Genomic DNA, 115,343 nt, shown 5'->3' on the forward strand with positions numbered 1-115,343 from the left:
AGCCTGACAGATGGAGCTTTAACGGTTTGGAAAGCCTACTGTGATCAGAAATCACCTGTGATCCGTAAAGCAGCGTCATTTGCTGCGGGAATCGAATACTATATTCATTCACTTGCAAGCGATGCTCCGCTTTCTCAAGCACAAGTAGCGAAGAAGTATGGCATTAGTGCGTCGACTGTATCGAGCCGTTTTAAAGATATCGAAAAAGCGGTGAAAGAAGAGCAAGAGGCGACAGTATAATCTAAAAAAGACGCGGCACCTTCAGAGGCCAGCGTCTTTTTTTAAAATTATCTTGTTTTAATAAAACCACTCATGTACTGCTCTGTATTATAATCGTTTAGGTCGATTTTCCATTGACCATCCCCATTACGTTTCATTTTCACTTCATATTCAGCTGGGCTGGAGACGGGAGGAAGCTTTTCGAATTCAGATGCGTACATGTTTAAGCTTTTTTTATACAATTCTTCTTTAGAACGGATCTTTCCGTTGTAAAACTCGTCTCTTTTCTTGTCTAGCTTGTCTTTTAAGTTAGAAGCATCAATGCCTGTTACTTGAGCGACAACCTTTGCTTCGTCATCAGAGATGGTTTTCACACTTGTTTCTACTTTTGCTTTATCCTTCATGGTGTTTTGAATGCGTTTGTACATCGACAGAATATCACGGTCACTCACTTCATTACCGTATATTCCTGCACTTCTTTTGAAGTCTTTAACAAACATTTCATGGTATTTATTGACGACATCCGATTGGTTGTCACCCGTTAAATCTGCGAATTGATCGTTCTTTTTGTCAAAAACAATAATATCGGTATATGCTGATAACGCTTTTGCTGGGTTATCCAGCTTTTTTGCTGAATCGAGTATTTTGTTTCCATCTAGATCGATTTGGATGGAATCACTGTTTTTCTTGATGCTGTCCTGATACACGAACTGATATTTTTTCCCTTTGTCTACTAGGAAATAAAGAGCTCCTGAAAGTGACTTGCCTTTGTTCAATGAACCAAGGTCAAGACGGTCTTTACTACCGTAGAATTTTAAATCAGATACTTTGGCATCGTCCTGATAAAGGGAGAAGTCAGAGTTATATAATGAAAGGGCTTTGTCACCTTTGTTTGTGATCGTTAGGTTGACTTTTAGTACCAATTCATTGTCTCTCAGGGTAGTTGTTGAGTCTTCTGGTAACGTATATTCGTAGCTATTGACTTTTACCTCTGCTGTTTTCGTTGACTTTTGGTCAGTGTCTGTTGATTTGGCTGAGCTCTGGCAGGCTGCAGAGATGATCATCACGAATGAAATCATGAGGAGGGCACTTATTTTTTTAAAATTCACAGTTGATGCTCCTTTGCTTTTCTTTCGTCATTTCATTCCCGCTATCTGACTATGAAAAAAGAAACAGATAGAATGGTATATTCGGGTGTTAAAGGGGAAAATATCCTAATGACGATTTGCACTATTCATTCTATCGAAATTCATTCATGATGAGGAATAGGTTTTAGTCCCTATTTTTAATAGCTTTTAACACAATTACCTATAAAATACGGAATTAAATAAGCATAATATACTGGTTAATAAGTATTGATTTATAGATTTATTTTGGGTTTTAAATGTTTTTTGTATAAAAATCTTGAAATAAAGGTAGTTTTTATTTGACGAGGCGGTGCCGGATGGCGAAGACGACAGCCTGTGTGCGGTCTTGTGCATTGAGCTTTTGTAATATACGATGCACATGCGTTTTTACTGTACTTTTGCTGATAAATAATTGATCAGCGATGTCTTCATTCTTTAAGCCATAGGCCATTTGCTGTAAAACATCGCGTTCACGTTCAGTAAATGATTCGTGAAGCAGATGAGTGTGATATGTATCATTTGCTTGCTGAAGAGCTCGGGCCATCATGTGCTCAGAGGCTGCCGTTCGAAAGACAGATTCACCAGCAAAGGCGGTGCGGATGGCCTCAATTAATTCCTCAGGCATTGTATCCTTCAGCAAATAACCTACTGCCCCTGCACGAATCCCGTCAAAGACGTATTCTTCCGTATCAAAGGTCGTGAGAATCACAACTTTTACATCTGGGTGCTTTTTTAAAATGTGCTCTGTTGCTGTGATGCCATCCATTCCAGGCATTTGTACATCCATGAGCAGTACGTCGGGTTTGTTGGTCAAGCAAAGCTCAACCGCCTCCTGACCGTCTGACGCCTCCCAAATGACGTCAATATCCTCTTGAGCGCTTGCAATATAACGAAATCCTTGGCGGATCAGCGGCTGATCATCAATAATGCCAATCTTAATAGGGGTTGTCATGTCTCAGAGTCCTCCTTGATAGGAATTTGAACATGGATACAAAAGCCGTGCGGCTCGCGTATGGACGTCTTGAGGGAACCGCCTGCTGCGTCACACCGTGCCTTCATGCCTGACAGCCCAAATCCAAATGAAATATCTTTTTCGCTGGTCAAATTTCCATCATCTTCAATGTTCATCATCAGCTCATGCTGGTGGTTATAGAGTGTAATGGTCATTGCGGTCGCCTTGGCATGGCGAATTGTATTGGTGATGGCTTCTTGTAAAATGCGGTAAAGCAGTTCAGAAACGGAGAGCGGCCATTTTTTATACGTAAGCTGCTCTGTATGAAATTGAATATCTAGCTCTCCTGATATCTCTCCTTGCTTGATGAGACTGCGAAGTCCGGCAAGTCCGAGACCTGCATCATCTGACGCCATATGATGAACCACAGAACGAACTTCGGTGAGACAATTTTTAGAAATATTGATCAGCTCCTGAAACGTCTGCGCCATCTGCTCTGGTTCTTCCTGTTTTAAACGGTAGGGCAAAGACTGCAGCTGGACAATCATTGAGGTTAATTGGTGACCGATGCTGTCATGCAGGTCACGTGCAATTCTGCTTCGCTCCTCCAGCACAGCAAATTGGAGTGACTGAACGGTCGCTTCTTCAAGCTCTATATGCGCCTTTTTTAATTGTTCATGGGCATCTGATAATTCCTTGTGAACCAATTGCAGTTCTCCGAAGTGTTCTTCCTTTAATTCCTGTTCACGCCGCCGCATTCTAGAGATCAAGACAAGTGTATACACAAGCAGCTGGAATAGCGGGAGAGTGATCACCATGTTCCAAGAAAAATCATTTACATAATAACTGACTCCACTAGTGAAAAAGATGATAGCAAATAGATAGGGATGATGCGCCTCTGAAAAACGAAAAGCGATAAAGCCAATCATAAAAAAGGTCAGCCCAATACTGTCTTGAATCTGACCTGTCACCATCCACAAGAGATGTGTCAGAATCCACATCAAAAGGAGCATAGAAAATTGCTTTTTAGGTGACAGCTTGCTTTTTGGAAAAAGACAAAGGAGAAACGCCAAATAGACGAAGGTGCGAAACACCAATTCGCCTATTGAAAGGGGCTCATACATTTGAATATACATATAGGTCAATACAAGGCCTAATACGAATTTTCGCCTTATTTGAACTAAAAGCTTGAGTGGCTGCTGAAGGTTCATATCAAAAACTCCTGTCTATCAGTTAAATAGCAGCAGATGCCTTGATGTTCATATATCTTTTGAAAAGAATAAAACGTAATCCGATCATACTGCCAATTGGAAGAAATGTCAGGCCATTTGCGAAAATGATCAGGGAATGACCGCCATCCTGTACAACTGAACCTACTGTCATCCGGATAAGGATGATTCCGATGAAAAAAAGTGTTCCATAGAGTGAGCTGGCGGCGGTGATACGTCCCGACTGTTGATCATATGTTACTTTGTATAGTTTACCTCTCCAAAGCCCGATTGCAAAACCTGCGAATGCAAAGCCAGTCATCACAAGCAAGCTCATCGCCGTGATTTCAATATGCTGGGTAAAGGAATAAGAGAGAGTGCCTAATAAAATGAGCGGCCCTATGAGAAGCCTGAAGGGGCGGATTTCTTTTTCCTTGCCTGTTCTTAAAAGCAGAATAATGATAATGATGACAATTTGAATGGTCATAACAAGATCTCCTTTTCGCTTTAGTCTATCTTCATCATACGCATCTACTATTTTCTCGGCGTCCACCTGCAGGTTGATTTTCAGAGAGCGGGATACTTGAATGTTGGAATTGATTCATGGGAAAATAAGGATGATTACGTAGATAAGGGAGATGAGCTTTTGAAAAAGGTAACGCTTGGACGAACTGAATTACAGGTGAATCCGATAGGGCTTGGTACGAATGCAGTAGGTGGACATAATTTATTCCCGAATCTTAGTGAGGATGCTGGACGGGAGCTTGTGGAGACGGCTCTTGATCAAGGTGTCAATTTCTTAGATTCTGCTTTTATTTATGGGCTGGGCCGTTCAGAGGAATTAATCGGTGAGATCATTGCCAAAAGAGGCGGCAGAGAAAAGCTTGTCCTTGCGACAAAAGGAGCTCATAAGGAAGTAAACGGGCAAATTGAACTTGATAACAGTCGTGATTTCTTAAGAGAGCAGGTCGAAAATAGCCTGAAACGACTGCAAACAGATTATATTGACTTGTACTATATGCATTTCCCGGATGGGCGAACGCCGCTCGAGGAAGTAGCAGGCACATTAAAGGAATTGAAGGATGAAGGGAAAATCAAGGCGATCGGTGCATCCAACCTTGATTTTGAACAGCTTCAAGCCTTTAACCGAGATGGCTACTTAGACGTGCTTCAGTCGGAGTATTCTCTGCTGAAACGTCAGGCGGAGCAGGATCTTCTTCCATACTGCGTCGAGCATGGTATTTCCTTTATTCCTTATTTCCCATTGGCATCAGGCTTGTTGACTGGCAAATTTACAAAGGATGCCACATTTGATGATATTCGAGCAAAAGACCCACTTTTCCAAGGTGATGCATTCCTTTCAAATCTCGAAAAAGTAGACAAGCTGCAGGCGATTGCCCAATCAAAGAATGCAGAAACGGCACACGTCGCACTCGCTTGGCTCTTAGCTCAGGATGGTATTGATGCTATTATTCCAGGGGCAAAACGAGCAGACCAAGTGCTGCAAAATTTAAAAACAAACGATGTTCAACTAACTGAAGAGGAAATTAATCAAATCGACAAGATTTTTTCTTAACACGAAAAAAAGGTGCAGCTATGCACCTTTTTTTTATGACATTGTAAGAGGGATTTTGATGACGAGCCGTAAATCTGGAGAACGGTAAGTGAAATCCAGTGTACCGTCTGCCTTTTCAACAAGCTGATGAATGATATACGTCCCCATGCCTTGATGATTGCCGCCTTTTGTCGAGCGGCCAAAAGTTTTGAATAAATGATCTAACACATGTTTTTCCATACCTTTTGTGCTGTTTTCACAATGGATTAAAAATAGCCCGCTCCGAATAGAGGTTGTGACCGAAATGCTGCCCTCTTTTCCAGCTTTCTTTGCTTCAATCGCTGCATCTAGGGCATTATCAAGCAGGTTGCCAGTAAAACTAACCTGATCCGCCTTTGAAAAGGGAAGCGATGAAAAGGGAGCTTGAAGGTCTAGTGAAAGTGCAATGTTCTCTTTCTCAGCCCGCTCCAAAAAGATGTGAAGGGTAGAGGCTAAATATGCATTTTCTCCTTTCATCCATGGGAAATGTTTGACGTATTGCTGAATCAAATCTTTAATCTCATACTCGTCGTTCGACGCCGAAAAGGCATTTAAATGTCTGGCTGTTTCATGATGTTTACTCCGCAGCTCAAGAAGTAATTCGTTGGTTCTAGCTTCTGCGTTTATAAGCTCTTGAAGCCGTCCATTTAACTGTTTCTCTGTCTGCATCACCTTCAATGAGAGGATATCGACTGTCACCATCATGATGATTGCTAAAAGACAGCTCAGCCCATTCTCTTGCGTTAGAAACAGCAAAAAGCCTGCACAGGTGATGAGTATAAAAGCACCTAATATCACATAACCACTCGTATGAGGTAAAAATCTTTTGTACATGAAGAATGTATAAACACATATTACGCAAAAGGTAAGAATCCACAACACAATTGATGATAGCGGTAGAAAGGCTTCAGCAGCTGCATGAAACGCAAGACCTAGCCATATGAGGGCATAAATGCGAAATCCAAGATAGAAAGCGTTCACGTTCGTTCTCCTTAAAAATAGTATTTCTTAAAGAATTCTAATTGCTGCTTGGTCATCATGGCTTTTTTATCTGTCCCTTCAAAAGACACGATAAACGAATTTTTAGCATACGCCGAGAAATTCTTAATGTAATGAATATTGATGATAAACGATCGATGGGAGCGGATAAAATCCTTTTCAGCCAAATCACCCTTTAACTCGTTTAAAGTTTGATATGTCTGGATTTCTCCTGTCGTTGTCACGATAGTTGTTGACCGGCCCGTTCGCTCAACAAAAATGACATCCTTTTTCTGCAGCACATGAATATCTGACTGCTGCTTAATGAGAAGCCGTCCATGAATGCTTTTCTCCTGCTTGGTGGACATATAGCGCTCTAAGCATTTGGCAATTCGATCAGCTTGGTAGGGCTTCATAATATAATCATGTACATTCAAATCAAACGCATGGACTGCATAACCACTGTTTCCTGTCACAAAGACTACATCGACATTCAGTGCGTGAGAGTGAATGAGGTCCGCTAATTCATAGCCGGACATTCCAGGCATTTCAATGTCAGCGAACAACAGATCAATGTCTCCTTGTTTGACCTTCTCATATGCATCCTCTGCTGACTGCGTGACAAAGACAATGTCCACAGCCTCCATTCTGCCCACAATGGCGTGCAGCTTTTCTAAATCTACTCGGTAATCATCGACGAGACCTACTTTTATCATAAAAATCACCTATGACTCTTCTTATTATTTGTCTATTTTACCATTTGTTTTTTTGAAATAGATCATTTCAAGACAGAAAAAGGACGTTTCGCGACATTTTTATATCAGGCAGGCATTATTTTTTCTATCATAGACGTAGAAAGTAAAGTTGAAAGGGGCGAACCAAATGATTACTCTCAGCGATTGCAGCTGCTGGTTTAAAGATAAGAAAAAAGTCGTGAAAGCGATGAAACACATGACGTTCTCCGTGAAGGAAGGGGAAGTCGTTGGCATCCTAGGAGAAAATGGTGCAGGAAAAACGACATTATTGCGCGCCGTAGCCACATTATTAGAGCCTACGCACGGGTCAGTCACTGTCGCAGGCTTTGATACGGTGAAAGAATCAACGGAAGTGAAAAAGCGAATTGGTGTCTTGTTTGGCGGTGAGACGGGGCTTTACGATCGTTTGACGGCACGAGAAAACCTTGAATACTTTGGCAAATTGTATGGCTTAGATCAGCATGAAATCAAAGCAAGAATAGAGGATTTGGCAAAGCGTTTTGGAATGAGACAATATATGGATCGCAAGGTGAAAGGATTCTCAAGAGGGATGAAACAAAAGGTGGCGATTGCCAGAACGTTAATTCATGATCCTGACATTATCTTATTTGATGAGCCGACAACAGGCTTAGATATCACGTCGAGTAATATTTTCAGAGATTTTATCCATCAGCTCAAGCAGCAAAATAAAACGATCCTCTTTTCAAGCCACATCATGGAAGAAGTCAGCCAGCTTTGTGACAGTGTCATGATGATTCATCAAGGAGAGCTTGTGTACAAAGGGACACTTTCAGAATTATATACTCAGGAACAAAGTGATGACTTGAACTATATCTTTATGTCGAAGCTCGCTAGGGGGATTTCATAATGTGGAAAACCGTCTTTTTGAAAGAAATGACAGATGCGCTGAGAGATCGAAAAACGTTGCTCTTAACCGTGCTGATTCCTCTTTTGACCATGCTTGGACTGGTGTTCTTTTATGAAAGCATGATTGCAGATCCAGGGGATGAAGCCTATACAGTCGCCATCAATGAACAGCTTCCAGCCGAAATGAACCAAATGATCAAAGAGGTCAAAAACCTAAACCTTGAAACATTTGATGATCCGCAGCAAGCGGTCAAAGATGGAGAGGCAAATGCTTACCTTGAAATGCCGAAAGAGGCAGGCGATATGCTCAAACAACAAAAGCCATTCGCTATTAAAATCCATGGATATACGACAGATGATGATTCGGTCATCACTGTTCAAATGCTGCAATCATTGCTGGAGCAATATCAAAACCAAGTGGTCGAAAAGCGATTAGCAGCCGATCAAATCGATACGTCCGTTATTCATCCTTTTGAGGTGCAGTCCGTTGATGTAGAAGAAGGGGATGAAGGGGAAAACGGAGTGACCGCTATGCTGTTGTCGATTCTCCTTCCGATGATTTTGGTGACCTCCGTCATCTCAGGAGCTTTGCCGGCTGCGCTTGATATTGTAGCAGGTGAAAAAGACCGGAAATCCATTGAAGCGTTGTTCCTGACACCTGCCAGCAGACTCCAGATTCTCATCGGGAAATGGCTCGCTGTCTCTATGTTTGGTATTTTAAGTGGGATTGTGGCGATCGGTATGCTGCTTCTATCTACTTTGCTCTTTACAGAAAAGCTGAAGCAGGCTCTGAACTTTGGTGATCAAATGTGGAGCATTATCGGCGTCATGTTTGCGGCGTTAATCATCTTCTCCTTCATGGTATCCATGATTGAATTGCTGCTCAGCGTCATTTCGGGCTCAGTCAAAGAAGCACAGTCGTACATGTCCATGATCATTACACTAGGTGTGATCCCAATGTTCTTTACCATGAGAGCAGGTGCTACGCAGCTAGATACGTATTACTTTGCGGTCCCATTCCTTAATATTCATGCGCTGTGTAAGCAACTGATGTTTGGTATCATCGATCCGGTGGCTGTCACTCTGACACTCGGCTCCTCAGCCTTGGCTGTCGTTATTCTGTTTGTCATCGTGAGAAGCTTGTTTATGAAAGAAAAATGGATGCTTGCGAAATAAAGAAAGGAAAACTTGTAGATTTTTTCTACAAGTTTTTTTATATTCGGAGATTCATATAAAAAGGCTCGGGAAAGAATTGTTATGGCATAATGGAAGAGGAAATGACATAATCATCCTATTTTTACTAAAGAGGGGAGGTGGAGATATGTCTTATCAAACAGATGACGATGATGTGTTAGGACTATGTAATATATATGCTCAGCAAACACACCATTTTGAAGCCTTTATTTTGGGAAATAGGAAAGGCTTATTAGAACTAAGAAATGCAATAGACAAGGCTTTAGAAACCGGTTGTTCTACTGCAGCGTTATTCCCTTCTGATTATGAAGGATATGATGTCTATGTTGCTTTAGTAGACGAGGAGCAAAGGTTTAAAAAATTAACGACTCCTTATGTAGAGGAATACGCACAAGAGGAAGATGCGGTTGATCCAATTGAGATCATTAAAGAATATGAAGCTGAAAAGGGGAATTCCTTATAAAGAGATTCCCCTGCTTGTGAACTCGTTTGCTAGTGAATCAAATGTCTATGGATTTGGCTTGTCATTGGGTTTTGTCCAGTACTTGATGTCTTCCAATGCTCTTTCAATGTCATCCATATCGTCAATTCCTAAAGTACTATCAAATTTCGAAGATAGTATCTTTCGTACTTTAGCGAGTCTTTGAGTGACCTCCCACTCATCTATAAATCGTGTGGTTTCTGTTTCATATTCTCCTCTATATGCTTCCTCACCACACTGATGAAATTTTTCACCATAATAAGAACCCATGTTATGCAAAGACAAAAGAATCAAATTCATTTCTTTTAATACCTCTAACATTTCATCACCCGTGTAGGTGATGTTTTGATTAGACTTTAGCATTGACTCCCACCCTTAAAATAAGAAATGTTGATATACGCCGCAACCAATACGCTTGTGTTCATCATATTAAAAAAACCCCCGGGATCGGGGGTTTCAGCGTGTAGACAAACCCTCGCATTCTTTGTCAGTTCTGCGCTCCGGTGCTCACGAATGTCAAATTCGCTCCGCTCCGGTGCTCGCCCTTCCTAGACTGCAAAGGTTTTCTATCACGCTGAAAAGAAGACAAAGGGCTAAAATAAAGATCATTTTAGCCCTTTGTCAACAATCTGAAACCCCCGGAATCGGGGGTTTTTCTTTAGTTCTTGATGAATTTCTCAACTAATGAGCTTGTTTTGTAGTCGTTCAAATCAAGTTTCCATTGGTCGATATCATTTTTCTTCATGTTCACTTCTACTGTTTCTTCAGAAGATGATGGTCCTAATTTTTTAAATTCATCTGGATAGATAGAAAGTAGATATTTCTGTGCATCATCATAAGATGCTGAACGGTTTTTGCTGTAGAACTCAGTCGCTTTCTCTTTCAAACGATCGACAAGCGGACTTGCATCAATCGGTGTAAGAGTCACAGTCACGACAGCTTTATCACCACTGATCGCTTTTGTTTTTGTTGATACTTTTGATTTTTCAGCTAATGTTTCTTTTACTGCTTTTAAAAGCTTATCAAGGTTTTCGTCCTTCGCTGAGCTAGAAGAAATACCTGATGAAGTGATATAACCTTGTTTGAATGATTTATCGAATTCATTCACAACAGTTGATTTGTTATCACCTGTTAGTTTTTCGAAATCGTCGTTTTTCTTACCAAAAATCATCACATCAATATAAGAAGAAAGAGCTTTTGCAGATGCTTGTAGTGTATCTGCTTTTTTCATTAAGTCTTTTCCTTTAATATCGAATTCTAGTGTTTTGTCATCTTTTTTCGATCCACTGCCTGGCTCTGTGTAAACAAGCTGATAGTCCTTGTCTTTGTCAACAACAAAGAATAGACCGCCTTTTGTTACTTTGTCTGCATTTAAAGAGCTTGAAGATAATACTTCGTTGTAGTCATCTGGAGAGATCGTAGATACCTGTGCGTCATCTTGGTAAAGTGTGAAGTTGCTTTTATCAACATTGAGAGGCTCTTTGCTGATATTTTTTACAGATACATTCACTTTTAGTACATACTGATCATCCTGTACAGATGTATCGTATTGAGGTGGTAATGTGTACTCAGCACTTTCTACCTTTACTTCTGCTGCATCAAGAGATTTTTTGGTATCGTTTTCTTTCGCAGCTGTTTTGTCTTTACCACCACTACAAGCGGCAGCGACAACAGTTACACACAAGATCAGAAGAAACAGGGATAATTTCTTTTTAAACATGTCGTGTTTTCCTCCTCGGGTTTATGGTGAATTTCATTGAAAAGCTGTAGTTCATATCGTTCTTTTTGCACAAAAAGAAAAATACTGTATGTTTTTTACTGTAGAATGAAGCGAAAGTACTGTCAATACCTCAGTGCGTTTCCGAGGTTGATTGGCTTCAAGTAGTAAAAATGACACTAAGTTGAGAGGAGAAACTTGTAATTTATTATTTGATATCTCCTGTAGAAACTCAACATTTTATATTTTAAGGTTTTGAGTCGGATTATTGAATAGGTTCAAATGACTGTTTTTGAAGATGATGTCGCAATTAGAAGGATTTTTATGACTTGTAAATGAGTATATAGTAATGAATATTTTTTCCTGCTATGTGGATGATCACTTGGTTTGTGTGTTGTTGACAGCAAGACACATGTCCAGCAAATTTAGACAGGCTGCCGACACTGAACGTGCTTTTTCATGTCAAAATGGCAGTCATCTACACAGAAACGCTACATAAAATAAAAGAGAAACGAACTGGAGGTGGAAGTATGGCAGTGGTAAGAGCGACAAGCTCTGATATTGATTTAATGGCCAGACTGCTGAGAGCGGAGGCAGAAGGTGAAGGGAAGCAAGGGATGCTGCTCGTAGGAAATGTGGGCATCAATCGGCTGCGTGCCAACTGCTCTGACTTTAAAGGGCTGCGTACGATTCCACAAATGATTTATCAGGAGCATGCATTCGAAGCGGTCACGCATGGGTACTTTTATCAACGAGCACGAGAAACTGAAAAAACACTTGCGCGGAGAAATATTAACGGAGAACGTTTTTGGCCGGCAAAATTCAGCCTTTGGTATTTTAAACCCCCTGGCAATTGTCCAGCGACATGGTATAATCAGCCGTTTGTGGCAAGGTATAAGTCGCATTGCTTTTATCAGCCAACCGCCGAAACGTGTGAAAATGTCTATAACACCTTTTAGCTTGATGAAACGCACAACCCTCTTAGAGTACGAATGCAGAGGGTTGTGTTTTTGTTTTTTCCAAAATGGGTAACCATTGTGTATCAACAAGATGAAGCACGTGAATGGAGGAAATGAAGATGTATCAAGATTTAAAAGGGAAAACAGCCATTGTCACAGGTTCTTCAAAAGGAATTGGACAAGCGATCGCATTGCGGTTTGGACAAGAGGAAATGAATGTGGTTGTGAACTATAAAGGAGATGAAGATGGTGCTGAAGAGACGGTACAAGCCATTCAGAAGCACGGAGGCAAAGCGGTGAAAGTACACGCAGATGTCTCCAAAGAGGAAGGCATCCAAGCCATCATGGATACAGCATTGGAACATTTCGGTACAGTAGATGTATTCGTCAATAATTCAGGCTTCAACGGCGAAGAAGCGCTGCCGCATGAGATGACGCTGGAGCAATGGCAAAACGTCATCGATGTGAACATAACAGGTGCATTTTTAGGCGCAAAGGCTGCGCTTGCCTATATGATGGAGCATGACATCAAAGGATCTATTTTAAATATTTCCAGTGTCCATCAGGAGATTCCGCGCCCATTCAACGTTCATTATTCCACTTCAAAGGGCGGAATGAATATGATGACAAAGACGCTGGCTCTTGATTATGCAGAATCAGGTATTCGAATCAATGCGATTGCGCCAGGTACCATGGCAACCGAATCAAATGATGATTTGCAGGATGAACAGAAAAAACAAAAGCAGCTTGAGAAAATTCCGATGAGGACCTTTGGTGAACCGAAGGAGATTGGGTCCGCTGCGGCATTCCTCGTTTCTAAGGAAGCGGCATATATCACAGGCACCACCTTATTTGTGGATGGTGGAATGACACTTTATCCTTCTCAAATCAATGATTAATCCGAAAAACATCCGCCTGTTCAGCCGGCGGATGTTTTTTGTTCGTAGCGTTGTGTAGCTTTGGCTCGTTTGCCGAGCAGCATCGGGTACTTGCTCAGGAAGGAGATACATGGCACCATGAGCAGCAATGTGCCGATCGTATAAAAAAGTGTCCAAGAGAGCTGCGCTGTATCAGCAATATTGATACCAAATCCATAAAAAACAAATGCTTTCATGATATCAATACCGGCAAACTGCAAAACAAGAATGACAATAGAATTTCGTCCTAGATACGTCAAAATAGGGGATGTTTTCAATTTAAAGCTTAAATAAATCACGGCAGCTGAACCGAGCAGAGCACATGCATAAAAAATAAAGAGATCACCGTAGTCGTTGACGCGCATATCGATCCGTGAATTAAAGCTCTGCATGTAAGCCGTCAGCACAAGCAGACCTGTACATAAAAGCAGGGTTGGATCTGTTTTTAATTCCACAAACCACTGCTTTGCTAAAAATCCAATCGAATAAAACACAACAGCCGTCAAGGCGACATTGGCATTCCAAGGAAGACTTTGATCTAAAAGCAAGGTAGAAGCATATCCAGCACCTCCGCAAAGAATAGTCAGCAAGATTAAGGCAGCAGGTCTCCCTTTTGAAAGACGATGCATAAAGAAAAATAAAATTTCCACTAAAAAGAGTGTCGTTAAAAACCAAATCGCTGGGTTATGTGTAAGTCTTGCTTCATCTGCATTGGATATGAAAATACCTGTAAACGGAACGAAAGGGTCGATATCCATTTGTCCCTTGAATGCGAAAAAACGAGTAACGGAGAACCAAAATACATACGTAATGATGGAGAAATAGAGATAGGGCAGGAGTAAGCTTTTGGCTTTTTTCTGAATAAATGACAAAGCAGGGGATGAGGATGACCGAAACATCATGCCTGATAGTAAAAAGAAAAGCGGCATATGAAAAGAGTAAATGAATTGCTTGAGCGAATCTGGAATGGGCACATGCGCCATAACCACGAGCAGAATGCCGATTCCTTTAGCTGCATCTACCCAATCGAGTCTCTTTTTCATGTCTGTCATCTCCTTTTTCTCAGCGTCGTAAACCGTTCATTGAATATGTACCTCTACTATATAAAAGGTACACCTCTTATGCGTTTACAGTTCGCTAACGATTAGAAGACACATTTGCGATCAGATGACAGACGGAAGGATTTTGACATCTTGATGTTACATTTCCCATTTTTTATGACAATGTAAAAAAAGAAGCCTGAAAAGCTGGCTTCAAAATAATTCTGCTATTCGCTTGTAGGAGCGTTGTTTTTCAATCGGATCAAAGGAATTGTTCAGAATCATGATGTCATCCGTTTGATAGCGGTCCATCAAGGTCTGTAATTGCTCTTTCACCGTTTTCTTCGAGCCGACAATCATCCGCTGGCGGTTTTGCAGCACTTTTTTCTTTTCCTGCGTGGTGTAGTGATAGGCACTTGCTTCTTTTATAGAAGGAACGCGGCTGTCCAGTCCTTTTTCAACACGCAGCAGCCATAAATCTGTACTGCTGGCGATCCGGTCTGCTTCTTCATCTGTTTCACCGCAGATGACAAAGACGGCAAACATAGATTGTGGCTGCCTAGAAAAGACAGATGGAGAAAAGTGTGATCGATACGTCTCAAATGCTTGTTTGCCGCGTGCAGGATGAATAAAGTGGCCAAAAATATAGTTGATTCCAAGCTCCGCCGCCTGCATGGCACTATTTTCTCCTAGTCCAAGCAGCCAAACCGGCGGATGAGCATCAACAAGCGGAGCAGCTTTCACACCTGCATGCGGATGACCAGAAGGCAGGCTGTCTGATAAGTAAAAAAGAAGATCCTTCAGCTGGCGGTCAAACTGAGACAAATCTTTATGCACGCCGTCCGTCAAAGCGAGTCTCGTCCTTTCGATCCCGCCCGGGGATTTGCCGACTCCGATCTCAATCCGTCCAGGATAAAGGGCCTCAAGCTGCCGCGTGACCTCTGCTACTTTAAAAGGACTGTACTGAGGAAGTAAAATGCCGCCAGATCCGGTACGCAAGGTCGATGTATGAGCCGCAATATGAGCCATTAATATTTCAGGCGCCGTACTAGCGAGCCCCCTTGTGCTGTGGTGTTCAGCGAACCAATAGCGCTCATACCCAAGCGTTTCAGCCAGTTGAGCCAGCTGCGTTGTATGAATCAATGTTTCCTGCGCAGACTGACCTTTAGGAATGGCGACTTGATCTAATATATGAAGTGATGGCATCATCAACATCCTTTCAACAACATGCTGAATATAAGTATAAAGAAATCAATGGGTGGAAGGAAACGAAAGGGTTTATCCTTTGAACACATGCTTTTATCTTTTCTATATCAACATATGAAACAACATCTTACGCTCCTTATCAGCAAGAGCTGCTCACCGGGAACTTTCGACAATGTTTCACATGAAACACTTCATTTACGACATGAACTATTTTCAATATGCATCTTTCTTTAAAAAAATATAAAGTGTTTGAAACCTATCTTGAACATAGATCGTATATACTAGTAAATAGAAAAAAGAGTAAGAGGCTCCAATGTCATTTCATGAATTTTGTCGAATTTTCATGTATGATGATTTTAATAGGGTCCATCGCTTAATAAATAGATTTTTATTATGCTGGAGGAGTGATTGATTTGGCGATTACATTAGAAAAAGGTCAACGTATTGATTTAACAAAAGGGAAAGCAGGGCTAACGAATATTCTTGTTGGACTTGGCTGGGACCCTGTATCACAAGGCGGCGGGTTTTTAGGAAAGCTGTTTGGCGGCGGAGGCGGCGCTGATGTTGATTGTGATGCTTCAGTGCTCATGCTGAAAAATGATAAGTTTACGGAAAATAAAGATTTGATTTATTTTGGCAACCTAAAAAGCAAATGCGGCAGTGTTGAGCATACAGGTGACAACCTGACTGGTGAAGGAGACGGAGATGATGAACAAGTCCTCGTCAACTTGAGCAAGGTGCCGGGTAATGTGAATAAATTGGTGTTTGTCGTGAACATTTATGATGCCCTTAGAAGAAACCAACACTTTGGTATGATTCAAAATGCTTACATTCGCATCGTTGATCGTTCAAACAATCAAGAATTAGTGAAATATAATTTAAAAGATGACTATGCAGGAAAAACATCGTTAATCGTCGGAGAACTTTACCGTCAAGAGAATGAGTGGAAGTTTGCGGCTCTTGGAAATGGTACAAATGATGCGAAGCTTGCCGATATTACGAGAAACTACATTTAAACAGAAGGGAGAGGTTCCTAGTGGGAATTTCTTTAGCGAAAGGTCAAAAAATTGATTTAACAAAAACGAATCCGGGTTTAACAAAAGTAGTCGTTGGTCTTGGCTGGGACGTCAATAAGTATGACGGCGGACATGACTTTGATCTAGACGCAAGTGTATTCCTTTTAGATGCAGCAGGTAAAGCAAGCTCTCCATCTGACTTTGTCTTTTACAACCAAACAACTGGCGGAGGCGGCAGTGTCGTACATACAGGCGATAACCGCACTGGTGAAGGGGACGGAGATGACGAGCAGGTCAATGTTGACCTTGCAGCTGTACCAGCAAGTATTGAGAAGATTTCATTTGTCATTACCATTCATGATGCAGAAGCGCGCAGTCAAAACTTCGGACAAGTGTCTAACGCATATGTACGTATTTTAAATGCGGCTTCGAATGAAGAACTTATTCGCTACGATTTGGCAGAGGATTTCTCAATTGAGACAGCCATTATTGTAGGTGAATTATACCGTCATGGCGGGGAATGGAAATTCTCAGCTGTCGGATCAGGCTATCAAGGCGGTCTTGCACGCATTGCAACGGACTTCGGCTTAGATATCGGATAACGATAGTTTCCTATTTTCAAAGACAGGAGAGATACGAATATGGCGATTCAGCTTTCAAAAGGACAACGTGTCGATTTAACTAAAACCAACCCAGGGCTGACGAAAGTGATGATCGGTCTGGGCTGGGATACGAATAAATATTCTGGCGGAGCCGAATTTGATTTGGACGCATCGGCTTTCTTGGTAGATGCAAACAATCGTTGTCAGCAAGATACAGATTTTGTGTTCTATAATAACCTTCAGCATCCGAGCGGCAGTGTCACTCATACAGGTGATAACCGGACGGGTGAAGGAGATGGAGATGACGAGCAAATTCTCGTTGATTTCTCGAAAATTCCTGCTAACATTGATCGTATCGGAATTACAGTTACGATCCATGATGCAGAGACGCGCAGCCAAAATTTTGGACAAGTCTCTAATGCATTTGTTCGTGTTGTAAATGAAGAGGGCGGGGAAGAATTGATTCGCTTCGATTTAGGCGAAGACTTCTCAATTGAAACAGCTGTTGTGGTATGTGAATTGTACCGACACGGAAGTGATTGGAAGTTTAACGCGATCGGAAGCGGATTCTCTGGCGGACTTGCAGCTCTTTGTCAAAATTATGGGTTAGAAGTGTAAATAAGAGAAACAAATCAATTCAAGAGGTGCTGTCAAAAACTCATATGAGGGCCTTTTCCAAAGTGAGAAAGAAACAGCGATCAAGAATAGCAGCAGGCGAAAGCCTGCTGATGCTTCTACACTTATAGGAGGAAAACCAGTTGGACATTTTGAAACATATGTTGGATACATATGCCTCGTTTTTTGATTGGCATATGTGGGCAGAGGTGTTAACAGACCCTGTCTCTTGGGGGCTTATTGGGACGCTTGTCGTGCTTGAAGGATTGTTATCAGCAGATAACGCACTTGTATTAGCTGTGATGGTGAAACATTTACCGGAAAAGCAGCGTAAAAAGGCATTAACCTACGGATTAATTGGCGCTTATTTCTTCCGTTTTCTATTCATTGGCGTAGGGATGCTGCTTATTAAATTCTGGTGGATTAAGGTTCTTGGAGCTGCTTACCTAGCATGGCTTGTCATTAAGCACTTCTGGTTAGGTGATGGCGATGATGAAGCGAAGGAATTGAAAAAAGAAGGCTGGTTGATTCGGGTATTTGGTATATTCTGGGCAACCGTTATCTCTGTAGAAATTATGGACCTTGCCTTCTCGGTTGATAGTATTCTTGCAGCATTCGCTGTATCTGAGGAAGTATGGATTCTTCTATTAGGCGGAATGCTTGGAATTCTCATGATGCGTACAGTGGCACAGTTGTTCCTTGTTCTTATTGACCGTATCCCAGAGCTCGAGAATACAGCGTTTATTCTTATCGGGATCATTGCGATCAAAATGGGCTTGAGTGCTGCTCACATTGAAATCCCGCATCTTGTATTCTTTGCGATTATTATCCTAGCATTTATCGGAACGTTTATTGTTCATAAAATCAATAAGAAGAAACATCAAGGTGTAACAAACGAAGCTGCGGCTTCAAAAGAAGAATAGGAAGATCAAAAAGGAATGGAGTTGATTAGCGGCTCCATCCTTTTTTGAATCATCAAGTCATTTGTTCGATTTTCTCTCAACAACAGGAGGTGGCACAGCATGCGGTATTTTCAGTTTTTATCAGAGGCGAGGCAGCACGATATTTTTTTCAAACGGCCGGGGACGATGCATTTGATGACGCCAAGGCACGTACTTGCGCATGCATTAGGTGCTACTTTGTATATGCCTGCAACAAGACAGGATATAGCAGACATGCTGCTGTCGCAGAAATATGAAGCACTTTGCTCTGTTGTATTTTGTTTAGAGGATGCCATCGGTGATCAAGAAGTGGAAATGGCTGAGCAGAATCTAGTGGTACAACTCGCCAAACTGTCGGACAAATTGACGCATACGCCTGAAACGGCTGAACAATTGCCGTTTTTATTTATTCGGGTTCGTTCGCCGAAGCAGCTGCTTGAAATTGCAGATTTGCTAGGTTCATCTCTTCATTTATTGACGGGTTTTGTATTTCCAAAGTGTTCTATTCATAATGCAAAGGATTATTTGGACAGCTTGAAACAGGTTTCAGCACAAACAAAGACAACGCTGTACGGTATGCCCATTTTGGAAACACCCGATTTATTAGAAAAAGAAACAAGATATACGGTGCTGTCTGAGTTAAAGCAGATCATGCTGAATGATGAAGAATATATTTTGAATATTCGTATTGGGGCAACGGATCTTTGCGGCTTGTATGGCATTCGCCGTGATCGTGACACCACCATCTATGAAATCAGATTGATTGCTGATTTGATCACAGATATGATCAATTATTTTGGCCGTTCCTTTGTTGTATCAGGTGCAGTATGGGAGCATTTTGGCCCTGCACGAAAGGAACAAAAACCATTCATCCGTGCGCTTTCTAAGGGCGGTGAGCTGTCCTTATCTGAATTCGATGACGTACAAGGCTTACTCAAGGAGACAAGACTCGATGTAGCCAACGGCATACATGGGAAGACAGTGATCCATCCAACACATCTCAAGCCAGTTCAAAGCATGTACGTTGTGACAAAGGAAGAATACTTGGATGCATTAAGTATTTTAGAACATGCTGACGGCACAGTTGGCGTAATGAAGAGTGCCTATTCTAATAAGATGAATGAAACGAAGCCGCATTACAGGTGGGCAGAGCACATTTTAATTAAGTCAGACATTTACGGGGTGTTTCATGAAAATAGAAGCTATATCGACATACTCACAGAATCAGAAGCGGCATACGCTGAACATCTTGGAACATATGGAGGTTGAGCTTGACCTCAAAGAAGGGGCGCTCCAGCTGGAGAAAGAGCACCTTTTTGAGATGGCAGCAAGGGTGAACAAAAAAAGAGCCTTTTTATTCGTTAGTAAGGTGCTTGGAAAGCATATTCCTGTTCATCCAGTGAAACCGCTCCTTGTCTCGGGTCTTTTAGCGATGGCATATGCCAAAGAGCAAACGGGACAGACGCCTCCGTACCAAGATTTTCTTGTAGAGGCACTCAAGACGGATGATCACGGGGTGTTAACGGCAGCCTATGAAACACTCAAAAAAGAAAAGCTAGCAGCTGGCAATGAGCCTGTCGTCATTGGCTTTGCGGAAACGGCAACAGCCCTTGGACATGGTGTGTATGATGTGCTAGAAGGCGCATCTTACATTCATACGACACGTGAACAGCTGCTGGGTCTTGACCCGTCATTGGTATTTGAAGAAGAACATTCGCATGCAACAGACCAGCTTTGTTATGCAGATGAAGCATTACTTCGCACAGACCGCCCCATCGTGTTAGTAGATGATGAAGTCACGACAGGCCGTACAAATATCAATATCATTCGTGACCTTCATGCAAAGTACCCGCGGCATTCTTATACCATTCTTTCCATCTTGGACTGGCGGACGGAGGAGCATGAGAAAGCCATGTGCCAGCTTGAAGAGGAGCTCGGAATTCACATCACATCATTGTCTTTATTAAAAGGGCAGATGGTCTTTAGAGGCAAAACGCTCGATGAGCCAGCTTATTCGTATGAGATTGCGGAGCAAGAGAAGCGGCCAAGTCTCTCTTTTCATTCTCTTCAATCTTTCTTTAAGCAAGTGCCGTATTCACTTTCTCATGCAGCAAATTCGGCTGGTCATTCGCCATATATACATGAAACGGGCCGTTTTGGTTTAAACGCAGCAGATACGGAAGCACTCGACCAAGCAGCTGCTGAAGCGGGATTGAAGCTGTGGCAGGAACGCAAAGGAAAGCAAACACTCTGCTTAGGGACAGGTGAGCTGATGTATGTACCGATGAGACTGTCTACACATATGGGTGAAGGCGTTCGCTTTCATTCAACAACGAGAAGTCCTATTCACCCAGTCGAAAAGGATGGATACGCTGTTCAAAATGGGTTTACCTTTATGAATCCAGAAGATGCCCGAATTCAGCACTACGTGTACAACATTCCAAAAGGTGAATATGATGATGTATTTCTCTTTTTTGAGAAAAAAGTCTCTCAGGAGGCATTGCTTCCGCTTATTCATTTATTTGCCGAGCGGCATGTGAAGCATGTGCATATTGTGACTTTATCAGACGAGGTGAAGGTGAATGGCTAACGTGTATACAAAGATGGGAAGCTATCCAGAGCAGGATGTAACCTTCTTACTCAAAGATTTATCCTCTATTGAGATGGAGAAAAGTACAGAAGAGCGGGAGCGTTCCATTCAGAGTGGTGCGCATTATTCAGAAATGCTGCCAATTGAATATAAACCAACTGAATCTTATATGACTTTATTCTATCAATCTCTTGAAGAAAGTAAGGAAAAGGTAGCCGAAGCAGTAGCTGTTGTAGCAGAACAGATTGTGAAAAAGCGAGGCTTCAAAACCGTGCTTTGCAGCTTGGCGCGTGCAGGAACACCGATCGGGGTGCTAATCAAACGATATATTCGAAAGACATATGGTATCGATCTGCCTCATTACAGCATCTCTATTATTCGCGACCGCGGAATAGACGAGAATGCACTGCATTATATGCTGAAAGAACATCCAGGCTTTGAAATTGCTTTTATCGATGGATGGACTGGAAAAGGTGCGATTTCGAAAGAGCTCGAAAAAACTGTGATTGATTTTGGAAAAAAATATGGCGTGCGTCTTTCGAGTGAGCTGGCTGTTCTGGCTGACCCTGGCTATTGTACACATGTATATGGAACGAGAGAGGACTTTCTCATTCCAAGTGCCTGCCTGAATTCGACGGTATCAGGGCTTGTCAGTCGTACGGTACTAAACAACCGCTGGATCAATGCCGATGATTTCCATGGGGCAAAGTATTATAAAGAGCTGCTTGATGAGGATGTGTCCAATCTGTATGTGGATACGATTGAAGAAGCATTTTCCAGCCTCGGCCCAAATGTACAAGAGAAAGCAGAAACCATACTTACGCAAGGGACGCCGGCAGATTGGCGCGGAATGGCATCCATTGAAGCAATCGGTCAGGAGTTTCAAATTAAAAATACACATTTGATTAAGCCGGGTGTTGGTGAGACGACCCGCGTGCTGCTTAGAAGAATCCCGTGGAAAATCTTGATTCAGCCTGGATCTCAGGAAAAGCTGAAGCATATTTTGCTTTTGGCTGAGGACAGAGGCGTTCCTGTCATTGAATATGCCAATATGTCCTACACGTGCTGCGGGTTAATTCGCCCGCTGGAGCAAACGTCATGAAGACATATGCATTTGCCAGTGATTTAGACCGAACGCTGATTTACTCACATCGAGTGCTTGACCAGTATGCGTATGAAGGAGAGTATGATTTAGTTGAGGTGCTGGACGAACGGCCGCTTTCCTATATGTCTGTTGAAACGAAAAGATCCTTGCAGACGATTCATCAATCAGGCTGGTTCATTCCAGTGACGACAAGAACGACTGCACAGTATGAACGGATCACCTTCTTTCAACAAGAGCTTCAACCGGAGTATGCTGTCACAACAAACGGGGGCTGTATTCTTCACCATGGCAAGCCGCTTGAGGATTGGCAGGCCATTGTTGATGAGAGACTTAGGGAGTGTATGCCAGTCAGAGAGATGCTGAGGGCGATCTCCGAACTTCCGGTTGCGGCTTGGGTGAAGCGTACCCGTACAGCAGAGGGAAGATTTCTTTATTTGATTATGAAAGATGAGTATCTATCTCACATACCGCTTGCTGAATTGAAGCTGTGGGGTGAGGAGAGAGGCTGGCAGGTTTCTCTTCAGGGACGGAAGCTTTATTTTATTCCACAGCCGCTTAATAAGTGGGATGCTGTTGCTTTTATAAAGGATAGGCTGCAGCTTGAATACGTCTATGGTGCGGGTGATTCCCTGTTAGATGTGGGGCTCATTCGTCAATCAGATAAGGGCTTTGCCCCAAAGCATGGAGAAGTTCTCGACTTTGACCCAGAACTTGAGCCGACAGCAGCATCTGGCATGGCCGCAGCGGATGAAATCACCGCTTCTGTCATCGAGCAGATGGCGAAGGCAAAAAAGCCTTCGATTCGATAGCAGAAGTAGAAGGCTGAATGATATGATAGTAGTAGCTTTCTAGAAAATATAGGAGAAAGGAAGGAGCGGCGTGAGTTATAAAGAAATCAATGTCACCCAAACACGGGCGGAGCAGGAAGCCTGGAAAAACGTGCTGAAAAAGCCGCTCCCTGAAAGAGACGGTTATGTAAAGGACGAGCATACGTTGTCCTTGCCGCGTCTCGCCGCCCGGGTCCTTGGAACTCCGCATGATGCAACCGATTATTTTATTTATTTACATGAATTATACGAAACAGAAGGCATGCATATTTTAAGTGAAACGCTCAATCGTCATATTGAGCCAGAGCATTTTCAAGCGTTGCAGCGTATTCATTTGATTAACCAAGAAGAAAAGGGATTGTCCGTGAATCGCTTTGTGGCTTTTTTAGATGGTGAACAGCTGATTGTACGCCATCCAAACCCTGTGATGAACCGGCATATCCGTCTTTCATTGATCAAGGTGTTTGAGCATTTCAAGCAGCTGCATGAGGGTGGATTTCAGCATCCTGATTTCCGCCGGGTCTTGCTGGATGTCGTGAAGTTTTCAAATAACCATCTAGGTCCATGGCTGAAGGAAGTCAATATAGAAGAAAAAATGCCGGCTGTCATTTGGTATGGAGAGGCGAATAAAAGTCAGCTTTATTTTCTTTACTATGTCATGCTGATTGGCTGTGATGTTGTGCTATTTCATCCAGAAGGCGTGGATTCGTTTCGCGAATTAGATCCAGAAGAAAAGCTGACTTTTATTGATCAGTACCCGGGGACTTCAAAGCTTGAGCCGTTCCCTACTGAAAAGCCTGAGAGGAAATCAACGGTGGCGTACCGCTCGACAAGAGAGCTTGAAGAGGTGCTTCACACGGAAGATTCAATGCTGTATAAGCCGTGGCAATTCAGAGATCATACTCCTCATTCTATTACGCTGAAGACAACGTATGATGAGCTGTTTTTAATTGCAAAGGAACGATCCTTTATCCGCCCGAATTTCAAAGCAGACCGGGACACGATACAGATTCCGAATCTTTTTGCGAAAATGATGGGTGTCACACGAGACAAGCGTGAATACTGGGATCGCATTCACACGTTAATGGAGGGGAAAGAGACGAAGACCATTCGCCATTTTCCTTTTACAAAAGAAGTGACTTCGAATTATCAATTTCATTATCAGCATGCACTTTCTGCTACTGGAGAGATTGATCCTGAATTATTAATGAAAAGCAATGTGTGGCAGTTTTCTCATCTATATGAGGGCGCGCAGCGTGCGATAGCAGAGGCGATATCTCGAATCTGTCAGCATCCGAAGCTATTAAAAGAAGGCAATGAAACCGAATTAGATGTCCGCATTTATTTATTCAAGCAGGTTCTGCATTTGAGCCAGGATCTCATTGAACTGATTCAAACCTTTGATTATGCACAAACCGTACCGAAAGTGATTTTATACCATACGGAATATAATGGTGAGCTGACTCGTTCTGATGCGGCCGCCCTGATTTTCCTAAATGAAATGGGTGTGGATCTCTTCGTATATCATCCGGCGGGATATCAGTGTATCGAACGGTATATCGATGACCAATTATTTGATACCCATTGGCTTGATGAGATGGTCATGAACCAGGAGTTTAAAGAGCCGTCCATCGTTAGAAAGTTATTTCAATCCATTAAAAACCGATAAGGAGATCAAAGCTTATGACAAATACAAACGGAAATGACATCATTTCAATTGATAAAGAGGAAATCACGATTGAGAAGGCTGACGATATTCGCGTTCAGCTTCGAAACGAACCAGAAGTGCAAAATATTGCGAGACAGATCGATGCAAAAAATCAGCTTGAGCTTCTTGAATACGGAAAACAGCCAGCCGTTGAAATCTCTAAGTTCTCTGATCGTATCCTTTCAATGATGCGTTCAACAAGCGTCACTGACTCAGGAACAATGCTGACGCAGCTTGGTAAGATTATGGATCGCTTTGATAAAAATGATTTTGACGAGCCGAAGGGTGGTTTGTTGTCAAAAATCTTTAAACGCGGCGGCAGCATGATTGAAAAGATTTTTAGTAAATATCAAACGCTCGGTGCTGAGATTGAAAAAATTAATGTAGAAATCAGTAAATATAAAGATGAAATGACCAAATCGACTGTGACGCTTGAAGAAATGTATGAGCATAACATTCAATACTACATGGAGCTTGAAAAGTATGTCGTAGCCGGTCAAATGAAAATTGAAGAATTAAAGCAATTGGTTCCTTCATATGAAGAAAAAGCAGCTAGTGGAAACCAGCTGGCACAAATGGAACTTGATACGCTTCGTAATGGGATTCAAGCGCTTGAAGAGCGTGTATATGACCTTGATATGGCAAGAATGGTCGCGCTTCAAACGGCACCGCAAATCCGTTTGCTTCAGCGTGGGAATACAAAATTAATCGGTAAAATCAACTCTGCCTTCATTATCACCATTCCAATCTTCAAAAATGGGATCATTCAAGCTGTGACAGCGAAGAGACAAAAGCTTGTCGCTGATTCCATGAGTGAGCTGGATAGAAGAACAAATGAAATGCTGAAACGAAATGCTGAAAACATTTCAAGTCAAAGTGTGGAGATTGCCAAATTATCCGGCCGTCCAAGCATCGACATTGAAACGATCGAATCTTCCTTTAATACAATTGTACAAGGGATGAAAGAGACGAAACAGATCGAAGAAGAGAACAAGCGATTACGTGAAGATGGAACAAAACGTATGCTTGAGCTTCAAGATAATATTAAGCGGGCTGCCCTAGAGTCCTAAAAAAACGAGCTGTCTGTAACTAAAGTTGCAGGCAGTTTTTTTGTGAATTTAAATAAAATTTGAGAAAAAAGGTTTTTATGTGACCATTTTCGGGTAAATCATGTTCAGGGGAATGGTTCGCCCATGATTCAAAAAAACTGCTATGACGAGGATTCGACTTGTTTTTTAGCACAATTAGGAATTTCCAGTAAAATATTGTCTGGTGAGAGGAAATACCCCGTAAAATATGTAGTTTATGAAGCATTCTATAGGATTTACGAGTAATACGGCGTATAAACTCTAATGACCAGACCTCTATATGGAATTCATACATATTGTGGGGAAATAAGCGAATTCTAAAGATTGTTCGCATCATAACGCTTATGTTACGGTTATAAAGATGCTAATTTGGAGGGAAAATATGAATTCTGAAGAGAGAAATATCAAAATCAAGATAAATAATGTATCTAAAATTTTCGGTAAAAATGCTAAAAAAGCATCTCAAATGCTTGAAAACGGGAAAACAAAAAGAGAGATCCTAAAAGAGACCGGCGCAACAGTTGGTGTCAATCGAGCAAATTTTGATGTTTATGACGGCGAGATATTTGTCATCATGGGGCTATCAGGGAGCGGAAAGTCCACACTTGTGCGGATGCTAAACAGGTTAATCGAACCAACCTCCGGTGAAATTTATATTGATGGGGATATGATAACAAATATGTCAAAGGATCAATTGCGTGAAGTCAGACGGAAAAAGATCAGCATGGTTTTCCAAAACTTCGCATTGTTCCCGCACCGTACAATTCTTGAGAACACAGAGTATGGTCTTGAATTGCAAGGTGTAGATAAAGAAGAGCGCAGACCAAAAGCGCTTGAATCTTTAAAGCTTGTTGGACTTGAAGGCTTTGAAGAGCAATACCCAAATCAATTAAGTGGTGGGATGCAGCAGCGTGTTGGATTGGCACGTGCGTTAGCAAATGACCCTGACATTTTATTAATGGATGAAGCATTCAGCGCACTAGACCCATTAATTCGTAAAGATATGCAGGATGAATTGCTTGAGCTTCATACATCTGTAGGAAAAACGATCATTTTCATTACCCATGATTTAGATGAGGCGCTTCGTATTGGCGACCGCATTGTGCTCATGAAGGACGGAAATATCGTTCAAATCGGAACACCAGAAGAAATTCTAATGAACCCATCGAATGAATATGTTGAACGTTTCGTTGAAGATGTTGACCTTTCTAAAGTATTAACCGCTGGTCATATTATGAAACGTGCAGAAACAGTTCAGATTGACAAAGGGGCACGTGTTGCGCTTACGCTCATGAAAAACCTAGGGATTTCGTCTATCTATGCGGTAGATAAGAAAAAGCATTTATTAGGTGTCATTTCTGCCCAAGCAGCGAAGAAAGCAGCAGAAACGGGAGCGTCGCTTGAAACGGTTCTCGATAAAGAATTTACGACAGTGTTGGAATCTACGTATTTGACAGAGATCTTTGATGCGGTGTCTGATGCGAACATTCCGATTGCCGTTGTCGATGAGAAAAACAGAATGAAGGGCATTGTGGTCCGAGGTGCATTGATTGGTGCATTATCAGGAAATGATGAGTATATCAACATGTCTTCTAACAAGCTAGAGGAAATTAAAGCACAAGAGCCTTCTGCACAGGAGGTAGAATAAGATGTTTAGTATGAGTGATTTACCTAGAATTCCGTTTGCGGAATATATCGATCAATTTGTTGACTGGTTAACATTAACGTTTGGTGGTTTCTTTGATGGCATCACAAATGGATTAGCAGGAACAGTAAATGGGATTGTGGCTGCACTTGGCGTCATTCCATCCATTATTTTAACCCTTATTTTTGCCGGCATTGCTTGGTGGATCAGTACAAGAGGAGTTGCTCTTTTCACACTTATTGGATTTTTACTGATCGACTATTTAGGCTACTGGCATCCAATGCTTCAAACACTTGCGCTCGTTTTGACCGCTGTGGTCATTTCTATTGTGATCGGGGTTCCGATCGGTATTTGGGCATCACAGAAGGAAACTGTGCGTAAAATTGTGACACCTATTTTAGATTTAATGCAGACAATGCCTGCATTCGTTTATCTATTACCAGCGATCTTCTTCTTTAATATTGGGGTTGTTCCTGGGGTTGTGGCATCGGTTATCTTCTCCATGCCGCCAACCATCCGTATGACCATTCTCGGTATTAAACAAGTACCAGCTGATTTAATTGAAGCAACAGAAGCATTTGGTTCAACGACATTCCAGCGTTTATTCAAAGTTCAGCTTCCACTTGCAACAAAAACCATCTTAGCTGGTATTAACCAAAGTATCATGCTGGCTCTATCAATGGTCGTTATTGCAGCAATGGTGGGTGCACCAGGACTTGGTTCAGAAGTATATAGTGCGGTAACCCAGCTGAAAACAGGTATTGGTTTTGAAGCAGGTATTGCCATTGTTATTGTGGCGATTACACTTGACCGTATTACACAAAACATTAAAACGAAAAAAACCAGGGGGAATGCTTAATGTGGAAAAAGTCTCTCTACATTGGGATGACCGCCCTGCTTGTCTTTTTACTAGCCGCTTGCGGTGCGCAGACAGATTCAAATGCGAGTGCAGCACAGCAGGTGAATAAGACCATTATCGGAATCGATCCAGGTTCAGGGATTATGGCACTGACAGATCAAGCGAAAAAGGATTACGGCTTAGAGGATTGGACGGTTGTGTCTGCATCAAGTGCAGCTATGACGGCAACACTCAAAAAATCTTACGACCGTAAAAAGCCAATCATCATCACTGGCTGGAATCCACACTGGATGTTTTCCCGCTATGATTTAAAATATCTAGATGATCCAAAAAAATCTTACGGTGAAGCGGAAGAAATTCATACGATTTCACGTAAAGGCTTTGCAAAGGATGAGCCGGAAGCAGCCAAAATGCTTAGTCAGTTTAAATGGTCTCAAGATGACATGGGCGAAGTCATGATTGATATTCAAGATGGTGTGAAACCAAAGGATGCTGCCATAAAATATGTGAAAAAACATAAAGACCAAGTAGCGAAATGGACAAAAGGCGTGAAAAAGTCGAATGGTGGAAAAATCAATCTTGCCTACGTTGCCTGGGATAGTGAGATTGCAAGTACCAATGTTGCGGCAGAAGTATTGCGTGAACTCGGGTTTAATGTGACTTTGACTCAGGTTGAAGCAGGTCCAATGTGGACAGCAATTGCAACCGGAAGTGCGGATGCATCATTATCCGCTTGGCTGCCAAATACGCATAAAACGTATGCAGCGAAGTTTAAAGGAAAATATGACGACCTTGGTACAAGTATGAAAGGCCTTCGAATGGGGCTAGTTGTTCCGAAATATATGAAGAACGTAAACTCCATTGAAGATTTGAAAAAATAGTCAATGATGTAATGGTTCCCTTATAATAGAAGGGAGCATGTGGAAAAAGCAGTCTGCTCAAAAAGCGGCTGCTTTTTTCTTATATAGAAGGATGGAGTTGTCGTCGATGATGGATAGGTCAATCATGATTTTTCTGCATGGTGGAGGAGTAAGCAGCTGGATGTGGCAGGAGCAGGTTGAAATATTTAAGGACACGTATGAATGCTTTGCCCCTGATCTCATTGGACATGGGACAAGAGCAAAAGAACAGATATTTTCAATGAATGAAAGCGCCCAAGAAGTCATCTCATGGATCAAGGAAAACGCGAATGGCCGTCAAGTGATTCTGATTGGATTTTCTTTAGGTGCACAGATTGCCGTTGATGTGTTATCAAGAGAGCCAGATATCGTAGACATCGCTGTCATCAATAGCGCCCTCGTGATGCCTCTGCCATGGCTCCATTTCATGGTGAGACCGCTCTTGCCACTGACGTATCCATTATTAAAGAAAGATTGGTTTATCCAGCTCCAAGCCGAAAAGATGGGGCTCCCGCAACATGTACTGCCTCATTATGCGGCGGAATCGAAACATCTGCAGAAGAAAACCCTTCTTACGATGTTTCAAGAAAACCTCCATTACAGGCTCCCAGACACGTTTCAGCAAGCAAAGGCACGCATTCTTGTCACAGTGGGAGAAAAAGAAAAAGGCATTATGACACGGTCAGCAAAAAAAATAACAAATTCACATCCAAAGGCAGCAGGCGTCATCGTTCCCGGTATTGGACATACATTTACTTTTGAGAAAAAAGAACTTTTCACAGAAATGATCAAAAGCTTTATAGAGGCACGTGCATTACCAGTGGAATTAAAGGAAATCCAGTAGCCGTGCCCATCAATAAGTGAAGATAAGCATAAAAGAGGCGGTGGTCTCTTAGAATCTGTATGATATAGGTATAAAACGCTTTCAGTTTCTGTGCCATAGAAGGAGGAGCTATGAGTAAAAACTATATCATATTCGGTGCAAGTCAAGGATTAGGAGATGCTTTTGTAAAGGGTCTTCCTTCAAGTGGAGATACAGTTTGGATTGTGTCGCGAAGTGAACCAAGCAGTTTGAGCATAGATGACGGTGTACATAGAATTTGGCTGAAAATCGACTTATCAAGCCAAACACATATCCCTTATATGCTCGAAGCACTGGAGAACAAGACGATTGATGTACTTATTTATAACGTCGGTTTATGGGAAAAACGAGGCTTTGAAGACGATTATTCCTTTGATCACGATCAGCCAGAGGATATTGCGCACTTAATTAATGTGAATGTCACCTCAACCATTACGTACATCCAGGCACTGCTTCCGCACGTAAGGAAATCGGAGAATGGGAAAATCATCGTGATTGGCTCAACGGCTGGACTCGATCATACAAACCTGCCGCAAGTCTCGTTTGTTGCATCTAAATTTGGCCTGCGCGGAATTGTGAATGCGCTGAGAGAGCATGTGAGAAAAGATAAAATATCTGTTACCTGTATCAATCCAGGAGAGCTGGCGGCAGAGGTTCCGTATGAAGAGGGAGCCGAAAAGGCCATTACTCTATATGATGAAACGAGAATCCCTGTTCAGGATATTGTGGAGCTTGCTAGATGTGTGATTCACTTATCAAGGGTATCTTGTGTGAAAGAAATCAACGTTCCAGCCATGGCAGATTTGAATGCATAATATAAAGCGACCACCCGTCCTGAAGAGAAGGCGGGTGGCTTTTTCATTTTATGATGAATGCTGCTGGAGCGTTTGATAGACAGCTTCAGTCAAAATCTCAATGCCGGTAAAGATTGCAGAGCGGTCAAAGGTCATGTACGGATGATGAAGACCTGGCTTTAAATCACAGCCTAAACCGAGCATCGTAGATTTGATATGCGGAAGCTTTGCTGCATAAAAGTGAAAGTCTTCTCCACCTGTTGTGACGATCGGGGGATCAAGCTGCTCTTGACCTAAAACCTGTTCAATCGCATGAGACATGATCTGGACAGCTTCCTCATTTAACGTAGCGGCAGGCAGACGATGGTCTGTTGAAAGTGTAATGGAAGCACCAAAGGCATCCGCTACAGAATGAACTGCTCTTTCAATTTCTTTTTCTAGCTCATCCATTACTTCGTTTGTTTGCGCCCTTACATCTAATGTAAAAGAAGCTTTGCCTGGGATGATGTTTGAGCTGCCCCCGCCAGCATGTAAATTGGTCATTTTCACAGAATGGGCGACTCGTGGATCGACATGGATATGCGCGAGTCTCTGCACGAGGGTTGAAGCCACTTCTATTACGTTGATGCCAAGGTGTGGACGTGCACCGTGCGCTTCCTCTCCAGTAATTGTGCCGACATAATGATTACTTGATCCGTGCAAAATAGCAGGAGCGCAGCGTCCGTTTAATGTTTCTTGAATTGGGCGCACATGTACGCCATATAAGTAATCGACATCTGCCAGCACACCTTTTTCAATCATTTTCAGCGCACCGCCGCCTCTTTCCTCGGCAGGCTGAAAGATGAAACGGATCGTGCCGTTTGGGCGTTCTTTTTCCTTTAATGCCATAAAGGTGCCAAGAGCCATTGTCATGTGTGCATCGTGGCCGCATGAATGATTGGCCTGAAACTCACCATCTACTTCCTGCCAAAGTGCATCAATATCGGCTCTCACAGCGACCACTGGTGCGCCTTCTCCAATTTCACCGATCACTCCTGTACAGTCGTCAAATGTTTGAGTTTTGCAGCCCAATTTTTTCAATATATCTTCAATATAAGCGGTCGTTTCTGTTTCTTCCCAGCTGATTTCTGGGTGGGCATGCAAGTGTTCGAAGATGTCTGTCACGGTTTGTTTCATTTCGTTTGTCAAAGTTGTCATGAAGAGCCTCCTTGCTGACAGATAATCTGCCAAAACATTATTTTAGTGAAATAATATTGATCTTAAATATCAACAGTGTTTATAATATAACACATCATTTGATTATTCTGAAAATTAAGTGAAATTCCGATCGGGACAAAGGGGTTTTGGCACATGAAAACTGCGACAGTATCAGCACCAGAGAAACAGAAACGAAAACTTCAAATGCCGGATGCGTATGTTCTCTTATTTATGATTGCACTGATTTGTACGATAGCAACGTATTTTGTACCAGCGGGTGAGTTTGACCGAAAGACATCTGGGGAGATCACAACAGCCGTTCCTGGCAGCTATCACCGCATTGATCAATCACCAGTGAGTCCAGTGGGCTTTTTCACTGCGATACAAGAAGGAATGGTAGGGTCCGCTTCTATTATTTTTCTGATTCTATTTACGGGCGGAACCATTGCCATTTTGGAGAAGACAGGTGCTATTAACGGAATGATTCACCATGTCATCAGCCGGTTTCAAACGAAGCAATTATTGTTTATTTGTATTGTTGGGGGATTATTTTCAGTCCTTGGAACGACCGGAATTGTCGTGAACTCTGTTATTGGGTTTATTCCGATTGGCATTATTGTGGCACGATCCTTGAAATGGGATGCTGTAGCAGGAGCGGCTGTCATATACATCGGCTGTTATGCAGGGTTTAATGCAACGATTTTATCTCCATCTCCATTAGGTTTATCACAAACGATCGCAGAGCTGCCGATCTTTTCTGGCATTGGGCTGCGTGTCATCATTTATCTTTGTTTTCTTATTTCAAGTATTGTGTACATCTATTTATATACAAGACGTCTGAAGAATAAAGAAAAGGGAAGCATTCTTGGCGATCAATGGTTTCCTGCTAAGGGACTTGGCGGAGCCGATGCGGAATCTGTGGACAAGCCTGCATTCACTGGCAGACATAAGCTGATTTTAGCGGTGTGCGGATTGTCACTTGGAGGGTTCTTATATGGCGCACTTCAGCTTGGCTGGACCGATAAGGAAATGGCCGGTGTGTTCATTTTTATGGCAATTGCAGCTGGACTGCTTGGAGGATTAGCGGCCAATGATATTGCGAAAACGTTTATTGTCGGCTGTCAAAGCCTTGTATACGGCGCACTTATTGTTGGGATGGCACGCTGTATTTCAGTCATTTTAGAAAATGGGAAGCTGCTTGATACAGTGGTCAACGGCTTGGCGAGTATGCTGACAGGCTTTAGTCCAATTGCTGGTGCGATCGGGATGTATATTGCGAGTGCGCTTCTTCACTTTTTGATTTCATCAGGATCAGGAGAAGCCGTTGTCTTTATCCCGATTCTTGCGCCGCTCGCTGATTTAATGGGCATCACAAGACAGGTAGCTGTAGAAGCGGTAATGCTTGGTGAAGGGGTGGTCAACTGTATCAATCCGACTTCTGGAGTGTTGATGGCTGTGCTTGCTGCAAGTGGTATTCCTTATGTAAAGTGGCTGCGTTTTATGGTGCCGCTTGCCCTCATTTGGTTTGTCATCGGTCTTGTATTTATTTGTATCGGGGTCATGATCAACTGGGGTCCTTATTAAACACGTTTGAAGCTGCCGAAGAGCGTTTGGCAGCTTTTTTCTTGTGGAAATATGTATGGAGCCAGCGCTTTGAAAGCAGAATAAATGTGTTCACAAATTCGCTACATCTTTTTTTTGAGCAACCCCCTTGCAAAAGTTTGTGAAGTGTTGCACAATAAGAATGTGAAATACTTCACATAATAAAAACAGCCTAGTTTTACTCAGGAGGATGAGATAAATGACAAACGAAAAAGTAAACAAAGTAGCCCTTATTGGAGCAGGTTTCGTCGGCAGCAGTTATGCCTTTACATTAATAAATCAAGCGATCACAGATGAATTGGTTGTTATCGATTTGAATCAAGACAAAGCAATGGGTGACGTGATGGATTTAAACCACGGAAAAGCATTTGCCCCGCATCCTGTGAATACTTGGTATGGAGATTATGAGGATTGTAAGGATGCAGATATCGTCTGTATCTGTGCTGGTGCAAACCAAAAGCCAGGTGAAACGAGACTTGACCTTGTTGAGAAAAATTTAAATATATTTAAAGGCATTGTAGACAATGTGATGAAAAGCGGATTCGATGGTATTTTCTTAGTTGCTACGAACCCAGTTGATATTTTGACATATGCGACTTGGAAATTCAGTGGACTTCCAAAAGAACGAGTGATTGGCAGTGGTACGACGCTTGATACGGCAAGATTTAGATACATGCTCAGTGAGTATTTTGAAGCAGCGGCACACAATGTGCATGCGTACATCATTGGCGAACATGGGGATACTGAACTTGCTGTTTGGAGTCATGCGAATATCGGAAGTGTACCAATTACAGAATTAATGAAGAGAAATGATCAATACAAACAAGAAGACTTAGATGAAATCATGGAAAATGTCCGTCATGCCGCTTACCAAATCATTGAGAAAAAAGGCGCCACTTACTACGGCGTAGCAATGAGTTTAGCCCGCATTACAAGAGCGATCCTGCACAATGAAAACAGCATTTTAACGGTCAGCACTTACTTGGATGGTGAGTACGGAGCAGAAGATGTCTACATTGGTGTACCAGCCCTTGTGAATCGAAATGGTGCAACAGAAGTGATGGAGCTTGCACTAAACGACACGGAGAAAGAAAAATTTGCACACAGTGTGAATGTGTTAAAAGAGATTTTGGCTCCTCATTTTTAATCAATCAAAAGCAACCTATCTGAGCAGAAAAGGATGAATCACTATGTGGCAGCAAATATATGATCCGTTTGGTAATGAATTCGTCAGTGCATTGGTGGCAATGCTCCCAATTTTGTTTTTCCTACTTGCATTAACCGTTTTTAAGTTAAAAGGTGTTTTAGCCGCTTGTTTTACCTTAATCGTCAGTTTTGTAACAGCTGTTTTCTTCTTCCATATGCCAGTTGAAAAGGCATTATCTGCTGTGCTGCTCGGTATATCTAATGGGCTGTGGCCGATTGGATATATCGTGATCATGGCGGTATGGCTCTATAAAATTGCAGTGAAATCTGGTAAGTTCGATGTCATTCGTTCTAGTATTGCAGGAATCTCTCAAGATCAACGTCTTCAGCTCTTATTAATAGGTTTTAGCTTTAACGCATTTTTAGAAGGTGCTGCTGGGTTTGGTGTACCGATTGCGATTAGTGCCGCTCTCTTAACAGAGCTTGGGTTTAAACCGCTGAAAGCCGCGATGCTCTGCTTAATTGCCAATGCTGCATCTGGTGCATTTGGTGCTGTGGGAATCCCAGTGATTACAGGGGCGCAAATGGGCAATATGACGCCGCTTGCGTTATCTCAAACCCTTGTATATACGATCCCGTTTATTTCATTCTGTATTCCGTTCCTACTCATTCTGATTGTAGATGGATTTAAAGGAATCAAAGAAACTCTGCCAGCCTTGCTTGTTGTGAGTGGAACCTATACCATTTTGCAAGCTGTTACAATGGTGACGATGGGTCCTGAGCTTGCCAATATTATTTCTGCCTTAGCAAGTATGGGAATTTTGGCTTTATTTCTTCGGAAATGGCAGCCAAAACACATTTATCGAGAAGAAGGAGCGCCAGATATTGAACAGAAACAAACGTATCGCGGCGTTGAAATACTGAAAGCATGGTCTCCGTTCTATATTTTAACTGCTGTTATTACAGTATGGAGCCTGCCAGCATTTAAAGCATTGTTTGCTGTAGGAGGACCGCTTAACTGGACGACCATTTTAGTGAAAATGCCATTTTTACATCAGCAAATTGTGAAATTACCACCAATTGCACAAACGGAAACACCTATTGATGCAATCTTTAAAATTGATGTCATCAGTGCAACGGGTACTGCCATTCTGCTTGCGGTGATGCTGACAGGGCTGTTTAGCAGACATATTACGTTAACAGAAGGCGCTGCCTGCTTAAAAGCAGCGGTGAAAGAGCTTTGGCTCCCCGTTCTTACCATTTGTTTTGTCATGGGCTTTGCCAACCTGGCGAACTTTGCTGGACTAAGTTCTGCGATTGGACTTGCTCTTGCCAAAACAGGCGATTTGTTCCCGCTTGTCAGCCCGGTGCTTGGCTGGATCGGTGTGTTTATTACGGGATCTGTCGTGAGTAACAACGCCTTATTCGGTAACCTTCAAGCGGTCACTGCTTCTCAAATCGGCTCACAGGCAGGTTTGTTGATTGGGGCGAACACGACCGGTGGTGTGATGGCGAAATTAATTTCTCCACAATCTATCGCTATCGCTACAGCAGCTGTTGGAGAAACAGGGAAAGAATCTGAGCTCTTCAAAAAGACCGTGAAGTACAGCTTCATTCTGCTCGGCATTGTATGTATATGGACATTCATTCTTGCTCAATTTTTATAGGTTGATAGATTAAAAAAGACTGAGAGAGATCTCAGTCTTTTTTCTTTATGTAGATTCTCTTGTCACGAGCCGGGTAGGCAGCTGGATATGTTCGCGCTGTAATGGTTTTTGGTCTTGCAGAAGCGCGATCATTTGCTGTACTGACCGCTGGCCAAGCTCTACGATCGGTATGTCAATCGTGGTGATCGTTGGAGCTGTCACTTCGCATATGTCTTGGTTGTCATAGCCGATGACCGCTAGATCCTCGGGGATTTGATAGCCATATGAAATGGCCTGTTTAATGAGCCCTGCTGCAACTTGATCATTGCCGGTGAAAATGGCATCAGGCGCATCCGTCATGTGATGGATGACCTCCATTAAGCGAAAGCCGTCTTCAATGGTAAAAGCCTCTCCAAACAGCCAATCATCTTGCAGCGGCAAACCGTGAGCAGAGAGTGCATCAAGATAGCCCTGTTTTCTTTGTTTCTGCGCTTCACTGCTTTCTGTATCGAAGCAAAACCCAATCGATTTTCGCCCCGACCGAATCAAGTAGTCCACCGCTTTATAGGCGGCTTCCCGTTCATCGTATCCAATAATCGGGATGTTTGCTGTTTGATGATATTCATTTGCCATGACAATGGGGCCGTTCGTTAAAAATGGCTCAATTTTCTCCCACGTATTTTCTAACGCCCCCAATATAACCCCATCTACTTCTCTTCTTTTTAATAGTTGAAGTCCTTCAAGCTCTAATGCTTCTTGATAAAACGTCTGAAGCACGATGGCTTTATATCCTTGATCAAGGGCTTCTTTTGAAATGCCTTTAATCAATTGTGCAAAAAAAGGATGGTCCACAGCTGGGACAGACACAGCAATGGTTTTTGTCTGATGTGACCTTAGTGTGCGGGCTGCTGAACTCGGTGTATATTCCATTTCTTTCATCACCTGTAAGATGAGCTGCCGCTTTTCTTCTGACACATATGGGTGATGGTTTAGCACTCTGGAAACGGTGGTGGTTGAAACCCCGCAGCGTTTGGCAATTTCATAAATTGTACACATATTAACAAATCCTTTACACAAAGTTATTGTTCTGAAATCGATAACATCATTTACAATGTGAAACAAGTTAAATATTAACAAAAGGAATTGATTAATTGGAGGGAATGGAATGCAAATATTGACGAAGATATCAGGTAAAAGCAAGGATTATCTTCCTTTGCTGGATATGATCAATCAAGGTGTTCAAGTAAAAGCCGATTCAGTTGAAAAGCATCTAGCAAATGAAAAGCTGGTGACGTTCCTTGAGCAAGATATAGAACGCACAGGTTTGGAAAAAATTCTCTTCCATTATAAACAAAATAAGGAAAAAAAGATACCGTTTCTGCCGGTTGATAAACTGATTTCAGAGGATGAAATCGATGATATTATGCTGGTGTTGAAGGAAGTATTGAGCTCTGGCCGTTTTACTTCAGGGCCATATATTCCGACCTTTGAAAAGGCGATTGCTGCGTACTTAGGGAAAAAATATGTCATAGCCACGTCAAGTGGAACAGATGCCTTGATGATCAGTCTCATATCGGCAGGCGTCCATCCGGGAGACGAGGTGATTTTGCCAGCCAACAGCTTTGCTGCAACAGAAAATGCAGTGCTTGCCATTGGGGCTGTTCCGGTATATGCCGATATCGATCCAGAAACCTACTGCCTCGCAGCGAGTGAAATAGAGAAGCATATCACAGATAAAACGGTATGCATTCTACCGGTTCATTTATATGGAAAGCAAGCGGATATGAAGGCTATTTCGGCGATTGCGAAACAGCATGGTTTGAAAATCATTGAAGATGGCTGTCAAGCGATTGGCAGCAGTGGCCTTGGTGCTTATGGAGATGGACTTGTTCTCAGCTTTAATCCATACAAAAACCTTGGGGTCTGCGGAAAGGCAGGCGCCATCGCTACAAACGATGAGGCCTTAGCGGAAAAATGCATGGAGATCAGCTATCACGGCTTTGAATCTGGAAAGAAAAATGTCAAACGCAGTGACTACGGCTTTAATTCCAAAATTGATAATTTGCAGGCAGCAATCGGACTCGAACGAATGAAGTATTTAGGACTGCAAAACTTTAAACGTTTTTACTTAGCCAAGCGATATATTGACCAGCTGCAAACGCTTGAGGATGAAGGATACATGAAGCTTCCGAAGCTGACGGATGACCATGTATGGCATCTATTCCCGATTAGAGTACTGAAGGGAGACCGAGATGAACTTGCAGCGAAATTGCTGGAAATGGGCATAGAGACGGATGTCTATTACCCGATCCTATCGCATCAGCATCAAACAAATCTTGTTTCTCAAAAGTATAGACAAACAATACTACCGCACACGGAAAAGGCAGCGCAGCAATTACTTCACCTGCCGCTTTACCCAGGAATGCCGCTGCAAGATCAGGAGAAGGTCATCGAGGGGGTTCATCATGTTATCAAGTCTTCCATTCAATAAAAAACTACTGAATCAGCCGAAGAATCCGCAGTGGATCGTCTTCTGTGATTTTGATGAAACGTATTATTCTCACGAAATGACAGAGGAGCAGAGAGAGGATGTCAAGCGGCTGGAAGCCTTTGTAGCAGAAAAGAGTGAAGCGGGACAGCTTTTGCTGGGCTGGGTGACGGGAAGCAGCCTCGATTCTGTCACGAGCAAAATGGAAAAAGGCGGGTTTCATCAATTCCCGCATTTCATTGCGTCGAACTTAGGGACTGAGATTGTATATACGTCGGATGTTCATTTTGGACAGCCAGATGCAGAGTGGATGAAGCGGCTGGATGCACAGGGCTTTTCAGATGAAAAAATCGAAGACATCCTGGAAACTGTCCGAGAAAAGGGCATTTCCCTTAGACCGCAAACGCAGCTGGGCAGCTCAGGGTATAAAAAGAATTTCTATTATCAGGAGCAGGATGAACGGACGGATCTTCATCATCTATCATTTATCCAATCACTGGCTAAAGAGCGGGGTGTGGCGGTCAACATCAACAAATGCAACCCGCTTGCAGGAGATCCTGCGGATTGCTATGATGTCGATTTTTTACCAGTAGGAACAGGGAAGGATGAAATTGTCCGCTTTATGCTGAACCAATATGATCTATCGAAAGATCAAGGCTTTGCGTTTGGTGATAGTGGGAACGATTTGCGGATGCTTCAATCCGTCACGCACGGTTTCCTTGTCCAAAATGCGACAGGCGAAGCCAAACGGCACCATCACCAAATTTGTCATCATGGGTATGCAAAAGGAATCTATGAAACTCTGAAAACAGTGATGTATAAACATGAGGAGGCACATTCATGAAGAAAATTGGAATTGTTGGAGCAGGGAATATTGCAAAAGCACATGCAAGAGCATTATCAACGATCAAAGGTGCAGAATTATCCGGTGTCTATGATTTGCATGAGTCGGTCGCACAGGGATTCATTAAACAGTACGGCGGACGTGTGTATTCAAGTATCGAGACACTTGCAGATGCATCTGATGGGTTGATCATTGCTTCCCCTAATTTTTGTCATAAGGACCATGCCCTTCAGTCGCTAAGAGCAGGACAGCCGATTTTATGTGAAAAACCGATGGCTGTGTCGCTGAAGGAAGCGAAGGAAATGGTAGAGACAGCCAAACAGTTCCAAGTTCAAGCCAGTATGGGCTTTAACTATCGTTATTTATCCTTTGTGAATATATTGAAGAACTTGATTGCCAACGGAGAATTAGGCCGTATTTTGACCGTCAGAACTCATTTTAAGAAAAACAGTGCCCTCAGAAGAAAGACATTTTCATGGAGAGACAGCGGCGAAAGTCTGCGTACGAGCGGTGCGCTAGGAGATCTTGGCATTCATTTGATTGATATGCTGTGGTACTTATTTGGCAGTGAAATGAAGAAAGAATCACTTAACACCAAGATGCTGACACGTGTAAAGGAAAAAGAAGAGAAAAAGGTACAGGTGGATGATCATACCGAAATTTTCGGGCAGATGGAGAATCAAGTGTTCTTTCATTTGGTGACATCCAAAAGTACGCAGCCTGAGGAATGTGGATTTAGTGTAGAAGTCGTTGGTCATGACAAGGTATTCAAATACCATACGAACATGAAAAACGAATATGAGATCAGTGATGGATTGTGTGTGGAGCGTCATCAAATGCCGCAAACCTTGCTGACAGATCCGCCGAATGAATTTTACGGATGGTCCGATACATTCCGCGATCAGCTGATGCATTGGGTGAATACTGATCCATACCCAACTCATATGAAGGTCGCTAATTTTGAAGATGGTTATCGCGCGCAGGCTGCGCTCAATACATGCTTTGAGAGGGAAGAGGCAGTTGTCTCTGCTCAGGCATATTAAAGAGGTGGAGCGGAGGATGTCATGACTCCGCTCCTTTTTAGAGGAAGTGAAAAGATGAAAAAGGTATTTTACTTTGGCTGTGTCTTTTATTTTTTTATTGGGACCATTCATGTGTTCTTTGGCAGCTTAACGCCTTATTTGCTGTCGAGTTATGATAAGGGTCCTGGGGAATTATCATCTTTAATTTTTTTTCAGTTTATTGGTTTTTTGACAGGTGTTCTGCTATCCCCCATTCTAGTGAGAAAAAGAGGCTATGGCGCTGTGCTGACGATGGGTCTTTTGCTGATGATTGGCTCACTTCTGCTGGGGCTGTTGGTGCCCGGCTGGACGACGCTTGTGCTGGCAGGTTTTTTTCTTGGGAGTGGCGCAGGCAGTCTTGAGACAACAGCCGGTGCGTATGTCATTTCAATGGCTAATAGTGCAAAGCGAATCAGTATCATGGAGGTCTTTTTTGGATTAGGTGCACTGTTATTTCCGCTAGTGATTTTGCTGACTGTCACAGATCAGACATGGCAGTATGTGTTTTTATTTCAGGTGGGTGCGCTGACATTTTTCCTCATGCTATGGCTTGTTTTTATGAACAAACTGCCTCATGGACAGATGGATGCTCCTTCCACAGGAGGGATGAGGAAACCGTCCTTGCTTCTTGATCGAAATAATCGAATGATCGTGGTCATTATGATTTGTTTTGCCTTTTTCTACGCAGGGATTGAAACGAACTTTGCGAACTTTTTGCCGTCGATCATGCTGGAAAAGGGGGGAGAAAATTGGGGCCTCTTTGCGGTCTCTACTTTCTGGACAGCGATCGTCATTGGCAGGACTGTGATTGCGAGAAAAGCTGATCAGCTGCACCCGCTGCGTTTTTTAAAGCTAAGCGCATCACTGATGATTTTGCTGCTTGTGATATTCGCTCTAACAACCCACATTACTGCGCAGCTGATCCTCATCTTTTTCATCGGGCTTTGCGCAGCTGGCATGTTCCCAATCGCACTGACAGCATCTGCCTTAATGATTGAAAATGCCATCGATGAGGCGACGAGTTATTTTATTGCAGCCGCGAGCTTAGGCGGAGCCTGCTTGTCCTTTTTGATTGGATTTAGTCTGGAATGGGCAGGAGCGGCAAGTGCCGTCTTTGTATTTGCTTTCTTAGCTGTTCTTCTGTTTGCAGCTGCGATTCAAATGAATCGTTCTAAGAAAAAAGAAACAGTACACACGCAGCAGACGGAACTGAAAGCAGATCGCTAAGCACATGATCAAGCCGCTCCCCAAGGTCCACCTGAAATGATGACAAAGGACTTGTACTAAAACGCAGAAAGTTTGAATAACATGTACAAGTCAGCATCAAAAGGAGGACGTCTATGTGGCGGTGTTTTTTGGTTATATCTTTTTAGGGTTGTCGCTTTCAGCGCCTGTTGGGCCAGTCAATGCAGCCCAAATCGACAGAGGCATTAAAAGTGGATTTTGGCATGCTTGGATTTTTGGTGTGGGGGCTATGGCTGCGGATATTGTCTATATGCTTCTCATCTATTTTGGTGTCGCCCAGCTTTTGACTGCACCTCTTGTAAAAACCTTTTTGTGGCTGTTCGGCTTTTTCGTTCTGACCTATACCGGCATTGAAAGTCTGCGTAAAATCAATTTGCAGGAGAGTCCGAAAAAGGACAGCGGTAACACATCAATTGGCCATTCGTTCATGACCGGATTTTTCATTTCTCTATCTAATCCGCTCAGTATTTTGTTTTGGCTTGGCATCTATGGCAGCATTTTAGCCAATACGATCGAAAAGTATGGAGCTTCCCAAATGCTTATGTACAGTATGGCTATTTTTATCGGCATGCTAATCTGGGATTTCTGTATGGCGCTGCTTGCTAGTTCGTTTAGGCGTTATTTAAGTGAACGTGTGTTACATGGTTTATCCGTTCTTGCAGGTCTATCTTTACTTGGTTTCGGCGTCTATTTTGGGTATCAAGGGATTATGGCTTTGATTGGGTAGAAAAACGGACTGACACATCCAGTCTGTTTCAGCGTGTAGACAAACCCTCGCATTCGGTGTCAGTCCTGCGCTCCGGTGCTCACGAATGTCAAATTCGCTCCGCTCCGATGCTCGTCCTTCCTAGGGCTGCAAAGGTTTTCTATCACGCTGAAAAGAAGACAAAGGGCTAAAATAAAAAATCATTTTAGCCCTTTGTCAGTAATCTGAAGCAGACTGACACATTCAGTCTGTTTTTTTGTAAGGATTGACAGACATAACACATTCTTGAATAATGGTGGAATAGAAAATGGATTGAAGGAGCCTCTGCTATGCGTATGTTTCTGCCAGTATTTAATTATTTGTGTATGTTGATTTTATCAGTCATCACAGCAACATTCATTTATACGTTTTTATTTATGCCATCTGAAGCGGGCTTCAGTTATGTGGAGATGACCAGTCTGTTCATTTTGCTTGCTTATGTCATTTTTGCTGTACCAATTCAGCTTGTTTTACACCGGCATCCTAAAAGGTTTCGAAGCCGTGACTTATTGATTTATTTTATTGCGGCCTGGGTGGTTTGCTCGGCTTTGGCTTTATGGATTGATTATGGACTTGTTGTGTTCATCAGCTATAAAGTTTATTTGTTTAGCTTCTGCGCAGCCCTTATTTATTGGGTGCTGGATTCCGTCTTTTTGATGAAGAGCCAATCGTAGAAATGACGAAAGGCGCTCTATTAACTTACGCTAGGCTGATCTGCATAATAGAATAAGAGAAACAAATACCTGCTCCATTTGAATGGAAATCCCCATCTTGTCATGCGCAAGGAAAGTCGTGGGAGGACAGTCACCACAGCCATTTCCACCTCATAGGCTGTGGAGAAGACGCTAAAACGAGGTGGAAGGAAATGGCCCAGCTGTATGCAAAAAGTTGCCTTGATCAAAATCTACGATCACTAGAAGAATGGAAGCAGGACGCTTTCACAAAATTTGGCGAGATGGTCGGAGATGAAGGAGATACATTCCCTTGTGTACCCGGAAGACAGGGATTTTTTCTCGATCATTTACGCTATGGGTTTGTTGGTGACCCGAGGGAAGAGGAAGCAGTGGATGAATTAGCCCAGCTGCTTAGAGAATACAAAGGCTGTGCGAAAGAAACCGGTCAATATGCTTCATTTATCTGTTTTTTTGAAACACCGCAGGATTTAAAGGAAAGTTCGCTTGAAGAGTTTGAGCAGCATTTTTGGACGCTGCTTCAACGGCTGCATCATAAAGATGAAGAACCATGGCCTGAGGAGATTCCGCTAGATACTCATCATCATGAGTGGGAGTATTGCTTCCATGGTGAAGCGTATTTTATTTTATGTTCCACACCTGCTCACAAGCTCAGAAAAAGCCGCCACTTCCCTTATGTCATGATGGCATTTCAGCCTAGATGGGTGTTTGAGAAATTGAATGGATCGACCAAGTTTGGACAAAAAATGAGCCAGCTCGTTCGCAAGCGGCTCAAAGCATATGATGAGGTCAGTGTACATCCATCATTAAAATGGTACGGGGATCCGACCAATCATGAATGGAAGCAATATTTTCTCCCAGATGAAGAGGCGGAGAAACCAGCCTCCGCCAAATGTCCATTTACTGCATTAAAAAACATGATGAAATTATGATGCGGTCTGATCCTGTTTCCACTTTTTCCTCATAAATAGCACCATGACGGCAATCACTGCAATGATCCCAAGGCTGATAAAAAAGCCAGGTCGTCCGCTTGCCTCTGTTAATGTGCCAGAAACGGCGGCTCCAATTAAGAGCAGCGCAAGAATCATTTCACACGTTTGGCGAGTGGATGGCTTGGATAGCTTTTTACTTGAGAACAGAATAAAGATCCATGTATACAGCAAGGTAAGACCGGCTGCTGTTGTGAGATGCTCGTAGATGTGTTTGGACAAAAAGAGTGCTAGCAAAATCGAGACAATTAAGCCGGCAGCAGTTAAGATAATCGAAGACCATCTCACATGCGATGGATCTTTTTGTTTAAAGCAAGCAGGTGCATCCTGATGCTCTGACATTGTGCCGAGCAGCGTTGTGACTGCATAGAGAGAGGCAACCAATGTCGAAAAACCGGCAATGATAAAAATGCCATTAAAGATATGAAGAAAGATCGATAAATGAAACGGCTCTAATGAAGTAATAAATGGACTGCTGTTCTCATTAAAGGCTGTCACTGGGACAAGCAAGAGAGCAAGTCCGATTGAGACGATATAGATGACTGCTAGAATGATCAGCATGACACGTCCAGCCTTTGCTGCATCTTTTGGGTCCTTTAAATGAACCGCCATCAGCCCCATGACTTCAATTCCCCCAAAAGCATAAAACGCATAAATCAAACCATTCCAAAGACCAAGCGGACCAAGAGGCATCCATTCGTGATCCTTATTAGGAAGATGAAGGGTCGGTTTATGTTCTGTCAAAATGCCGAATAATACAAGCACCGCAAGAATCATAAATAGAAAAATCGCCGCTGTTTTCAGTACCGCCAGAACATTTTCTGTCTTTTGAAAAGAAGATAGCCCAATGATAATGACGAGCAGGGCAAGAGCGGAATAAATTGCAGAAAACACCCAAAGCGGAACAGAAGGAAACCAGTGACGGGTAAATAGAGAAATGGCCGTTAACTGACTTCCTGTAATCAGCATTTCTGCAAACCAATACACCCAGCCATTGCTAAACCCTGCCCATCGTCCGTATGCTTTACGAGCATAGGAACAAAATGACCCTTTATCAGGATTATCGGCTGTCATCGCAGCCAAATGTTTAAAAACGAGATACGTTCCGACCGCAGCAAGCAAAAAGGAGATGCAGACGGAATAACCGGATTTTGTAATGGCGATGCTGGAACCAAGGAAGAACCCAGTGCCAATTGTACAGCCGACTCCGATGAGAGAAAGCTGCCACCAAGATAAAGATTGTTCTTCTTTCAATGCAAGTGCAACACCTTTCTATTTCAATGACATTAGCTTGTGACCGCGTCTTTTTTTTATACATGATCAAGGGGACATTTTGGGCATACTGTCATGGAAAGGAGTGCATGTGATGAACGGAGAATACGTCATTTTGCCAAAGGGTAGACTCGGCTTTCGTTTAGGAAAAGGCCAATGTATGCGAGTGGTTGATATCGAAGGCCAGCAAGTAGCAGATGTGATGGCCTATCATGAAAAGGATTTTTATGAAAAATTTGACCAAGGTGCGACGATGGATAGCCTATTTTCATCCAAAGTGAAAAAAGGCGATAAGCTCTATTCTAATTTATATAAACCGATGTTTACGATCATTGAAGATACAGTAGAATGCCATGATTTATACATGCCCGCCTGCCGGCAAGAAATGTATCAGCTTTTATACGGCCGGACGCACTTAGAGGTCATGCATACATGCTACGACAATTTGCGGACTGCCTTTGAGCCCTTTGGAATTCCAAAGGAGGATATGTACTATCCTTTTAATGCCTTTATGAATACAGTCATTGATGAAAAAGGAAAGCTGTCTGTCGAGCTGCCAAAATCGCTGCCAGGTGACTACATTCGCCTGAGGGCTGAAATGGATCTCATTGTGGCCGTGTCCGCTTGTCCTGCTGATATTGGGAAGTGTAATGGTTCAAGCTGTACATCTATACGGGTAGAAATCGATTAAAAAAGAAAAGGACCAGTCCATAAAGACATGGTCTTTTTCACTTGTGAATGTTTGATATCTAAGAGATAGGGGAACGTCTAACAAAATGTTCTTGATGAAAACATGGTATAATGGAGATTCAAAAAACGTTGTTAAATCAATGAATTGTGTGTAAAACCTGTTCTCTTCATGTAGAGGATGCTTAGGAGGAAAAGTGTATGAGTTTGCAGAAAAAGATCAGCCAAGAGTTGCATGTGCAGCCCTCAATTGACCCAAAGCAGGAGATCGAAAAACGGGTTGGATTTCTAAAGGAATACTTGAAAAAAACCGGGGCAAAAGGATTTGTACTCGGCATTAGCGGCGGGCAGGATTCAACGCTTGCCGGACGTCTTGCACAGCTTGCTGTCAGTGAGCTTCGTCAAGAAGGAAAAGAGGATGCTGTCTTTATTGCGGTACGCCTTCCGCATGGTGTGCAGCAGGATGAAGATGATGCACAGCTTGCTCTATCATTTATTCAGCCAGACAAGTCGTGGAAATATGATATTGCACCTGCCGTATCAGCATTCAGTGATCAATATCAAAAAGAAACAGGCGGCCCATTGTCTGACTTTAATAAAGGGAATGTCAAAGCACGTATGAGAATGATCGCGCAATATGCTGTCGGCGGTGAGGAAGGATTGCTTGTCATCGGTACAGATCATGCAGCTGAAGCAGTAACCGGCTTCTTCACGAAGTATGGTGATGGCGGTGCAGATGTTCTTCCGCTCACAGGCTTGACAAAACGCCAAGGCCGGGCGCTACTCGAAGCGCTAGAAGCACCGGAACGCCTGTATTTAAAGAAACCAACAGCCGATCTGCTGGACGACAAACCTCAGCAAACGGATGAAACAGAACTCGGCATTACGTACAATGAAATTGATGATTACTTAGAAGGCAAACCAGTGTCAGATCAAGCAGCAGAAGCGATTGAAAAGCGCTATGTTCAATCAGAGCATAAACGCCAAGTACCCGCTTCCATGTTTGATGATTGGTGGAAATAAAAAAGAGACCTCTCCAGAAGATGGAGAGGTTTCAGCGTGTAGACAAACCTTCGCATTCGGTGTCAGGTCTGCGCGCCGGTACTCACGAATGTCAAATTCGCTCCGCTCCGGTACTCGTCCTTTCCTAGGGCTGCAAAGGTTTTCTATTACGCTGAAAAGAAGACAAAGGGCTAAAATAAAGATCATTTTAGCCCTTTGTCAATAATCAGAGACCTCTCCAGATGGAGAGGTTTTTTTATGTCGAATTTCAAGTGGGTTTGACAAAATAACCAAAATTTCATTAAATTAGTAGAACGATATACTTAAGTCCATTTCACTAAATATCGGTTTTTTTGATCAAAAAAAGCAAGCATAATTAGTTCGATTCACTTAATTTCATTTCTATTGACAGTATTTTCAGAAAAAATGATTGACGAAGAAAAAGAATGCGCTTACAATGAAACCACATTCCGAAAAGTGAAATTAGATTCCACTGAATGGAATAAGGGGGTGATTCACCTCCAAATAAGAAGCTAAAGGAATGATGGACACAATGAAAAATCGAAGTGCACTGGAAATTTACAAAGAGGGAGGCGCTTGGTGGGAGACTGAGATTAGTCATATTCAAAAAAATTCAATTGAACTTCGAGGATATCCGATTGAAGAACTGATTGGTGAATTGTCGTATCCACAAATGCTCTATTTACTGCTTGTTGGTGAATTATTGAATGATTCAAAAGCAGCTCTTTTTGAAAGTGTTCTTGTCGCAGGTGCGGACCATGGACCAAGGGCGCCATCTATTGCAGCAGCCAGAATGGCCGTGACTTGCGGCATTTCGTTTAATTCCTCTGTTGCAACAGGGGTGAATCTATTAGGTGACATTCATGGCGGAGCCGGAGAGAAGGCCATGCGTATGTTATACGAAGCCAAAGCGATCTACGATGATCAAAAGGATGTACAGTCTGCGGCAAAGCAAGTGTGCCAAACATGGTTAACTCGCAAGGAAAAAATCCCGGGAATCGGACATCAGCTTCATGATGATGATCCGAGGGTGAGACGTTTATATGAGCTGAGTCACACATATGTCCAGCAAGGTGTTATCAGCGGGACATATTTACGATTAGCCGAAGCGATTAGACATGAGCTTGAACAGCTGAAAGGGAAGAAAATCACGATGAATATAGATGGTGTATCTGCTGCCATCCAATGTGAATTAAACATTCCGGCCGAAGCAGCAAAAGGCATTTTTTCCTTATCCAGAGGAATGGGCATCGTGGCGCATGCATATGAGGAGCTGACAAAGGGAGCCCTCGTGAAGGGACCTTGTCCGAATGAAGAAAGATTGGTTCGTTATGCAGGGCATGGAACGCGGCACTTGAAGGAGGGAGAAAAAATTTGAGTGGTCTCAAAGCGTTGTCATATATAAACGGCGAGTGGCTGGATACCGATCGTGTCAAAACTGATATCATCAATCCTTACTCAGGAGAAATAATCGGTACATCCTATCTCGCCTCATCAGAAGACATAGAACAGGCGCTTTCTAGTGCGCAGCATGCTAAAAAACAAATAGCGGGAATATCGGCCATCGAACGCTCAAAGCTTCTAACAAAAGCAGCCACCTTACTTGAAGAACAAAAAGACCATTTTGCAAAACTGATTTCGCTAGAACTAGGCAAACCACTTAAAAATACAAGAGATGAAGTTTCGCGATCAATCGAGACGCTGGCGCAGTCGGCGGAAGAAGCGAATCGATTAATAGGTGAGACCATTCCTGGCAATGTATCATCGCGTGGACAGGGAGCAATGGCCATGACATTTAAAGTACCAGTCGGAGTTGTGCTGGCGATTACTCCTTTTAATGCACCGCTCAATTTAATTTGCCACAAAGTCGGTCCAGCCTTTGCGGGAGGGAATGTCATTATTTTGAAGCCTGCACCGCAAACATCAGCTGTTGCCACAGCGTTTGTCAAACTCCTTCTCGAAGCAGGATTTCCTGAGGCTGGATTGCAGCTTGTGATTGGCGGGGTCGAGGCTGGGAAACAGTTAGTCACTGATGAAAGAACGAATCTCATCTCTTTTACCGGCGGGGCAGCCGGAGGCGAACATATTACAACCTCTGCGGGATTAAAAAAGGTACTGCTCGAACTTGGAGGGAATGGCGCGACGATTGTTCATCACGATGCAGATATTGAACAAGCCGCATCCCTTTGTGCCAAAACAGGCTTTAGTAATTCCGGTCAAAGCTGTATTTCTGTTCAAAGAATTTATGTCCACCAGGAAATCATGCCGACGTTTACTGAGGTATTAAAACAAAAAGTAGAGCAGCTTGTCGTTGGAGATCCGCTGTCTAGTGAGAGTGATATCGGCTGTATGGTTGATGTCCAGGCCGCGCAGCGTGTTGAGGCATGGATACAAGAGGCAGAGAGTATGGGGGCTGAGCTTTTATATGGGGGAAAAAGAAATGGAGCGAGCATCACACCGGCTATTTTGTTAAACCCTCCGAAACAGGCCAAGGTTGTCTGTGAGGAAGTGTTCGGCCCAGTTGTCAGCGTTCTCCCTTATGAGGAGCTGGAGGAGGCAATCAAAGAAGCAAATGATAGTCGATATGGGTTGCAGGCAGGGATCTTTACGAATCAGCTGGATGTGGCATTACACGCAGCAAAAGAGCTTGAAACTGGCGGTGTTGTCATCAATGGGACATCGAATTTTAGACTGGATCATTGGCCTTATGGTGGGATTAAGCGAAGTGGTCTTGGAAGAGAGGGTCCGCGTTTCGCCATCGAGGAGATGACCGAAACCAAAATGGTCGTGCTCCCAAATGGTCTGTGAAAGGGGCGGAGGGATGTGAATGCATTTCAGCAAAAAGTAAAAAGTGTGCAGACAGGCGGTCAACCAATGATTTGTACGCCGCTCATCGGACATACAAAGGAAGAATTGTTTCATGAGGTCGAGGTGTTAACAGAGAAGAAGCCTGATGTGATCGAGTGGCGGGCAGATTTTTTTCATCACCTTCATGACAAGGAACAAGTGATAGAAACCCTTAAGGGAATGGTAGAAAAGGCAAAGGGCATCCCATTTTTATTCACCATTCGCTCTGAAAAGGAGGGCGGCGAAAGTATATCACTCTCCGAAACTGAGAAAGTTTCTTTGCTTGCCGAGCTTTGTTCCACACAGCTTGTGGATGCCGTTGATTATGAATTGATGCAGGATGTGGCACATATACAGCAAGTCAGTCAGGCAGCTAAAAGAAATGGCGTCACCTTGATTGTGTCGTATCACGATTTCTATCGCACCCCTGAGATAGATCGTCTCGTGCAGCTACTCGTCAATGCAGAATCAGTCGGCGCCGACATCGCAAAGATCGCAGTGATGCCGCATTCCTATGACGATGCATTAACACTGCTCTCAGCGACCAGCCATGCGAAAAAGCAGCTGTCAATTCCCGTGATTTCCATGGCAATGGGGGAATACGGGGCTTTTACAAGAATGGTTGGTGGACTTTTTGGATCTGTCATGACCTTTGCTGTAGGGAAAGAAAGCTCAGCTCCCGGGCAAGTGGCGATACAGAATTTGAACAATGTTCTATCTATTGTGTTTTCAAAGAATAAGTGAGTAGCAGATTCATAGCTGCAACGTGAGAGGAGAGAAACATGAAGAAGAATATTTCTACACAGGTTATTCAGTACTTAGAAAATCGGGGAGTCGAGCATATTTTCGGTCTATGCGGTCATACGAATATTGCTTTTTTATCAGCGCTTGAAAAAAGCTCGATTCAATTTGTAAATGTCAGGCATGAACAGATAGCGGCACATGCAGCAGATGGTTATGCGCGAGCAAAGAAACAGACGGCTGTTGTTCTCAGTCATCTAGGTCCTGGACTCACCAATGCGGCAACAGGGGTAGCGAATGCAGCACTTGATTCCATTCCAATGGTTGTCATTGCAGGAGATGTCCCAAGTCATTACTACGGAAAGCACCCACACCAAGAGATCAATCTTCATTCCGATGCCTCTCAATACGAAATTTACCGGCCGTTTGTGAAAAGAGCATGGCGAGTCGATATTCCAGAATTATTTCCAGAGATTTTATCAAAAGCATTTCAGTTAGCTGAAAGCGGCCGTCCTGGCCCGGTGCTTATTTCTGTTCCGATGGACGTTTTCTCAAAAGATCTAGATGTGTCCCTGTTTGAACAAATGAACCATCATACACACACCATTGAAAAACCTTCTATTGATGATCAAACGGCCAATCGGATATTAGACCGATTGCTGCAGGCAGAAAGGCCGCTCTTATATGTAGGGGGAGGCATTTTACTAGCTGATGCAGCTGAAGAATTAAAGGCATTTTCTGACCATCTAAGTATCCCTGTTGCTCACTCTTTGATGGGGAAAGGAGCCATGCCGGATGATCACCCAATGACCCTTGGAATGACGGGGTTTTGGGGGACAAAATTTATTAATGATCAGTGCAAAGAGGCGGACTATATATTGGCTTTAGGCACCCGTTTTGCTGAAGCTGATGCGAGCTCGTGGGAATCGGAGTATACGTTCAATTTCCAATCAACCAAGCTCATTCATATTGACATTGATCCGAATGAAATTGGCCGGAACTACCCTGTTGAAATTGGAGCGGTAGCCGATCTCAAGCAGGCACTGACCGTACTCAATCGCGTGGCGAAAGAAAGGCTGCCAGAAGGTATCGATCGCCCTGAATTGAAAAAGGACATTGCGGCATATCGTGAGGAATTTCAAAAGAGCAATTTGACGAATATTCAAGACGAGTCTTTCCCAATGAAACCGCAGCGTATTTTGCAGGAAGTGCGGGAAGTATTGCCGCCAGATGCTTTCATTACAACCGATGTTGGCTGGAATAAAAATGGGGTCGGACAGCAATTTCCTGTATTCACTCCAGGAACTATTTTAACCCCAGGCGGTTTTGCAACAATGGGATTTGGAGCCCCTGCCGCACTTGGGGCAAAGATTGCCCAGCCTGACCGTGTCGTTGTGTCACTCGTTGGAGACGGCGGATTCGGTCAAAATCCATCCGTTCTCGCAACAGCCGTTGAAGAAAACATTCCTGTTGTGTGGATTGTGATGAATAACAGTGCGTTTGGCACAATAGCCGGCTTGCAAATGGCGCACTATGAAACGACGTACGGCACTGTTTTTAGAAAAGGTGGAGAAAGCTATTCTCCGGATTTTGCTGCCATTGCGAGAGGTTATGGAATGAAGGGGATTAAAATCACTTCTGCGTCTGAATTCAAAGAAGCCTTGGCTGAAGCCGTTGCCTGTCAGGAGCCTTGCGTCATTGATGTAGCGATGAAAAATGATCCTGTTCCTACGGATGGACATTGGAATATTAATGACATTTATTCACCAAATACAAAACGCTCACATGTCAGTGTGAACTAAACATTACTAGGGAGGAATCACCAATGAAAATTAAAGTATTGAATCCGTTTCAAGATGGGAACCCATTATGGTTAGGCTTAGATCGTCCAGAGGAGCAAATGATTCGAAAGGTATTTCAAACCATTACACCAGATACGGTTGGATCAGAGCATATGATGGCGGGTCTCACCATTTTTGAACCGGGAGAAGCAAGTTCAGTGCACAATCACCCGGGTTCAGAGGAGTTTGATTATGTGATTAAAGGGTCTGGCGAAGTCATTTGTGAAGGAGAAAGGCAGTCCTTTAAGCAAAATGATTTCATGTTCATTCCAGACGGTGTCCCGCACCAGCATGTGAATACAGGCGATGAACCTTTATGGCTTATTTGGCTCTACACGCCGCAAGGGCAGCTTCCGAAGGATTAAAAACCTGCACCGGTGAGCCCTGCTTTTGAATCATCAGGGCCTTACGGGTCAATCAGAAAGATGAAAAGGGCTAAATTAGAAATGATTTTAGCCCTTCATCACTTGAATGAAAGGGAGTCAAGCAATGAATATGAATACACCGCTCGAAGGAATAAAAATATTAGACGTCTCTACAATGATCGCTGCACCCTATGGCGCGGTGCTTCTAGGAGATTTTGGAGCAGAAGTCATCAAAGTCGAGATTCCTGGTAAAGGCGATACGCTGCGGCATGTCGGCCCTTTTGCAGATGGGGAACCACTTAGATGGTCAGGTCTCTCACGGAATAAAAAATCCCTTACACTGGATCTGCACAAAGACGAAGCAAAAGACATTTTTAAAAAGCTTGCAGCTCAGGTCGATGTACTGATCGAAAATTTCCGTCCTGGAACACTCGAAAAATGGGGCGTTGGGTACGATGTGTTAAAAGAAATCAACCCTCGTTTAATTATGATTCGTGTATCGGGTTATGGTCAAACGGGCCCGTTTAAGGACAAGGCCGGATTTGGAACGCCAGCGACGGCGTTTAGTGGCTTTACATATATTCAAGGGTTTCCAGACCGGCATCCAGTCAGCCCTTCATTTTCTCTAACTGATTATATTGCTGGCATCTATGTGGCATTTGCTACTGTGACAGCGATGTATTACAGGGATACACATCCAGAAGGAACGGGGCAAATGGTGGATTTGGCCCTCTATGAATCTGTGTTTCGTATGTTAGAGTTTTTGGTTGCAGAATATGACAAGCTTGGGAAGGTGCGTGAGCGTTCACCGGGGCTAAGCGGTCATTCAAGCCCTGCTGGTACCTATGAGACAAAGGATGGGCATTATTTGGTTCTTGTAACAAGTACAGATTCGACCTTCAATCGATTGGCTGAGGCGATGAATCGATTAGATTTATTAGAGAATGAAAAATTCGCGGTTAATGCATCCAGGCTGAAGCATAACAAAGAAATGGATGCGATTGTTTCGCAATGGATCGCGTCGAAAACAAGGGATGACGTATTAAAAAGTCTAGATACTTACGGTGTCCCTGTGAGCCCGATCTTAAGTATTCGGGATATTTTTGAACATCCACAATTTAAAGCAAGAGAGAATATCGTCGAAGTGCATCACCCTCGACTTGGAAAAGTGAAGGTGCCTGGGATCATTCCGAAGTTTGAAAAAACACCTGGAAGTATCCGTCACATTGCACCTGATTTAGGCGAACATAATTTTGAGATTCTAACAAATATGCTTGGCTTAACAGAAGAAGAGTGTAAGCAGTTAGAAGAAAAAGGGGTTATTTAAGACGTTCAACCGAACCGCACGCTGCGGAAACAAAGGAGGATGGTTATGAAAGTGCATTCAGAACTGAAGGGGAATGAATTGCAGCCCGCATATGTGAAACCAACGAAAGCCCGTTTTGGCATATTGATTCTGTTGTTTTTTATTACCGCTATTAATTATATTGATCGAGCCAGTGTGTCTATTGTTGCGCCTGCTATTCAATCTTCATTGCAATTAAATCCTGCTTTATTAGGTCTGATTTTTTCGGCATTTAGCTGGACATATACAGCGATGCAAATTCCAGGCGGTTTTATTCTCGATAAATTTGGCTCAAAGGTAACGTATGGGATATCACTCGTTACTTGGTCTATTTTTACAGGCTTACAGGCGTTTGCGAACAGCTTTGCCTTTTTATTCGGCTGCCGTTTGTTTATTGGAATTACAGAATCTCCCGCATTTCCTGCAAATAATCGTATTGTCACTACATGGTTTCCAAGGCGGGAACGGGCTTTTGCAACAGGAGTATACACAGCTGGAGAGTATGTGGGTCTTGCATTTGCGACACCTCTTCTTTTTTGGATCATGACGACTTTCGATTGGAGAACCGTCTTTATTACGGCAGGTGCGCTCGGTATCATATTTGCTTTCTTTTGGTACAAGTATTATCACGAACCGAAGAAGCATCCGAAGATAAATGAAGATGAGTTAGAATTAATCCGGCAAGGCGAAGGGCTGACCGTCGCATCACAGGAGAAGCTGCAATGGGCAGACTTTGCCGCCCTTCTGAAATATCGTAAATTGATCGGGCTCTATATTGGCCAATTCTCTGTTGCGTCTACACTTTTTTTCTTTTTAACGTGGTTTCCGACCTATTTGGCAGAGGCGAAAAACATGGCATTTCTCAAGGTAGGTTTTGCTGCTTCTCTTCCTTATATTGCTGCATTCTTTGGGGTCTTGTTTGGAGGTTATGTGTCTGATTGGCTGCTTAAAAAGGGTGTATCAGTGAATGTAGCGAGAAAGCTGCCGGTAGTGGTTGGCTTGCTGATGACGAGTACCATTGTTTTAGCAAACTTTACAACGAATATCCCGCTTGTGCTGACCATTTTATCCATCGCTTCATTTGCGCAAGGACTGTCTAATATCTCTTGGACGATGCTGTCCGAGGTGGCACCGAGGGAAATGGTTGGGCTTGCTGGCGGCGTATTTAACTTTTTTGCTAATTTAGCTGGGATCATCACTCCGCTGATTATCGGATTCATCGTGTCGGCGACAGGCTCTTACAACGGGGGAATTTTATTCGTCAGTTTAGTCGCATTAGGCGGGGCATTGTCGTACATTTTCATTGTAGGTAAAATTGAACGTATCCAATTAAAACCGTAGTGGGAAAGCAAAAGAGAACTCAAATCAAGACGAGTTCTCTTTTTTTATGAATAAAAAATAACGGTGATAACTGTTGCACATGCGATACCCATGCTGATATAAAAGCCAGCAAACCAAATATTCCACCGAGTGATACGGTAAGGGTTGACCTTCATCAAATCTGCCAATAAGGAGACAGAAACATTAAAAGGGCTAAACATAACAGTTGATGTGCCAGCAACGATCAGCATGATAGCAATGGGAAGAGCAGGCAGTTCATGAATGACAGGTGTCATCATGCTGACTAATAAAGCAAGCGAGACGAGCGGGTGAAAACCGCAAAGAGCGGTGATCAGAAAATACAACCCGATGACACAATAAACCCAAATGGCATGGTCTGCTATACTGACAATAAATGCTTGAATCGGCTGCATACTGTTTGTGGCAAGCAGCATATCGACAAAGAAGCCGGCACTTAAAAATAGACACATATAGTTGGAGAGCTGATTGGTTCTTTCTTTCCAATGAGGCACAGAGACCGCTATATATTGTTTTCTTTTTTTGATAACAGATGAGAATAATAGAGCAAATGGAATAATTGTCAGCACAACAGCAAATAGATAGCCTTTTCCAATCCATGCATCGACAAGTGAGACGGCTGTCATAAAACTAAGCAGCATGAAAGCGAGCTGAAGGGTTTTTCGCTTAATTCGATGAGGATTGGAGTTTGTTTGTGCTGACTGAATGATGTTTGGTAATCGTTTGCTTTGCCGAGAAAAAAGCATCCAATCTGCCGCCAGCACCACGATCATTAAACCAAAAGTAATGGGTGCAATTTGATAATATTTTAGTTTGGTTGCATCAATGGTGACGCTGACTAGCACTTCAACAGGACTCCAGCTTAAACATAATGCATATGACCTTAAGAGGTTGCGTGTATAAAGATGTTGCTGCACCTGTTTTTTTAGGGATTCCAGCGACGGTTTGAGTGATGTATATAGTAAGGGGATCGTCGCGATATTTAAAAACATGCCAAGAATATGAGTGACAAATGAACTCTTGCGATAGAGCTGGTTTGGACTCGTTGTATGCAGTGTGAGCAGTTTATTTAATTGTGTATCGAAATGTCCAACATGTATGAGAGAATGAATAAAAGGCAGCATGAAAAATAGAGAAAGCAAGCCTAGCATGGAATGAAAGTGAAGAACAAACGTATGCAATGGCTGGCCGGATAAGAAGAATAAGAACAAACCAATGATGAGAAACACAGCACCTGTTTTCAAATAAAGCCCACTGGCTTTCTTAAAAGAAATGGTGAGCGAGATAGCGGCCAGCAGACCAACAAAGTAGGAGAGTATGGGAGCAGGAAATAGTTGATGAACAATATATAAGCTAATCAGAAGTGTAAAAACGACCAGGTACATTCAAATATCTCCTCCATCAAACATCTTCAATTGATTTTATTCCGTCTAGTAGAATTTGTTTTCTTTTAGTGGAACATTTAAAATGGATTATAGCAAAATCGATCGTTTATGTCGATAAGAAATCAAAGAGGAAAAGGAGAAAGTGAACATGGCTGATAAGAAGTCAAAAGAAGAATCAGGACTGCGTACGGTTCAGCGCGCTTTGGATATTCTTTCTTGTTTTAGTGAAGAACGTCAAGAGCTGACGCTAACGGATATTTCAAAAGAGATGAATTTAGCAATGTCTACGACAACGAGACTGCTCAAGGCACTTGAAATGAATCATTTTGTGGAAAAGAATCAAGAAACAATGAAATACCGATTGGGTCAAAGGCTTTATCTCCTCGGGTACATTGCAGGGAAGTCCATTCAATTGAGAGAACTGGCTAAACCACTCATGTACGCACTTCGTGATGAAACAAAGGAAACCGTCAACCTGTATGTACTCGATTCAACAAGCAGGGTTTGTATTGAACAAGCGGAAGGGCTGCAATCGATTCGGCATCTTGTCAAGATTGGTGAGAAGCTGCCATTATACGCAGGTGCAGGCGGAAAGGTATTATTGGCATTTCAAAGTGAAGAATTTCAACAAAAAGTATTTGCGGCTGAGGCTGATCATGTGATGGGAGACGACTGGAAAAAGGAACGTAAACATATTCTTGACACGTATACTTCTTGCAGTATCGATGAACGAGAGGTAGGATCTGCGGCAGTAGCGGCACCAATCTTTAATATTCATGGGGAAGTGAAAGCTTGTTTATCCATATCTGGTCCAACCCATCGGTTTACTGAAGAAGTCATTCCCCAGCTGCAGCAAAAAGTGAAAGAACAAGCACAGAGGCTCTCTGAACAGCTCGGCTACGTCGTTAAACACAATTTTTAAGATGGTCTATCTTTTCGCGCTCCATTTATCATATAATAGAAACATTATGTAGCATTCCTTGTCGTAGGGAGGACGTGTCACGACCATGAAAATCAATAGAGAAATTCCTGTAAGACAGCGGAATATTGTCCTCATTGGCTTTATGGGTGTTGGAAAAACAACCATTGGGCAGCTGGTTGCCAAAAAGCTATATAGAGATTTTATTGATGTCGATCAGGAGATTGAGAAAAAGTACAACATGACGATTCCAGAGATGTTTCAGCAAAAAGGAGAAGCATTCTTCAGGCAGGCTGAAAAGGATTATATCGTCGATTTATGTGAACATACACAGCTCAAGATCGTTTCCCTTGGAGGCGGTGCATTCAAACAGGAAGAAATCAAACGCGCCTGCTTGAAGCATTGTACCGTTCTTTTCCTAGACCTGTCTTGGGAGAATTGGAAGCAGCGGCTGGATATTTTAATCGAAAATCGCCCTGTTCTTCACAACCGGACGCTTGATGAGATGAAAGAGCTGTTTGAAGAACGCCGGGAAATTTATTCTCTTCATAACTCCAGAGTGGAAACAGATCATTTAGAGGCTGAGGAAGTCGCCAATTATATTGTGGACACACTCAAGCTTGGCTGGGATTTATATTCGAAATAAAAAAAGTCTACCGTTTAGGGTAGACTTTTTTCTATCAGTTTAATGCTTGATTCCTTGAAGCAATGCAGCTTTTAAACAGAAAGAAATGGGCTGATGCTGTTCATCGAATTGAAGCTGAAACAGCTGCTTTGTGTCAGGGTCTGCGGTTTGAAGGTGGGAAACGATTTCCTTTTGAACGTTCTCTGGTGTGCGTCCACGTATAATCCAGTCCTGATAATCAATGTGCAGATCCCAGTAACGAATCTCGTTTTGAGTCAATTGGTTGGCTGCGAAAAGCTCTTTCCATTCTGATAACGAGCTTTCCCGCACATGAGAAGGGTCTCTCAGTCTATTTAAGTGATTAATAAATGAATCCTGTGCAGTGTTTTCAGGTGCATAATGATCGACGAGCAGAAATTGGCCGCCTTTTTTTAAGACTCGGCTGATTTCAGACATGGCTGCCGGAAGGTCTGGAAAATGGTGAGCGGCAAATCGGCACGTCACTAAATCAAATGATTCATTAGAGAAGGGCAATGCTTCTGCGGCTGCCTGCTCAAAAGTAATGTGGGTCAGTTGGCGTTCTTCCGCAAGTGAAGCAGCAACCTCGATCATTTTTTGTGTGACATCTATGCCGATCCCTTTAGAGATAACGTCTGAAAAGGAAAAAACGGTATGTCCTGCCGCACAGCCAATATCAAGTAAATGCTCATCTCCCTTCGCATTTGCTGTTGTTTTCATCCATTCCAGCTCTTCTCCAGCAGCAAATATAGGTGAATCTCGATAGTTCTCGGCATTTTGTGAGAATTGGTTCTCTGCTTTAGCATATGGATTCATTTCTTTTCCCCCTTTGTGGTCTCTTTATCGTAGAATTCCTTCTGTTATTTGTCTAAGACATAAAAGATATGGCATGAATAGTTAAAACCTATGAGGTGATGAAAGTGGATATACGAATGATGGAATATGTCATAGAAGTGTACCGGCAGCAAAGTTTTACAAAAGCAGCGGGTCAACTTCACATTGCACAGCCTTCTCTAAGCCAGCAAATAAAGAAGCTGGAAGAGGAATTAGACACACCACTATTTATTCGAAAATATGGACAAGTAACGCCCACACCTCAAGGGAGACGATTCATTAAAAGGGCTGAGAATATTTTGAAGGAAAGAGATGATTTGCTGCGTGAAATGGGAGAAGCAGCTTATGAAATCGGGAAAGAGCTGAACATTGGAGCGCCAGCAGTGACAGGGGGATATGTCTTGCCTGGTTTATTAAAAACCTTTTGTCAAACGTATCCTCATGTTCACGTTCAACTGATAGAAGAGTCTCCGCGTGAGCTCGAAAAACTTCTATTGGCTGGAAAGCTGGATTTGGCTATTTTATCGATGCCTGTCGAGCACGAATCATTGAAAACGAAACAAATGCTGACAGAGCCGCTCCTTCTTGCAGTTCCGCAAGCTGCTCAGCCCTGGTTATCAGAGGCATTGAACGAGATCATTGAGCAGGCAGGGCAAAAAGAGACCGGTCACGAAATCGTTCCCTTTCGGCTTCTTGAAGGTATCCCATTTATTTTGTTGAAAGAGGGATACGGTTTTCGGCAAGTGGTCACTGAACTGTGCTGTCATCATGGTTTTCAGCCAAAAGTGGCTTTTGAAACAAGTCATATTCAAACAGCACAGGCATTGGTCAAAAACGAACTAGGGGTGACCGTTGTGCCGAAAATGATGGCACAAGAGGATAGGAACCAAGTCACTTATTTAAACATTGATTCATGCCCAACCCGCACACTTGTGTTTGCATATGTGGAAGAAAGGTATTTAACGAAATCCGCTCAAGCCTTCATGGACCTATATCAGAATCAAGAAAAGACTTAAACAAACGTTTAATTAAACGCAAAAAGCAGGGGAGCACCCTGCTTTTTAATATAAGTCCAGACGCTGATCCGTCATAACTGGAATTTGCTGCCTGACTTCATCCACTAGCTGAAGATCAATTTCCGCATAATAAATGTCTTCGTCATCGCGTGTTTCAAGCAGTATGCGGCCGAGTGGGTCAATCACCATGGAGTGTCCAGGGAATCCTGTGTCTCTGCTTGTGCCTGTTCTGTTTACAGCAATCATAAATGACTGGTTTTCAATCGCTCTTGCGATGAGCAGGCTGCGCCAATGGTCCACTCTTGCTGATGGCCATTGCGCCGTATTGACGAGCACCTTCGCCCCTTTGTTCACAAGTGTTCTAGAAAGCTGCGGGAAGCGGAGGTCATAGCAGATCATCGCGCCAATTTTCACATCTTCACTATAGTCAAATAAACCAAGCTGATCACCAGCGGTTAAATAGTTGTGCTCATCCATTAGACGGAACAAGTGAATTTTATCATAATCTAACAGAAGCTCACCTTGGCGGTTAAAGACATACATCGTGTTGGTGATGTTTTCATCTTCTGTTCGCTTATTTAAGACACTGCCTGCGATGAGATGTACTTGGTGCTTGCGGGCAAAGGAAGAGAAAAGTTGTTTTGTGCGTTCACCGTTTACATCCGCAAGTTGATCGGCTTGTTCAAGGGCGTAGCCGGTATTCCACATTTCGGGTAAAATGATCAGGTCCGGCTGCTCGCGGACCGCTTCTTCTAAAAACGCTTCTGCTTTTTTAAAATTCACTTCAGGTTCTCCAATTTGTACGTCCATTTGGACAAGGGCGATTTTCATAGGGATTCCTCCTTTTTTCGCTATATGTCATGTGAAAATTCATGAACGATCGATCATCTTCATGAATATATTGTAAAGGATGATTCTGTCTGAGAACATCTAGTCTTTATGGTCAGTTTCTTTATCATAAAGGTTTCCATCATCTTTGCCAATAGAAATGTCAGAAGGTTTTGTTAAATGACTTTCTCAATCAAGAAATGAGTGGTATGATATATATAACTAATAAAACAAAGGGGAATAGTAGGATATGCAATTGTTCGATTTATCATTAGAAGATCTAAAAAAATATAAACCAAAGAAAACAGCACGTCCTGATTTCTCAGACTTTTGGAAGGCATCGCTTGAAGAACTGCGTCAAGTGAAGGCAGATCCAGCGCTTGAACCTTATGACTATCCAGTGAAAGGGGTCAAGGTGTACCGCCTGACGTATCAAAGCTTTGGGCATTCTCGAATTGAAGGCTGGTACGCGGTACCAGATCAATCAGGTCCGCATCCAGCGCTCGTTCGTTTTCATGGCTATAATGCCAGCTATGATGGCGGCATTCACGACATTGTCAACTGGGCGCTGCATGGCTATGCGACATTTGGTATGCTCGTCCGCGGTCAAGGCGGCAGTGAAGATACGTCAGTGACACCAGGCGGTCACGCTTTGGGATGGATGACAAAAGGTATTTTATCCAAGGAGACTTACTATTATCGCGGCGTTTATTTAGATGCCGTCCGTGCACTCGAAGTGGTTCAATCCTTCCCCGAAGTAGATGAACACCGAATCGGCGTGATTGGTGGAAGCCAAGGAGGTGCATTAGCGGTAGCCGCCGCAGCCCTTTCAGACATTCCGAAGGTCGTAGCAGCAGATTACCCTTATTTATCGAACTTCGAGCGTGCAGTGGACGTTGCATTGGAGCAGCCTTATTTAGAAATCAATTCATACTTTCGAAGAAACAGTGATCCAGAAGTGGAGGAAAAGGCATTTGAGACATTAAGCTATTTTGATTTAATCAATTTAGCTGGATGGGTGAAACACCCAACATTGATGGCGATCGGGCTGATTGACAAAATAACCCCGCCATCTACTGTGTTTGCGGCATACAACCATTTAGAAGCAGATAAAGACCTGAAGATATATCGCTATTTTGGACACGAATTTATCCCGGCGTTTCAAACAGAGAAGCTCGCCTTCTTACAAAAGCATTTGCTCAAATAAAAGAACAAAGAGGCCGCTCTAGGAGGGCCTCTTTTTTAATAACTCGTATTCTGCCTCGTTTTTTCATCAGGCACTAACGCTGTGATAATGAGGGCAAGAGCTGTGATGATATGCAGGATGAATCCGAGTATCGGAATCCAGGCGAGGCAGGATGTGATAATCCCAATGATGCTGCCAATCATTGGTCCTTGGTCTCGCTTCGATAAGACGAGTGTGATAATATGCAGAATAAGCATGACCATGAGCGGTGAATAGCCATTGCTAATAATAAATAGTCCTCCGATGACAGGGATGGCAAGACAGGCTTCAAAAATCCCGGTGATCCATTTCATGATGCGAGATATAGACATGAGATCCAACTCCTTTTTCATATATGTCTTATTCGTATTTTACCAAATCGTGATGAAGTCATGCAGATTTCTATAGAAAGAGTTGATGGTTGATGAGAGAGAGAATCAAGGAAGAGCTGAAAATCATCGAAGAAACGTATGACGTCAAGATTTGCCTCGCGGTCGAATCAGGCAGCAGAGCATGGGGATTCCCTTCGACTGATAGTGACTACGATGTTCGTTTTTTATATGTGCCTCGAAAAGAATGGTATTGGGCGATGGAAGAGCATCGTGATGTCATTGAACGGCCGATTGATGACATGCTTGATATCAGCGGCTGGGAGCTTAGAAAGGCACTTCGCTTATTCAATAAATCGAATCCGTCCATCATGGAATGGCTGTCTTCTGACATCATCTATGCTGAATCCTTCTCTCTAGCAAAGCAGCTAAGAGAATTAAAGGATCAAGCGTTTTATCCTGCAGCATTGATGTATCATTACCTCAATATGGCGAAGCGGAATGAAAGCAGGCATTTACGAGGAGAGCAGGTGCGAATCAAGAAGTATTTCTATGTGCTTCGTCCGCTACTTGCCTGTCAGTGGATTGAACGCTACCGGACGGTTCCGCCGATGGATTTTCATGAATTGTTGCAAGAGCTTGTGGAGGATGGACCGCTTTTAGCGGAAATCCATGAGCTGCTCAAACGTAAAATGGACGGCGAAGAAATGGATGTAGAGAACCGCCTCGCTTATGTCCATCCATTTATCGACAAAGAGCTCGCGCGATTTGATGAATTGGTGAAAAGCTACAATCAGCCGAAAGACAACCTGATGCAAGAATTAAATGAGCTGCTGCAGTCTACCCTTGATGAGGTGTGGGCGTAAGCAGGGAAGAGCCAGCCGGATCGCGGCAGGCTCTTTTTTATCTGTTATTGTGATAAAACCACAAAAAAAGTCAGAATTTTTGTCATCTTCAAATATTGTAGCGGACAGCTTATGAGCCTTACAATAAAGACATAGCTTACAAAGAGTGGGAGGTGCCCTTTATGGAGTCGGTCACAAGAAATTTCTTCTTGTTTTTGTCAAAGAGCAGTCTCTTGAACCATATTGCTCGTAATTGGGGAAGTGCTGTTGCATCTAAGAAAATCATTGGAGGGAAGGACTTTGAGAGTGCCATCCCTGTCATCAAACGATTAAATGACCAAGGAATGGCTGTGACAGTTGATCACCTTGGTGAGTTTGTCACAAAGGCAGAGATTGCAAATGAACGGACGACTGAGTGTATTCAAACCATTCAGCGGATTGCAGAGGCGGGACTCAATTCTCACGTGTCACTCAAAATGACATCACTTGGCCTGGATATTGACGATGACCTTGTGTATCGCAATATGAAAAGAATTTTAGATACGGCAGAGAAGCACCGTATCATGGTGACAATCGATATGGAGGATGAACAGCGCTGTCAAAAAACGCTGGACATTTTTAAAGAGATGAAATCTCAATATGAGTATGTCAGTACGGTCTTGCAGGCGTATTTGTACAGAACAGAAAAGGATCTTGATGACCTAAATAAGCTGCAGCCATTTTTAAGACTTGTAAAGGGTGCCTATAAGGAATCCGCCGAAGTGGCGTATCCAAACAAAAAAGACGTCGATCAGAATTATCAAAAGCTGATCGAAAAGCAATTGCTCTCAGGGAACTATACAGCCATTGCGACACATGACGATCGAATGATTGAGTTCACGAAAAATATTGTGAAAAAACACAATATACAGACAAGTCAGTTCGAATTTCAAATGCTGTACGGCATGAGATCAGAAACGCAGCAAGCACTTGTGAAAGAAGGCTATCAAATGAGGGTCTATACTCCGTATGGACGAGAGTGGTATGGCTACTACATGAGACGTCTTGCAGAACGGCCGGCAAACATTGCCTTTGCTTTAAAAGGAATGACGAAAAAATAATTTGAAACGGGAGCGTGACAAAAATGACAACACCTTACAAGCATGAACCATTCACGGATTTTAGCCAGGAAGAAAACCGCAAAGCGTTTGAACAAGCATTAGCTAAAGTAACAGAATCACTTGGTCAAACCTATCCGCTCGTGATAAATGGAGAAAGAATTGAAACGAAAGACAAGATCGTTTCAATCAATCCAGCGAAAAAGGATGAAGTGGTTGGAACCGTCTCAAAGGCCGGGAAGGAAGAGGCAGAACAAGCGGTTCAAGCAGCAGCGAAAGCATTTGAAACATGGCGCTATACGTCTCCTGAAGAAAGAGCAGGCGTATTATTCCGTGCTGCGGCAAGCATTCGCCGTAAAAAGCATGAGTATTCAGCCCTTCTTGTAAAAGAAGCAGGTAAGCCTTGGAATGAAGCGGATGCAGATACAGCAGAAGCGATTGACTTCCTAGAGTATTACGCTCGTCAAATGCTGGAGCTGGCGAAAGGCAAACCAGTGAACAGCCGCGAAGGGGAACGCAATCAATATGTGTACACACCAACTGGCGTGACGCTCGTCATTCCGCCGTGGAACTTCTTATTTGCCATCATGGCAGGAACAACAGTAGCGCCAATCGTCACTGGAAATACAGTTGTTTTAAAACCAGCAAGTGCGACGCCTGTCATTGCAGCCCGTTTTGTGGAAGAGCTTGAGCAAGCCGGTCTTCCAAAGGGTGTTGTCAACTTTGTACCAGGAAGCGGAGCAGAAGTTGGGGATTACTTAGTAGATCATCCGAAAACAAGTCTGATTACATTCACTGGATCAAGAGAAGTAGGGACTCGTATCTTTGAACGCGCGGCAAAAGTGCAACCGGGCCAGCAGCATTTAAAACGTGTCATTGCTGAAATGGGCGGTAAGGATACAGTAGTTGTTGATGCGGATGCAGATGTTGAATTAGCGGCTAATGCCATTTTCACATCAGCCTTCGGGTTTTCAGGTCAAAAATGTTCAGCTGGATCGCGGGCAGTCGTCCATGAGAAGCTGTATGACCAAGTGGTTGAGCGAGTGAAGGAAATCACAGAAACGAAAACAACAGCCAATCCGCTTTCTGCGGATGTTTACATGGGACCTGTCATTGATCAAGCGTCCTTTGACAAGATCACGGATTATATCGAGGTTGGCAAACAGGAAGGCCGCTTAATCACTGGCGGAACGAGTGATGATTCGGAAGGATACTTTATCCACCCGACCATTTTTGCAGATCTTGAGCCGACTTCTCGTTTAATGCAAGAAGAAATCTTTGGACCAGTGTTGGCTTTCTCGAAAGTCTCAAGCTTTGATGAAGCACTTGAGGTAGCCAATAACACAGAATACGGTTTAACAGGTGCTGTCATTACGAATAATCGTGATCACATCAACCGTGCGAAGCAGGAGTTCCATGTGGGGAACCTTTACTTTAACCGTAACTGCACAGGTGCCATCGTTGGTTACCACCCATTCGGCGGCTTCAAAATGTCAGGAACGGATTCAAAAGCAGGCGGTCCAGATTACCTAGCTCTGCACATGCAGGCAAAAACGATTAGTGAAATGTTTTAATATGGAAAAAGCATGAACCTGAACTGATGGGTTCATGCTTTTTTTGACTGTCTGCGACTTGTTTCTATACAAATCTGACTGGAAAGAAGTATGATAAATGTATCACTTAATCAGGGAGCAATCGGGATGGAAGAGATATTAGAAAAGCTTCATACATTTTTTGATGTCGATAAATTAATTGCATTTATTAGCGGATATTTAAAGAAGCCAGTCATTTTAGAAAGCACAGAGTGTCAGCTCCTTGCTTATAATTCTTACAGCATTCAGCAGTTTGACCCAGTCAATCAGCAAACGATTTTCTCAAAGGAATGCCCGGGATCTGTGGTCGATTGGTTAAAGAAAACAGGGGTAATCGAGCGACTTTTCGCGGAATCAAAGCCTTTTTATGTGAGCGGTCATGACGAGCTTGGATTTAATCGGCGGGTGGCTGTGAGCGCCAAGCATAAACAAGAGGTAGTAGGCTTTATTTGGGTGCAGGACATTGAGGATTCCCTCACTCAGGAAGAGCTGCAATTTTTACACGAGGCTTCCTTTCAGGTTGGAAAAGTGATTTATAAGAATAAGAAACAGCTTGAGAAAAAGGAAGGCAAGATTGAAGAGTTTTTCAAAAAGGTCATGGATGATCATTTTTATACAGAAGAAGAGCTGAAATGGGAGGCTGAGAACTTAAGCATTCCACTGCCAGCCGTATTTACCGTTATGGTCGTGCACGCTGCCGATAACAAAAGTGAGACGGCAGAAGATGTGAAGGATGTCATTCGAACGTATTTGCAGCTAGAGGATAAAGTGAATCACGTCTATTCGGTTCAAGCAGATATCGTGGTTATATTAGGCAGCCTGTCAGATCGGCACTCACCGAAAGCGACTGCCGCTGATGTCATCGCACATCTGCAATCGAAAACGCATGCACATCCCTCCCCTTTGTATATCGGAATGGGAAGAGAGTATCGTGATGTCATGAAAATGAGTACAAGTCGATTTGAAGCGATAGAAGTCGTCAAGGCAGTGAAAATTGTTGGAGGACAAGACCTGATTCCATATGATTATGAGAATTTAGGGGTCTTCCGGTTTTTAGACTCCATTTACAGCCATCAAAAAAAGAAAAACGACTTCAATCCAGATTTGTTACGTTTGAAGGAAAAAGACCGCGAAAGTCAAACTTCGTTTTTAAAAACGCTTGAAGTCTACTTATTGAATAACTGCAAGTTAAAGCCAGCAGCGGAGCAGTTGTTTATTCATCAAAATACATTAAACTATCGAATGAAACAAATTTTTGACATGACGTCGATCGACTTAAGTCATTTTAGCCAGCGATGTGAGTTATTTATTGAATTGATGCTGATGAAAAAAGATCAATAATATATGATGGAATCCGCAGGTGCACGGATCACCTGCGGATTTTCATGTGAAATGCGAAAATGGCATACAACTGATGTATTTCGTTGTATGATAGATAAAGATTTTATGAGAAAAATGAAAGGGGGGCCACCTTTGGGTTCAGTCACCTTAGCCATTTTGATTTTCATCATGACCCTCGTCCTTGTCATTTGGCAGCCAGGACGTGTCACCATAGGATGGTCAGCATGTGGGGGTGCCATTCTTGCGCTTGCCTTTGGCGTCGTTCATCTAGGCGATGTATGGGAAGTTACGCAAATTGTATGGAACGCCACCTTTGCTTTTATTGGTATTATTATCATTTCGTTAATTTTAGATGAGATCGGTTTTTTTGAGTGGGCTGCACTGCATATGGCAAAAGCTGCAAGAGGCAACGGTGTCCGCATGTTTATTTATTTAACATTGCTCGGCGCTGTTGTGGCTGCTTTTTTTGCAAACGATGGAGCGGCACTGATTTTGACCCCAATCGTCTTATCTGTCGTGAGAGCGTTGAAGCTGGATGAGCGCATGGTGCTACCTTTTGTGATGGCAAGCGGCTTTATTGCAGATACAACCTCCTTGCCATTTGTCATTAGTAACCTGGTCAATATCGTATCAGCCGACTATTTTCATATTGGTTTTCTAGAATATACAGCGAATATGTTCGTGCCAAACCTTGTGTCGCTTGGAGCGAGCATGCTGGTTCTGTATGTGTTTTACCGAAAACTTATCCCAAAAACCTACGATCTGTCACAGGCGAAAGAGCCGGCATCAGCTATTCGAGATATCCGTATGTTCCGTTTGTCTTGGTATGTGCTCGGCTGTCTTCTTGTTGGTTATTTTGCGGGCGAGCTGATCGGTGTTCCAGTGTCTATTATTGTAGGCGGGATTGCCCTTGCTTTCTTGTGGCTGGCGAGAAGAAGTCCGCAAGTGGCGACAAAGCGAGTGATCAAAGAAGCGCCGTGGTCCATTGTGTTTTTCTCGATCGGTATGTATGTCGTCGTATATGGATTGAAAAATGTTGGCCTTACTGAAATATTGGCGGCATGGATCGAGCAAGGGGCATCACATGGCTTGCTTGCAGGAACGATGTTTATGGGTGTACTTGCCGCAGTGCTGTCCTCTGTGATGAACAATCTGCCGACTGTTTTAATTGATGCGATTGCCATTGGACATACAGATACAGCAGGTGTCATGAGAGACGGGCTGATTTATGCCAATGTTATCGGCTCCAACCTTGGACCGAAAATGACCCCAATCGGCTCATTGGCGACATTGCTGTGGCTTCATGTCTTAAAGAAAAAAGGCGTTCATATCTCTTGGGGGGCTTACATGAAAGCCGGAATCATCCTGACCATCCCAACCTTGATCCTCACTTTACTCGGATTATATGTGTGGTTATGGCTTATTCATTAATTATCGTGTAGAACAAACCCTCGCATTCGCCCGCAGGTCTGCGCTCCGGTGCTTAGGGCTGCAAAGGTTTTCTATCATGCTGAAAAGAGCAGATCCATGAGATCCGCTCTTTTTTTGCTACAGATATTTCGCATAGCGTTTTTCTAAAAAGTCCTGAAGCAATGAGACGACACTGCAAATGCCCCAGTAAATGAGTGCGACCAAAATATACATGGTCATATAATCAAATTCTCGTCCGCCTACAATTTTTGCTTGCTGGAAGAGCTCTGGTACAGTAATCATCGCTGCCAGTGAGGAAGCTTTGATTAAATCAAGCATGACATTGGTCAATGGCGGCAAGGCGATGCGGACGGATTGAGGCAAAATGACACCGCGCATCGTTTGCCAATAGCTGAGACCTAATGATTTAGCGGCTTCCACCTGTCCACTTGGAACAGAGGAGAGGGCCGCCCGATTAATTTCTGCAATATAGGCAGCACTATTGAAGCTGAACCCAATAATGGCGGCAGTGACTGCTGTAAACTCAATGCCGATATAAGGGAACCCAAAATAAAGAATAAACAAAATCACCAGAATGGGCACGCCTCGCATGAATGAGATATACAGCCGTGCAGGCAGCTTAAGAACCCATGAATTCGCCATCCTGGCAAGAGCGATAAAAAAACCAAGAATGGTACCAAAAAACATGCTCACAAAGGAAATGAGCAGCGTCAGCCAGATGCCTTTCATGACAAACGGAAATGACGCCTTTGCCAGTGCAGGATTAAATATATATTCTAAATGAATATCTCCCACGATTGCGGCTCCTTATTTGGAAATGTCGACATCTTCGACATCAGCATCAATTTTCTTTGAGACGTCTGCATGATTAAAGAATTTCTCAGAAATCTTTTTCATTGTTCCGTCTTTTTTCATGTCGCTTAATACACGATTCAATTCTTTTTGAAGCTCTTTGTTGTCCTTCTTCATGACAAATCCTTGTTCATTCGGCATGTATTTCAAGTCAGGGTGAATCGTAATATTTAATTTAGGAAATGCAGCAAGAGCCAGTGTCTGCAAGTAATAATCATTTAAAATGACATCTGTTCGGCCGTTTGCAACATCCTTTAAGTATTGCTCGTTTGTCGCATTATCATAAATGACTTCCTTTGCACCGTACTTACGAGCGACATCCATGTAAATCGTCGTGGCAGCACCTGCTGCTTTCTTTCCTTTTAAATCTTTTAAAGTTTTAATGCCAGATAAATCATCTTTCCGTACGATAGCCGTTCCGTAGGAATATTTATAAGGGGTTGAAAAGGCAAACTTGTCTTTTCTATCATCTGTGATGTCGATATCATTTGCAGCGGCATCCACTTGACCAGAATTAATGGCGCTCAGCATCCCGTCATAACCCATTTCTTTAAATTCTACTTTCACATCAAGACGTTTAAACGCTTCTTTGACAACTTCTACTTCATAGCCAGTTAATCGATCCTTGCCATTAGAAGTATCATGATAAGAAGTTGGATAAAGGGTGCCTGAAGTTGCAACCACGATTTTTCCTTTCTTTTTAATCTCATCCCACTTTGTGTCTCCAGATTGAGATGAGCCTGATTGACTGCAAGCAGACATGATAAGGATGCAAGCAGATACAACAAGCATGATCCATATAGATTTTTTATGATAAAAACGACTCATTTAAGAATCCTCCTCTATTTTTTATACAAAACAAAACATAGCACGCTTTTTCTGATAGGACAACGTTTTCAGAAGAAAAGTGAAAAAGTAAGAATATTATAAGCAATTTGCGTGTTGAAATAATGTATAAAAAAGGAAAGTAAGCGCAAAATAAAGGCGAATAAAGGAGGGAACAACAATGATGAAAAAAATAAGCGGTTTGATCATCTTGTCGATGATGCTGTTATTTGGTTTTCAGATAGAAACGGCTCATGGAGAAACACCTCAAATGGAAAAGCGCCCGGTGACACATCAAGTGAAATTAACAGCAGAACAACAAAAACAAATTGAAATCCTTGAGCAGCAAATTCTTTCTAAACGAAAAGCAGTCATTGAGAAATATGTACAGTATGGCGTGTTAACAAAGGAACAAGGCACACACATCACGAAACGAATGGATGAGCATTACAATCATTTGAAAAAGAACGGATTTGTTCCATTGCTGAAAAAACCACAGCACCATCGCCCATAATAATGATAAAACCGGCAGCGAGGTGCCGGTTTCTTATTGTGATCAGAAGGTGAGACTTTCCCCATCTTGAGGGACAAAAATGGCTTGATCTGCATGATGCTCTTGAATGTAAGCTTCCAAAGCAGCTCTTGTTAACAAGCAATGATTCACAGCTTCAAGATGACAGGCGACAATTTGAGCTTTTGGCTGAGAACGGTGAATGTCTAAAATTTCTTCCTTAGTCATGGTAATCGGATCGCCTTCTAAAAATTGAGCAGCTCCGCTATTGACCACAATGACGTCTGGCTTGCATGTATTCACAACCTCTTTCGGTTCATCACACCAAATGGTATCACCTGCAATATAAAGGGTAGGTTCATCAGGGTGAGAGAAAACAAAACCGCTCACCTGCCCCATTCGCTTCGCCGTTTCTCCCGTCCCATGCTGTCCACCTGTACGTTTAATATGAACGCCGCAAATGTCCATTTCATCTTCAATGCATGTGACATGCTGAAATCCAGCTTCTTCAACTTCTTTTCGATCCTTCTCCGATTGAGTATAAATTGGCCCATCTTGAGCTAATTTCCTTTTGGCCTCGTCGTCAAAGTGGTCCACATGTAAATGAGAGAGTAAGACAGCATCTGGGTGTAACAGACTGTCTAAATCTATATTTACAGGAAGCTCCACAATAGGGTTGTTCAAATGTTGATTGGCTGTATGAGGGAACGGTGGATATGTTCCTTTTTCTGCCAAAAAGGGATCGATTAAAAAAGTTGAATGACCATAGTGAAGGTATAAAGTAGCATTGCGAATGAGTGTAATTTTCATAAAAAGGCCTCCTTTTTTTCTGATTAAGTTTACAGTATATTAAAAGAGTTCTATGTGACAGAGGATCATGAAAGTCTTTTATCGAAAGGGCTTGATTTTTGAAAGAGGTGAGCCAATGCTAGACCAAACAGATATGAATATTTTAAAAGAACTATCAAAGAATAGCCGATTAACGATGAAAGCTCTAGGTGAAAAAGTTCATTTAACCGGCCAAGCTGTTGCAAATCGGGTGTTAAAGCTAGAAGAAGAAGGCGTGATCGAAGCATATACCATTTCAATTGATTGGCAGACGCAAAAGACGATTCAAACATTTTTGCAGCTCTATACCCGGAGTCATCATCATGAACCACTTCTGTCGTTTCTTTATGAAAAGGAAGAAATCAAGAATTTGTTCAAAATAAGTGGTGAGGGCTGTTATATGGCTGAAGGACATTTCTCGAGTCATGATGAGCTTGATCAGTTTTTAACGGAGCTGACAAATTACGCAAATTACAAACTGTCTATTGCGGTTAAACGTCTCATTCATCAATAATCGAAGAGACGCAGGAGGAAAAGGAACGATGCAAAAATTAATCGAAAATCAAGCTGAACCGATGACAAAGGAAACAATCAAAGCAGACTTGGAACAACTTGGTGTGAAAAAGGGCATGATTTTATGTGTTCACTCATCTTTATCATCCATCGGCTGGGTAAACGGAGGCGCTGTAGCCGTCATACAAGCATTGATGGAAACCTTAACAGAAGAGGGGACACTCATTATGCCGGCACAAACGTTAGAGCTTTCTGATCCTGCCGATTGGATTGATCCGCCTGTTCCTTATTCATGGTGGAAATCGATCAAAGAAACAATGCCTGCATTTGATCCAGCTTACACGACGCCAACAGCAATGGGAAAGGTAGCGGAAACATTTTGGAAATACCCAGGCGTGGCGAGAAGCAACCATCCCCATTTTTCATTCACAGCCTGGGGGAAAAGAAAACATGAAATTCTGAAACACCATGCACTTTCCTTTGGATTAGGAGAGCATTCGCCTCTTGGTCGCATGTATGATCTTCATGCTCAAGTGCTGCTGCTTGGTACAACATTTGAAAGCATGACAGCTTTTCATCTAGCTGAATACCGAATCCCCCAGCAGGACCTCATGACAAGAGGAGCCCCTATTTTAGAAAATGGGTGGAGAGTATGGAAAGAGTACCAAGATATCATCACAAGAGAAGAACTATTTGAACAGATTGGCCGTGATTTTCTGCAATCAGGAGGCCTCCATCAGCACAATCAAATCGGACTTGCCAGTTCATATTTATTGCCAGTGAGAGAATCGGTAGACTATGCGGAAAAGTGGCTTGATTTATACGATCAGTCGTAATCTACACTGTTTGGAAATTTACATAATAAACATCTTGATCAGGCTGCTGTGAGGTATAGCAGGTAAGCTGATAGTCTCCTTTTGGAATGGGGAAAGACAGTACATGAGCCATGACGCTTGTGATATAAACTTGATCCCTTGTATGCGTAAAGGGCACTGTTATAGCTCTATCAATAGAGACTTGGGGCTCATCGCTATTTAATGTCACAATAATAGACGCCTTTCCATTATTGATTCCTTCAAAGGAAACTCCTTGATCTCCAGTTGCGAATCCTTGAAGAATGTCCTCATCTGTCCAATCAATGATAGGTGGTGTTTCGCTTCCGGTGTATACCGTGATTTGGTGGTAGGAGATAGATAGAGAATAGGTTTGATTTAAGAGATTCATATAAAAAACTCCTTTATTCATGGATTTTCGTTGAAACGTAAATGGTTGAAAGAGTCATTCTTGAGGAGAAAGTTAGGCAGCAAGACGATTGCAGCCGTCTTGCGCTATTTGTTGTGGGATCTAGATGTGAAATTGCGAGACCATTGCTTTTAAATCTCCTGCTAAATGGGCAAGTGCTTCTGATGAAGCTGTTACTTCTTCCATTGCAGCAAATTGTTCTTCTGTTAAACCTGCTACTTGCTGTGAATGTTCACTCGTTCGTTTAACGCCTTCTGTAATAGACGCAAAAGACTGTTTCGCATCGTTAGTATAAGCTGCGATTTTTTGTGATGCACTCGATAAATGCTTAATGCCATCTGCCATTTCTCTCATGGACTGCTGGATATCATGAAAAGATTCTTCTGTATGAGAGATAAGGACAGCCCCTTGAGCTGCTTCTTCTCTTACTTGTTTGATGGCATTCGTCGAATGAGTCATCTCTTTTTGTATTTCAGAAATGAGATGGGAAATCATGTTTGATGATGCTTGAGATTCTTCAGCGAGCTTTCTCACTTCGTCTGCGACAACAGCAAACCCTTTTCCATGCTCACCTGCCCGTGCTGCTTCAATTGCTGCATTAAGAGCTAGCAGGTTTGTCTGGCTGGCGATATCTGTAATGACTTTGGAAATATGATCAATTTCAGTTGAACGTGTTTCCAATGCTTGAATTGCTGTACCGTTTTCTTCAATTGATTTTGCAATAGATGTCATTTGTGAATGAACTTCACCGATATTGTGTACACCTTTTTGGGCAATTTCTTGTGCGAAGTGACTTCTTGAAGCCATTTGTCCGGCATTTTCAGTGATGTTTGCCAGCTCGTTTGATACTTGAATCATCTTGTGCTCACTAGCTGTCATTTGAGCGGACTGTTCTTCTGAAGATTGTGCCACTTCTTGGATCGTGTGGGTGATTTTTTCTGATGCTGCACTCGTTTCTTCTGCGCTAGCTGACAGCTGTTCAGAGGATGTGGCCACTAATTCAGACGTGTTCATGACATTTAGAATGGTTTGATTTAGTTTTTCACGCATCTTATTGAAATGTCCAGCCAGATCAGACAATTCATCTCCGGCAGTATCCGTCACATTGATGGTTAAATGACCTTCGCCTGCACTCTTAATGGCAGAAGCCAAATGCTTGAGACGTACCTGAATCCGCTTAGTGAAAATAGAAATAATGATGACTGAAACGATCAGACTTAACAAAAGGACGATGACAAATTGTATATAGAATGACTGAAGCATTTGTGAAATCATGCTTTGATTAGCGCCAGTATAAAAAATACCAATTGTTTCGCCTGCTTCATTTTTGATTGGCATATAAGCCGTTTGATAGTCTTTCCCAGCAACATTTGCTGTCCCGTAATAATTTTCTCCTTTGTCTAAAACAGTGGTCTTCACTTCAGGAGAGACTTCAGTACCTACAGCTCGTTTCCCGTTTAACATGACATTCGTAGCAACACGGGTATTTCCTTGAAAAATCGTGATGGTATCACCGGTATATTCGGCTAATTGGTCAACCAATGTGTCATGATCATTGATTTGCGTATTTCCTTTGAATAGCTTGTCTTCTTTAATCTGCCACGAGCCTGACACTTTTTCATTTAGGTAGGCGTAGCCTAGTTTTAAGTCACCTTTTGCTTTTTCAGTTGCCATTTGCTTAATATTTTCTGTCATTTCGCGATTCACAACATAACCAACAACCGCAGAAAAGATGATGAGGACACTTAAAAAGATCAGCAAAATTTTGGCGCCTAGCCTCAGTTTTCCCTTTTTCTTCATGATTTTTGACTCCTTTAGGTATAAGGTAGGATATCCCTCCTTAAGGATTATCGGCATGAAAAAAGTGTTTAAAATACCTGCAAGCAGTCATGTGAAAGTTTTTTTAATATAGAAAAGGGAAAGGCGGCTAATCGATGATAAATTGAATTCTTGTGCCGTCAGGATCATCCGATAATTGATGACTAACCCACGAGCCTGCGCCTCTATTATCAGAAGGGCGTACATATTTGACAGAAGCTCCACTGCCTCCTTCTTTGCACATCGCCATTGGCCATTCGTCCCGATCATACCCGCGCTTTGTTGGAATGCCATGTAGTGATCGATCTCTCTGCTCATCACTATGTTTACGGTCAATTGTACAAATGGACGAATGACCTTCATCAATGGCTTCTTCTATGTGCTTGGCTGTTTCTGGATAGCGGTCTGATGGAAAATGAATGGTTTTGTCATAAGATGAATTCGCTGTCTCTTGTTTCCCTTGCTCTAGCTGGATATAGCCTGTTGCTACACCAATGACAATCAATAAAAGCAAGAGAATCATTTTAAGAAGTTTCATAGATGCTGGCTCTCTTTCTTGTTTGCGTATTTTGTAAACAGAAGTATAGCAGAATTACTTACCAATTTCTCCTGGTTTTGAAAAAACGTCTTTTAAAATTCAAAAAACAGTTTTTACCTGATTTCTTGCTTTTCATTTTTGTAGAAATTCATAAAAATTTTAATTTTGTGGGTCAGAAAACGAATATGCTCATCCAAAATGGCTTTATCACTGCTTTTTTGGCTAATTTCAAGAATTTAACACACAGAAATTTCAAAAAAATAAAATTGACTAGACCGATCTGCTTTAATAATATGGAGTCAAATATCAAAAAATGTCGTAATTTATCAAAATATGATTCTAATTACATTGTAGGAGGGAAGTACAAATGGCGGATGTCTCATACCGGCTCGGAATAGACATAGGCGGAACATTTACTGATTTATCGCTGATAAATGAAGCAACAGGGGAGCTGACTGAACTCAAAACGCCTACAGTGACTGATGACCCAGCCCAAGGAATTATCAATGGGTTAAATCTTCTAAAAAAAAGAGGTGTTGATTTATCCAACATCCAATACCTCGTTCACGGAATGACAATCGGTCTGAATACATTATTACAGCGAAAAGGAGCAGATTTAGCCCTTTTTGTGACAGAAGGATTTCAAGATATATTGTCACTTCAACGTTTACGACTACCCGTTCCTTATGACTTCAATTCTCGTTTGCCAGAACCATTGATACCACGGAAGCATGTATATCCAATCTCTGAAAGGTTGATACACGATGGTACGATCAAAAAACCTCTCCATCTGCAGCAATTAGATGATGCGGTCCAGCATGTTATATCTAAAAAGCTAGCAGGTATCGTCATTTCATTTTTACATAGTTATCAAAACCCAGTTCATGAATTACAGGCAAAAGCCTATATCAATCATCATTATCCACAGTTAGAAGTCCTCACCTCATCTGAATTATGGCCTCAAATGAGGGAATACGAGCGTACAGTGATGTCTGTTGTTAATTTGTACATTCAGCCAAAGGTGAAACAGTATTTGCAAACATTGAAAAGCCGTTTGAAGGAAGAAGGTGTACCAATTTCTCCATACATTACACAATCAAATGGTGGTTTAATGGATGCAGAAAGTGCGGCAACCTCGCCTGTTAAGACTCTCTTTTCTGGTCCGGCAGCTGGTGTCATCGGTGCGGCGAGAATTGCAGCATCAGCGAGTGAACCCAATCTGATCACTTTTGATGTTGGGGGGACGAGTGCAGATATCTCAATCATTCAAAATGGACAGCCTACAATGGCTCAATCCAATCAGCTTTCAGGCTTCCCAATCATTCTTCCATCTGTTGCGATGTATTCAATAGGAGCAGGAGGAGGTTCGGTAGCATGGATTGATCAGGGCGGACTTCTCAAAGCGGGGCCGGAATCAGTTGGCTCAAACCCGGGACCAGCTTCGTATGGAAAGGGAGAAAAAGCAGCTTTAACTGATGCGTTTCTCATATGCGGTTATCTCAATCAAGAACGTTTTGCCGGAGGACATTTACATTTACAACTGTCTGCGGCGAAAAAGGCCTTTCAGCCAATTGCTGATCAGCTCAACAAAACGCTTGAAGAGGCGGCTGACCAGCTCATTCAAGTAGCCGTAGCCAATATGTACACAGAATTAAGCAATGTGATGGAGCAGCAAGGATTTGACCCTAGAGATTTTAGTTTGCTGGCGTTTGGCGGAGCAGGACCGGTTGTGGCGAATTTCCTTGCAAGAGAAATTCATGCGAAAAATGTAGTTGTTCCTCCAAGTCCTGGTACATTATGTGCGTTAGGTGCTTTAACAGCTGATTTTATCCATGATGCGGTGCTGTCGAAGAAAATATGTTTACAAGACTATTCGATCAACCAACTAAAACAAGATTATGAGAAGCTGTCACGAAAAGCGACTGATTGGGTCAGCCAGCAGAACATTCAGCATATCAATCAGACATCCATTCTCTTATTAGCAGACGCACGATATCAAGGGCAGGCATTTGAGATTGAATTGCCATTATCGATTGATTGGTTAAAGCAAGAACAAGACATCCACCAACTTATTGAAGCCTTTCACAAATTGCATCAGCGTCAATATGGTCATAGGGATGATCAGGCAAAAATCGAGTTTACTCATTTACGCGTTCGAGTCATAGGTGAGACGCCTCCGCTGCCTTTTTCACCTGTTCAAGAAAGCATGGGACAGTCTTTGAAACCAAATGAATATAGACGAATTTTTATAGAAGAAAAAGAATACGAAGCATCGGTTTATAATCGGGATACGCTGTCAGTAGGTTCTATTGTAAATGGGCCTGCCGTGATTGAGCAGGATGATACGACAACATTAATTTTGCCAAACTGGACAGGCAGTATTGATCCATCAGGTAACTTAGTGATTTCAAAGGAGGCGGCTTTACATGAGAACTGACCCAGCAAAGCTTGAGATGATGCGCAGTTATTTTAATGCGATTGCATCAGGTATGGGGCATGTCATTGAACGGACGTCGTTTACGACCTTCGTCAAAGAATCTGCTGACTTTGCGACAGCACTAGCCACACCTTCTGGAGATTTCTTTGTTTATCCGAAGACAGTGGGTGTGACGATCTTTTTAGGGCTGAGTCTAAAAAAAGCAATTGAAGAAAGCGGACAGATGCAGCCAGGAGACATTATCATCACTAATGATCCTTATACGACAGATGGTTTGGCGACTCACCTGCCAGATGTCCATATCATTAAGCCGATTTTTGTAGATGGTGAAATCGTAAGCTATGCTTGGTCTTTTGTTCATGTCAGTGATGTGGGTGGCCTTGTGCCTTCGAGTATTTCACCGACAGCAACGGATGTTCATCAAGAAGGATTAAGAATTCCGCCAGTAAAAATTTATGAAGGTGGGAAAGAGAATCAGGTCGTACGTACTTTTTTGAGAGCTAACAGCCGCGCTAGTCATCTAAACGATGGTGATATCAATGCGATGATTGCTGCAGTGAATACAGCAGATATTCGGTTAAAAGAAATGATTGAGAAATTTGGAAAAAACGAAGTGAAACAAGGAATGATAGACTTGCTGAAGCAAGCCGAGGATCGTGCTGGAAAGGTCATTGAAGCTATACCGGATGGAACGAGTGAATTTGCTGATTATTTAGATGATGATATGATTTCAGACGTCCCTATTCGGTTGAAAATCAAGCTAACGATCAAAGGCAAACGGCTGACGCTCGATTTTTCTGAGTGTGACCCGCAAGTAAAAACAGCCTTTAACCTTGTTACCAATGGTCAGAAGCATTCCTTTCTTTATCAAGGGTTGATTAATTACATCATTAGTAAGGATCCTTTTATACCGATTAATGGTGGAATAACGTATCCAATCGATGTGATCTCTCCTAAAGGAACGCTGGTGCATCCAGAATATCCAGCCTCTGTCGGGATTCGTCATTCGATTACGATGAGGCTGTACAATGTCGTGCTAGGTGCGATTGGTAAGCTGCTGCCTGAAGCAGTACCGGCAGCAGGTGCAGGTCAATCTGCCATTGTGGTTCTCTCTGTACCTTATGATCAAACGGGTGGCAGGAAAATGTCCGTTGTCGAACCATTAGGCGGAGGCGGCGGTGCTCAAAATGGTACTGATGGAGTTGACGGTATTGATCATTCGTCAGGCTTTTTGAAGAATACCCCAATTGAGAGTTTGGAACAGCATATTGATATTCATGTTCACCGATATGAGCTTCTGCCGAATACAGGTGGAGCTGGTGAAAATCGAGGCGGACATGCGATTGGTTTGGAATTTGAAATGATGAAGCCTGAATCGATGGTGACAGCACGAGGAATGGAACGGATGAAGTTTCAGCCTTGGGGTTTAATGGGCGGCCGAGCAGGAGCGGTTGGTGAGGTCAAGCTGATCACAGCTAACGGTGAGAAACAAGACCAGCCCAAAATAGATGTTCTGCGACTTGAAAAAGGCGATATCGTTCAATTGATTTCACCAAGTGGAGGCGGCTGGGGGAATCCATTTGCCAGAAAGAAAGAAAAAGTCCTTCAGGAAGTGGAAGCTGGTCTATTAAGTGAAGAAAGAGCGCTGCAGCAATATGGTGTTCAAGTGTATTTAGAGCAAAATGAATGGAAGATTGATGAGGAGCAGACGAGCAAGGTGCGTGAAAAGGCTGGTGATCCTGCAGCTACTGATGTGTGGGATTTCGGAGAACAAAGAGCAGCTTATGAGAAAGTATGGACGGACGAAGCCAGCAGTGAGCTAGCCGTTCAGCTGCGTTCCTATCCGGCTAATGAACGTACGCACTATAAACATGCAGTTCATCAATATTTCAGTCATAGAAATGAGCCGTTAACAAAGGAAGACATTACTCAAGCACTTCGTCAAATGAATGGACAAAAAGGGGGAAATGAATCATGAAAAGAAGATTAATCGCTATTGTTGCAGGTATCCTATCCATCGTTGTACTGCTGACCGCTTGTGGTGGAAATGGAAAGGATCAAGGCAAACAGCAGCAGACTGTGATTGTTGGCGTATATGGAGGCGATTGGGAAAAGAATATCAAACCAATCCTTGAAAAGTTTGAAAAAGATACGGGAATTAAAGTGCAGACCGTCTCTGGAGCGGATTCTGAATGGTTTACAAAATTAAAAGCGTCAAATGGGAAAAATCCACCATATGACTTACTAATCTTACAGCCTGACACGATTCAAAGAGGTATTGCAGCAAACGTTCTTGCGCCTATCGATGAAGATCAAGCGCCGAATGTCAAAAAGCTTTACCGTTCTGTCCAAAAGAAGCTGACTGTGAATGGAAAACAATATGCAGCAGGCTTTAGTATGGGGCAGCTTGGAATTGCTTATAGAAAAGACCTCGTCAAGCAGGAACCAAACAGCTGGACTGATCTATGGAGCAGTCAGCTGAAAGGGAAGGTAGCCATTTCATCTCCGACTTATTCAGCTGGTTTGCAATTTTTCTCTGCACTTGTTCATGCACAAGGGGGAACAGAATCAAATCCTAAGGATATTGATAAAGCATTTAAAAGTCTCGCGCAACTAAAAGGTCATGTCGCTGCTTTTCCGGATAACCCAGGATCGATTCAAACCTTGTTAGAACGTGGGGATGTCGCAGCTGTTCCGTATTGGGACGGGCGAGTATTTGCACTTGAAGAAGAAGGAATGGATATTGGTTTCTCATATCCGAAAGAAGGCGCTGTTGCAGCTGTAGCGAGCTGGGCTTTAACGAAGGGAAATCAGCACGAAGAAGCGGCATACAAACTATTAAACTACTTGAGTGGAAAAGAAGCTCAGGAGGCTTTCTCTGAAAAATCTTATTATGGCATGTCGAATTCTGATGTGAAATACAATGACAAGATTAAGGGGAAAGTGAAAGTTGGAGAAAATTATTACAGCAAGCTGACTTGGGTAGATTATGAAACAGCAACCTCTGAGCTTGGCAATTGGACAAATCGATGGAACGAAGTATTAGGCGGAGGAAAATAGGTGATCGCATGAGTGGAATTCATTTAGAACACATCAGTCAGCACTTCGGTGAGCAGATTGCTCTCAACGATGTCAGTCTTACTGTGAATGAGGGAGAGTTTTTCTCCCTTCTCGGTCCTAGCGGCTGCGGGAAATCAACGTTATTAAACATCATTGGCGGTTTTTTAGAACCAACAAAAGGCGTCGTCTATATTGGTGATCAGGATGTGACAGCTTTGCCGCCTTACCAAAGAAAAACAGGTATGGTCTTTCAAAGCTATGCACTCTTTCCGCATCTGACTGTATTTGATAATGTGGCGTACGGGCTTAAGGTTCAAAAGAAAAAGAAGGCGGAAATCAAAGAGAAGGTGATGGAAAGCTTGTCTCTTGTTCAATTAGAAGCATTTGCGAAACGGATGCCCCACCAATTAAGCGGTGGTCAGCAGCAGCGGGTAGCGATAGCAAGAGCACTGGCGATTCAGCCGTCTGTTCTCCTTCTTGATGAACCGCTCAGCAACCTAGATGCCAAACTAAGAAAAAACATGCAGACAGAGCTGCGAAATATTCAAAGAAATGTTGGGATTACAACCATTCTTGTGACACATGATCAAGAGGAGGCCTTAAGCCTTTCTGATCGAGTTGGAATTTTAGGAGAGGGTAGAATTCAGCAGATTGGGACGCCTTTAGAGGTGTACCGCCAGCCAAACAATCGATTTGTAGCTGAATTCATCGGACAGGTGAATATCTTTGAGGCTGTGTACAATGAAGCTGATGCTGCATTTACGGTTCCGCATGTAACCCATTCAAACGGTCAGCATCTTCAGTTGCAGGCTGCGGCACATCAAGAGAAAAGGGAAAAGCAACTGCTTATGCTGCGTCCTGAAAGAATCAGCATCTCTTCTGAGCAGAAGGAAGTTCAGCCAAACCATGTATCTGGCGTGCTGTCAGATGTGAGTTATATTGGGCATTCATTACGTTTGGTTGTGGGGCTTGATAATGGTGAAATCATTGTCCATGCTTCTGATGCTGCATTTCCCGAGCTGCCTGGAGTTGGAGAAACCGTCCATATCCATTGGCAGCCTGAAGATATCGTTTTCTTAGATTCGAAGGTGCATACGTGATGCGAATCAAGAAAAAGAATCAACGATTTCATTGGTTTATGCTGCTGCCAGCCTGTTTGTTTCTTGTTGTATTTTTACTAGCTCCGCTTGTGATGATGCTCGTTCTCAGTTTTCGCGATGTCGATTCGATGATGAATACATTACAAACGTATAGCTTTTCTCAATATATTCATGTGTTCACGACAGATGCATATGTAAAGGCGATTGGAAGTACTGTGTGGGTGGCTTTACAGACAACGGTGATTTGTTTATTGATGGCATACCCAGCAGCATACGTGCTTGTCAAGGCACCTAATCCGCGTCTGCGCGCATTTTTCTATATCTTACTTGTGTCGCCGCTTTTGACAAGTGTTGTGATTCGGACGTTTGCATGGATTGTTCTTCTTTCGCAAAATGGTCTGATCAATGGCATGTTACTAGATTTACATGTGATTGAGAAGCCGCTCTCGATGCTGTGGAATATGAATGCGGTCATTATTGCATATGTCCAGGTCATGCTGCCATTTGCAGTACTGCCGATCGCAACAAGTTTAACCGATATGGATCGTCATTTAAAACCGGCTTCTATGAGTCTTGGGGCTGGCCGGATTCGAACCTTTTTTCATGTCACCTTACCACTGACCATTCCAGGCATGGTGACAGGCGCGATCATCGTCTTCTCACTGGCAGCAGGAAGCTATATCACCCCGCTGTTAGTCGGCGGACGGATGCAGCCGCTGCTGCCGCTGTCAATTTATCAGCAGGTGATGCAGGTGTATAACCTGCCTCTTGCTGCAGCTATGTCCTTTACATTATTGGTTTGTGTGCTTGTGGTGGTCAGTCTACTAAGCTATTTATTGAAGCGTTGGGAGGCGAGGATGCATGCGTAAAAAGTCAATAGGTGACCGCTTGCTTTCTATCCTGATTTGGACTGCTGGGTCATTGGTTTATCTTTTTTTAACCATTCCTGTTCTTGTGATCGTCCTATCTGCTTTTAGTCCAAATGCCTTTCCTGAATTTCCACCGACTTCGTTCTCTGTTCGCTGGTTTCATGAGGTCGTGTCAAATCCAGAATGGATGGAATCGCTTCGGATCAGTGTGATTCTGCTTTTCATTGTGACGCCTCTCACGGTTCTTTTAGGGACAATGGCTTCGTATGCTTTAGCAAGGCTTTCCTTTAAGGGAAAGGAGGCTGTCCAAGCTTTCATTCTGTCACCTCTCATGATTCCTCAAGTGGTGTTAGGGATTGCTATGCTTTACTTGTTTACGGCTATGGGCTTTACAGGGTCTTTGTGGGCGCTCGTCATTGGTCACGTCATCATTGGTTTTCCCTATGTGGTTCGAACGGTAGGTGTGAGTGTTTCGAATTTAGATCCGCGTCTTGAGCTGGCTTCAATGAATCTAGGCGCAGGACCCATTCGCACGTTTTTTCGAGTCACATTGCCTTTGATTAAGCCGGGAATCATTGCAGGCGGGGTGTTTTCAGCTGTGACGTCATTTGGAGAAATATCGATCAGTTTGTTCGTTTCCTCACCTCAAACCATCACAATTCCGGTCAGGACCTTTAATTACATTGAGCAGACCTTTGATCCAAGTGTCAATGCGATATCTGTCATATTTATTATCATTTCTATCATTGCGCTGCTCATTATTGAGAAAACGATTGGTCTGTCTAAGGTGATGTAAATATAATGAAGAAACAAGGAGTTGTCATTTGAAATGGCAGCTCTTTTTTTTGTTGTTTTTACAGTAAAAAAATTCATTTTTTTAGGGAATGTAGTTCTTAAGATTTAAGAATTTGCGGGAAACGAAAGGAGACCTCTATCCTAGATTTTCGGCCATATTTTCAATATTTAAGGGAAAATATGAAATTTTTGCGGTATTTAGTCGATTATTTTCGGTTGAACGCAACTATTATTAGTTATTTTCGGTAAATATCGTCAATTATCATGTAAACCCTTCGGTATAACGCATGAATCTTTACACCCATTTTTCGGTGAAAAAAACAATATTTTCATATAAAGTGGACGTAAATAGAAAATATCTAAAAGAAGAAAAAGGCAAATCTATGGAAACATAGAGACGCAAAGCCATGTCCTAAGGTAAATGATTCTTTTTTTGCTAAGGTCGGCAGGCTACCGAATCAAAATGGGAGTCCCTCCGTTTTATTCGGGGTGGGCTCCTTTTCTGTTAAAGCGTCTATTTTAATGAAATAGACTTGGTTCTTTTGATATAGAGGGTGCAGGGTGAAATTGGTGGAGAAAACATAGAAGAGGCGGAGGATGAAAATGAATACAGTTTATTACCCCTTAACACATGCGCAAAAGCGAGTATTCTACACGGAAAGATTTTATCCAGGTACAAGTATTTCTAATTTGGGTGGATTCGCCAGGTTGAGATCAGCATCTGGTCTCAATCCTTCTTTGGTCGTCGATGTGCTTCAAGCGTACATTCGACAAACTGACTCTCTTCGGCTGAGACTCGTGTATCGAGATGAAGAGGAGGAGCCTGTTCAATATATCAAACCTTATGAAAAACAGCCGATTCGAATGGAAAAGGGCTGGAGTGAAGAGGAAGTAAGGGCTTGGGCGAACGAGCAAATTCGTGAGCCGATGCCATTGATTGACAGCCCCTTGATTGAATTTACGGTATTTCAAATCAGTGATCAAGAGTGCTGGCTGTTCTGTAAAGCACATCATATTGTCGCGGATGGGATTTCTATCATTTTAATGGGAAATCGCATTATTGATTTATATCATGACATGCTGCAAGGAGTAGACATCTCGCCAGTTGAGGAGATTTCCTTCGTTGATCACATTATGAGTGAGCAGACCTATGAATCTTCTAAACGTTTTCAAAAAGATCAAGCTTTTTGGAATGAGCAATTTGCTCATATTCCAGACTTCGCATCTTTAAAACCGCATAAGGGATATGAGATGAGTTTACATGCGGAGCGATTTTCAGGGGATGTTCCAGATTCTTTAAAGGAGAAGCTTCGTGTCTTTTGTGAAGAACAGAAAGTCAGTATGCTTTCGATGTTTATGTCCACTGTCTATATTTACTTACATCGTTTTAGCGGTATGGAGGATGTCGTTCTTGGAACCTTTATGGGTAACCGGACGAATGCCAAAGAGAAAAAGATGATTGGGATGTTTGTATCGACGATTCCAATGCGTGCATCTGTTCAAGGGTCGCAATCGTTTGTTGATTTCGTAAAGCAGGTCATGGCGGATCAAATGAAGATCTTGCGACACCAAAAATACCCTTACAATCTGCTCATGAATGATTTGCGGGAAAGAGAAGGGTTTACAGGACGCCTTTTTGATATTTCTTTAGAATATCAGGTCATGCAGTGGCAGAAAAAAGAGAACCTGTCGTTCATTACTGAACCGATTTTTAGCGGGAGCGGAATGAATGATATTTCAATACATGTGAAAGACCGCTGGGATACTGATACATTGACCATTGATTTGGATTACCGTACAGATGTATTCACAGAAGAAGAAATGAGTAAGATGTTTGATCGATTCTTGATTTTACTAGAAGCGGCGGTCACTCAGCCTGATCAGCTGATCGGGACACTGCCTTTACTTTCAGCAGGTGAACAAGAGGAACTGCTGCAATTATCTGAGGGAGAACCGTTTGAAAGACCAGCAGCAAAACCGGTTCATCACATGTTTGATGAGACAGCCAACAAATATGCAGATCGAACAGCCGTTGTAGCAGAAAATGGAACAATTACTTATGGAGAGCTGCAACAACAGGCAGAAAAGCTTGCACGTTTTCTACAAATGAAAGGTATCTCACGTGATGTGCCTGTTGCTGTTTTGATGGAGCGGAAGGTAGATGCCATGGTAGCAGTCTTCGGCATACTAAAGGCTGGCGGGGCATATGTACCAATAGATCCAGCATTACCTGAGGAGCGCATTCAATTTATTGTGGAGGATTCAGGTGCTTCTATCGTGTTAACAGAGGAATCGTTCATTCAAGAGTACCCAGCCCTCTCGGAAAAATTGATCGTGCAGCAGCAACTATTATTAGATGATGGACGGCTGCCTGAGCTTCTCGATCAGACGGCGCCCGAAGATTTAGCCTACATGATTTATACATCGGGTACGACTGGAAAGCCGAAGGGCGTCATGATTGAGCATCTTCAGCTTCATCATTTGGTCCATGCTTTGCATCATGAGATGTATCAAGGGGCGAATGAGCTTCAAATGGCGCTTCTAGCCCCATTCCATTTCGATGCATCGGTGAAACAAATATTTGCTGCCCTTTTATTTGGACATACGCTTCATATCATCCCGCGAGAAACGACGAGAAATGGCATGCAGCTAGCGGCTTATTACAGAAAACATCAAATTGAAGCGGCAGATGGAACTCCGGCGCATGTGCAGCTTTTACTTGCAGCGGATTTGGACGGTCTGTCATTGACGCACATGTTGATTGGGGGAGAAGCGCTGCCTGCGAAAGCAGCACGTTCACTTATCGAAGCGGTTCGTATGAGTCAGCCTGATTTTACTCTATGGAATGTGTATGGTCCAACTGAGACGTGTGTGGATGCGGCAGTTCATCGCCTGAATCTCAGTGAGCTGAGCGAATCAACTGAACAGCGCTATGTGTCGATTGGAAAACCGCTTGGTCATCATCGTATTTATATTTTAAATGAACATGATCAATTACAGGTGCCAGGGGCTGCAGGAGAACTTTGCATTGCCGGTATAGGTGTTGGGCGAGGCTATGTGAATCAGCCTGAATTGACGAAGAAGGTATTCACGGCAGATCCGTTTTCTCCGAATGAGCGGATGTATCGAACAGGGGATCTAGTCAGATGGCTTCCAGATGGCACGATTGATTATCTTGGCAGAATGGACGATCAAGTGAAAATAAGGGGTTACCGCATAGAAACAGGTGAGATTGAAGCGGTGATGGAGCAGGTAGATGGAATTGATAAGGCTGTCGTGCTAGTAGTTGATGAAGCGGATGGGGAAAAGGCGTTAAGTGCTTACTATCAAGCTCGTCATGATGGTGTGTCTGTTGACATGCTGCAAGCGGCTATCAAACATCAGCTCCCAGCTTACATGATGCCGCTTTATTTCAAAGAACTCGATGCTTTTCCACTCACAGTCAGCGGCAAAGTCGACCGTCGTGCACTTGCTGCCTTAAAAGGTGATAGAGCGGTTCATGCTGTTTATACGGCACCTAGAAACGATATAGAAACGAAGCTTGTTCATTTGTGGGAAGACATTCTTGATCAAGAGCAAATCGGTGTATATGATTCTTTCTTCGATCGAGGCGGGCATTCGCTCAAAGCGATGACTGTACTTACAAAGGTTCAGCGAGATTTTCAAGTGGATGTGCCGCTCTCTGTTTTATTTGAACAGCAGACGATTGCTGCTCTTGCTACTTATATTGAGCAAGCAGAAAAGTCTACAGCAACGGAGATACCAAAAGCGCCGGCTGTAGATCATTATCCATTATCGCCTCCACAGCAGCGCGTCTATATGGTGAGTCAATTGGAGCAAAGCACTGCCTATCATATGCCTGCTGTTGTGAGGTTAAAAGGAGCTCTGCAGCTTGAGAAGCTGACTGAAGCCTTTGACAGACTGATCTCACGTCATGATATGCTGCGTACTTCTTTTCATACGATAAAAGGTGTCCCTCGTCAGCGGATCGCTTCATCCGTTTTCTTTGAAATAGAACAGCTGACAGGCGGTACGATGGAAGAAAACATGCAGCACTTTGTCAGACCTTTTGATCTTGAGTGTGCGCCACTTCTTCGAATAGGATTGCAGTCATTGCATGATCAGGAGCATTTGCTCTTTTTCGATATGCATCATCTGATTTCAGATGGTCTTTCGATCGATTTAATACTGCGTGAGCTGTCAGATGCTTACGAGGGATCGGTGAAAGAACCATTGAAGCTTCAATATCAAGATTATGCTGTTTGGCAACAGCACCAAGACTTTCAAAAAGAAGAGGCATTCTGGCTGCAAGAATTTTCGGGGGATATCCCTGCTTTACAGCTGCTGACCGATTATCAGCGTCCAGCTGTCCAGTCTTTCGCAGGTGATCGTGTCATCAAAGAAATCGATGAGGCGTTAAAGAATCAATTACAGGAGATTGCAGCAAACCATCACACGACACTGTATACGGTGCTGCTTTCTGCTTACTATACATTGATTGCGAAATATACGGGTCAAAAGGAATTTGTGGTCGGAACACCGGCAGCAGGGCGTGTGCATACAGATTTGAATGACATGATCGGTATGTTTGTCCAGACACTTGCTTTGCGGTCAGAGGTAGATCCGAATGGAACCATGTCTCAGTTGATTGAGCAAGTAAAGGAAAAGACGATGCAGGCATTTGAGCATCAGCAATATCCGTTTGAGCGGCTGCTTGAAAAACTGAATGTACCAAGAGATTTTAGCCGTCATCCATTGTTTGATACCGTCTTTACACTTGCGCCGGGTCATTCAACAGCACAGCATATTGGAGACATGCTGGTCGAAGTCGAAGAAACCAATTTCCATATTGCAAAGTTTGATTTAACACTGCAAGCGATGGAGTCAGATGAAGGTTTATCCTTTGTACTCGATTACAGTACGGCGCTATTTAAACGAAGTACAGCAGAGCAGATGCTCAAACATTATGTTTATCTGCTGGAACAGATGGTTCAAACGCCGCAGGAAGCTATCCAATCCTATCGATTATTGTCTGAACAAGAAGCAGAAGCTCAGCTAAATAGGTGGAATCCGTTACCTGCGCCTTATCCAGCAGAAGAAACCATTGTGACGCAGTTTGAAGCACAGGTGCAGCAGCTTGGTCATCAGCCTGCATTGCAATGTGAAGATGTGGTCCTTTCTTATCAAGAGCTGAATGACCGAGTGAATCAGCTGGCACATTATTTGCGTAAAAATGGTTTTGAAAAAGGAATGAAAGCAGCCTTATTCTTTGAACGATCCAATGAAATGGTGCTCTCTGTTCTAGCTGTGCTTAAGGCGGGGGGCGTCTATGTACCAATTGATCCCGATTTCCCTGATGAGCGCGTGAAGCACTTTTTAACAGACAGCGGTGCACAATTCTTATTGACACATCAAGTGCTGCGCCATCGCTCGGTGCTCACTGCATTTGAGGGAATCATCATAGAAACAGAAAATCAAGCGATTGCTCAGCAGTCAGACAGCCCAATAGATGCTCATATTTTACCTGAGGACTTGGCGAATTTGACCTATACATCTGGTACAACCGGTAAACCTAAAGGAAATATGGTGACACACCGGAACATTTTGAGAACGGTGAAGCAATCGAATTATCTCACCATTCACCATGAAGATACGGTGATGAGCATCTCAAACTATGTATTTGATGCTTTTATGTTTGATGTGTTTGGTGCTTTATTGAACGGAGCAAAACTCATTGTTCTGCCAAAGGACCATATTTTAAACATGAATGAGCTTTCTGGAGCGATTGAGAAGGAAAAAGTCAGTATTTTAATGATCACGACAGCTCTTTTTCACTTACTCATCGATATGAAAAAAGACAGCCTGAAGAACGTAAGAAAAGTGCTGTTTGGCGGGGAACGTGCTTCCGTGCCTCATGTGGTGACTGCACTTGAGACAGTGGGGAAAGACAAGCTTGTTCATATGTACGGCCCTTCTGAGAGCACAATTTTCACCACATATTATCCTGTGAACCACATTGAGAAGAAGGCGTTATCCATCCCAATCGGAAAGCCAGTGAGTCAAACGGCTGTTTATATTGTAGATGAATTTGGACATGTACAGCCGCCGGGCGTGGCAGGAGAGCTATGTGTCGCTGGTGATGGACTTGTGAAAGGATATTATAAGCAGCCAGAACTAACGAGCGAAAAGTTTGTCAAAAATCCTTTCCGCCCTGGAGAGATCATGTATAAAACGGGCGATCTTGCACGCTGGCTGTCAAATGGAGATATTGAATTCATTGGACGGATCGATCATCAAGTGAAGATTCGCGGACAGCGTATCGAGCTTGGGGAAATTGAACATCAACTGCTGCAGCATCCTCAGGTGAAGGAAGCTATCGTGATTGCTGCTCCGAATGACACGTTATGTGCGTATTTCACAGCAGAAGGATCTGTCTCATTAACTGATTTGCGCGAGCAAGCAGGACGTGAACTGCCCGTGTATATGCTGCCGGCATTTTTCATGCAATTAGAGGAGCTTCCTTTAACGAATAACGGCAAGGTCGATAGGCGGGCGCTGCCGGCACCTGATCTTAGTGAGCAAGGGGCAAATGAATACACCTCTCCTCAATCAGAAACAGAGCGTCTGCTGGCGAACATTTGGGAGGAAGTTCTTGAAGTACCGCGAATCGGCAAACACGATCATTTCTTTGAATGCGGGGGCCATTCGCTGCGCGGCATGAAAATGCTGAACAGGTTGTATGAAGAGATGCAGGTGGAGCTCACTTTGAAATCTTTATTTGAATCCCCAACATTAGAAGCGTTCGCGCTTGCGGTAGATCAAGCGGATCAAACGGAGATCAAGCGAGTGGAAGTTGCCAAAGAGGCGGCCTATTATCCAGTGACATCTGCTCAAAAAAGACTGTTTGTTTTGGAGAAAATGACTGATGCGGAGCAAAGCTACCATATGCCGGCGGCCTTAAAGCTAGAAGGCGTCTTTGATGAAAAACGATTTGAAAAGGCAATTGATCAGCTAGTCCAACGTCATGAAGCGTTCCGAACGAGCTTTGATTTTGTTCAGAATGAACCTGTTCAACGTATTGAAACAAATGTCTCAATAAACATTGAAAAAATTGAACAGAACGGCCGAGACATACAGCAATTGATGAATGACTTTATCAGGCCATTTGATGTAGAAAAAGCGCCTTTACTCAGAATAGGTCTAGTTTCCGTCTCCGTAAATGTCCATTATTTACTGATTGATATGCATCATATCATTTCAGATGGGGCGTCTGTTGGCATTTTAATTGAGGAGCTTTCAGCCCTGTATCGAGGAGACAAACTAGAGGAATTGCCTGTTCAATATAAGGATTATGCAGTTTGGTCAAAAAGTGAGGCATCTGCTGCGCAAAAAGCAGATGAAGAGGCATTCTGGCTGGATCAATTACAAGGAGAGCTGCCTGTACTGGCACTGCCGGAAGACCTGCCAAGGCCAAAAGTGCAAACATTCGCTGGAGATCGTGTCTCATTTACAATTGAAGGTTCGCTTAAATCAAAATTGGACGAACTCGTTAGAACGCTCAACAGTACGACCTATACAGTCCTGCTTGCTGGCTACAGTATTCTTTTAAGCAAGCTTTCAAGACAAGAGGATATCATCATTGGTTCTCCGGTTGTGGGTAGAACCCATCCTGATATTCAATCTGTGATTGGCATGTTTGTGAACACGCTGGCACTTAGAACAAGACCAGCAGGACATCAGACTGCTGCTGAATTTGCGTCAAATGTCCATCAGCTTGTGTTAGAGGCAAACGAGCATCAGCTGTACCCATTTGAAGAATTGGTAGATCAGGTGCAAACGGTTCGAGACACAAGCCGTCATCCAATTTTTGATGTGGTCTTCTCAATGGAAAATGCGGATATTCGTGATTTATCGATGGATGGGCTTCACGTTGTTCCACAGCCATTCGAGGAGAATATCGCCAAATTTGATTTGACCTTAACTGGAAACGAATCCGCAGATCAAATTGAGCTCGTGTTTGATTTTAATTGTTCTATCTTTCAAAAGACGTCAATTGAAAAGTGGAAAGAATATTTCCTTCATTTGCTGGAACAAATGGTGTCAGCGCCAGATCAATCTTTAGATCAAATGAAATTATTGTCACCGCAGCAGCAGCAAAAACAGCTGAACGAATGGTCAGGACCTGTCCTAGACGTCCCGTCAGATCAAACCGTTCATGCCCTGATTGAGGCGAAGGCACAAGGAGCACCGCATCAAAAAGCGGCGACATTCTGTGGAAAGAGCTGGACGTATAAAGAGTTGAACAGCCGGGCGAATGTAGTCGCTTCAAGGCTCATCGCAAACGGCACAAAACCAGGAGACCGCGTCGGCATTCTCACCCGTCCATCTCTTGATATGACAGCTGCTGTCCTCGGCGTTCTCAAGGCTGGTGCGGCATTCGTTCCAATTGATGCGGATTATCCAGCGCAGCGTATTGCGTACATGCTGGAAGACTGCGGGGCAGAGGTACTTCTGATGCAGAAAGGACTCACTGCACCACCTTCATTCACAGGTCATGTCCTGTTCATAGAAGATGCGGTAGAGGGAGAAGCTCACGAGATTCAGATTCATGTGAAGCCAACAGACCTTGCCTACATGATTTACACATCTGGGACGACGGGACAGCCGAAGGGTGTCATGGTCGAACACCAGTCTCTTGTGAATCTTGCATTCTGGCACAATGATGCGTTCCAAGTGACGAACAAGGATCGAACTGCGAAATATGCCGGCTTTGGCTTTGACGCCTCCATTTGGGAGATGTTCCCGACGTGGATCGCCGGCGCAGAGCTGCACATTATCGACGAAGCAATTCGTCTCGATATGATCAAGCTTAATGCGTATTTCAATGAAGAAGGGATCACGATTGCCTTCCTGCCAACGCAGTTATGCGAGCAGTTTATGTCAATGGACAACCATTCTCTACGCTATTTACTAACAGGTGGAGACAAGCTGAAACAGGTGAAGCCAGTACCATATCAACTCGTCAATAACTACGGTCCAACTGAAAATACGGTTGTAGCGACAAGTGGAGTCATCGACCCAGAACAAAGCACGCTTCCGATTGGAACAGCGATTGCCAATACTCGTTTTTACATTATGGGTTCGTTATATGACCTATCGCCGGCAGGCGTACCGGGCGAGCTCGTAATTGCAGGAAAAGGACTGGCAAGAGGCTACTGGAATCTTCCAGAGGAAACAGATAAACGATTTGTCCCAGATCCATTTTATCCAGGCGAGCGCATGTACCGCACAGGCGATTTAGTGAAATGGACAGAGGATGGCGAGCTGATCTATCTCGGCAGAATAGACCATCAGGTCAACATCCGCGGCTTCCGTATTGAGCTGTCAGAAATTGAAGCCCAGCTTCTGACGCTGGATTCGGTGAAAGAAGCCGTCGTGACAACAGTCAAAGATGCGAGTGATCAAGATGCACTTATCGCTTATGTCATCACGGCTGAAGAAACAACAGCCCTGAAAGAAAGCCTAAAACGAACGTTGCCAGAATACATGGTGCCATCATGGATCATCAAGCTAGACCAATTTCCAATGACGGCAAATGGAAAAGTTGATCTGAAAGCATTGCCAGCTCCTGATATCGAAGCGAACCAAACGATATACGAAGCACCAAGAGACGAAGTTGAAACGCTGCTTTGCGGCATTTGGGAAGATGTCCTTGGCGTCAGCCAAGTCGGTATTCACGATCACTTCTTCTTCCTTGGAGGAGATTCGATTAAAGGCATCCAAATGGCAAGCAGACTCACGCAAGCAGGCTGGAAGCTCGATATGAAACTTCTATTCCAGTACCCAACGATTGCGGAGCTCCGCCCATATATCGAGGAAGCCGATCTTCTCACAGCCGACCAATCACCTGTCGAAGGAGAAGTCATTTTAACACCGATTCAACGCTGGTTCTTTGAACGGAACTTTACGAATCAGCATCATTGGAACCAATCGGTTATGCTCCAAGCACCAAATGGTTTGGATGAGGAAGTCGTTCAGCAAGTACTGGAACAGCTCATGATTCATCATGATGCCTTGCGACTGGTGTATCCGCTCGAAGAAGGGCGCGTCATCCAGCGTCATCGAGGAATCGAGGAAAACAATGTGGCAATTGACGTGGTGGAAGTAAAAGGAGAGCTGTCGCAGCAAATCAGGCAGGTAGAAAAGCTGTCAAATGAAGTGCAGGCGAGTATATCGCTAGCAGACGGGCCTTTAGTGAGATCTGCTATTTTCCGAACGGATCAAGGGGATCATTTATTGCTTGCTATACACCATCTTGTCATTGATGGGGTGTCATGGCGCATTTTCCTTGAAGATTTCATGGCTCTTTATGAACAGTCGAAGCGCGGGGAAACTCTTACCCTCCCTGAAAAAACACACTCCTTCCAAGAATATGCCCAGAAGCTGACTGAATATGCTGTGTCAGATGAGCTGCTATCGGAAAGAGAGTATTGGAAAAAGGTACTTGCGCATTCCGTTCCTCCGCTTCAAAAGGATCATGTCACGGAGGATCAACGAATGCTTCATACAGAAACCATTCGTTTTACATTGTCTGAAGAGGAAACGCACAGGCTGCTGACGGATGTACATGAAGCCTACCAAACAGAAATCAATGATATTTTGCTGACGGCATTAGGATTGTCCATGAAAGAGTGGACAGGTGAAGACAGGCACTTTATTCATCTTGAAGGGCACGGGAGAGAGGACATCCTCCCTGCGGTTAACGTGTCACGGACCATCGGCTGGTTTACTAGCATGTATCCTGTGTTACTGGATATGTCGCATGCAGACGATCTTTCTTATCAAATCAAGCATTTAAAAGAGGAACTCAGACACATTCCGAACAAGGGGATCGGCTATGGCGTTTTAAAATACTTAACGCCTGACAAGATGAAGGACGATATTGATTTTCAAGTCACACCAGATATCAGCTTTAACTATCTTGGCCAGTTTGATGAACAGATCGGTGGCGGTGAAATGAGACGCTCTGCATGGCATGCAGGACAATCGCTGAGCCCTGAATCCGAGAAACCTCATGCGCTAGATATTGTTGGTTTCGTAGAACAAGCAATGCTCCATGTGACGATTTCCTATCATCACCTTGAATTCGAAGAGCGGACGATGGAACAGTTCAAGGAACTCCTAGAAAAGAATGTGAAGACATTGATCTCACATTGTCTATCACAGGATGAGAGTCAGATCACACCTAGTGATGTGGGGGATGAGGATCTTACCATGGATGAACTTGAAAAGCTAATGGATCTATTTTAAGCAAAATGAAGAGGTGGACTTATGAGCAAGCAGAAAATTCAAAAGGTATATCCTTTAACACCAATGCAAGAGGGCATGCTGTATCATGCCATGCTAGACCCTGATTCCTCCTCTTATTTCACACAGCTTGAGCTTGGAATAAGCGGAGATTTTGATCTCGATCTTTTTGAAAAGAGCCTCAATGAACTCGTACGGACATATGACATTCTGCGTACAGCCTTTGTCTATCAGCAATTACAAAAGCCTCGTCAGGTTGTACTGGCTGAACGTCATTTAGATGTGTATAGAGAAGATCTATCTCATCTGAATGATCAAGAGCAGAAAAAGGTATTGGATCAATATAAAAAGCAAGTGAGAAAGCAAGGATTTCACTTAACGAATGATCTGTTGTTGAAAGTCGCTGTTTTTCAATTAAATGAAACAAACTGGCACCTGATTTGGAGCAACCATCACATCATCATGGATGGTTGGTCCATGGGTGTTTTGATGAAAAAACTGTTTCATTACTATGAATCTTATCGGAACGACCGAACCCCGGATCGCTCACAAGGTAAGCCTTATGCGGACTATATCCAGTGGCTTGGAAAGCAAAACAAACAAGAAGCGGAAGACTATTGGAAGGAGCGGCTGGATGGCGCTGTTCAGCACCAAGGGCTGCTGCAGCAAAAAGAGGCGAACGGACAATATGACCATCAGGAATGGACGTTTACATGGGATGCACAAACGGTACAAGCCATTCAAGATGCGGCAAGACAATGCCAAGTGACAGCACCGAACCTTTTTCAGGCTGTCTGGTCCGTTCTTTTAAGCACCTATCATGCAGCAGATGATGTCACATTCGGAACAGTCGTATCGGGCAGACCTCCAAGTGTGTCTGGAATTGAGCGAATGGCAGGACTGTTTATCAATACGATACCTGTTCGGGTGACATTGGATCAGGAACAGACCTTCAAACAGCTGTTTCAAAAGGTTCAGCAGCATGCACTGGAAGCGGAAAACTATGATTTTATGCCGCTTTATGACATTCAGCAGAAAACAGCTGCTGGAGGAAAGCTCTTTGATCATTTGGTTGGGTTTGAAAACTATCCTTTAGATCAGGAGCTGTCTGGTGACACCATGTCTGCACGTCTCGGTTTTGCCATTGATGTAAAGGACGGATTTGAACAAACGAATTTCGATCTGAATCTTCTTGTCTATCCGGGTGAAACGTGGACATTGAAAATCAAATACAATGCGGTGGCGTTTGAAGAAAAAGTCATTGAAAATATATCGAAACATCTGACCAATCTCATAAAGCAAATCATTCAAAATCCTGACATGTATCTTCATGAAGTGACATGTATCACAGAAGAAGAAAAGCAGCAGATTGCAGCGTGGAATCAGACGGAGAGAGATTATCCGAAGCACCTGTCCATTCCCGAGCTGCTCAATGAACGTATCAAAGCGCAGCCAAACCACCTGGCATTAGTCGAAGGCGAGCGAACATTCACATACGAAGAGCTTGGACAAGAAATCCGTCGTTTAGCCAGCATCCTTGTAGAAAACGGCGTTCAGCCGGGGGATGCTGTCGCGGTGTATATGAACCGATCAGCAGATGCGGTGATCGCCATTTTAGCCATTTTACACGCAGGGGCTGCCTATGTGCCGATTGATCCAGCTCAGCCTGAGGAGAGAATCCGTTGGATGCTTGAAGACAGTGGCGTAGCCATTTTGCTTTATGCTGACAGCCAGCCGCCGGTTGATGAAAGCATCAAAGCAATTCATGTGACCGGCATGACTCATCACTCACAAGCGGAGTTTTCAGTCGTCGAGACGTCTCCATCTCAATTGGCATATATCATGTTCACATCGGGATCAACTGGACGGCCCAAAGGAGTGCAAATTGAGCATCAGCATATTGTGAGGTTAGCATGCTCTCAGGAGAAATTGGGCTTGAACACGTCGGATCGTATGGCGCATACAGGAGCTGTCAGCTTTGATGCGATTACCCTTGAAATCTTCACTACGCTTCTGAATGGGGCGACGCTTTATCCTGTTGACCGTGATACTTTATTGGATATACACCGATTCGAACAATTTATCCAAACACATCAAATCACGGCGCTCTTTTTAACGACTGGTTTATTTAATCAGCTCGCTCAGCAGCGGCCGCAAATGTTCAAAGGGTTAAAAACATTATTCACCGGCGGTGATGTGATCAATGAGAAAAGTGCGGAGCTTGTGAAAAAGCATCATCCATCACTTACCTTGCTGAATGTCTATGGTCCAACAGAAAATACAACCATCTCGACCATTTACGAAGTAAGAGGAGATGAAACGGGTCCGATCCCAATTGGTCAGCCGATCAATCATACGTCAGCTTATATTTTAGATGACTATCAGAGACTTCAGCCAATTGGAGCGCCAGGAGAGCTGTATGTAGGCGGGGACGGTGTTTCAAGAGGGTACATCAAACGTCCAGATTTGACTGATCAAGTATTCATGGCAGATCCTTTTAAGCCGTCAGGACGGATGTATCGAACAGGTGACTTGGCTAGATATGGTGCGGATGGTCAGATCGAATTCCTTGGCCGTGCAGATGATCAGGTGAAAATTCGAGGCTTCCGTATTGAGCTTGGTGAAATTGAAACGGTGCTTCGCCAAGAAACGGGTATCGATGATGCGGTTGTACTTGTTCAGCAGCTTTCTTCAGAAGAAAAAGAAATCATCGCCTACTTCACAGGAACGCTCACAGAAGAAGAGGTGCGAGATGTATTCAATCAAAAGCTGCCAGCTTATATGGTGCCGCACTATGTGATGAAGCTGGATACCTTTTCGCTGACAACGAACGGGAAATTAGATAGAAAAGCTTTACCAAAGCCGGACGAAGTGCATCGCGAAGAGATCAAAATCATGCCGCCTGAGACCGAGACAGAAAAGGTACTCGCTGACATTTGGGAGGAGCTTCTTGGGAAAACGGTTGGGGTAGACGAGCATTTCTTTATGGCTGGCGGGCACTCGCTCAAAGCGATGATGATGTCTGCAAAGGTTCAAGAAGTGCTTCAAAAGGAAGTGCCGATTCAAATGATTTTTGAGAAGCCGACGATTCGCTCATTAGCGGCTTACATCGATCAGGATGGTCAAGAAGATGCCGGACATCCTATTTTACCAGCAGAGCAGGCAGATGAATATCCGGTATCACCAGCTCAGCGCCGTTTATACATTTTGCAGACACTTGAACCTGACAGCACGAATTATCATATTCCGATCGTCTTAACGCTTGAAGGAACACTCGAATATGAGCGGCTCAAATCAGCATTTAATCAGTTAATCCAAACGCATGAAATCTTAAGAACGAGTTTTCATATGAATGGAGAAGACATTGTCCAAAGGGTGCATGAATGGTCTGCATTTGACCTTCCTGTTCATGACATCAAGGAAGAAGAGGCTGAGGCATTTCTTGCTGAACGTCAATCGCCATTTGATTTAACAGCGGCACCCCTTCTACGAGCTCAGCTGCTAAAGGTCAGTGAGAATCGTCATCTTCTCGTTTTGGAAGCACATCATCTCATTACAGATGGCAGCTCCATGAAGACGTTCATTCAAGATTTGGCGAAGGCTTATGATGGAGAAGCTCTTACTGAAAGAGCCATTCATTATAAAGATTACGCTGTCTGGCAGCTAAGTGAAGAAGAAACGGAGAAACTGAAGGAGCATGAAGCATATTGGCTGAAGCAATTTGAAGGAGATTTACCGGTTTTAGAGCTGCCAACTGATTATCCGCGTCCAGCAGAACGTGATTTTTCTGGAGAACGATTCATGTTTGGCTGTGATCAAGCAACCACTCAGCGCATTTATGAACTGCTTCAGAAAACCGATACGACCATGTATATGTTCTTGTTATCCGCCTTTCAAGTGCTGCTTGCCTCCTATAGCGGGCAGGAAGATATCATTGTGGGTTCGCCTGTTGCTGGACGGACACACCCTGATATCCAGGACATGCCGGGGATGTTTATTAACACCATTGCAATGCGCGGAAAACCAGAACAAACCAAAACATTTTTACAGCTGCTTGAAGAAATAAAAGAAACAAGTGTTGACGCTTTTGCACATCAAAGCTATCCACTCGAAGAGTTAATTGCACATCTTCCATTAGACCGTGATACAACTCGGAGCCCGCTTTTTAGCGTGTCATTTAACATGCAGAACATGGAGGTTCCAGCGTTAAAGCTCGGCGATCTGAACATTTCGCCTTATGCCATTCAGCATCACTCGGTCAAATTTGATTTATCTTTAGAAGCATTTGAACGCGAGGGAGCATTAAAACTGAGCTTTGACTATGCAGCGGCGTTATTTAAAGAAGAGACCGTCCGCCGGTTCGGAACTCACCTCCTAGCGATTATTCGTGAGGCGGTTCGTCATCCAGAGGAACAGATCGGCTTGCTCCGTATACTGGATCAGCATGAACAAATAGAGCGTCTGGAGAAAAAAGCCGAAGGGCCAACGAATCGTCATGAGCCATTCCATGTCCAATTTTCACGTCAGGCTAAGGAAACACCGGATGCTATTGCCGTCAGGGATGATCAAAGAAAACTCACCTACCGCGAGCTGGAAGACATGTCACATGCACTTAGCTGTGAACTTAAGAAACGAGGCGTAGAGAAAGAAAAAACTGTGGCACTGATTCTTGACCGCTCTGTCTATGTGATCGTCTCCATGCTTGGTGTGATGAAAGCAGGAGGAGCGTTTGTCCCGATTGATCCAGCTTTTCCGGCTGAACGAATCCGCTACACATTAGAGGATTCAGGTGCACAAGTCATCGTGACAAATGAGTCTCTTGCTGATTCCTATCAAAATCGCAAGTCGATTCAAGTGGTGCAGGTTGAACAAGCAGTGCAACAAAGCTATTCACTAGAACTGCCAGAAGTATCGGTCGATCAGCTCGCTTATGTGATTTACACATCTGGGACAACAGGGAAGCCGAAGGGAGTACAGCTCACGCATCGTAATCTATCACACTACGTCAATTGGCTGACAAATGAGGTGACATTGCAAGAATGTGATCGGACAGCACTGCTTTCTTCTTATGCATATGATCTTGGTTACACAAGCATTTTCCCTGTTTTAAAAGCAGGGGGGACACTTTATGTTCCTCGTGAAGAGGTGTATACAGACCCTGTACGTCTGATGCGTTTGATTGATGAACAAGAGCTGACTTATATCAAAATGACACCATCCTTATTTCATATGATGGCAGATTCTAAAGAACATTCATTTAACGCTTTACGCCTAGTGGTACTTGGAGGAGAACCGATCATTCCTGAGGATGTTGAAACATTTATGAAGCAGCATCCATGCGTGGCAGTAATGAACCATTACGGTCCGACTGAGACAACCATTGGTACAGTGACCAAGCTGATCACACCGCAAGAGCTGGACGCTCTGAAGGAACGATCTTTGATCGGGCAGCCAATTGCACACACTAGAGCACTCGTATGCAATCAGCAGCAGCGTCTTGTCCCTTACGGCGCGCCGGGAGAGCTTTATATATCTGGGGAAGGCGTGTCGAGAGGATATTTGAATCAGCCTGAGTTAACAGCGGAACGTTTTCTTGAAAATCCATATGACCCTCAAGAGCGAATGTATCGAACAGGGGATTTGGTCAGACAGCATGCAAATGGAGATATTGAGTTTCTTGGAAGAGTCGATGATCAAGTGAAAATCCGCGGCTATCGCATTGAGAAACAGGAAATTGAGCATGCCGCACGTGCTCTGGCATCTATTCAAGAAGTCTATGTGAAAGTTCTGCACCTGTCCGGTTTGCCGGAGCTTGCACTCTATTACACAGCGCCTGAACACATTGGAACACTGACGTTTAGAGAAAATCTTGCGGAGACACTGCCGGATTATATGATTCCAACGTACTTTGTGAAAGTCGATCACATTCCACTTACCCAAAACGGAAAGGTGGATGCGAAGTCTTTGCCGCTTCCGCATGAAGTGCATATGAACCGTACGGCGCATGTGGCACCAGAAACGGAACTTGAGCGGACGCTGTGTGACATTTGGTCAGAAGTTCTTGGGGTGGAACAAATGGGTGTTCTTGACCACTTCTTTGAATTAGGAGGTCATTCCCTCAAGGGCATGGTGCTCATTTCGAAGGTGCAAGCAAAGCTGAACAAGCATGTGCCGCTCAAAGTTCTGTTTGAAAAACCAACCATACGAGCGATGGCTGCCTACTTGGACGAAACGGATTCTTCGGTGGTTACATCCATTGAGCCGGCAGAAAAGCAAGATTTCTATCCCGTCTCTTCTGCTCAAAAGCGGATGTATGTACTGCAGCAGCTGCATCCAGAAGCAGTCACTTATCATATGCCAGCCGTTTTAATGATGGAAGGCAGCCTTGATGTGAAGCAGCTGGAAGCAGCGCTTCAAGCCTTGATCGACAGACATGAATCATTGCGGACAGCCTTTGTAGAAATTGACGGCGTACCCGTTCAAAAAGTCTATCGCCAAGTGCCGTTTACATTAGAGGTTGATGAAATCGAGGGCGGTCAGGAGCAGTCTGTTATCGAGTCATTCATTACACCATTCTCATTACATCAAGCACCATTAATGAGGGCAAAAGTGGCGAAGCTTTCTGATGAGAAATATGTATTCATGATGGATATGCACCATATCATTGCAGATGGTGTCACACGAAGCCTGCTCATTCAAGAACTGGCAGAGCTGTATGAGAAAAAGACGTTACCGCCAGTTCAGCTGCATTATAAGGATTTTGCGGTATGGCAGCAGGAAGAAAATCAGCAGGCGCTGCTTGAGAAACAGCGGCAGTATTGGCTGGAGCAATATGCACAGCCGCCAGAAGACTTAGCGCTGCCCCTTGATTTTCCGCGTCCTCAAGTTCAGTCATTTGAAGGAGGGCGAGTCGATAGATGGTTGTCTGCTGAAAAGGTGCAATCCATCAAAACGCTCATGGCGGAAAAAGGTGTGAGCTTGAACATGGTGATGCAAACAGCATTTGCCATTTTCCTTTCGAAATTAACTGGGCAGACAGATATCGTCATAGGCGCTGTAACCGCAGGACGTACGCATGCTTCAATCGAACGAGTTCCAGGCATGTTTGTCAATACGCTTGCTCTTCGAAACGAAGTGCAGCCAGAAGACACGACAGCACAGCTGCTTGAAAAAATGAAAGATCGCAGCCTATCAGCCTATGAACATCAAGAATTTCCGTTTGAGGAATTGGTGGCTCAGTTAGATCTTTCGAAAGACACGAGCCGCAATCCATTGTTTAGTGTCATGCTGACTACAGATGACCGTGACCTGACGTTACCGGATTTGAATGGACTCAAGCTGTCACAAAAGCAGCAAGATACCGTTCATGCAAAATTTGATATAACGCTTGGTGTATTTGAAGAAAATGATCAAGTGGGCTTGCGCTTTGAGTATGCAGCGGCTCTGTTTAAAAAGAGCACCATTCAGCGCTGGAGCCGATATATTGAAAAAATCATAGACGATATGGTGACTAAGCTGAATCAGCCGATTTCAGCGCTATCTCTCATAACTGAAGAGGAAAAACGAGAGCTGATCAATGAATGGTCAGGACCTGTCCTAGACGTCCCGTCAGATCAAACCGTTCATGCCCTGATTGAGGCGAAGGCACAAGGAGCACCGCATCAAAAAGCGGCGACCTTCTGCGGAACGAGCTGGACGTATAAAGAGCTGAACAGCCGGGCGAATGTAGTCGCTTCAAGGCTCATCGCAAGCGGCACAAAACCAGGAGACCGCGTCGGCATTCTCACCCGCCCATCTCTTGACATGACAGCTGCTGTCCTTGGCGTTCTCAAGTCAGGTGCGGCATTTGTTCCGATTGATGCAGATTATCCAGCGCAGCGTATTGCATACATGCTGGAAGACTGCGGGGCAGAGGTACTTCTGATGCAGAAAGGACTTACTGCACCACCTTCATTCACAGGTCATATCCTGTTCATAGAAGATGCGGTAGAGGGAGAAGCTCACGAGATTCAGGTTCAGATCAAACCAACGGATCTTGCCTACATGATTTACACGTCTGGGACGACGGGACAGCCGAAGGGTGTCATGGTCGAGCACCAGTCTCTTGTGAATCTTGCATTCTGGCACAATGATGCGTTCCAAGTGACGAACAAGGATCGAACTGCGAAATATGCAGGCTTTGGCTTTGACGCCTCCATTTGGGAGATGTTCCCGACGTGGATCGCTGGCGCAGAGCTGCATATCATCGACGAAGCAATTCGCCTCGATATGATCAAGCTCAATGCGTATTTCAATGAAGAAGGCATCACCATTGCCTTCCTGCCAACACAGCTTTGTGAGCAGTTTATGTCAATGGACAACCATTCTCTACGTTACTTACTAACAGGCGGAGACAAGCTGAAACAGGTGAAGCCAGTTCCATATCAACTCGTCAATAACTACGGTCCAACTGAAAATACGGTCGTAGCGACAAGCGGAATGATCGATCCAGAACAAGGCACGCTTCCGATTGGAACAGCCATTGCCAATACTCGTTTTTACATCATGAGTTCGTTATATGACCTATCGCCGCCAGGCGTACCGGGCGAGCTCGTGATTGCAGGAAAAGGACTGGCAAGAGGCTACTGGAATCTTCCAGAGGAAACAGATAAACGATTTGTCCCAGATCCATTCTATCCAGGCGAGCGCATGTACCGCACAGGCGATTTAGTGAAATGGACAGAGGATGGCGAGCTGATCTATCTCGGCAGAATAGACCATCAGGTCAACATCCGCGGCTTCCGTATTGAGCTGTCAGAAATTGAAGCCCAGCTTCTGACGCTGGATTCGGTGAAAGAAGCCGTCGTGACAACAGTCAAAGATGCGAGTGATCAAGATGCACTTATCGCTTATGTCATCACGGCTGAAGAAACAACAGCCCTGAAAGAAAGCCTAAAACGAACGTTGCCAGAATACATGGTGCCATCATGGATCATCAAGCTAGACCAATTTCCAATGACGGCAAATGGAAAAGTTGATCTGAAAGCATTGCCAGCTCCTGATATCGAAGCGAACCAAACGATATACGAAGCACCAAGAGACGAAGTTGAAACGCTGCTTTGCGGCATTTGGGAAGATGTCCTTGGCGTCAGCCAAGTCGGCATTCACGATCACTTCTTTTTCCTTGGCGGAGATTCGATTAAAGGCATCCAAATGGCAAGCAGACTCACGCAAGCAGGCTGGAAGCTCGATATGAAACTTCTATTCCAGTACCCGACGATTGCGGAACTGCGCCCATATATCGAGGAAGCCGATCTTCTCACAGCCGACCAATCATCTGTCGAAGGAGAAGTCATTTTAACACCGATTCAGCGCTGGTTCTTTGAACGAGCATTCAGCGATCAGCACCATTGGAATCTCTCGATGATGCTTCATGCGCCAAATGGATTTGACCTTTCCATTACAGAACAAGTCATGCAAAAACTAATTTCACATCATGATGCACTGCGTATGGTATACAAGCAGGAACATAGCGGCATCCTGCAATACAACCAGAGGGAGCTACCGGAACCGATAGCGATTATTTCTCATGATGTCTCAAAAGAGCACGATGTGAAAAAGGCAATTTCCACAATTGCCAATGAGTATCAGCGTCAGCTGAACCTCGAAACAGGTCCATTGATGAAAGTGATTTGTTTTCATGCAGAAGATGGCGATCATTTATTCATCGTGACACACCATTTAGTTATTGACGGTGTCTCATGCCGAATTTTACTAGAGGACTTTATGTCTCTATATCAGCAGGCATCTCAGGGACAAGCCCTTGTCCTGCCGCTGAAAACTCATTCCTTTAAAGAATGGGCAGAGGCCATTGAACGTTATGCACAGTCACAGCCATTAAAAAGTCAGCAGGAGTATTGGGCAGAAATTGAAAGCAAACCATTAACCGCATTACCTGTTGATCATGAAGTGACGAAAAGAAGAGTTGCCGAAACCAAATCGGTTCAAATGCAGCTGACAGAAACAGAAACTGAGCATCTTTTGACCGATATTCATCTGCCGTACACAACGGAAATGAACGATATTCTTTTATGTGCTCTTGGTCTTGCTGTTCAAGAGTGGACAGGTGAGTCCCATGTACATGTGCAGCTTGAAGGTCATGGAAGAGAGGATATTTTATCAGGGCTGGATGTCTCTCGCACAATTGGCTGGTTTACGAGTATGTATCCAGTTGTTCTTGAAGCGAAGCCGGATCAGACCATAGCTGATGCTATTAAAGGAACGAAAGAAATGCTGCGGCGTGTGCCAAATAAAGGAATTGGCTATGGGATTTTAAAATACATGACAGCCACTGAACCGTCAGGACACCATGTACATCCTGAAATCAGCTTGAACTATCTTGGACAGATTGATCAGGAAGTGACGACAGAACTCTTTGGGCCGTCCATCCATGATATGGGACGACAAGCAAGTCCTGATTCGGAAGCTGTTTATAAGCTGAACCTTAGTGGTCTTGTTCAACACAATCGATTCATTTTGTCTTGCTCCTATTGTGCAAGTGAATATGAAGAACAGACGATACAGCAGTTCATGGCATTGTTGAAGGAAAAAATCCAATCCATCATCACCCATTGCTTAGCGCAGCAAGAACGGGAATTTACGCCAAGTGACTTCTCTGCGGCTGACCTTGAAATGGATGAAATGGACGACATTTTTGACATGCTTGAGAAGAAATTGACTTAACAACACACGAGATCAGTCATAAAAATAGGAAGGGAGGATGAAATAGATGAGTCAATTTAAAAGGGATCAAGTTCAAGACATGTATTATCTGTCACCGATGCAAGAAGGAATGCTGTTTCATACCCTCCATCATCAAGAAAAGGGCTTTTATGTAGAGCAAATGGATATGAACGTTAAGGGCATACTGCATCATGACTTACTTGAGAAAAGCATGAATATCATCGTGGAGCGGTACGATATTTTTCGTACCGTGTTTCTCCACGAAAAAGTAAAGCGCCCTGTCCAAGTTGTGCTAAAGGAGCGTCCTTTTACACTTGATGTTGTGGACTTGCAAGATCTTTCTGAAGACGAACAGCTTGAACGTATCGAGAAATTCAAACAACAGGATCAGCTGAGAGGATTTGACCTCTCGAAGGATTCTCTCATGCGGGCATCTGTTTTCCAAACGGGTTCTGCCAGCTATCGCTGGATATGGAGCTATCATCATATCCTTCTGGATGGCTGGTGCTTTGGACTTGTGGTGCAGGAGTTGTTTGCGATTTACCATGCACTTTTACATGACGTTCCTTATAAGCTAGAACCGGTCAAACCATATAAAGAATATATAAAGTGGCTGGAAAAACAAGATAAACAAGCATCACTTCAATATTGGCAGCAATCATTAGCAGGGTTTGATGGACAATCAACCTTTAAAGAACAGCGAAAACAAACGAATGAACATGAATTAGGCGAAATTGAATGGGCCATGAGCAAAGAAGAAACGGCCGCTTTATCAGAGTTAGCGCTGCAACAAAATGCGACGTTAAGCAGTGCGCTTCAATCCGTTTGGTCAGTTCTGCTGAGCAGGTATCAGCGGTCAAATGATGTGTTGTTTGGAACAGTTGTGTCAGGACGCCCGGCAGACTTGGCTGGCGTTGACAGAATGGTTGGATTATTCATCAATGTCATCCCAAGAAGAATTAAGCTGACAGATTACATGACATTTCGTGCACTCCTGTCAGAAACACAACAGCAGTCTCTTGCAGCCGAGCCGCACCAATATATTCCGATTTATGATATTCAGGCAAAGACAGGTCAGCAGCAGCTCATTGATCATATTGTCGTGTTTGAAAATGTCCCAGCCGCAAAGAAGGACGAGCAAGAGGCACGGTTAGGGTTCACGGTGGAGAACATGAATGTCTATGAAAAATCAAACTATGATCTCAATCTGCTCGCATCGCCTGGAGAAGAATTGCTATTGAAGCTGGCCTTTAACAAAAGAGCGTTTGATCCTCAATTTGTTCACAAGTTAAAGGAACAGCTCAGTCTATTGATAAATGAGGCGGTCAAGCATCCCGATCAATCGGTTCATACACTCCCGCTCGTCACGAAGCAGGAAAAACAGCAGATTCTTGAGGAATGGAATGCACCTGAGCTTGAGCATGACCAGTTGTATTTGTCGAAATGGTTTGAGCATAATGTCGGCAAACAGCCAAATGCAGTGGCACTATCAGCAGAAGAGCAAACGATGACATATGCCGAGCTGAATGAACAGGCCAATCGATTGGCAAGGCATTTGCAAAAAAATGGGGCTGAACATCAAACGGTCATCGCCATTTTAGCTGATCGAACACCTGAACTCATTGTCAGTCTGCTGGCTGTCTTAAAAGCAGGCGCAGCCTATGTGCCAATTGATCCTGATTATCCAGAAAGCCGCATTCAATACATGCTTAAAGACAGCGGAGCGACGCATCTTCTGACTCACTCATCCTTTATTGGTCATGCGAAGGGACTCGGGTTTACTGGTACGTATCTGTTTGCAGATGATCAGGAAATTTCACTTATGAGCTCAGAGAATCTGCCGCTAGAAGCAGGTTTACACGATACGGCATATATCATGTATACATCAGGCACAACGGGTCAGCCAAAAGGCATCATGACAACCCATTCCAATATTGCCCGGGTGGTCAAAAATACGAACTACTTAACCATTTCAGAAACAGATACACTGCTGTCGCTATCCAACAGCGTATTTGATGGCTTTACCTTTGATGTATATGGTGCGCTTTTAAATGGGGCAAAGCTTGTCTTGCCGAAAAAAGACACCATTTTAGATATGCATGAGCTGACGGAGCTCATTAAAAGAGAAAGCATTTCTGTCATGTTTGTTCCAACTGCTTTATTTAATCTTCTCGTTGATGAAGAAACCGATTGGATGCACAGTGTGCGCAAGGTGTTGTTCGGAGGGGAGCGTGCATCTGTACAGCATGTGAGAAAAGCCTTTGCTGTCATGGGAAAAGGCAGACTAATCAATGTCTACGGCCCAACCGAATCAACCGTTTTTGCCACCTATTATCCTGTAGATGAAGCTCCGCCGATAGAAGCGCATTCTATTCCAATTGGAAAGCCAATTAACCAAACGGGTGCTTATATATTGAGCCAGCAAGGACAGCTTCAGCCTATTGGAATGGTTGGAGAACTTTGTCTCAGCGGCAAAGGGCTTGCGAAGGGGTATTTGAATCGTCCTGATCTGACAAAAGAAGCCTTTATCACACATCCATTTGCTGCGGGAGAAAGGCTGTATCGCACGGGAGATTTGGCTTATTTTCGAGCAGATGGTCTGATTGAGTATGCAGGCAGAGTGGACGATCAGGTGAAAATTCGCGGCCACCGAATTGAGCTGACAGAAATTGAAGCCCACCTTCTCATGCATCCAGGCGTAAAGCAAGCTGCCCTTATAACGGATCAGCATGGCTCGCAGCATACAAGACTGCTCGCCTATATGACATGTGAGGAGGAGTGGAAGGACAAAGTTGATGTGATCAAGTCAGGGCTGAAGGAGAAACTTCCGGCTTACATGCAGCCTCATGAGCTGATCAGACTTGAGAAAATGCCGCTGACACCAAATGGAAAAGTTGATAAACGTCAGCTGCCAAAGCCAGAAGCGCCTCAAGGAAACCGCCATGTGAAGCTTCCGGCAAATGAGGTAGAACAAAAGCTGCTTGTCATGTGGCGTGAAGTGCTTGAACGAGATGATATCAGTACAGATGACCATTTCTTTGAGCTTGGAGGTCATTCTTTAAAAGCGATGTCGCTTTTATCAAAGGTGTCGAAGGAATTCGATGTTCAGGTGCCTATTCACTTGTTGTTTGAGACGCCTACAATTGAAGCCATCAGCCGTTATATTCAACAGCAGGATCATGAAGCTGCCGGCTATCTTGTATTCAATGAATCTCAAACGCCAACAGTCTTTGCTCTTCCACCATTACCGGGCTATGGCTTTATCTATCAGGAAGCCGCCAAAACGCTCAATAGCGTTCGTTTGATCGCCTTTGATTTTATTGAAGCTGATCACCGCATGACGCAATACGTTCAGCATATTCAGCATCTTCAGCCTGAAGGGCCTCTGACTTTGATGGGTTACTCTGGCGGGTGCTATCTGGCCTTTGATCTCGTTCAATCGCTTGAACAAGCAGGACGGACGGTGGATAAGGTCATCATGATCGATTCCTATAAGAAAATTGGAGAAAGTGATTTAGAAGGACGATCCATCGAGGACGATATCGAAGCGATTGTTCATCAATCAAAGCAAAGTGAACTTGCCCAAGAAGAGCTCGTTCAAGAAGCGCTTGCTCAAAAAACGCGGGCCTATTATGAAACATTTGTTAAGGGGGTGAATCAAGGAAAGATACAAGCAGATATTGATTTCATCCAATCAGAAGAGCAAATTGAGATTCCAGACTGGATGGATCATTGGGAAAACGCGACGACCGGTGCTTATCGCTATTATCAAGGCTACGGTCAACACGCTGACATGTTCAAAAACAAAGAGTGTGCAGCCCAAAATGCCCAGATGATCCAAAAGATCGTGAATCAAAAAAATAGAGAAGCCGTTTTGTAAACTTTAGTTCAGGCAGGGGTGCATGTTGGCAGCCCTGCCTGTCAAAAAAGGAAAGGAACTCATATGAAACCATCAATTATAAATAAATCAAATGTACATGAATCATTGGATACGATTTTACAAGATGTACAGAGAACGATTTTACAAACCAACGAAATCGAACGCTTCGCTGTTTTTTCTCGTGAAAAAACCATTCGACCGCGGCCATATCACCTCTCTCATTTATTTCTCAACAATCACATGGAGCAGGAGGCCGCAGCTGAATCGATACAGATGCAAATGGCTTCCCCTGCTTTAGCGGACATGCCACCCGCCCTTTCCTATGGAGGGGATCTAGATGTTAAGGCAGGAGCCCAAACCTTGCAGGACGCCTTAACAGAGGCGGCAAAAACGAAAAATGGTCTGACTTATATCGTCAATAGTGAAAATGAACTCACACAATCCTACGCGCAGTTAAAGGAGGACGCCGAGCGGGTTCTGACAGGTTTGAGGGCGTTAGGACTTGAACCGGGTGATCCTGTATTCTTTCAGTTTTCATCCAATCATGCGATGGTAACAGCCTTTTGGGCGTGTGTGTTAGGCGGATTTGTTCCAACACTAGTGTCCGCCGCACCGACCTATCGGGAAATGAATGCCTCCGTGAAGAAGCTTCATCATGCGTGGAACCTGCTGGAGCATCCGCTCATTTTAACAGATGACTCGCTGATTGATGAGGTGCAAGGATTAGCTTTATTGTGGCATACAGACAAGTTACGTGTCGCAGCCGTTGAGCCGATGCTTTCTTTAGAAAGAGATAGAGAAGCTTATCCAGCGTCACCGGATGATTCAGTCTTTTTTATCTTAACGTCTGGAAGCACAGGGATGCCCAAATGCGTAGAACATTCTCATCGAAGCGTGCTGGCGAATGTCAAAGGAACAGTGGCAGCCAATGGGTTTACACAAGAGGATGTGTCGTTAGACTGGATGCCTTTAGATCATATTGGCGGTATTGTGATGTTTCACCTTGTCAATGTGTACACGGGCTGTGAGCAGGTTCGGGCAAGAACAGATGATTTTATCGCTCAGCCGCTGCGCTGGCTTGACTGGATGGACCGCTACCGTGCAACGAAGACATGGGCGCCTAACTTCGCATTTGCGATGATCAATGATTATGAGAAAGACATCTCGTCAGGATCTTGGGATCTTTCTGCTATGACCTGTATGATCAATGGGGCAGAAGCGGTCGTACCGAAGACGATTCAACGATTTTTACACTTGCTGGCTCCGCACGGCTTAAAGGGAGACGTCATTAGACCGGCATTCGGCATGTCTGAAATCTCTTCAGCCGTTGTCTTCTCTTTTGCGATAGAGCGGGGAGATGAAAGCAGCGGGGTTCTAACCTTTGAGGAAACATCACTCACAGAGCAGCTAAGACCAGCGGAGGCACGGGAGACGGGAACCGTCAGCTTTACAGAGCTGGGAAGACCAATTCCGGGTATTACGATTCGTATCGTTAACCATCAGCATGAGCTTCTTCCCGAAGATCATATTGGCAGTGTGCAAATTAAAGGGCCGACGACAATGAAGGGCTATTACAAGAATGACGAAGCGAATCAAGAAGTTTTTCAAACAGACGGCTGGTTCCACACGGGGGATTTAGGTTTCCTGCACGAAGGAAGGCTGACATTAACCGGTAGAGAAAAAGACATGATCATCATCAACGGGAAAAATTATCACAACTATGAAATTGAAGTCATTGCAGAGGAAGTACCCGGCGTCGAAACGAGCTTTGTCGCCGCTTGTTCCGCTCGGATGGAAGCATCTGCATCCGACGAGCTGATTCTCTTTTTTACACCGAAGCTGTATGAACCTTCTTATATCATGAGGGCAAGTCAAAATATTAAATCCCATATTGCAACAAAAATGGGTCTATCTGCATCACGTGTGATCCCTGTCCAGAAGCATGCCTTTCCGAAAACAAGCTCTGGAAAAATAGAGAGGGCACAGCTTAAGAAGCGATGGCAGGAAGGCGAATTCGATGAAATCATCAAGGAGCTGGACATCAGACTTGAAAATGAACACACCTTGCCTGATTGGAGTTTACAAAAGAAGTGGATACCTGCTCCGCTCCATGAAGCTGAAAAACAAACATTAGGGAACACGGTGATCTTTGCAGATACTTTAGGGCTGGCAGATCAATTGAGATCCCTTTCAAGCAATGAAGAAACCTATATTACGGTTGAACCGGGTCAAGCATTCACACAACTCACCCATACACACTTCATCATCCACCCGAATCGGCCGTCTGACTACGAACAACTCTTTGAGACGCTCCGTTCGTATGGCGTTTCGGTGAAACAAATCATTCACCTTTGGAACTACACAACTCAAGAAGACACACTTCATGCAGCGTTGGCAAAAGAAGCGCAGAAAACTGGCAGCATGAGTGCATTATATGTAACAAAAGCGATCGCTGCCTATGAGGAGCCAGTAGAGATCACCTTTGTCTCTGCTCATGCGATGAATTTGCCGGAAGATCAAACACATGATGTGGAGAAAGCAACGACAGCAGGATTGATGACAGCTGTTCAGCATGAATGGCCGTTTATCAAGGTGAGGTGTCTTGATTTTTCTCTGGCAGAATCAGATACAGGTCGTTCTCATGCATCATCGATTATGACAGAGCTTACACATGACACAAGCCATCATATCGCCGCTTATCGCGAAGGTGTTCGTTATACTCCTCTTTTAACGCCGCTTCATCTGGAAAAAGAACAAAGGAGGAAGAAGCCGCCGTTTGAATCATCCGGGCTTTACGTGATAACAGGCGGGCTTGGCGGCATTGGGCGGTTGCTGAGTGAGCACCTGCTGACATCTTATCAAGCGCATCTTGTGCTGGTTGGAAGAAAGGCGAGAGAGGCTTTATCTATGGAGCAGCAAGACGTATTGATTTCACTTGAGAAACTAGCGGAAAAGCGCGGCGGTACAGTTCTTTATGAAAAGGTGGACATCACTGACGCAAAAGCCATTGAAGCGTTGATCTCAAAACAGGAGGCGGCTTTAGGCAAAAGGCTGCATGGCGTTATTCATTTCGCTGGCATCATTCAAGAAGAGCTGCTTCGTGACATGACGTCTGTGTCATTACATGCGATGTACGAAGCGAAGGTATATGGCACGATTGCGCTACATGAAGCAGCTTCTAAACGGCAGAATGTCTTATTCCTTTCTAGCTCGTCAGCTCGAACGTTAAAGGGCGGAATGACCGTTGGCGCTTATTGCGCGGCCAATGAGTTCGTTGAACAATTTGCTCATTATCAGAGGCTGACCTCTACAGTAAAGCCGTATTGCTTTAGCTTTAGCATGTGGGATGAGACGGGAATGAGTGAAGGATCAATAATCAAAGGCATGCTAAAAGAAAGAGGCTACCTCCCGATTCCAAAGCGGGCAGGCATTCAAACAATGCTGGCATGCTTGATGACAGATACTCCTCTCATTTATATCGGGTTGGATCGGTCGAAGCAGGAAATTCAAGAAATGATACAGGAGGAGATACAAACAGAGCAGGCCGTATATGTCTTTTTCAAGACCGATCAAACAAAAGCTATTGAAGAAAGGCTGTATCAGTCCATTTATACGTGTATACAGTCTCGTCTATCTGGGGAATGTTCCGTACATCTCTATCCTGAAGAATACTGGAAAGAAACAGAGGATGGGATGCCGGACGAAGTGCATTTCAATGAATTAATAGAGGAAAATGGACAGGGTTCAGAGGACAGAGCACCTCAAACTGAGACGGAAAAACTATTGGCACACATTTGGTCCGAACTGCTTGATGTTTCAAACATTAGCTGTGGTGATCACTTCTTTTTACTCGGAGGTCATTCGCTCAAGGCAACGCAAATGCTGTCAGCTGTTAGGCAGAAAACGGGATTTGACGTGCCGCTCGCCGTTCTTTTTGAGCATACGAGACTTGGAGAGTTAGCGGACTGGATTGATTCATATGCCAAAGCCGATGAAGCGATTCCGATACGGAAAATAGAAAAGGGGCAGGAGCTTCCGATGTCCTATGCTCAGCAAAGACAGTGGTTTCTCTATCAATTACAGCCCGATCTAGCATTATACAATAATACGATTTCCTTTCGGATGAATGGACCTTTAGATGTAAAGGTGCTTCAGCACAGCCTGCAGCAAATGGTGCAAAGGCATGAATCGCTCAGAACATCCTTTGCGATGAACGGCGATGAACCGGTACAGATCATACATGAGCATATGACTCTTCCAGCGCTTGAGGTGGTAGATGTATCAGAGCTGGCATCACAGGAAGAAAAAGAACAAAAAGCGGCTGAATGGGCGAAAAGAGAAGCGGGCACACCTTTCCGCTTAGAGCAAGATGCACTTTTTCGCGCGAAATTAATTCGGCTGTCAGAAACAGATCATTTGCTGCTGATGTCCATTCACCACATCGTGTCAGATGGCTGGTCGATTGGCATTGCCGCAAGGGAGCTATCCGAATGGTATACAGCGATGATCGAGGGGAGGGAGCCTGATCTCTCACCACTGCCAATTCAATATGCAGATTACGCACTATGGCAGAAGGAGTATTTGACGGGAGAAACACTTCAGAAGCAGCTTTCCTATTGGAAGGAGCAATTTGCGGTACCTGTGGAAGAGTTGATGCTGCC

Annotated in this window: 86 protein-coding genes and 1 riboswitch (2 of these 87 running past the window's edge); of the genes, 63 read left to right on the top strand and 23 right to left on the bottom strand. The window is 43.5% G+C overall.

Going from position 1 to position 115,343, the window contains the following annotated elements; all coding sequences use genetic code 11:
• Positions 1-240: the 3' end of an SEC-C metal-binding domain-containing protein gene (locus tag NSQ72_RS01570; RefSeq protein ID WP_268502374.1), read on the top strand. It extends 846 nt beyond the left edge of the window; the window shows 240 of its 1,086 coding nt (coding positions 847-1,086); the start codon falls outside the window, past its left edge; the stop codon is at positions 238-240.
• Between the two features lie 47 nt (positions 241-287).
• On the opposite strand, the gene NSQ72_RS01575 is transcribed toward NSQ72_RS01570, so the two are convergent.
• The 4 genes from NSQ72_RS01575 to NSQ72_RS01590 form a co-directional block, all read right to left on the bottom strand.
• Positions 288-1,328 (bottom strand): DUF4352 domain-containing protein, encoded by a 1,041-nt coding sequence (locus tag NSQ72_RS01575; protein ID WP_268502373.1) that lies wholly within the window; start codon positions 1,326-1,328, stop codon positions 288-290.
• A 313-nt stretch (positions 1,329-1,641) separates the two neighbouring features.
• Positions 1,642-2,298, bottom strand: a complete 657-nt coding sequence (locus tag NSQ72_RS01580; RefSeq protein ID WP_341083137.1) for a response regulator transcription factor — start codon at positions 2,296-2,298, stop codon at positions 1,642-1,644.
• Positions 2,295-3,509, bottom strand: a complete 1,215-nt coding sequence (locus NSQ72_RS01585) for a sensor histidine kinase (RefSeq protein ID WP_268502372.1) — start codon at positions 3,507-3,509, stop codon at positions 2,295-2,297. The genes NSQ72_RS01580 and NSQ72_RS01585 overlap by 4 nt, the downstream gene beginning before the upstream one ends.
• A gap of 22 nt (positions 3,510-3,531) precedes the next feature.
• Complete coding sequence (locus NSQ72_RS01590; RefSeq protein WP_268502371.1) at positions 3,532-3,993, bottom strand: DUF1453 domain-containing protein; 462 nt, start codon at positions 3,991-3,993, stop codon at positions 3,532-3,534.
• A 159-nt stretch (positions 3,994-4,152) separates the two neighbouring features.
• On the opposite strand from NSQ72_RS01590, the gene NSQ72_RS01595 reads away from it, so the two are divergent.
• A complete protein-coding gene (locus NSQ72_RS01595) occupies positions 4,153-5,082 on the top strand; it encodes an aldo/keto reductase (RefSeq protein WP_039182964.1) in 930 nt (309 codons plus the stop codon).
• Between the two features lie 33 nt (positions 5,083-5,115).
• Here NSQ72_RS01595 and NSQ72_RS01600 read toward each other — a convergent pair whose 3' ends face one another.
• Together NSQ72_RS01600 and NSQ72_RS01605 are read right to left on the bottom strand one after the other, a co-directional pair.
• Positions 5,116-6,081, bottom strand: coding sequence for a sensor histidine kinase (locus NSQ72_RS01600; RefSeq protein WP_039176233.1), 966 nt, complete (start codon positions 6,079-6,081; stop codon positions 5,116-5,118).
• An 11-nt stretch (positions 6,082-6,092) separates the two neighbouring features.
• Positions 6,093-6,794: a LytR/AlgR family response regulator transcription factor gene (locus NSQ72_RS01605; protein ID WP_039176235.1), complete on the bottom strand. Its 702-nt coding sequence runs from the start codon at positions 6,792-6,794 to the stop codon at positions 6,093-6,095.
• Positions 6,795-6,960: 166 nt separating this feature from the next.
• Between NSQ72_RS01605 and NSQ72_RS01610 the strand changes: the two genes are divergently transcribed.
• From NSQ72_RS01610 to NSQ72_RS01620, 3 genes are all read left to right on the top strand, one after another.
• On the top strand, positions 6,961-7,701 hold the full coding sequence (locus NSQ72_RS01610; protein WP_039176238.1) for an ATP-binding cassette domain-containing protein: 741 nt from the start codon (positions 6,961-6,963) through the stop codon (positions 7,699-7,701).
• The gene (locus NSQ72_RS01615; RefSeq protein WP_039176241.1) at positions 7,701-8,876 is read left to right on the top strand and encodes an ABC transporter permease; all 1,176 of its coding nucleotides are present in this window, start codon (positions 7,701-7,703) and stop codon (positions 8,874-8,876) included. The genes NSQ72_RS01610 and NSQ72_RS01615 overlap by 1 nt, the downstream gene beginning before the upstream one ends.
• Before the next feature lie 145 nt (positions 8,877-9,021).
• A complete protein-coding gene (locus tag NSQ72_RS01620; protein ID WP_039176243.1) occupies positions 9,022-9,357 on the top strand; it encodes a hypothetical protein in 336 nt (111 codons plus the stop codon).
• Positions 9,358-9,402: 45 nt separating this feature from the next.
• On the opposite strand, the gene NSQ72_RS01625 is transcribed toward NSQ72_RS01620, so the two are convergent.
• Together NSQ72_RS01625 and NSQ72_RS01630 are read right to left on the bottom strand one after the other, a co-directional pair.
• Positions 9,403-9,738: a hypothetical protein gene (locus NSQ72_RS01625; RefSeq protein ID WP_039176245.1), complete on the bottom strand. Its 336-nt coding sequence runs from the start codon at positions 9,736-9,738 to the stop codon at positions 9,403-9,405.
• 295 nt (positions 9,739-10,033) lie between these two features.
• Positions 10,034-11,095, bottom strand: coding sequence for a DUF4352 domain-containing protein (locus tag NSQ72_RS01630; protein ID WP_039176247.1), 1,062 nt, complete (start codon positions 11,093-11,095; stop codon positions 10,034-10,036).
• Positions 11,096-11,622: 527 nt separating this feature from the next.
• Between NSQ72_RS01630 and NSQ72_RS01635 the strand changes: the two genes are divergently transcribed.
• Complete coding sequence (locus NSQ72_RS01635; protein ID WP_039176249.1) at positions 11,623-12,051, top strand: cell wall hydrolase; 429 nt, start codon at positions 11,623-11,625, stop codon at positions 12,049-12,051.
• A 119-nt stretch (positions 12,052-12,170) separates the two neighbouring features.
• Complete coding sequence (locus NSQ72_RS01640) at positions 12,171-12,950, top strand: glucose 1-dehydrogenase (RefSeq protein ID WP_058837265.1); 780 nt, start codon at positions 12,171-12,173, stop codon at positions 12,948-12,950.
• Positions 12,951-12,970: 20 nt separating this feature from the next.
• Here NSQ72_RS01640 and NSQ72_RS01645 read toward each other — a convergent pair whose 3' ends face one another.
• Both NSQ72_RS01645 and NSQ72_RS01650 read right to left on the bottom strand, forming a co-directional pair.
• Complete coding sequence (locus NSQ72_RS01645; protein ID WP_268464147.1) at positions 12,971-14,011, bottom strand: acyltransferase family protein; 1,041 nt, start codon at positions 14,009-14,011, stop codon at positions 12,971-12,973.
• A gap of 210 nt (positions 14,012-14,221) precedes the next feature.
• A complete protein-coding gene (locus NSQ72_RS01650; protein WP_268464148.1) occupies positions 14,222-15,214 on the bottom strand; it encodes an LLM class flavin-dependent oxidoreductase in 993 nt (330 codons plus the stop codon).
• 413 nt (positions 15,215-15,627) lie between these two features.
• Here NSQ72_RS01650 and NSQ72_RS01655 point away from each other — a divergent pair, with 413 nt between their 5' ends.
• From NSQ72_RS01655 to NSQ72_RS01725, 15 genes are all read left to right on the top strand, one after another.
• The gene (locus NSQ72_RS01655; protein WP_039176264.1) at positions 15,628-16,230 is read left to right on the top strand and encodes a TerD family protein; all 603 of its coding nucleotides are present in this window, start codon (positions 15,628-15,630) and stop codon (positions 16,228-16,230) included.
• A 20-nt stretch (positions 16,231-16,250) separates the two neighbouring features.
• The gene (locus NSQ72_RS01660; RefSeq protein ID WP_039176267.1) at positions 16,251-16,832 is read left to right on the top strand and encodes a TerD family protein; all 582 of its coding nucleotides are present in this window, start codon (positions 16,251-16,253) and stop codon (positions 16,830-16,832) included.
• 39 nt (positions 16,833-16,871) lie between these two features.
• Positions 16,872-17,450 carry a TerD family protein gene (locus NSQ72_RS01665; protein ID WP_034664245.1) on the top strand — a complete coding sequence of 193 codons (579 nt, stop codon included), beginning with the start codon at positions 16,872-16,874 and terminating at the stop codon, positions 17,448-17,450.
• A gap of 140 nt (positions 17,451-17,590) precedes the next feature.
• A complete protein-coding gene (locus NSQ72_RS01670) occupies positions 17,591-18,370 on the top strand; it encodes a TerC family protein (protein WP_039176272.1) in 780 nt (259 codons plus the stop codon).
• Between the two features lie 99 nt (positions 18,371-18,469).
• The gene (locus tag NSQ72_RS01675) at positions 18,470-19,657 is read left to right on the top strand and encodes an HpcH/HpaI aldolase/citrate lyase family protein (RefSeq protein WP_341083139.1); all 1,188 of its coding nucleotides are present in this window, start codon (positions 18,470-18,472) and stop codon (positions 19,655-19,657) included.
• On the top strand, positions 19,647-20,978 hold the full coding sequence (locus tag NSQ72_RS01680) for a phosphoribosyltransferase family protein (protein ID WP_341085000.1): 1,332 nt from the start codon (positions 19,647-19,649) through the stop codon (positions 20,976-20,978). Before NSQ72_RS01675 ends, NSQ72_RS01680 begins: the two co-directional genes overlap by 11 nt.
• Positions 20,971-22,080 (top strand): cysteine protease StiP family protein, encoded by a 1,110-nt coding sequence (locus tag NSQ72_RS01685; protein WP_341083140.1) that lies wholly within the window; start codon positions 20,971-20,973, stop codon positions 22,078-22,080. Before NSQ72_RS01680 ends, NSQ72_RS01685 begins: the two co-directional genes overlap by 8 nt.
• Positions 22,077-22,892, top strand: coding sequence for an HAD family hydrolase (locus NSQ72_RS01690; RefSeq protein WP_341083141.1), 816 nt, complete (start codon positions 22,077-22,079; stop codon positions 22,890-22,892). The genes NSQ72_RS01685 and NSQ72_RS01690 overlap by 4 nt, the downstream gene beginning before the upstream one ends.
• A 70-nt stretch (positions 22,893-22,962) precedes the next feature.
• Positions 22,963-24,579: a YceG family protein gene (locus NSQ72_RS01695; protein ID WP_341083142.1), complete on the top strand. Its 1,617-nt coding sequence runs from the start codon at positions 22,963-22,965 to the stop codon at positions 24,577-24,579.
• Positions 24,580-24,593: 14 nt separating this feature from the next.
• Positions 24,594-25,688 (top strand): toxic anion resistance protein, encoded by a 1,095-nt coding sequence (locus tag NSQ72_RS01700; RefSeq protein ID WP_034283225.1) that lies wholly within the window; start codon positions 24,594-24,596, stop codon positions 25,686-25,688.
• 400 nt (positions 25,689-26,088) lie between these two features.
• The gene (opuAA, locus tag NSQ72_RS01705; protein ID WP_039176292.1) at positions 26,089-27,354 is read left to right on the top strand and encodes a glycine/proline betaine ABC transporter ATP-binding protein OpuAA; all 1,266 of its coding nucleotides are present in this window, start codon (positions 26,089-26,091) and stop codon (positions 27,352-27,354) included.
• 10 nt (positions 27,355-27,364) lie between these two features.
• On the top strand, positions 27,365-28,210 hold the full coding sequence (gene opuAB / locus NSQ72_RS01710) for a glycine/proline betaine ABC transporter permease subunit OpuAB (protein WP_039182966.1): 846 nt from the start codon (positions 27,365-27,367) through the stop codon (positions 28,208-28,210).
• Positions 28,210-29,091, top strand: a complete 882-nt coding sequence (locus NSQ72_RS01715; RefSeq protein WP_144490693.1) for a glycine betaine ABC transporter substrate-binding protein — start codon at positions 28,210-28,212, stop codon at positions 29,089-29,091. Before opuAB ends, NSQ72_RS01715 begins: the two co-directional genes overlap by 1 nt.
• A 106-nt stretch (positions 29,092-29,197) precedes the next feature.
• Positions 29,198-29,953, top strand: a complete 756-nt coding sequence (locus NSQ72_RS01720; protein WP_247544624.1) for an alpha/beta fold hydrolase — start codon at positions 29,198-29,200, stop codon at positions 29,951-29,953.
• A 110-nt stretch (positions 29,954-30,063) separates the two neighbouring features.
• A complete protein-coding gene (locus NSQ72_RS01725) occupies positions 30,064-30,786 on the top strand; it encodes an SDR family NAD(P)-dependent oxidoreductase (RefSeq protein ID WP_058837272.1) in 723 nt (240 codons plus the stop codon).
• A 48-nt stretch (positions 30,787-30,834) separates the two neighbouring features.
• On the opposite strand, the gene NSQ72_RS01730 is transcribed toward NSQ72_RS01725, so the two are convergent.
• On the bottom strand, positions 30,835-31,962 hold the full coding sequence (locus tag NSQ72_RS01730) for a M20 peptidase aminoacylase family protein (RefSeq protein WP_059374368.1): 1,128 nt from the start codon (positions 31,960-31,962) through the stop codon (positions 30,835-30,837).
• A gap of 153 nt (positions 31,963-32,115) precedes the next feature.
• On the opposite strand from NSQ72_RS01730, the gene NSQ72_RS01735 reads away from it, so the two are divergent.
• From NSQ72_RS01735 to NSQ72_RS01745, 3 genes are all read left to right on the top strand, one after another.
• Positions 32,116-33,546 carry a YfcC family protein gene (locus NSQ72_RS01735; RefSeq protein ID WP_341083143.1) on the top strand — a complete coding sequence of 477 codons (1,431 nt, stop codon included), beginning with the start codon at positions 32,116-32,118 and terminating at the stop codon, positions 33,544-33,546.
• 217 nt (positions 33,547-33,763) lie between these two features.
• Positions 33,764-34,711: an L-lactate dehydrogenase gene (locus tag NSQ72_RS01740; RefSeq protein WP_039176305.1), complete on the top strand. Its 948-nt coding sequence runs from the start codon at positions 33,764-33,766 to the stop codon at positions 34,709-34,711.
• Between the two features lie 43 nt (positions 34,712-34,754).
• Complete coding sequence (locus tag NSQ72_RS01745) at positions 34,755-36,377, top strand: L-lactate permease (protein WP_341083144.1); 1,623 nt, start codon at positions 34,755-34,757, stop codon at positions 36,375-36,377.
• Positions 36,378-36,422: 45 nt separating this feature from the next.
• Here the strand turns inward: NSQ72_RS01745 and NSQ72_RS01750 are convergent, their stop codons facing one another.
• Positions 36,423-37,412, bottom strand: coding sequence for a LacI family DNA-binding transcriptional regulator (locus tag NSQ72_RS01750; protein ID WP_330545851.1), 990 nt, complete (start codon positions 37,410-37,412; stop codon positions 36,423-36,425).
• A gap of 109 nt (positions 37,413-37,521) precedes the next feature.
• Between NSQ72_RS01750 and NSQ72_RS01755 the strand changes: the two genes are divergently transcribed.
• From NSQ72_RS01755 to NSQ72_RS01785, 7 genes are all read left to right on the top strand, one after another.
• Positions 37,522-38,847 carry a DegT/DnrJ/EryC1/StrS family aminotransferase gene (locus NSQ72_RS01755; RefSeq protein ID WP_341083145.1) on the top strand — a complete coding sequence of 442 codons (1,326 nt, stop codon included), beginning with the start codon at positions 37,522-37,524 and terminating at the stop codon, positions 38,845-38,847.
• The gene (locus tag NSQ72_RS01760; RefSeq protein ID WP_341083146.1) at positions 38,822-39,688 is read left to right on the top strand and encodes an HAD-IIB family hydrolase; all 867 of its coding nucleotides are present in this window, start codon (positions 38,822-38,824) and stop codon (positions 39,686-39,688) included. Before NSQ72_RS01755 ends, NSQ72_RS01760 begins: the two co-directional genes overlap by 26 nt.
• On the top strand, positions 39,685-40,731 hold the full coding sequence (locus tag NSQ72_RS01765) for a Gfo/Idh/MocA family protein (protein WP_099662868.1): 1,047 nt from the start codon (positions 39,685-39,687) through the stop codon (positions 40,729-40,731). The genes NSQ72_RS01760 and NSQ72_RS01765 overlap by 4 nt, the downstream gene beginning before the upstream one ends.
• A 54-nt stretch (positions 40,732-40,785) precedes the next feature.
• Complete coding sequence (locus NSQ72_RS01770; protein WP_099662869.1) at positions 40,786-41,976, top strand: MFS transporter; 1,191 nt, start codon at positions 40,786-40,788, stop codon at positions 41,974-41,976.
• A 115-nt stretch (positions 41,977-42,091) separates the two neighbouring features.
• Entirely contained in the window at positions 42,092-42,721 is a 630-nt protein-coding gene (locus tag NSQ72_RS01775; protein ID WP_339208832.1) for a LysE family translocator, read from the top strand.
• A gap of 308 nt (positions 42,722-43,029) precedes the next feature.
• Positions 43,030-43,413, top strand: coding sequence for a UPF0715 family protein (locus tag NSQ72_RS01780; RefSeq protein ID WP_039176326.1), 384 nt, complete (start codon positions 43,030-43,032; stop codon positions 43,411-43,413).
• A 191-nt stretch (positions 43,414-43,604) separates the two neighbouring features.
• Positions 43,605-44,363 (top strand): YqcI/YcgG family protein, encoded by a 759-nt coding sequence (locus NSQ72_RS01785; RefSeq protein WP_341083149.1) that lies wholly within the window; start codon positions 43,605-43,607, stop codon positions 44,361-44,363.
• Here the strand turns inward: NSQ72_RS01785 and NSQ72_RS01790 are convergent.
• Positions 44,358-45,674, bottom strand: coding sequence for an amino acid permease (locus NSQ72_RS01790; RefSeq protein ID WP_039176332.1), 1,317 nt, complete (start codon positions 45,672-45,674; stop codon positions 44,358-44,360). The two genes, NSQ72_RS01785 and NSQ72_RS01790, sit on opposite strands and share 6 nt — an antisense overlap.
• Positions 45,675-45,786: 112 nt before the next feature.
• Here NSQ72_RS01790 and NSQ72_RS01795 point away from each other — a divergent pair, with 112 nt between their 5' ends.
• The 9 genes from NSQ72_RS01795 to NSQ72_RS01835 all read left to right on the top strand — a co-directional run bounded on the left by NSQ72_RS01795 (position 45,787) and on the right by NSQ72_RS01835 (position 55,882).
• Complete coding sequence (locus NSQ72_RS01795) at positions 45,787-46,383, top strand: DUF1989 domain-containing protein (protein WP_106025724.1); 597 nt, start codon at positions 45,787-45,789, stop codon at positions 46,381-46,383.
• 197 nt (positions 46,384-46,580) lie between these two features.
• Complete coding sequence (gene nadE / locus NSQ72_RS01800) at positions 46,581-47,402, top strand: ammonia-dependent NAD(+) synthetase (protein ID WP_024424335.1); 822 nt, start codon at positions 46,581-46,583, stop codon at positions 47,400-47,402.
• A gap of 520 nt (positions 47,403-47,922) precedes the next feature.
• On the top strand, positions 47,923-48,780 hold the full coding sequence (locus NSQ72_RS01805; RefSeq protein ID WP_341083150.1) for a citryl-CoA lyase: 858 nt from the start codon (positions 47,923-47,925) through the stop codon (positions 48,778-48,780).
• Complete coding sequence (locus tag NSQ72_RS01810; RefSeq protein ID WP_341083151.1) at positions 48,777-50,210, top strand: aldehyde dehydrogenase family protein; 1,434 nt, start codon at positions 48,777-48,779, stop codon at positions 50,208-50,210. Before NSQ72_RS01805 ends, NSQ72_RS01810 begins: the two co-directional genes overlap by 4 nt.
• 66 nt (positions 50,211-50,276) lie before the next feature.
• The gene (gene aroD / locus NSQ72_RS01815) at positions 50,277-50,993 is read left to right on the top strand and encodes a type I 3-dehydroquinate dehydratase (protein ID WP_341085002.1); all 717 of its coding nucleotides are present in this window, start codon (positions 50,277-50,279) and stop codon (positions 50,991-50,993) included.
• Positions 50,994-51,031: 38 nt separating this feature from the next.
• Positions 51,032-52,792 carry a thiamine pyrophosphate-binding protein gene (locus tag NSQ72_RS01820; RefSeq protein ID WP_341083152.1) on the top strand — a complete coding sequence of 587 codons (1,761 nt, stop codon included), beginning with the start codon at positions 51,032-51,034 and terminating at the stop codon, positions 52,790-52,792.
• A 23-nt stretch (positions 52,793-52,815) separates the two neighbouring features.
• On the top strand, positions 52,816-53,196 hold the full coding sequence (locus NSQ72_RS01825; protein WP_341083155.1) for a cupin domain-containing protein: 381 nt from the start codon (positions 52,816-52,818) through the stop codon (positions 53,194-53,196).
• A gap of 124 nt (positions 53,197-53,320) precedes the next feature.
• Positions 53,321-54,523: a CaiB/BaiF CoA transferase family protein gene (locus NSQ72_RS01830; RefSeq protein ID WP_341083157.1), complete on the top strand. Its 1,203-nt coding sequence runs from the start codon at positions 53,321-53,323 to the stop codon at positions 54,521-54,523.
• Between the two features lie 45 nt (positions 54,524-54,568).
• Positions 54,569-55,882: an MFS transporter gene (locus NSQ72_RS01835; RefSeq protein ID WP_341083158.1), complete on the top strand. Its 1,314-nt coding sequence runs from the start codon at positions 54,569-54,571 to the stop codon at positions 55,880-55,882.
• Positions 55,883-55,926: 44 nt separating this feature from the next.
• Here NSQ72_RS01835 and NSQ72_RS01840 read toward each other — a convergent pair whose 3' ends face one another.
• The gene (locus tag NSQ72_RS01840) at positions 55,927-57,285 is read right to left on the bottom strand and encodes a hypothetical protein (protein WP_059374385.1); all 1,359 of its coding nucleotides are present in this window, start codon (positions 57,283-57,285) and stop codon (positions 55,927-55,929) included.
• Positions 57,286-57,433: 148 nt separating this feature from the next.
• On the opposite strand from NSQ72_RS01840, the gene NSQ72_RS01845 reads away from it, so the two are divergent.
• Positions 57,434-58,207: an IclR family transcriptional regulator gene (locus NSQ72_RS01845; RefSeq protein ID WP_039176354.1), complete on the top strand. Its 774-nt coding sequence runs from the start codon at positions 57,434-57,436 to the stop codon at positions 58,205-58,207.
• Positions 58,208-58,292: 85 nt separating this feature from the next.
• Positions 58,293-58,850 (top strand): shikimate kinase, encoded by a 558-nt coding sequence (locus NSQ72_RS01850; RefSeq protein WP_003214270.1) that lies wholly within the window; start codon positions 58,293-58,295, stop codon positions 58,848-58,850.
• 39 nt (positions 58,851-58,889) lie between these two features.
• Here NSQ72_RS01850 and NSQ72_RS01855 read toward each other — a convergent pair whose 3' ends face one another.
• Positions 58,890-59,663: a class I SAM-dependent methyltransferase gene (locus tag NSQ72_RS01855; protein ID WP_341083161.1), complete on the bottom strand. Its 774-nt coding sequence runs from the start codon at positions 59,661-59,663 to the stop codon at positions 58,890-58,892.
• Between the two features lie 116 nt (positions 59,664-59,779).
• Between NSQ72_RS01855 and NSQ72_RS01860 the strand changes: the two genes are divergently transcribed.
• Positions 59,780-60,697 (top strand): LysR family transcriptional regulator, encoded by a 918-nt coding sequence (locus NSQ72_RS01860; protein ID WP_341085003.1) that lies wholly within the window; start codon positions 59,780-59,782, stop codon positions 60,695-60,697.
• A gap of 45 nt (positions 60,698-60,742) precedes the next feature.
• Here NSQ72_RS01860 and NSQ72_RS01865 read toward each other — a convergent pair whose 3' ends face one another.
• Positions 60,743-61,528, bottom strand: coding sequence for a carbon-nitrogen family hydrolase (locus tag NSQ72_RS01865; RefSeq protein ID WP_341083163.1), 786 nt, complete (start codon positions 61,526-61,528; stop codon positions 60,743-60,745).
• A 247-nt stretch (positions 61,529-61,775) separates the two neighbouring features.
• On the opposite strand from NSQ72_RS01865, the gene NSQ72_RS01870 reads away from it, so the two are divergent.
• Positions 61,776-62,732: an acetylxylan esterase gene (locus NSQ72_RS01870; protein WP_341083165.1), complete on the top strand. Its 957-nt coding sequence runs from the start codon at positions 61,776-61,778 to the stop codon at positions 62,730-62,732.
• A 35-nt stretch (positions 62,733-62,767) separates the two neighbouring features.
• Here NSQ72_RS01870 and NSQ72_RS01875 read toward each other — a convergent pair whose 3' ends face one another.
• Entirely contained in the window at positions 62,768-63,082 is a 315-nt protein-coding gene (locus tag NSQ72_RS01875) for a hypothetical protein (protein ID WP_024424319.1), read from the bottom strand.
• A 92-nt stretch (positions 63,083-63,174) separates the two neighbouring features.
• Here NSQ72_RS01875 and NSQ72_RS01880 point away from each other — a divergent pair, with 92 nt between their 5' ends.
• The 5 genes from NSQ72_RS01880 to NSQ72_RS01900 all read left to right on the top strand — a co-directional run bounded on the left by NSQ72_RS01880 (position 63,175) and on the right by NSQ72_RS01900 (position 69,385).
• On the top strand, positions 63,175-63,945 hold the full coding sequence (locus NSQ72_RS01880; protein ID WP_144491712.1) for a nucleotidyltransferase domain-containing protein: 771 nt from the start codon (positions 63,175-63,177) through the stop codon (positions 63,943-63,945).
• A gap of 161 nt (positions 63,946-64,106) precedes the next feature.
• Positions 64,107-65,024: a proline dehydrogenase family protein gene (locus NSQ72_RS01885; protein ID WP_058837292.1), complete on the top strand. Its 918-nt coding sequence runs from the start codon at positions 64,107-64,109 to the stop codon at positions 65,022-65,024.
• A gap of 23 nt (positions 65,025-65,047) precedes the next feature.
• Positions 65,048-66,595: an L-glutamate gamma-semialdehyde dehydrogenase gene (gene pruA, locus NSQ72_RS01890; protein WP_064498643.1), complete on the top strand. Its 1,548-nt coding sequence runs from the start codon at positions 65,048-65,050 to the stop codon at positions 66,593-66,595.
• 126 nt (positions 66,596-66,721) lie between these two features.
• The gene (locus NSQ72_RS01895) at positions 66,722-67,954 is read left to right on the top strand and encodes a PucR family transcriptional regulator (protein WP_039176388.1); all 1,233 of its coding nucleotides are present in this window, start codon (positions 66,722-66,724) and stop codon (positions 67,952-67,954) included.
• 132 nt (positions 67,955-68,086) lie between these two features.
• Positions 68,087-69,385: an arsenic transporter gene (locus tag NSQ72_RS01900; RefSeq protein ID WP_039176390.1), complete on the top strand. Its 1,299-nt coding sequence runs from the start codon at positions 68,087-68,089 to the stop codon at positions 69,383-69,385.
• Positions 69,386-69,502: 117 nt separating this feature from the next.
• On the opposite strand, the gene NSQ72_RS01905 is transcribed toward NSQ72_RS01900, so the two are convergent.
• Positions 69,503-70,180, bottom strand: coding sequence for an amino acid ABC transporter permease (locus NSQ72_RS01905; protein WP_064498644.1), 678 nt, complete (start codon positions 70,178-70,180; stop codon positions 69,503-69,505).
• Between the two features lie 12 nt (positions 70,181-70,192).
• Positions 70,193-71,065: a transporter substrate-binding domain-containing protein gene (locus NSQ72_RS01910; RefSeq protein ID WP_039176396.1), complete on the bottom strand. Its 873-nt coding sequence runs from the start codon at positions 71,063-71,065 to the stop codon at positions 70,193-70,195.
• A gap of 181 nt (positions 71,066-71,246) precedes the next feature.
• Between NSQ72_RS01910 and NSQ72_RS01915 the strand changes: the two genes are divergently transcribed.
• Positions 71,247-71,576 (top strand): YckD family protein, encoded by a 330-nt coding sequence (locus tag NSQ72_RS01915; protein WP_039182972.1) that lies wholly within the window; start codon positions 71,247-71,249, stop codon positions 71,574-71,576.
• Between the two features lie 42 nt (positions 71,577-71,618).
• Here the strand turns inward: NSQ72_RS01915 and NSQ72_RS01920 are convergent, their stop codons facing one another.
• Positions 71,619-72,383 carry an MBL fold metallo-hydrolase gene (locus NSQ72_RS01920; protein ID WP_341083168.1) on the bottom strand — a complete coding sequence of 255 codons (765 nt, stop codon included), beginning with the start codon at positions 72,381-72,383 and terminating at the stop codon, positions 71,619-71,621.
• 115 nt (positions 72,384-72,498) lie between these two features.
• Between NSQ72_RS01920 and NSQ72_RS01925 the strand changes: the two genes are divergently transcribed.
• Both NSQ72_RS01925 and NSQ72_RS01930 read left to right on the top strand, forming a co-directional pair.
• Positions 72,499-72,915 (top strand): Lrp/AsnC family transcriptional regulator, encoded by a 417-nt coding sequence (locus NSQ72_RS01925; RefSeq protein WP_039176401.1) that lies wholly within the window; start codon positions 72,499-72,501, stop codon positions 72,913-72,915.
• A 28-nt stretch (positions 72,916-72,943) separates the two neighbouring features.
• Entirely contained in the window at positions 72,944-73,750 is an 807-nt protein-coding gene (locus tag NSQ72_RS01930; RefSeq protein ID WP_064498645.1) for an aminoglycoside N(3)-acetyltransferase, read from the top strand.
• A gap of 1 nt (position 73,751) precedes the next feature.
• On the opposite strand, the gene NSQ72_RS01935 is transcribed toward NSQ72_RS01930, so the two are convergent.
• The 3 genes from NSQ72_RS01935 to NSQ72_RS01945 form a co-directional block, all read right to left on the bottom strand.
• On the bottom strand, positions 73,752-74,138 hold the full coding sequence (locus NSQ72_RS01935; RefSeq protein ID WP_064498646.1) for a competence protein ComJ: 387 nt from the start codon (positions 74,136-74,138) through the stop codon (positions 73,752-73,754).
• A gap of 120 nt (positions 74,139-74,258) precedes the next feature.
• Positions 74,259-75,956 (bottom strand): methyl-accepting chemotaxis protein, encoded by a 1,698-nt coding sequence (locus NSQ72_RS01940; RefSeq protein ID WP_064498647.1) that lies wholly within the window; start codon positions 75,954-75,956, stop codon positions 74,259-74,261.
• Positions 75,957-76,083: 127 nt separating this feature from the next.
• Positions 76,084-76,512, bottom strand: a complete 429-nt coding sequence (locus tag NSQ72_RS01945) for a NucA/NucB deoxyribonuclease domain-containing protein (protein WP_039176411.1) — start codon at positions 76,510-76,512, stop codon at positions 76,084-76,086.
• 367 nt (positions 76,513-76,879) lie between these two features.
• Here NSQ72_RS01945 and NSQ72_RS01950 point away from each other — a divergent pair, with 367 nt between their 5' ends.
• The 10 genes from NSQ72_RS01950 to NSQ72_RS01995 form a co-directional block, all read left to right on the top strand.
• Positions 76,880-78,949, top strand: a complete 2,070-nt coding sequence (locus NSQ72_RS01950) for a hydantoinase/oxoprolinase family protein (RefSeq protein ID WP_058837300.1) — start codon at positions 76,880-76,882, stop codon at positions 78,947-78,949.
• Positions 78,939-80,927, top strand: coding sequence for a hydantoinase B/oxoprolinase family protein (locus NSQ72_RS01955; RefSeq protein WP_064498648.1), 1,989 nt, complete (start codon positions 78,939-78,941; stop codon positions 80,925-80,927). Before NSQ72_RS01950 ends, NSQ72_RS01955 begins: the two co-directional genes overlap by 11 nt.
• Entirely contained in the window at positions 80,924-82,009 is a 1,086-nt protein-coding gene (locus NSQ72_RS01960) for an ABC transporter substrate-binding protein (RefSeq protein ID WP_064498649.1), read from the top strand. The genes NSQ72_RS01955 and NSQ72_RS01960 overlap by 4 nt, the downstream gene beginning before the upstream one ends.
• A gap of 8 nt (positions 82,010-82,017) precedes the next feature.
• On the top strand, positions 82,018-83,109 hold the full coding sequence (locus NSQ72_RS01965) for an ABC transporter ATP-binding protein (RefSeq protein WP_059374410.1): 1,092 nt from the start codon (positions 82,018-82,020) through the stop codon (positions 83,107-83,109).
• Entirely contained in the window at positions 83,109-83,978 is an 870-nt protein-coding gene (locus tag NSQ72_RS01970; protein ID WP_039176427.1) for an ABC transporter permease, read from the top strand. Before NSQ72_RS01965 ends, NSQ72_RS01970 begins: the two co-directional genes overlap by 1 nt.
• Positions 83,971-84,774: an ABC transporter permease gene (locus tag NSQ72_RS01975; protein WP_024424298.1), complete on the top strand. Its 804-nt coding sequence runs from the start codon at positions 83,971-83,973 to the stop codon at positions 84,772-84,774. Before NSQ72_RS01970 ends, NSQ72_RS01975 begins: the two co-directional genes overlap by 8 nt.
• 363 nt (positions 84,775-85,137) lie before the next feature.
• Positions 85,138-85,231, top strand: a riboswitch (cyclic di-GMP riboswitch).
• Between the two features lie 145 nt (positions 85,232-85,376).
• Complete coding sequence (locus NSQ72_RS01980; RefSeq protein WP_341083173.1) at positions 85,377-96,083, top strand: non-ribosomal peptide synthetase; 10,707 nt, start codon at positions 85,377-85,379, stop codon at positions 96,081-96,083.
• 21 nt (positions 96,084-96,104) lie between these two features.
• Positions 96,105-106,802, top strand: coding sequence for a non-ribosomal peptide synthetase (locus NSQ72_RS01985; RefSeq protein WP_341083174.1), 10,698 nt, complete (start codon positions 96,105-96,107; stop codon positions 106,800-106,802).
• Between the two features lie 46 nt (positions 106,803-106,848).
• Positions 106,849-110,682, top strand: a complete 3,834-nt coding sequence (locus NSQ72_RS01990) for a non-ribosomal peptide synthetase (protein WP_341083176.1) — start codon at positions 106,849-106,851, stop codon at positions 110,680-110,682.
• A gap of 63 nt (positions 110,683-110,745) precedes the next feature.
• Positions 110,746-115,343, top strand: partial view of an amino acid adenylation domain-containing protein gene (locus NSQ72_RS01995; protein ID WP_341083177.1) — the 5' portion only. 5,533 nt of this gene lie beyond the right edge of the window; only the first 4,598 of its 10,131 coding nucleotides appear in the window; the start codon lies at positions 110,746-110,748; the stop codon falls past the right edge of the window.

The sequence above is a fragment of the Bacillus sp. FSL R5-0659 genome (assembly GCF_038008785.1).
GTDB classification, from domain to species: Bacteria; Bacillota; Bacilli; order Bacillales; family Bacillaceae; genus Bacillus; species Bacillus safensis.

Bases quoted from the DNA above. Each gene is read 5' to 3' on its own strand.
- NSQ72_RS01935 (WP_064498646.1), bottom strand. From the start codon at position 74,138: ATGAATCTCTTAAATCAAACCTATTCTCTATCTATCTCCTACCACCAA.
- NSQ72_RS01945 (WP_039176411.1), bottom strand. From the start codon at position 76,512: ATGAAACTTCTTAAAATGATTCTCTTGCTTTTATTGATTGTCATTGGT.
- NSQ72_RS01830 (WP_341083157.1), top strand. From the start codon at position 53,321: ATGAATATGAATACACCGCTCGAAGGAATAAAAATATTAGACGTCTCT.
- nadE (WP_024424335.1), top strand. From the start codon at position 46,581: ATGAGTTTGCAGAAAAAGATCAGCCAAGAGTTGCATGTGCAGCCCTCA.
- opuAA (WP_039176292.1), top strand. From the start codon at position 26,089: ATGAATTCTGAAGAGAGAAATATCAAAATCAAGATAAATAATGTATCT.
- NSQ72_RS01835 (WP_341083158.1), top strand. From the start codon at position 54,569: ATGAAAGTGCATTCAGAACTGAAGGGGAATGAATTGCAGCCCGCATAT.
- NSQ72_RS01895 (WP_039176388.1), top strand. From the start codon at position 66,722: ATGGAAGAGATATTAGAAAAGCTTCATACATTTTTTGATGTCGATAAA.
- NSQ72_RS01870 (WP_341083165.1), top strand. From the start codon at position 61,776: ATGCAATTGTTCGATTTATCATTAGAAGATCTAAAAAAATATAAACCA.
- NSQ72_RS01885 (WP_058837292.1), top strand. From the start codon at position 64,107: ATGGAGTCGGTCACAAGAAATTTCTTCTTGTTTTTGTCAAAGAGCAGT.
- NSQ72_RS01855 (WP_341083161.1), bottom strand. From the start codon at position 59,663: ATGAATCCATATGCTAAAGCAGAGAACCAATTCTCACAAAATGCCGAG.
- NSQ72_RS01625 (WP_039176245.1), bottom strand. From the start codon at position 9,738: ATGCTAAAGTCTAATCAAAACATCACCTACACGGGTGATGAAATGTTA.
- NSQ72_RS01795 (WP_106025724.1), top strand. From the start codon at position 45,787: ATGAACGGAGAATACGTCATTTTGCCAAAGGGTAGACTCGGCTTTCGT.
- NSQ72_RS01735 (WP_341083143.1), top strand. From the start codon at position 32,116: ATGAAAACTGCGACAGTATCAGCACCAGAGAAACAGAAACGAAAACTT.
- NSQ72_RS01685 (WP_341083140.1), top strand. From the start codon at position 20,971: ATGGCTAACGTGTATACAAAGATGGGAAGCTATCCAGAGCAGGATGTA.
- NSQ72_RS01965 (WP_059374410.1), top strand. From the start codon at position 82,018: ATGAGTGGAATTCATTTAGAACACATCAGTCAGCACTTCGGTGAGCAG.
- NSQ72_RS01725 (WP_058837272.1), top strand. From the start codon at position 30,064: ATGAGTAAAAACTATATCATATTCGGTGCAAGTCAAGGATTAGGAGAT.
- NSQ72_RS01630 (WP_039176247.1), bottom strand. From the start codon at position 11,095: ATGTTTAAAAAGAAATTATCCCTGTTTCTTCTGATCTTGTGTGTAACT.
- NSQ72_RS01860 (WP_341085003.1), top strand. From the start codon at position 59,780: ATGATGGAATATGTCATAGAAGTGTACCGGCAGCAAAGTTTTACAAAA.
- NSQ72_RS01715 (WP_144490693.1), top strand. From the start codon at position 28,210: ATGTGGAAAAAGTCTCTCTACATTGGGATGACCGCCCTGCTTGTCTTT.
- NSQ72_RS01840 (WP_059374385.1), bottom strand. From the start codon at position 57,285: ATGTACCTGGTCGTTTTTACACTTCTGATTAGCTTATATATTGTTCAT.
- NSQ72_RS01690 (WP_341083141.1), top strand. From the start codon at position 22,077: ATGAAGACATATGCATTTGCCAGTGATTTAGACCGAACGCTGATTTAC.
- NSQ72_RS01620 (WP_039176243.1), top strand. From the start codon at position 9,022: ATGTCTTATCAAACAGATGACGATGATGTGTTAGGACTATGTAATATA.
- aroD (WP_341085002.1), top strand. From the start codon at position 50,277: ATGATTTGTACGCCGCTCATCGGACATACAAAGGAAGAATTGTTTCAT.
- NSQ72_RS01975 (WP_024424298.1), top strand. From the start codon at position 83,971: ATGCGTAAAAAGTCAATAGGTGACCGCTTGCTTTCTATCCTGATTTGG.
- NSQ72_RS01850 (WP_003214270.1), top strand. From the start codon at position 58,293: ATGAAAATCAATAGAGAAATTCCTGTAAGACAGCGGAATATTGTCCTC.
- NSQ72_RS01645 (WP_268464147.1), bottom strand. From the start codon at position 14,011: ATGAAAAAGAGACTCGATTGGGTAGATGCAGCTAAAGGAATCGGCATT.
- NSQ72_RS01745 (WP_341083144.1), top strand. From the start codon at position 34,755: ATGTGGCAGCAAATATATGATCCGTTTGGTAATGAATTCGTCAGTGCA.
- NSQ72_RS01805 (WP_341083150.1), top strand. From the start codon at position 47,923: ATGATGGACACAATGAAAAATCGAAGTGCACTGGAAATTTACAAAGAG.
- NSQ72_RS01915 (WP_039182972.1), top strand. From the start codon at position 71,247: ATGAAAAAAATAAGCGGTTTGATCATCTTGTCGATGATGCTGTTATTT.
- NSQ72_RS01640 (WP_058837265.1), top strand. From the start codon at position 12,171: ATGTATCAAGATTTAAAAGGGAAAACAGCCATTGTCACAGGTTCTTCA.
- NSQ72_RS01635 (WP_039176249.1), top strand. From the start codon at position 11,623: ATGGCAGTGGTAAGAGCGACAAGCTCTGATATTGATTTAATGGCCAGA.
- NSQ72_RS01955 (WP_064498648.1), top strand. From the start codon at position 78,939: ATGAGAACTGACCCAGCAAAGCTTGAGATGATGCGCAGTTATTTTAAT.
- NSQ72_RS01730 (WP_059374368.1), bottom strand. From the start codon at position 31,962: ATGACAACTTTGACAAACGAAATGAAACAAACCGTGACAGACATCTTC.
- NSQ72_RS01610 (WP_039176238.1), top strand. From the start codon at position 6,961: ATGATTACTCTCAGCGATTGCAGCTGCTGGTTTAAAGATAAGAAAAAA.
- NSQ72_RS01615 (WP_039176241.1), top strand. From the start codon at position 7,701: ATGTGGAAAACCGTCTTTTTGAAAGAAATGACAGATGCGCTGAGAGAT.
- NSQ72_RS01585 (WP_268502372.1), bottom strand. From the start codon at position 3,509: ATGAACCTTCAGCAGCCACTCAAGCTTTTAGTTCAAATAAGGCGAAAA.
- NSQ72_RS01910 (WP_039176396.1), bottom strand. From the start codon at position 71,065: ATGAGTCGTTTTTATCATAAAAAATCTATATGGATCATGCTTGTTGTA.
- NSQ72_RS01845 (WP_039176354.1), top strand. From the start codon at position 57,434: ATGGCTGATAAGAAGTCAAAAGAAGAATCAGGACTGCGTACGGTTCAG.
- NSQ72_RS01940 (WP_064498647.1), bottom strand. From the start codon at position 75,956: ATGAAGAAAAAGGGAAAACTGAGGCTAGGCGCCAAAATTTTGCTGATC.
- NSQ72_RS01590 (WP_268502371.1), bottom strand. From the start codon at position 3,993: ATGACCATTCAAATTGTCATCATTATCATTATTCTGCTTTTAAGAACA.
- NSQ72_RS01820 (WP_341083152.1), top strand. From the start codon at position 51,032: ATGAAGAAGAATATTTCTACACAGGTTATTCAGTACTTAGAAAATCGG.
- NSQ72_RS01970 (WP_039176427.1), top strand. From the start codon at position 83,109: ATGCGAATCAAGAAAAAGAATCAACGATTTCATTGGTTTATGCTGCTG.
- NSQ72_RS01750 (WP_330545851.1), bottom strand. From the start codon at position 37,412: ATGTGTACAATTTATGAAATTGCCAAACGCTGCGGGGTTTCAACCACC.
- NSQ72_RS01780 (WP_039176326.1), top strand. From the start codon at position 43,030: ATGCGTATGTTTCTGCCAGTATTTAATTATTTGTGTATGTTGATTTTA.
- NSQ72_RS01760 (WP_341083146.1), top strand. From the start codon at position 38,822: ATGTTATCAAGTCTTCCATTCAATAAAAAACTACTGAATCAGCCGAAG.
- opuAB (WP_039182966.1), top strand. From the start codon at position 27,365: ATGAGTGATTTACCTAGAATTCCGTTTGCGGAATATATCGATCAATTT.
- NSQ72_RS01650 (WP_268464148.1), bottom strand. From the start codon at position 15,214: ATGCCATCACTTCATATATTAGATCAAGTCGCCATTCCTAAAGGTCAG.
- NSQ72_RS01785 (WP_341083149.1), top strand. From the start codon at position 43,605: ATGGCCCAGCTGTATGCAAAAAGTTGCCTTGATCAAAATCTACGATCA.
- NSQ72_RS01865 (WP_341083163.1), bottom strand. From the start codon at position 61,528: ATGAAAATCGCCCTTGTCCAAATGGACGTACAAATTGGAGAACCTGAA.
- NSQ72_RS01675 (WP_341083139.1), top strand. From the start codon at position 18,470: ATGCGGTATTTTCAGTTTTTATCAGAGGCGAGGCAGCACGATATTTTT.
- NSQ72_RS01825 (WP_341083155.1), top strand. From the start codon at position 52,816: ATGAAAATTAAAGTATTGAATCCGTTTCAAGATGGGAACCCATTATGG.
- NSQ72_RS01990 (WP_341083176.1), top strand. From the start codon at position 106,849: ATGAGTCAATTTAAAAGGGATCAAGTTCAAGACATGTATTATCTGTCA.
- NSQ72_RS01770 (WP_099662869.1), top strand. From the start codon at position 40,786: ATGAAAAAGGTATTTTACTTTGGCTGTGTCTTTTATTTTTTTATTGGG.
- NSQ72_RS01755 (WP_341083145.1), top strand. From the start codon at position 37,522: ATGCAAATATTGACGAAGATATCAGGTAAAAGCAAGGATTATCTTCCT.
- NSQ72_RS01720 (WP_247544624.1), top strand. From the start codon at position 29,198: ATGATGGATAGGTCAATCATGATTTTTCTGCATGGTGGAGGAGTAAGC.
- NSQ72_RS01960 (WP_064498649.1), top strand. From the start codon at position 80,924: ATGAAAAGAAGATTAATCGCTATTGTTGCAGGTATCCTATCCATCGTT.
- NSQ72_RS01605 (WP_039176235.1), bottom strand. From the start codon at position 6,794: ATGATAAAAGTAGGTCTCGTCGATGATTACCGAGTAGATTTAGAAAAG.
- NSQ72_RS01740 (WP_039176305.1), top strand. From the start codon at position 33,764: ATGACAAACGAAAAAGTAAACAAAGTAGCCCTTATTGGAGCAGGTTTC.
- NSQ72_RS01680 (WP_341085000.1), top strand. From the start codon at position 19,647: ATGGAGGTTGAGCTTGACCTCAAAGAAGGGGCGCTCCAGCTGGAGAAA.
- NSQ72_RS01950 (WP_058837300.1), top strand. From the start codon at position 76,880: ATGGCGGATGTCTCATACCGGCTCGGAATAGACATAGGCGGAACATTT.
- NSQ72_RS01985 (WP_341083174.1), top strand. From the start codon at position 96,105: ATGAGCAAGCAGAAAATTCAAAAGGTATATCCTTTAACACCAATGCAA.
- NSQ72_RS01875 (WP_024424319.1), bottom strand. From the start codon at position 63,082: ATGTCTATATCTCGCATCATGAAATGGATCACCGGGATTTTTGAAGCC.
- NSQ72_RS01765 (WP_099662868.1), top strand. From the start codon at position 39,685: ATGAAGAAAATTGGAATTGTTGGAGCAGGGAATATTGCAAAAGCACAT.
- NSQ72_RS01925 (WP_039176401.1), top strand. From the start codon at position 72,499: ATGCTAGACCAAACAGATATGAATATTTTAAAAGAACTATCAAAGAAT.
- NSQ72_RS01880 (WP_144491712.1), top strand. From the start codon at position 63,175: ATGAGAGAGAGAATCAAGGAAGAGCTGAAAATCATCGAAGAAACGTAT.
- NSQ72_RS01700 (WP_034283225.1), top strand. From the start codon at position 24,594: ATGACAAATACAAACGGAAATGACATCATTTCAATTGATAAAGAGGAA.
- NSQ72_RS01920 (WP_341083168.1), bottom strand. From the start codon at position 72,383: ATGAAAATTACACTCATTCGCAATGCTACTTTATACCTTCACTATGGT.
- NSQ72_RS01980 (WP_341083173.1), top strand. From the start codon at position 85,377: ATGAATACAGTTTATTACCCCTTAACACATGCGCAAAAGCGAGTATTC.
- NSQ72_RS01665 (WP_034664245.1), top strand. From the start codon at position 16,872: ATGGCGATTCAGCTTTCAAAAGGACAACGTGTCGATTTAACTAAAACC.
- NSQ72_RS01580 (WP_341083137.1), bottom strand. From the start codon at position 2,298: ATGACAACCCCTATTAAGATTGGCATTATTGATGATCAGCCGCTGATC.
- NSQ72_RS01930 (WP_064498645.1), top strand. From the start codon at position 72,944: ATGCAAAAATTAATCGAAAATCAAGCTGAACCGATGACAAAGGAAACA.
- pruA (WP_064498643.1), top strand. From the start codon at position 65,048: ATGACAACACCTTACAAGCATGAACCATTCACGGATTTTAGCCAGGAA.